The 115,343-nt window shown below is 55.3% G+C and carries 97 protein-coding genes and 1 riboswitch (1 of these 98 cut by a window edge); of the genes, 47 read left to right on the forward strand and 50 right to left on the reverse strand.

Annotation, left to right across the window (positions count from 1 at the left end):
• Positions 1 to 858, reverse strand: the 5' portion of a protein-coding gene (locus ACQYWX_RS22795; protein ID WP_431686441.1) for an FAD-binding oxidoreductase. The gene continues 546 nt to the left of window position 1, outside the view; only the first 858 of its 1,404 coding nucleotides appear in the window; the start codon lies at positions 856 to 858; the stop codon falls past the left edge of the window.
• Between the two features lie 368 nt (positions 859 to 1,226).
• Here ACQYWX_RS22795 and serA point away from each other — a divergent pair, with 368 nt between their 5' ends.
• Positions 1,227 to 2,456, forward strand: a complete 1,230-nt coding sequence (gene serA, locus ACQYWX_RS22800) for a phosphoglycerate dehydrogenase (RefSeq protein ID WP_127972858.1) — start codon at positions 1,227 to 1,229, stop codon at positions 2,454 to 2,456.
• 315 nt (positions 2,457 to 2,771) lie between these two features.
• Positions 2,772 to 3,443, forward strand: coding sequence for a response regulator (locus ACQYWX_RS22805; RefSeq protein WP_216739759.1), 672 nt, complete (start codon positions 2,772 to 2,774; stop codon positions 3,441 to 3,443).
• A 51-nt stretch (positions 3,444 to 3,494) separates the two neighbouring features.
• On the opposite strand, the gene ACQYWX_RS22810 is transcribed toward ACQYWX_RS22805, so the two are convergent.
• The gene (locus ACQYWX_RS22810) at positions 3,495 to 5,294 is read right to left on the reverse strand and encodes a hybrid sensor histidine kinase/response regulator (RefSeq protein WP_431686442.1); all 1,800 of its coding nucleotides are present in this window, start codon (positions 5,292 to 5,294) and stop codon (positions 3,495 to 3,497) included.
• A gap of 473 nt (positions 5,295 to 5,767) precedes the next feature.
• On the opposite strand from ACQYWX_RS22810, the gene ACQYWX_RS22815 reads away from it, so the two are divergent.
• Complete coding sequence (locus ACQYWX_RS22815; protein ID WP_431686443.1) at positions 5,768 to 11,662, forward strand: alpha/beta fold hydrolase; 5,895 nt, start codon at positions 5,768 to 5,770, stop codon at positions 11,660 to 11,662.
• 294 nt (positions 11,663 to 11,956) lie between these two features.
• Here ACQYWX_RS22815 and ACQYWX_RS22820 read toward each other — a convergent pair whose 3' ends face one another.
• From ACQYWX_RS22820 to ACQYWX_RS22830, 3 genes are read right to left on the reverse strand one after another with little or no spacing between them, the layout of a single operon-like run.
• Positions 11,957 to 13,492: a tripartite tricarboxylate transporter permease gene (locus ACQYWX_RS22820; RefSeq protein ID WP_279505268.1), complete on the reverse strand. Its 1,536-nt coding sequence runs from the start codon at positions 13,490 to 13,492 to the stop codon at positions 11,957 to 11,959.
• Complete coding sequence (locus ACQYWX_RS22825) at positions 13,492 to 13,929, reverse strand: tripartite tricarboxylate transporter TctB family protein (RefSeq protein WP_127972863.1); 438 nt, start codon at positions 13,927 to 13,929, stop codon at positions 13,492 to 13,494. Before ACQYWX_RS22825 ends, ACQYWX_RS22820 begins: the two co-directional genes overlap by 1 nt.
• 5 nt (positions 13,930 to 13,934) lie before the next feature.
• The gene (locus tag ACQYWX_RS22830; protein ID WP_216739576.1) at positions 13,935 to 14,921 is read right to left on the reverse strand and encodes a Bug family tripartite tricarboxylate transporter substrate binding protein; all 987 of its coding nucleotides are present in this window, start codon (positions 14,919 to 14,921) and stop codon (positions 13,935 to 13,937) included.
• A 337-nt stretch (positions 14,922 to 15,258) separates the two neighbouring features.
• On the opposite strand from ACQYWX_RS22830, the gene ACQYWX_RS22835 reads away from it, so the two are divergent.
• From ACQYWX_RS22835 to tdh, 6 genes are all read left to right on the forward strand, one after another.
• Complete coding sequence (locus tag ACQYWX_RS22835) at positions 15,259 to 15,930, forward strand: response regulator transcription factor (RefSeq protein WP_127972865.1); 672 nt, start codon at positions 15,259 to 15,261, stop codon at positions 15,928 to 15,930.
• Positions 15,920 to 17,353: a sensor histidine kinase N-terminal domain-containing protein gene (locus ACQYWX_RS22840; RefSeq protein WP_431686444.1), complete on the forward strand. Its 1,434-nt coding sequence runs from the start codon at positions 15,920 to 15,922 to the stop codon at positions 17,351 to 17,353. The genes ACQYWX_RS22835 and ACQYWX_RS22840 overlap by 11 nt, the downstream gene beginning before the upstream one ends.
• Positions 17,343 to 18,476, forward strand: coding sequence for an ABC transporter substrate-binding protein (locus ACQYWX_RS22845; RefSeq protein ID WP_431686445.1), 1,134 nt, complete (start codon positions 17,343 to 17,345; stop codon positions 18,474 to 18,476). The genes ACQYWX_RS22840 and ACQYWX_RS22845 overlap by 11 nt, the downstream gene beginning before the upstream one ends.
• Positions 18,473 to 19,051, forward strand: coding sequence for a helix-turn-helix domain-containing protein (locus ACQYWX_RS22850; protein WP_127972868.1), 579 nt, complete (start codon positions 18,473 to 18,475; stop codon positions 19,049 to 19,051). The genes ACQYWX_RS22845 and ACQYWX_RS22850 overlap by 4 nt, the downstream gene beginning before the upstream one ends.
• Before the next feature lie 172 nt (positions 19,052 to 19,223).
• Positions 19,224 to 20,426 (forward strand): glycine C-acetyltransferase, encoded by a 1,203-nt coding sequence (locus tag ACQYWX_RS22855; RefSeq protein ID WP_431686446.1) that lies wholly within the window; start codon positions 19,224 to 19,226, stop codon positions 20,424 to 20,426.
• Between the two features lie 2 nt (positions 20,427 to 20,428).
• Positions 20,429 to 21,472, forward strand: coding sequence for an L-threonine 3-dehydrogenase (gene tdh, locus ACQYWX_RS22860; protein WP_253938645.1), 1,044 nt, complete (start codon positions 20,429 to 20,431; stop codon positions 21,470 to 21,472).
• A gap of 112 nt (positions 21,473 to 21,584) precedes the next feature.
• Here the strand turns inward: tdh and ACQYWX_RS22865 are convergent, their stop codons facing one another.
• The 6 genes from ACQYWX_RS22865 to ACQYWX_RS22890 form a co-directional block, all read right to left on the reverse strand.
• A complete protein-coding gene (locus tag ACQYWX_RS22865) occupies positions 21,585 to 22,541 on the reverse strand; it encodes a hypothetical protein (protein WP_431686447.1) in 957 nt (318 codons plus the stop codon).
• Positions 22,542 to 22,627: 86 nt separating this feature from the next.
• A complete protein-coding gene (locus tag ACQYWX_RS22870) occupies positions 22,628 to 25,345 on the reverse strand; it encodes an ABC transporter substrate-binding protein (protein WP_431686448.1) in 2,718 nt (905 codons plus the stop codon).
• A gap of 146 nt (positions 25,346 to 25,491) precedes the next feature.
• Complete coding sequence (locus ACQYWX_RS22875; protein ID WP_431686449.1) at positions 25,492 to 25,887, reverse strand: hypothetical protein; 396 nt, start codon at positions 25,885 to 25,887, stop codon at positions 25,492 to 25,494.
• Positions 25,884 to 26,720, reverse strand: coding sequence for a hypothetical protein (locus tag ACQYWX_RS22880; RefSeq protein WP_431686450.1), 837 nt, complete (start codon positions 26,718 to 26,720; stop codon positions 25,884 to 25,886). The genes ACQYWX_RS22875 and ACQYWX_RS22880 overlap by 4 nt, the downstream gene beginning before the upstream one ends.
• A gap of 186 nt (positions 26,721 to 26,906) precedes the next feature.
• Positions 26,907 to 27,530: a response regulator transcription factor gene (locus ACQYWX_RS22885; protein WP_279505288.1), complete on the reverse strand. Its 624-nt coding sequence runs from the start codon at positions 27,528 to 27,530 to the stop codon at positions 26,907 to 26,909.
• Between the two features lie 130 nt (positions 27,531 to 27,660).
• On the reverse strand, positions 27,661 to 28,542 hold the full coding sequence (locus ACQYWX_RS22890) for a LysR family transcriptional regulator (protein ID WP_431686451.1): 882 nt from the start codon (positions 28,540 to 28,542) through the stop codon (positions 27,661 to 27,663).
• A gap of 138 nt (positions 28,543 to 28,680) precedes the next feature.
• On the opposite strand from ACQYWX_RS22890, the gene ACQYWX_RS22895 reads away from it, so the two are divergent.
• Positions 28,681 to 29,412 carry a sulfite exporter TauE/SafE family protein gene (locus ACQYWX_RS22895; protein WP_431686452.1) on the forward strand — a complete coding sequence of 244 codons (732 nt, stop codon included), beginning with the start codon at positions 28,681 to 28,683 and terminating at the stop codon, positions 29,410 to 29,412.
• 94 nt (positions 29,413 to 29,506) lie between these two features.
• On the opposite strand, the gene ACQYWX_RS22900 is transcribed toward ACQYWX_RS22895, so the two are convergent.
• Complete coding sequence (locus ACQYWX_RS22900; RefSeq protein ID WP_431686453.1) at positions 29,507 to 29,809, reverse strand: hypothetical protein; 303 nt, start codon at positions 29,807 to 29,809, stop codon at positions 29,507 to 29,509.
• Positions 29,810 to 30,012: 203 nt separating this feature from the next.
• Here ACQYWX_RS22900 and ACQYWX_RS22905 point away from each other — a divergent pair, with 203 nt between their 5' ends.
• Positions 30,013 to 30,561, forward strand: coding sequence for an SRPBCC family protein (locus ACQYWX_RS22905; protein ID WP_431686454.1), 549 nt, complete (start codon positions 30,013 to 30,015; stop codon positions 30,559 to 30,561).
• A 4-nt stretch (positions 30,562 to 30,565) separates the two neighbouring features.
• On the opposite strand, the gene ACQYWX_RS22910 is transcribed toward ACQYWX_RS22905, so the two are convergent.
• Entirely contained in the window at positions 30,566 to 31,291 is a 726-nt protein-coding gene (locus ACQYWX_RS22910) for a glutathione S-transferase family protein (protein ID WP_431686455.1), read from the reverse strand.
• 252 nt (positions 31,292 to 31,543) lie between these two features.
• Between ACQYWX_RS22910 and ACQYWX_RS22915 the strand changes: the two genes are divergently transcribed.
• Both ACQYWX_RS22915 and ACQYWX_RS22920 read left to right on the forward strand, forming a co-directional pair.
• Positions 31,544 to 33,775 carry a bifunctional diguanylate cyclase/phosphodiesterase gene (locus ACQYWX_RS22915; RefSeq protein WP_431686456.1) on the forward strand — a complete coding sequence of 744 codons (2,232 nt, stop codon included), beginning with the start codon at positions 31,544 to 31,546 and terminating at the stop codon, positions 33,773 to 33,775.
• The gene (locus tag ACQYWX_RS22920; protein WP_431686457.1) at positions 33,741 to 35,732 is read left to right on the forward strand and encodes a sensor histidine kinase; all 1,992 of its coding nucleotides are present in this window, start codon (positions 33,741 to 33,743) and stop codon (positions 35,730 to 35,732) included. Before ACQYWX_RS22915 ends, ACQYWX_RS22920 begins: the two co-directional genes overlap by 35 nt.
• Here ACQYWX_RS22920 and ACQYWX_RS22925 read toward each other — a convergent pair.
• The 3 genes from ACQYWX_RS22925 to ACQYWX_RS22935 form a co-directional block, all read right to left on the reverse strand.
• Complete coding sequence (locus ACQYWX_RS22925; protein WP_431686458.1) at positions 35,729 to 36,214, reverse strand: hypothetical protein; 486 nt, start codon at positions 36,212 to 36,214, stop codon at positions 35,729 to 35,731. The two genes, ACQYWX_RS22920 and ACQYWX_RS22925, sit on opposite strands and share 4 nt — an antisense overlap.
• Before the next feature lie 54 nt (positions 36,215 to 36,268).
• Positions 36,269 to 37,093, reverse strand: coding sequence for a phosphotransferase (locus tag ACQYWX_RS22930; RefSeq protein WP_431686459.1), 825 nt, complete (start codon positions 37,091 to 37,093; stop codon positions 36,269 to 36,271).
• Between the two features lie 64 nt (positions 37,094 to 37,157).
• Entirely contained in the window at positions 37,158 to 37,718 is a 561-nt protein-coding gene (locus ACQYWX_RS22935) for a GNAT family N-acetyltransferase (RefSeq protein WP_216739557.1), read from the reverse strand.
• Between the two features lie 117 nt (positions 37,719 to 37,835).
• Positions 37,836 to 37,974, forward strand: a riboswitch (TPP riboswitch).
• 52 nt (positions 37,975 to 38,026) lie between these two features.
• Here ACQYWX_RS22935 and thiB point away from each other — a divergent pair.
• The 3 genes from thiB to ACQYWX_RS22950 all read left to right on the forward strand — a co-directional run bounded on the left by thiB (position 38,027) and on the right by ACQYWX_RS22950 (position 41,286).
• Positions 38,027 to 39,043, forward strand: a complete 1,017-nt coding sequence (gene thiB, locus ACQYWX_RS22940) for a thiamine ABC transporter substrate binding subunit (protein WP_431686460.1) — start codon at positions 38,027 to 38,029, stop codon at positions 39,041 to 39,043.
• A gap of 61 nt (positions 39,044 to 39,104) precedes the next feature.
• Positions 39,105 to 40,676, forward strand: coding sequence for a thiamine/thiamine pyrophosphate ABC transporter permease ThiP (locus ACQYWX_RS22945; protein WP_431686461.1), 1,572 nt, complete (start codon positions 39,105 to 39,107; stop codon positions 40,674 to 40,676).
• The gene (locus ACQYWX_RS22950) at positions 40,669 to 41,286 is read left to right on the forward strand and encodes an ATP-binding cassette domain-containing protein (protein WP_431686462.1); all 618 of its coding nucleotides are present in this window, start codon (positions 40,669 to 40,671) and stop codon (positions 41,284 to 41,286) included. Before ACQYWX_RS22945 ends, ACQYWX_RS22950 begins: the two co-directional genes overlap by 8 nt.
• A gap of 18 nt (positions 41,287 to 41,304) precedes the next feature.
• Here the strand turns inward: ACQYWX_RS22950 and ACQYWX_RS22955 are convergent, their stop codons facing one another.
• Positions 41,305 to 42,366: a tRNA-queuosine alpha-mannosyltransferase domain-containing protein gene (locus ACQYWX_RS22955; RefSeq protein ID WP_431686463.1), complete on the reverse strand. Its 1,062-nt coding sequence runs from the start codon at positions 42,364 to 42,366 to the stop codon at positions 41,305 to 41,307.
• Positions 42,367 to 42,697: 331 nt separating this feature from the next.
• Here ACQYWX_RS22955 and ACQYWX_RS22960 point away from each other — a divergent pair, with 331 nt between their 5' ends.
• The 4 genes from ACQYWX_RS22960 to ACQYWX_RS22975 all read left to right on the forward strand — a co-directional run bounded on the left by ACQYWX_RS22960 (position 42,698) and on the right by ACQYWX_RS22975 (position 45,414).
• Positions 42,698 to 43,321: an ABC transporter ATP-binding protein gene (locus ACQYWX_RS22960; protein WP_431686464.1), complete on the forward strand. Its 624-nt coding sequence runs from the start codon at positions 42,698 to 42,700 to the stop codon at positions 43,319 to 43,321.
• Positions 43,322 to 43,342: 21 nt separating this feature from the next.
• Positions 43,343 to 44,140 (forward strand): ABC transporter permease, encoded by a 798-nt coding sequence (locus ACQYWX_RS22965; protein ID WP_216739551.1) that lies wholly within the window; start codon positions 43,343 to 43,345, stop codon positions 44,138 to 44,140.
• A 150-nt stretch (positions 44,141 to 44,290) separates the two neighbouring features.
• Positions 44,291 to 44,725, forward strand: a complete 435-nt coding sequence (locus tag ACQYWX_RS22970; RefSeq protein ID WP_216739550.1) for a GNAT family N-acetyltransferase — start codon at positions 44,291 to 44,293, stop codon at positions 44,723 to 44,725.
• Between the two features lie 8 nt (positions 44,726 to 44,733).
• The gene (locus ACQYWX_RS22975) at positions 44,734 to 45,414 is read left to right on the forward strand and encodes an alpha/beta hydrolase (RefSeq protein WP_279505315.1); all 681 of its coding nucleotides are present in this window, start codon (positions 44,734 to 44,736) and stop codon (positions 45,412 to 45,414) included.
• 68 nt (positions 45,415 to 45,482) lie between these two features.
• Here ACQYWX_RS22975 and tpx read toward each other — a convergent pair whose 3' ends face one another.
• Positions 45,483 to 45,980: a thiol peroxidase gene (gene tpx / locus ACQYWX_RS22980; protein ID WP_216739548.1), complete on the reverse strand. Its 498-nt coding sequence runs from the start codon at positions 45,978 to 45,980 to the stop codon at positions 45,483 to 45,485.
• Between the two features lie 213 nt (positions 45,981 to 46,193).
• On the opposite strand from tpx, the gene ACQYWX_RS22985 reads away from it, so the two are divergent.
• Complete coding sequence (locus tag ACQYWX_RS22985) at positions 46,194 to 47,045, forward strand: hypothetical protein (protein WP_431686465.1); 852 nt, start codon at positions 46,194 to 46,196, stop codon at positions 47,043 to 47,045.
• Between the two features lie 13 nt (positions 47,046 to 47,058).
• Here ACQYWX_RS22985 and ACQYWX_RS22990 read toward each other — a convergent pair whose 3' ends face one another.
• On the reverse strand, positions 47,059 to 47,334 hold the full coding sequence (locus ACQYWX_RS22990) for a hypothetical protein (RefSeq protein WP_279505319.1): 276 nt from the start codon (positions 47,332 to 47,334) through the stop codon (positions 47,059 to 47,061).
• Between the two features lie 259 nt (positions 47,335 to 47,593).
• On the opposite strand from ACQYWX_RS22990, the gene ACQYWX_RS22995 reads away from it, so the two are divergent.
• The 4 genes from ACQYWX_RS22995 (at position 47,594) to ACQYWX_RS23010 (ending at position 50,717) form a co-directional block, all read left to right on the forward strand.
• A complete protein-coding gene (locus tag ACQYWX_RS22995; protein ID WP_127972897.1) occupies positions 47,594 to 47,914 on the forward strand; it encodes a hypothetical protein in 321 nt (106 codons plus the stop codon).
• 22 nt (positions 47,915 to 47,936) lie between these two features.
• Positions 47,937 to 48,764: a DUF2145 domain-containing protein gene (locus ACQYWX_RS23000; protein WP_216739545.1), complete on the forward strand. Its 828-nt coding sequence runs from the start codon at positions 47,937 to 47,939 to the stop codon at positions 48,762 to 48,764.
• 181 nt (positions 48,765 to 48,945) lie between these two features.
• The gene (locus tag ACQYWX_RS23005; RefSeq protein WP_216739544.1) at positions 48,946 to 50,076 is read left to right on the forward strand and encodes a sterol desaturase family protein; all 1,131 of its coding nucleotides are present in this window, start codon (positions 48,946 to 48,948) and stop codon (positions 50,074 to 50,076) included.
• A 98-nt stretch (positions 50,077 to 50,174) separates the two neighbouring features.
• Positions 50,175 to 50,717, forward strand: a complete 543-nt coding sequence (locus ACQYWX_RS23010; RefSeq protein ID WP_253938644.1) for a BPSL1445 family SYLF domain-containing lipoprotein — start codon at positions 50,175 to 50,177, stop codon at positions 50,715 to 50,717.
• Positions 50,718 to 50,770: 53 nt separating this feature from the next.
• On the opposite strand, the gene ACQYWX_RS23015 is transcribed toward ACQYWX_RS23010, so the two are convergent.
• The 3 genes from ACQYWX_RS23015 to ACQYWX_RS23025 form a co-directional block, all read right to left on the reverse strand.
• Positions 50,771 to 53,071, reverse strand: a complete 2,301-nt coding sequence (locus ACQYWX_RS23015) for a hypothetical protein (protein ID WP_431686466.1) — start codon at positions 53,069 to 53,071, stop codon at positions 50,771 to 50,773.
• 2 nt (positions 53,072 to 53,073) lie between these two features.
• Entirely contained in the window at positions 53,074 to 54,876 is a 1,803-nt protein-coding gene (locus ACQYWX_RS23020; RefSeq protein ID WP_431686467.1) for an ATP-binding protein, read from the reverse strand.
• A gap of 158 nt (positions 54,877 to 55,034) precedes the next feature.
• Complete coding sequence (locus tag ACQYWX_RS23025; RefSeq protein ID WP_431689531.1) at positions 55,035 to 55,928, reverse strand: LysR family transcriptional regulator ArgP; 894 nt, start codon at positions 55,926 to 55,928, stop codon at positions 55,035 to 55,037.
• 188 nt (positions 55,929 to 56,116) lie between these two features.
• Here ACQYWX_RS23025 and ACQYWX_RS23030 point away from each other — a divergent pair, with 188 nt between their 5' ends.
• Positions 56,117 to 56,722 carry a LysE/ArgO family amino acid transporter gene (locus tag ACQYWX_RS23030; RefSeq protein ID WP_279505337.1) on the forward strand — a complete coding sequence of 202 codons (606 nt, stop codon included), beginning with the start codon at positions 56,117 to 56,119 and terminating at the stop codon, positions 56,720 to 56,722.
• A gap of 11 nt (positions 56,723 to 56,733) precedes the next feature.
• On the opposite strand, the gene ACQYWX_RS23035 is transcribed toward ACQYWX_RS23030, so the two are convergent.
• The 4 genes from ACQYWX_RS23035 to ACQYWX_RS23050 form a co-directional block, all read right to left on the reverse strand.
• Entirely contained in the window at positions 56,734 to 57,681 is a 948-nt protein-coding gene (locus tag ACQYWX_RS23035) for an XdhC family protein (protein WP_431686468.1), read from the reverse strand.
• Between the two features lies 1 nt (position 57,682).
• The gene (locus ACQYWX_RS23040; protein WP_431686469.1) at positions 57,683 to 59,869 is read right to left on the reverse strand and encodes a molybdopterin cofactor-binding domain-containing protein; all 2,187 of its coding nucleotides are present in this window, start codon (positions 59,867 to 59,869) and stop codon (positions 57,683 to 57,685) included.
• A gap of 9 nt (positions 59,870 to 59,878) precedes the next feature.
• Entirely contained in the window at positions 59,879 to 60,337 is a 459-nt protein-coding gene (locus tag ACQYWX_RS23045; protein WP_216739536.1) for a (2Fe-2S)-binding protein, read from the reverse strand.
• Between the two features lie 211 nt (positions 60,338 to 60,548).
• Entirely contained in the window at positions 60,549 to 62,834 is a 2,286-nt protein-coding gene (locus ACQYWX_RS23050; protein WP_431686470.1) for a hypothetical protein, read from the reverse strand.
• Between the two features lie 289 nt (positions 62,835 to 63,123).
• Here ACQYWX_RS23050 and ACQYWX_RS23055 point away from each other — a divergent pair, with 289 nt between their 5' ends.
• From ACQYWX_RS23055 to ACQYWX_RS23075, 5 genes are all read left to right on the forward strand, one after another.
• Positions 63,124 to 64,281 carry a M48 family metallopeptidase gene (locus tag ACQYWX_RS23055; RefSeq protein WP_431686471.1) on the forward strand — a complete coding sequence of 386 codons (1,158 nt, stop codon included), beginning with the start codon at positions 63,124 to 63,126 and terminating at the stop codon, positions 64,279 to 64,281.
• 54 nt (positions 64,282 to 64,335) lie between these two features.
• The gene (locus tag ACQYWX_RS23060) at positions 64,336 to 64,998 is read left to right on the forward strand and encodes a TIGR00266 family protein (RefSeq protein ID WP_431686472.1); all 663 of its coding nucleotides are present in this window, start codon (positions 64,336 to 64,338) and stop codon (positions 64,996 to 64,998) included.
• A 10-nt stretch (positions 64,999 to 65,008) separates the two neighbouring features.
• Positions 65,009 to 65,692 carry a TIGR00266 family protein gene (locus ACQYWX_RS23065; RefSeq protein WP_127972911.1) on the forward strand — a complete coding sequence of 228 codons (684 nt, stop codon included), beginning with the start codon at positions 65,009 to 65,011 and terminating at the stop codon, positions 65,690 to 65,692.
• Between the two features lie 11 nt (positions 65,693 to 65,703).
• Positions 65,704 to 66,756 (forward strand): TIGR00266 family protein, encoded by a 1,053-nt coding sequence (locus ACQYWX_RS23070; RefSeq protein WP_431686473.1) that lies wholly within the window; start codon positions 65,704 to 65,706, stop codon positions 66,754 to 66,756.
• Between the two features lie 153 nt (positions 66,757 to 66,909).
• Positions 66,910 to 67,368: a GNAT family N-acetyltransferase gene (locus ACQYWX_RS23075; RefSeq protein ID WP_431686474.1), complete on the forward strand. Its 459-nt coding sequence runs from the start codon at positions 66,910 to 66,912 to the stop codon at positions 67,366 to 67,368.
• Positions 67,369 to 67,620: 252 nt separating this feature from the next.
• On the opposite strand, the gene ACQYWX_RS23080 is transcribed toward ACQYWX_RS23075, so the two are convergent.
• Complete coding sequence (locus ACQYWX_RS23080) at positions 67,621 to 68,109, reverse strand: DUF5063 domain-containing protein (protein ID WP_431686475.1); 489 nt, start codon at positions 68,107 to 68,109, stop codon at positions 67,621 to 67,623.
• A gap of 280 nt (positions 68,110 to 68,389) precedes the next feature.
• Here ACQYWX_RS23080 and ACQYWX_RS23085 point away from each other — a divergent pair, with 280 nt between their 5' ends.
• Positions 68,390 to 69,277, forward strand: a complete 888-nt coding sequence (locus ACQYWX_RS23085; protein WP_431686476.1) for an alpha/beta fold hydrolase — start codon at positions 68,390 to 68,392, stop codon at positions 69,275 to 69,277.
• A 65-nt stretch (positions 69,278 to 69,342) separates the two neighbouring features.
• Here the strand turns inward: ACQYWX_RS23085 and ACQYWX_RS23090 are convergent, their stop codons facing one another.
• Together ACQYWX_RS23090 and ACQYWX_RS23095 are read right to left on the reverse strand one after the other, a co-directional pair.
• On the reverse strand, positions 69,343 to 69,816 hold the full coding sequence (locus tag ACQYWX_RS23090) for a hypothetical protein (RefSeq protein WP_216739528.1): 474 nt from the start codon (positions 69,814 to 69,816) through the stop codon (positions 69,343 to 69,345).
• A 444-nt stretch (positions 69,817 to 70,260) separates the two neighbouring features.
• Positions 70,261 to 71,013, reverse strand: coding sequence for a TIGR00266 family protein (locus ACQYWX_RS23095; protein ID WP_216739527.1), 753 nt, complete (start codon positions 71,011 to 71,013; stop codon positions 70,261 to 70,263).
• A gap of 283 nt (positions 71,014 to 71,296) precedes the next feature.
• Here ACQYWX_RS23095 and ACQYWX_RS23100 point away from each other — a divergent pair, with 283 nt between their 5' ends.
• Positions 71,297 to 72,484 carry a hypothetical protein gene (locus tag ACQYWX_RS23100; protein WP_431686477.1) on the forward strand — a complete coding sequence of 396 codons (1,188 nt, stop codon included), beginning with the start codon at positions 71,297 to 71,299 and terminating at the stop codon, positions 72,482 to 72,484.
• A gap of 49 nt (positions 72,485 to 72,533) precedes the next feature.
• Here ACQYWX_RS23100 and ACQYWX_RS23105 read toward each other — a convergent pair whose 3' ends face one another.
• Together ACQYWX_RS23105 and ACQYWX_RS23110 are read right to left on the reverse strand one after the other, a co-directional pair.
• On the reverse strand, positions 72,534 to 73,016 hold the full coding sequence (locus ACQYWX_RS23105) for a GreA/GreB family elongation factor (protein WP_431686478.1): 483 nt from the start codon (positions 73,014 to 73,016) through the stop codon (positions 72,534 to 72,536).
• A gap of 266 nt (positions 73,017 to 73,282) precedes the next feature.
• Entirely contained in the window at positions 73,283 to 74,923 is a 1,641-nt protein-coding gene (locus ACQYWX_RS23110; protein WP_216739524.1) for a M28 family metallopeptidase, read from the reverse strand.
• Between the two features lie 390 nt (positions 74,924 to 75,313).
• On the opposite strand from ACQYWX_RS23110, the gene ACQYWX_RS23115 reads away from it, so the two are divergent.
• Complete coding sequence (locus ACQYWX_RS23115; RefSeq protein ID WP_431686479.1) at positions 75,314 to 76,003, forward strand: crotonase/enoyl-CoA hydratase family protein; 690 nt, start codon at positions 75,314 to 75,316, stop codon at positions 76,001 to 76,003.
• A 31-nt stretch (positions 76,004 to 76,034) separates the two neighbouring features.
• Here ACQYWX_RS23115 and ACQYWX_RS23120 read toward each other — a convergent pair whose 3' ends face one another.
• The gene (locus ACQYWX_RS23120; RefSeq protein WP_431686480.1) at positions 76,035 to 76,673 is read right to left on the reverse strand and encodes a helix-turn-helix transcriptional regulator; all 639 of its coding nucleotides are present in this window, start codon (positions 76,671 to 76,673) and stop codon (positions 76,035 to 76,037) included.
• A gap of 177 nt (positions 76,674 to 76,850) precedes the next feature.
• Between ACQYWX_RS23120 and ACQYWX_RS23125 the strand changes: the two genes are divergently transcribed.
• Both ACQYWX_RS23125 and ACQYWX_RS23130 read left to right on the forward strand, forming a co-directional pair.
• Complete coding sequence (locus tag ACQYWX_RS23125; RefSeq protein ID WP_216739521.1) at positions 76,851 to 77,258, forward strand: VOC family protein; 408 nt, start codon at positions 76,851 to 76,853, stop codon at positions 77,256 to 77,258.
• Between the two features lie 225 nt (positions 77,259 to 77,483).
• Positions 77,484 to 77,726, forward strand: coding sequence for a hypothetical protein (locus tag ACQYWX_RS23130; RefSeq protein WP_216739520.1), 243 nt, complete (start codon positions 77,484 to 77,486; stop codon positions 77,724 to 77,726).
• Positions 77,727 to 79,622: 1,896 nt separating this feature from the next.
• Here the strand turns inward: ACQYWX_RS23130 and ACQYWX_RS23135 are convergent.
• Positions 79,623 to 81,185: a vWA domain-containing protein gene (locus ACQYWX_RS23135; RefSeq protein WP_431686481.1), complete on the reverse strand. Its 1,563-nt coding sequence runs from the start codon at positions 81,183 to 81,185 to the stop codon at positions 79,623 to 79,625.
• 662 nt (positions 81,186 to 81,847) lie between these two features.
• Between ACQYWX_RS23135 and ACQYWX_RS23140 the strand changes: the two genes are divergently transcribed.
• The gene (locus ACQYWX_RS23140; RefSeq protein WP_431686482.1) at positions 81,848 to 84,712 is read left to right on the forward strand and encodes a di-heme oxidoredictase family protein; all 2,865 of its coding nucleotides are present in this window, start codon (positions 81,848 to 81,850) and stop codon (positions 84,710 to 84,712) included.
• 99 nt (positions 84,713 to 84,811) lie between these two features.
• On the opposite strand, the gene ACQYWX_RS23145 is transcribed toward ACQYWX_RS23140, so the two are convergent.
• From ACQYWX_RS23145 to ACQYWX_RS23160, 4 genes are all read right to left on the reverse strand, one after another.
• Positions 84,812 to 85,876 carry a hypothetical protein gene (locus ACQYWX_RS23145; RefSeq protein ID WP_431686483.1) on the reverse strand — a complete coding sequence of 355 codons (1,065 nt, stop codon included), beginning with the start codon at positions 85,874 to 85,876 and terminating at the stop codon, positions 84,812 to 84,814.
• A gap of 23 nt (positions 85,877 to 85,899) precedes the next feature.
• On the reverse strand, positions 85,900 to 86,877 hold the full coding sequence (locus tag ACQYWX_RS23150) for an alpha/beta hydrolase fold domain-containing protein (protein WP_431686484.1): 978 nt from the start codon (positions 86,875 to 86,877) through the stop codon (positions 85,900 to 85,902).
• Positions 86,878 to 87,128: 251 nt separating this feature from the next.
• Positions 87,129 to 89,189 (reverse strand): hypothetical protein, encoded by a 2,061-nt coding sequence (locus ACQYWX_RS23155; protein WP_431686485.1) that lies wholly within the window; start codon positions 89,187 to 89,189, stop codon positions 87,129 to 87,131.
• Between the two features lie 432 nt (positions 89,190 to 89,621).
• Complete coding sequence (locus ACQYWX_RS23160) at positions 89,622 to 90,509, reverse strand: LysR family transcriptional regulator (protein ID WP_279505371.1); 888 nt, start codon at positions 90,507 to 90,509, stop codon at positions 89,622 to 89,624.
• Positions 90,510 to 90,666: 157 nt separating this feature from the next.
• Between ACQYWX_RS23160 and ACQYWX_RS23165 the strand changes: the two genes are divergently transcribed.
• From ACQYWX_RS23165 to ACQYWX_RS23175, 3 genes are all read left to right on the forward strand, one after another.
• On the forward strand, positions 90,667 to 91,983 hold the full coding sequence (locus tag ACQYWX_RS23165; protein WP_431686486.1) for an amidase: 1,317 nt from the start codon (positions 90,667 to 90,669) through the stop codon (positions 91,981 to 91,983).
• Between the two features lie 81 nt (positions 91,984 to 92,064).
• Positions 92,065 to 92,607 carry an XAC2610-related protein gene (locus ACQYWX_RS23170; RefSeq protein WP_431686487.1) on the forward strand — a complete coding sequence of 181 codons (543 nt, stop codon included), beginning with the start codon at positions 92,065 to 92,067 and terminating at the stop codon, positions 92,605 to 92,607.
• A gap of 171 nt (positions 92,608 to 92,778) precedes the next feature.
• Positions 92,779 to 93,315 carry an XAC2610-related protein gene (locus ACQYWX_RS23175; RefSeq protein WP_431686488.1) on the forward strand — a complete coding sequence of 179 codons (537 nt, stop codon included), beginning with the start codon at positions 92,779 to 92,781 and terminating at the stop codon, positions 93,313 to 93,315.
• Positions 93,316 to 93,324: 9 nt separating this feature from the next.
• On the opposite strand, the gene ACQYWX_RS23180 is transcribed toward ACQYWX_RS23175, so the two are convergent.
• Positions 93,325 to 95,844, reverse strand: coding sequence for a DNA polymerase II (locus ACQYWX_RS23180; protein ID WP_431686489.1), 2,520 nt, complete (start codon positions 95,842 to 95,844; stop codon positions 93,325 to 93,327).
• Positions 95,845 to 95,849: 5 nt separating this feature from the next.
• Positions 95,850 to 96,539 carry a class I SAM-dependent methyltransferase gene (locus ACQYWX_RS23185; protein ID WP_431686490.1) on the reverse strand — a complete coding sequence of 230 codons (690 nt, stop codon included), beginning with the start codon at positions 96,537 to 96,539 and terminating at the stop codon, positions 95,850 to 95,852.
• A 250-nt stretch (positions 96,540 to 96,789) separates the two neighbouring features.
• Between ACQYWX_RS23185 and ACQYWX_RS23190 the strand changes: the two genes are divergently transcribed.
• On the forward strand, positions 96,790 to 97,500 hold the full coding sequence (locus tag ACQYWX_RS23190; RefSeq protein WP_431686491.1) for a cyclase family protein: 711 nt from the start codon (positions 96,790 to 96,792) through the stop codon (positions 97,498 to 97,500).
• A gap of 12 nt (positions 97,501 to 97,512) precedes the next feature.
• Here ACQYWX_RS23190 and ACQYWX_RS23195 read toward each other — a convergent pair whose 3' ends face one another.
• Together ACQYWX_RS23195 and ACQYWX_RS23200 are read right to left on the reverse strand one after the other, a co-directional pair.
• A complete protein-coding gene (locus ACQYWX_RS23195; RefSeq protein WP_216735695.1) occupies positions 97,513 to 98,052 on the reverse strand; it encodes a DUF2058 domain-containing protein in 540 nt (179 codons plus the stop codon).
• A gap of 61 nt (positions 98,053 to 98,113) precedes the next feature.
• Entirely contained in the window at positions 98,114 to 99,103 is a 990-nt protein-coding gene (locus ACQYWX_RS23200; RefSeq protein ID WP_431686492.1) for a phosphatase domain-containing protein, read from the reverse strand.
• A gap of 176 nt (positions 99,104 to 99,279) precedes the next feature.
• On the opposite strand from ACQYWX_RS23200, the gene ACQYWX_RS23205 reads away from it, so the two are divergent.
• A complete protein-coding gene (locus ACQYWX_RS23205) occupies positions 99,280 to 101,343 on the forward strand; it encodes a VIT and vWA domain-containing protein (protein ID WP_431686493.1) in 2,064 nt (687 codons plus the stop codon).
• 155 nt (positions 101,344 to 101,498) lie between these two features.
• Positions 101,499 to 102,185, forward strand: a complete 687-nt coding sequence (locus ACQYWX_RS23210; RefSeq protein WP_431686494.1) for a metal-dependent hydrolase — start codon at positions 101,499 to 101,501, stop codon at positions 102,183 to 102,185.
• Positions 102,186 to 102,192: 7 nt separating this feature from the next.
• Here the strand turns inward: ACQYWX_RS23210 and ACQYWX_RS23215 are convergent, their stop codons facing one another.
• From ACQYWX_RS23215 to ACQYWX_RS23225, 3 genes are all read right to left on the reverse strand, one after another.
• Positions 102,193 to 103,041 carry a hypothetical protein gene (locus tag ACQYWX_RS23215; protein WP_431686495.1) on the reverse strand — a complete coding sequence of 283 codons (849 nt, stop codon included), beginning with the start codon at positions 103,039 to 103,041 and terminating at the stop codon, positions 102,193 to 102,195.
• A 118-nt stretch (positions 103,042 to 103,159) separates the two neighbouring features.
• Positions 103,160 to 104,002, reverse strand: coding sequence for a metallophosphoesterase (locus ACQYWX_RS23220; RefSeq protein WP_431686496.1), 843 nt, complete (start codon positions 104,000 to 104,002; stop codon positions 103,160 to 103,162).
• Between the two features lie 31 nt (positions 104,003 to 104,033).
• The gene (locus tag ACQYWX_RS23225) at positions 104,034 to 104,471 is read right to left on the reverse strand and encodes a DUF1801 domain-containing protein (protein ID WP_431686497.1); all 438 of its coding nucleotides are present in this window, start codon (positions 104,469 to 104,471) and stop codon (positions 104,034 to 104,036) included.
• 205 nt (positions 104,472 to 104,676) lie between these two features.
• On the opposite strand from ACQYWX_RS23225, the gene ACQYWX_RS23230 reads away from it, so the two are divergent.
• Positions 104,677 to 105,798: a DUF4124 domain-containing protein gene (locus tag ACQYWX_RS23230; RefSeq protein ID WP_431686498.1), complete on the forward strand. Its 1,122-nt coding sequence runs from the start codon at positions 104,677 to 104,679 to the stop codon at positions 105,796 to 105,798.
• Positions 105,799 to 105,812: 14 nt separating this feature from the next.
• Here ACQYWX_RS23230 and ACQYWX_RS23235 read toward each other — a convergent pair whose 3' ends face one another.
• Positions 105,813 to 106,856: a hypothetical protein gene (locus tag ACQYWX_RS23235; protein ID WP_431686499.1), complete on the reverse strand. Its 1,044-nt coding sequence runs from the start codon at positions 106,854 to 106,856 to the stop codon at positions 105,813 to 105,815.
• 189 nt (positions 106,857 to 107,045) lie between these two features.
• The gene (locus ACQYWX_RS23240; RefSeq protein WP_431686500.1) at positions 107,046 to 107,861 is read right to left on the reverse strand and encodes an SGNH/GDSL hydrolase family protein; all 816 of its coding nucleotides are present in this window, start codon (positions 107,859 to 107,861) and stop codon (positions 107,046 to 107,048) included.
• Between the two features lie 226 nt (positions 107,862 to 108,087).
• On the opposite strand from ACQYWX_RS23240, the gene ACQYWX_RS23245 reads away from it, so the two are divergent.
• The 3 genes from ACQYWX_RS23245 to ACQYWX_RS23255 all read left to right on the forward strand — a co-directional run bounded on the left by ACQYWX_RS23245 (position 108,088) and on the right by ACQYWX_RS23255 (position 111,395).
• Positions 108,088 to 108,570, forward strand: a complete 483-nt coding sequence (locus ACQYWX_RS23245; protein ID WP_216735685.1) for a helix-turn-helix domain-containing protein — start codon at positions 108,088 to 108,090, stop codon at positions 108,568 to 108,570.
• A 124-nt stretch (positions 108,571 to 108,694) separates the two neighbouring features.
• Positions 108,695 to 109,933 carry a right-handed parallel beta-helix repeat-containing protein gene (locus tag ACQYWX_RS23250; RefSeq protein ID WP_431686501.1) on the forward strand — a complete coding sequence of 413 codons (1,239 nt, stop codon included), beginning with the start codon at positions 108,695 to 108,697 and terminating at the stop codon, positions 109,931 to 109,933.
• 184 nt (positions 109,934 to 110,117) lie between these two features.
• Positions 110,118 to 111,395 carry a right-handed parallel beta-helix repeat-containing protein gene (locus tag ACQYWX_RS23255; RefSeq protein WP_431686502.1) on the forward strand — a complete coding sequence of 426 codons (1,278 nt, stop codon included), beginning with the start codon at positions 110,118 to 110,120 and terminating at the stop codon, positions 111,393 to 111,395.
• Between the two features lie 98 nt (positions 111,396 to 111,493).
• On the opposite strand, the gene ACQYWX_RS23260 is transcribed toward ACQYWX_RS23255, so the two are convergent.
• From ACQYWX_RS23260 to fba, 4 genes are all read right to left on the reverse strand, one after another.
• Positions 111,494 to 111,952, reverse strand: a complete 459-nt coding sequence (locus ACQYWX_RS23260) for a response regulator (RefSeq protein WP_216735682.1) — start codon at positions 111,950 to 111,952, stop codon at positions 111,494 to 111,496.
• Between the two features lie 258 nt (positions 111,953 to 112,210).
• Positions 112,211 to 112,870 (reverse strand): OmpA family protein, encoded by a 660-nt coding sequence (locus ACQYWX_RS23265; RefSeq protein ID WP_011395471.1) that lies wholly within the window; start codon positions 112,868 to 112,870, stop codon positions 112,211 to 112,213.
• Positions 112,867 to 113,907 (reverse strand): alpha/beta hydrolase, encoded by a 1,041-nt coding sequence (locus ACQYWX_RS23270; protein WP_431686503.1) that lies wholly within the window; start codon positions 113,905 to 113,907, stop codon positions 112,867 to 112,869. The genes ACQYWX_RS23265 and ACQYWX_RS23270 overlap by 4 nt, the downstream gene beginning before the upstream one ends.
• Before the next feature lie 254 nt (positions 113,908 to 114,161).
• Complete coding sequence (fba, locus tag ACQYWX_RS23275) at positions 114,162 to 115,226, reverse strand: class II fructose-bisphosphate aldolase (RefSeq protein ID WP_216735680.1); 1,065 nt, start codon at positions 115,224 to 115,226, stop codon at positions 114,162 to 114,164.
• Positions 115,227 to 115,343 lie beyond the last annotated feature (117 nt).

Genomic DNA, 115,343 nt, shown 5'->3' on the forward strand with positions numbered 1-115,343 from the left:
TTCAAACTCCAGCAATGCGTAAAACGGAGCTTCCCCTTCGAAAGGAGCCGTCACATCGCCGTTAGCCAGCACATGGCGCAGCGCTTTGTCGGAGAAAAATTCGAATGCGGTCAGGTCGATGCGGCGGGAGAACGCCTGCAATACATCCATCACGTGATTGAAGTGGCTCAGGCCGAGCACCAGCACCGTGAGGTTTTTAGGCTGACGGGTCAGCTTCATGGTGGCTTCGGTGATGAAGCCCAAAGTGCCTTCAGCGCCAATAAACAGGTGGCGCAAATCATAGCCGGTGTTGTTCTTGGCCAGACCTTTGTTGAGTTCGAGAATATCGCCCTTGCCGGTGACCACTTTCAGGCCGGCCACCCAATCGCGGCTCATGCCCCAGCGGATCACCTTGATGCCGCCGGCGTTGGTGGACAGGTTGCCGCCAATCTGGCTGGAGCCGGCGGAGGCGAAATCCACCGGGTAAAACAGTCCCTGCTCCTCGGCGAAGTTCTGCAGTTGCTCGGTAATGACTCCGGCCTGACAGACGACGGTGCGGTCGGCGGGATTGAAGTCGCTGACCTTGTTCATGGCGTCGAACGCCACCACCACCTCACCGGAGGCCGCCACCGCGCCTGCGCTCAGCCCCGTACGGCCGCCCGACGGCACCAGGGCGAAGCCCATTTCATTGGCCGCCAGCACTATCGCCTGCACTTCTTCCGTGGTTTTGGGCAACACGACAGCCACGGGATCGGGCTCGTATTTCTTGGTCCAGTCCTTGCCGTACGCCTGCAAGGAATCCGCATCCGTCAACACTTTGCCGGAGACGACAATGGCCTTAAGCCTCTCAACGATCTGTTCCGCCGCAACCTTACTCATAGGATTTCTCAACAACACCTTGTAATCAGCGTCCGGAAAACCGCGTCGCCACTGCGCGCGCAGCCTTTTCCCACATGCCGTGGAGAGACATCGGTCAACCGGCGATTTATATGAATATGCGAGTTCAAAAAGCGGCGATTATGGTATCATACGCGCCCTGCGCTGTAGATCCCTGATGCGATTTATGTCTGAATCCGGGGTTTGGTCACCAACAGCAGAGCCCAAAATGCTAAGCGCCAGTGGCGGAGTTTGTCGGCGCCGTTCCCAGCCTGAAAAATAGAATAACGATGGAGGCGGCCCGGGAAGCCTTTCTGTTTAAGAACTTAGCGGCGGAAATAAGTGCGATTACACAAAAGGTCCGAACCGATATGACACAGACGTCCTTAGACAAGAGCAAGATCAAGTTCCTTCTTCTCGAAGGTGTGCACCAGTCTGCGATAGACACCCTGCAAGCGGCTGGCTACACCAATATCGAGTATCACAAGGGCTCCCTGCCCGAACAGGAACTGAAAGAACGCATCGCTGACGCTCACTTCATCGGAATACGCTCCCGCACCCAGCTCACTGAAAGCGTGCTGGAAGAAGCGAAAAAGCTGATTGCGATCGGCTGTTTCTGTATCGGAACCAATCAGGTCGACCTTGACGCAGCGCTGGCGAAAGGCGTCGCCGTCTTCAACGCCCCCTACTCCAATACCCGCTCTGTCGCCGAACTGGTGCTGGCGGAAGCTATTCTGCTGCTGCGCGGCATTCCTGAGAAAAACGCGTCTGCGCATCGCGGCGGCTGGTTGAAGCATGCGAAGGACAGCTATGAAATTCGCGGCAAAAACCTGGGCATTGTCGGTTACGGCAGCATCGGCGCGCAGCTGAGCATCATGGCGGAAGCCATGGGGATGAAAGTCTACTTCTACGACGTTTCCACCAAACTGCCCCTGGGCAACGCCACACAGGTGGACAGCCTGAAAGAATTGCTGGCCATCAGCGACATCGTCACGCTGCACGTGCCGGAAACTCACAGCACCAAAGACATGATGGGCGCAGCGGAATTCGAGGCGATGAAGGACAAGAGCATCTTCATTAACGCTTCCCGCGGCACTGTGGTGGATATCGACGCCCTGGCGGACGCGTTGCGCGCCAAAAAGCTGCTCGGCGCCGCGATCGACGTATTCCCGGTGGAACCTCGCTCCAATGACGAAGAGTTCGTCTCTCCCCTGCGCGAGTTCGACAACGTCATTCTGACGCCTCATGTTGGCGGCAGCACCATGGAAGCCCAGGAAAACATCGGTCGCGAAGTCGGCGAGAAGCTGGCCAAATACAGCGACACCGGCGCCACCGTGACATCCGTCAACTTCCCGGAAGTGTCTCTGCCTTCGCATCCGCAGAACCATCGCTTGCTGCACATCCATGAAAACGTGCCGGGCGTGCTGTCCGAGATCAACAGCGTGTTCTCCGACAACGGCATCAACATCTGCGGTCAGTACCTGCAGACCAACGATAAAGTCGGTTATGTGGTCGTGGACGTGAACAAGGATTACAGCGATCTGGCGCTGCAAAAACTCAAGTCCGTCAAAGGCACCATTCGCTGCCGCGTGCTGTTCTAAGCAGCCCGTTCAGCGAGCTAGACGCCGCTCGCACAGGTCAAGTGATCATGTGATTGAAACGAGGGCGTCAAAAAAACGGGCGCGGTGGATAACCATCGCGCCCTAGCTTCTTCTCAGAGAGATGACCGTCAGTCCCCACCCGTCGTATCTCCTGTCTCAGCTTCAGTTATACGCCTCCCACTCCCCTCCGCCTATCCACAGTCCCGCCTAAACCAAAGTTTAGGGCCAAAGAAATGTCGATTTTATTGTTGCGCTGGGCCAGCATTACTACACTGGAAATCAAGGCGTATACGCGATTTTGCCAAGGGGAAAAACATGGAAAGCACTCATTGCGCTGACGTTCGCGCCCTTCTGGTCGATGACCACCCGATAGTGATTGACGCACTCTCCACTTCGCTGCTGGCGTTGAAGCTGTGTAACTGGATCGACAAGGCCAACACATTGGCGGAAGCCAAGGAAAAGCTGGCTAACAATGTGGAATTCAGCCTGGTGTTGCTTGATCTGCACTTGTCCGACGCCGAGGGCATACACGCTATGATGACTTTGCGGGAAACCTATCCCGACGTTCCCATCATCATTTTTTCCGGCGACGACTCCACCGACACCATCGCCAAGGCGTTTGAGTACGGCGTACGCGGCTACGTGCCAAAGAACTCCCCTGTGGAAGTGGTGGTGAGCGCGGTCAAAGTCGTACTCGCCGGCAGTTGCTACATCCCGCCCCACGCGATCCGCATGCTGGGTTTTGAACCGGCGGCGGGAACCGTGGCCATCGGCAATACCGCCGTCGAGTCCCGCCCCTATTTCTCTCCCCGCCAGGAACAGGTGTTTCATTATTTGCTGGAAGGCATGCCCAACAAGGTGATCGCCGCGCGTCTGGATATGGCGGAAGGCACGGTGAAAACCCATATGAACACCATCTTCAGAGCGCTGGGGGTGCGTAATCGGGCGCAGGCGATTCTGAAGGCGAGGCAGCTGGGCGTCATCTAAAACGCTCAGTCGCCCTTGATGGGGCGCCCAGTGGGGCGCCTAGTGGGATGCCTAATGGGGCGCGACGGACTCTATCCAGGTTTGCAGTTGATGTGACGAGATGGGTTTGGTGAGAAAGCTGAACCCACTTTCCTGTAGCTCTCTGACTCGCTCAGGTTGCACATTGCCGGACACCAGCAGCATCTTTTCCTTCGGCATCTGTCGGGACAGACTGTCGGCGATATCCAGCCCATCCTCGCCTTTGTCCAGCATATCGTCGAGTATCAGCGCGTCCGGCCAGCCCTGGCTGCGATGGCGCAGCGCCAACAGTTCGTCCTTGTTGGCGACGATTTCGTAGCGGCATCCCCAGGCGTCAAATTGAAAAGAGAGCGCCGACCTCACCAATGGATCGTCCTCCACCAGCCAGACATTGAGATCAATGAAGGCATTGTCCGGGGCCTCTAAGTCGCGAAGGCTGGGCGCGATACAGGCATATTCCGCCAGGGGCGCGTAAAAGGAAAAGCGCGAGCCTTTGCCCGGCGAAGACTGCACAGTCAGCCCCGCATCAAGAATTTCATTGATGCGGCGTACGATGGCCAACCCCATGCCGATGCCCTTGTCTCTATTGCGACTGGGATTATTGAGCTGCACAAAGTCTTCAAAGATGCGCACCTGGTCGTCACGCTCAATTCCCGGTCCCGTGTCGCTGATAGTGAACGTCACTCGACGTCCATCCACCGCCGCATCCACGCTGACTTCGCCTTTATGGGTGTAACGGATGGCGTTGGAAATCAGGTTATTGAGCAGTCGGCTCAGCAGCTCCAGATCGGAATAGAGACTGACCCGGGTATAACTGCAGCGCCAGGCCAGACCTTTGGCCTGACACAATGGCTGAAATTCCGCCTCCAGAGGCCGCATGACTTCCTCCAGCGACAGCGCCTTCATATTGGGTTGAAACTTGCCAGCTTCAAAGCGCGACAGGTCCAGCAGGTTGTTGAACAGCGTGCGCAGCACTTCAATCGCCTGTCGCTGTTTGCTGACGATTTCCTGCGCCGTCTCCCCCAAAGGCTGATACGACAACGTGTCCGTCAACAGTGACACCGCGTATAAGGGCTGGCGCAGATCGTGACTGGCCGCGGCCATGAAATAGGTTTTGGCTTTATTCGCTTCCTGCGCCGCCGCCAACGCCTCTTCGGCTTTTTTGCGCTCAGCCTCGACTTTGTTCAGCAACGCGCTCTTTTCAAAACGCATGGCGACGCTTTCCGCAAAAGTGCGGCTGCTGCGGCGCACCGAACTGATCATCAACAGCGTCAGGGTCGCCAAGGGCGCGGCGATGCGCAGTTCGTCCACCCCTTGCAGGGACCAGTACAGAATCGGCTGCCCCATCAACAGGGGAATGGACAACAGGAAGGAGCGGTAATCGGACGCCAGATTCACCATGGCCCCCACTCCGTACAGGCTAATGGCCAGGGTCATGAAAAACGCGACATTGTCCGTCTCCACCGCGCCAACGGTCCAAATGCCCGTACCGACCAATGCCTGATTGAAAAGGCTGCTGCGCAACAAGCGTATGTCGCTGTGCAGCATCTCCTGAAAGGTCATGCTGTCCAGCTGGCGCATAATCTGACGACTGATCTGCAGGCGCAGAACTTGCGCCGCCGCGACAGGCCCCACCCACAGCAATATGCGCGACAGGGGCGCCTGATCCCATAACATGAATAGAAAAATCGCCATGATGAGAAACACGCCCTGCACTGCAGGAAGCGTCTGCTGGCATCGGATTTTGACGGATTCGATCAGATGGGCGCGCTCAAACTCCTCCGGCGCTGTCCCTAAGCGACTGGAATCCTTAGCTTTATGCTCTTGTCTCACCTTGCTCTCCGGGCTGGGTTGAGAACGCTTCTCATCGGTGGATGAGCGTCACGCCACGCTCTCTTTTAATCTTAGATGAGTTTGATTACCGCGCGGCGATTCAATTTCAGTTTAACAGCAGAATTTTCGACGCTTGCAAGTAAACCTAGGTTTAGGCCCCTCGTTTATTCCTTTCTGTGTATTCAACCTGTATTTTGTTCAAAAAATAACCAAGCCGAATTTTCATTGCTATTCTGATTCAAGCAGTCCTCTAACAATAACGACCCGATCGACAGACAAGCCGAACGCCATCCCCTTGTCGGTCAACATGTTGTCGGTCAATACAATGCGTGCAACGCATTGGCGTAGCCCATCACCCTGGAACCAGAGCGGCGCAGTCCGACGCTCCCTTGCGCCCGGACATCGCAGTCAAAACGCCGCCGAACGGACATCAACCTCATAACAAGTCCTTTGCTAGGGAAGGAGTTCCGGCCATGCACTTTCATCTTTCCGAACCGTTCGAAAGCCTGATAAAAGATGCGCTCCCAGAAACGCGGGTCCACGATACCGATGTATTGATTATCGGCTCCGGCTATGGCGGCTCCATCGCCGCCATGCAACTGGCGGGGGGCAAGTCTTCCGGAGACAATGCCGGTGGCGCGACAGTGACAGTGTTGGAGCGGGGCAAGGAATACCGTCCTGGGGATTTCCCGGAAGCCCTGGGGGATATTCCCGGCCATATGCAATTACTCAAATCCGGCTCCACCCGCCCGATTGGCTATGCCGACGCGCTCTATGATTTCCGCATTGGTAAAGAGGTGGATGTGCTGGTGGGCTGCGGGCTCGGCGGCGGGTCGCTGATCAACGCCAACGTGGCACTGGAGCCAGAGGCGGATACATTGGCGCAGGCCGCCTGGCCGCGTGAGTTTCGGGAGCACCCTGGGCTGCTGCAAGCGCACTTTAAAAGAGTGCGTCACTTGCTGGGAATCCGTGACCAGGATCAAACCGCCCGCGACAGGCTATGCCGTCTCCCCAAGTTTCAGGCGCTGACCAGACTCGCCAACGCAATTGACGCGTCAGTGGAAACAGCGCCGTTGACCGTCAGCCTGCATCCTGGCGCCAACGCCGTCGGCGTTGAGCAGCCGGGCTGCAATCTCTGCGGCAACTGTGTTTCCGGATGTAACCAAGGCGCAAAGAATACCCTGGCCATGAACCTCATTCCATTGGCTAAAGCCCGTGGGGCCAGATTTTACACTGGCGCCACGGTGCTCACTCTGGAGCCTATTGTCTCTTCTGCTACGGATAATACGACCGGGCCAAACGGGCGTCGTTGGCGGGTGCGGGTACGCCGCACCGCTACGGAAAAGAACAGTCTGTCCGACGAGGTATTCTGGGTTGAAGCCGACACCGTCATTCTGGCGGCGGGGGCGCTGGGAAGCACGGAAATTCTGTTACGGTCGCAGAATTCCGGCCGTTTGCAGCTCTCCGACAGGCTGGGCAAGCGCTTTTCCACCAACGGCGACGGTTTCGCCATGAGCTATGGACAGGCGAACCCGGTCATGGCGATCGGCAAGTCTGACGAATCTCTGCAAGCCGGTGAGGAGTCCTGCGTCGGCCCAACCATTACCGCCGTATCTCGCCCGATCGCTCGTCACCCTAAAACCGGCGCCGAAGTGCGTTTGACCTTGGAGGACGGCTCTGCGCCCTATGGGGTGGCGCGCCTTTTTGGCGAAATCGCCACCACCGGCGCGCAACTGAACCGTCTCACCGACATGACCTTGCCCGCCTGGTTTCTTAATGCGAGTAAAAACGGCGTTTTCAAAGATCCTCTGGCGCACCACAGCGACGCCATGGAGCGATCGCAAATCCTACTGATCATGGGGGACGACGGCGCCGCCGGCGGCCTTTCCCTGCGCGCCAGCGATAACCCCGCACAACAGGCTGACACAGACTACTCCCGCATTCGCGTCGATTGGCCCAAGGCGGCGGAGAACCCCTGCCTGACCGCGGCTGACGCCCTGCTGCGCAGCCAGGACAGAAAAGAGGGCTTCGACGGCGGCCAGTACGTCCCTAATCCTCTCTGGAAAACCCTGCCGGATGACGCCTCTACTGTCATGAGCGGCAAGCTTCCCGGCGGTCGCGTCATCACTGTGCACCCGCTGGGCGGCTGCGCCATGGGCGACGGTCCCGACACCGGGGTCGTCAACCATTACGGCCAGGTCTTCAAGGCCGATCCAGGCGCCCGAAACATCAGCGCCCCCGCTTTGCATGATGGGCTATATGTGCTGGATGGCTCCATCCTGCCGACCGCTCTGGGGGTCAATCCGTTCCTGACCATATCCGCGTTGTCTCTTCGGGCCGCAGAGGCGATTCAGGAACAACATGACTGGTTTGCGCCAACGCAGGAACAGGTCAGTCCTGAGCTGGCGCAAGCCATCTCACCAGTTAAACAGACGGCGACCACCACAGCAGTCAAGCCCAGCCCCACAGTGACGCTGAGCATCAGCGAGCAGATGTTCGGCCGTTTGCAGGCGCAGGAAGTCAACGCTCGTCTGCCCGACTGGATAGAAAGCTGGATCAGGCAGTGGGCCGAAGCGCTCCCCACTGAGGCCCAACCCGCCAGTGGCGTCGCTGCGCGTCTTACCGGTGACCAGGGTCTGATCTTCAAGGTGGAAACGCAGATAGAAGATCTGCATGACTGGCTGCAGAAACCCGGAGAAGAGCTGAAAGCGACGGCGAAGCTGTACCTGAATCCGCTCAGCGCGGAGCAAACCGCCAAAATGCACACCTACGGTTTGCCTCCAGAACTATTGCAAGGCGCAATTCCCATCGCTGTAGGCGAAGGCGTAGTGCGCCTGCTGCACTGCGATGAACCCGGGCCGCTGACCACCGCCTGGCGCGGCGCCCAGGCCCTCAACGCTTATCGCACCCGCCGCCAATCTTTGTCCGGCTTCGCCTTGCGTCAGCTCAAACAGCGCCTGAGTCGCTGGGATTCAGACGCCTCGCTGAAGGAGCCGGCGCCAGGGCTGTTCAAACAAATCAAAGGCTTCTGGACCGTCGCCAAGCATCATGCGCAATACCGTCGCATGAGTTACAACTTCCAGTTCACCCCCAATACCAGCGGCTCGCGCACGCCTCGTTTCAAAAACATGCCTGGGGAGATCATTCACCTGCGCGGAGAAAAACTGCTGGCCTGGAAGAACGGCGTTCCCAGACTCTGGCGCGCCTTGACCAATCTTCCCATCGAACTGTCTCACCAGCGCCATGGCGAGGCTGTGTCGGGCTCCCTGTACGTGGACATGGAGTACATGTCGGAAAGGGGGCTGGCTCAGGTGGTCAAATCGCCCAATCTGCCGGAGTCCGCCATGGCGGCCGCAGGCCTGGGCATGCTGTTTCTGCGTTGCTTGCTGCAAACCCAGTTCTGGGATTTCGGCTCGCCCCATTATCCTGACAAACCCATCGCTTCCAATCCGCATCCCCGGGCGTTACGCGTATCGGATAACCGGGTGATCAGCCCGCAGCGCGCCGAACTCAGCGTACCCTTGAATGACGCCTCCTCGGAGCAGATCGGTATTGTTCTGACCCGCTATCCGCAAACCAACACGCAGCGGCCGGGACAACCGGTGCTGCTCATTCATGGGCTCGCCCAGGGCAGTCTGATTTATTGCTCTGAGGCCATCCCCGAGAACATGGCTGTTTATCTGTGGCGCGCCGGTTTCGATGTGTGGCTGCTGGATTATCGACTCAGCAACGCCCTTCCCACGCCGGCGCCCCTGCAGGGCTGGAGTATTGAAGAAATCGCCCGCTACGATATACCCGCCGCGGTGCGCCATATTCACCGGGTCAATCCGGGTAAGATCAACCTGTTCGCCCATTGCGTCGGCGCCACCGCCACCACCATGGCCATACTCAAAGGCTGGCTGGATGATCCCGCCGATCCCTTTATCGGACGGGTGGCCTTCAATGCGATCCATCCCTGGATTATCCCTTCCCCGGTCAACCGCAGCCGCGCCAAGCTTGGCAGCTTCCTGCGCGACTCGGTGAATGACGCTCAACTCAACCCCATCCCGCAACCTGACCCCAGCGCCTTCGACTCCATGTTCGATCGTCTGGCGTTCTCTTTCGCACGCCTGGGCGAGCTGCAGGAGGCGGAAGAAGGCAGAGCGCGCAACGGCGCCGAGCTGCATACACACAGCGACCATGCGCCCGATGGCGGCGTGGAAATCTCCCAGGGCATCTGCGACAAGATGAGTTTTCTGTACGGCCGCATGTGGCGACACGATCAGATTTCTCCCGCCACTCACAAAGCCTTTCAGGACATGCTGGGGCAAGCTCCCGGCGCCGTCTATCGGCATCTGTATTACTTCGCCCAGCAACAGCGGGTGACCTCCCGGGACGGCGAAAACACCTTTCTCACCCCCTCTGCGGTGCGCAAACACTGGAGTTATCCCACGCTGTTCATCCATGGCGAGCAAAGCAAGGTATTCAATCCGCAATCCTCCACCCGTTCCGCCATACGGCTCAGTGAAATGCTGAAAGGCAGCCCATCCGCGCCGCCGGTGCTGTTAAAGCGGGTGCCGCAATACGGCCACATGGATGTGATCCTGGCGCAAAACGCTTACAAGGACGCTTTTCCCAGCCTGCGCGCCTTTTTCAGCGAAGATGTAGGGTGTCTGCGCCACTCCGCCGGGGACCGCGTTGAATTTCACCATCAACTGTTCGACAGCTATCGCCCCGCGGATGACTTGCATGCGGTAAGCGCCAACCTGTTCAGCGCCGGACCGATCATCCGCGGCGCCTGGCTGGATAGCGCCGGGATTGGCCGCCCGCGTATTGTGCTGCGTTTGTGGGCGGAGCTTTCCGATCTGGCGGATCTGGCCGACGCCCAGGCGACGCCGACACGACGTCTGGCGCTGGAAGGCGCGGAATTGATTCAATGTCAGTTCTGCTCCGCCAATGATCCGCATCACTTGTTGCTGGATGTGGCGGTGAAAGTCGATCCGGGACAGGAACGGGAGGTGCGCATCCGCTTCAGCCTGACCCAGCGCCAGTTCGACCCGGAAGCCCAGCTAGCCCTGTCGCAGACATTGCATATCCCCGCCTCCGCTGGGTGGCTGCGGCGTTTGCGCGAGCTTTGCCTGCATCGCGGCGTCAGCCCCGCCATGCGCTTTCTGGTTGGCTCCTGCCGCTATCCGGGCGCGATGCTGGAACGGGATCTCGCCGATCAGGCGTTCGTCGGTATGGGACGTCAGGTCAGAGGCGACGCCCAACTGCCTGGCGCGGATTCGGTCTTTTTTATCGGGGATCAGATATACGCGGACGCCACCGCCGAGGCGTTCGATAACACCGCCCTGAAAGAGCGCTACATCACGCGCTACCGGGAGGCGTTCAACTCGCCCAATATGCGCAAACTGCTGCAACTGGCGCCCGTTCACTTCACGGTGGATGACCATGAGTTCAGCGACGATTGCTCTGGACGCCCTCCCCAATTGGACGCTCACCTGAAGGAGCGCGAACGTTTTGACTTCGCCCTGCGCGCCGCCCGCAGTTTTCAATGCAGCGGACGCCAGCCGGACGCCGCGCTCTGGTATCCCCAGGGCGTTAGCGCGGCTCGGGAATTCGACTGTCCGATCTTCGTCATGGACACCCGCACCGAACGGCGACTACGCAGCGCTGGCGCCGTCGGCGCGCAAGCGGAGATGATCGACGCGACCCAATTCGCCGCCCTGTCCAATTGGCTGTCCGAGGCGCAACGGCTGACGCCGGAACGGCCTAAATTTATCTTTTCCGGCAGCGTGATTGCGCCAGTGGAAAAACGCCTCACGCAGCACCCTGACCTGTGGCGCAATCACGACAGCTGGTGCGGCTATCCTCATACCCTGGCGGCGGTAATGGGGCTGATCTACGAGCGGCAGATCGCTAACGTCATTTTCGTCGGCGGCGACCAGCATTTATGCGCTCTGGCGCGCATGACTCTGGCCAACCCTGCGGATCAGGCGGTATCGAACCGCAAGCCCGTGACGGTATGGCAGATCGTGTCGTCCGGTCTGTACGCGCCACTGCCCTTCGCCAACGCCAATCCCCGGGACTTCGAGTGGGATAAACCCAGCGTCGTTCCCATGCACGGCTCGCAGTTACAACTGCAGGCGGAAGCGCGCTTGTTGCGGGCGGATAAATCCCAGTTCGTGCGCGTGGACGCCGTCCCCACGGGAGAGTGCTGGACGCTGGAAATCCGCGTATGCGACCCAGAAGGTTTCGTGGCGCCAGTGGCGCAACCAACGGCGCTGAAAGATGGCGAACTGGCGGACGACGACAGAACCTGGCGCATCCGGCTGACGGCTAATGTGGAGGCGGAACCGGGCAAACCCGTGCGCCCAGAACCCGCATAATCAGGACACTCAATCAGCGACAAGGAATGTAAATAAATGCAGACGTGAAGGGATAGAGAGGTGAAAAAATAAGGGCAAAGGGAAATAGAGAAAGAGAAAGAGAAAGAAAAGAGTAAAGAAAGGCTGCGACGGCAAAAATCGGGGGCCGCGCAGCCAAGGCAATGGAAACTATGACTTTAACAGGAGGAGAGCGGGCATAGTTTCCACACCGAGGAAAAAGGGTCTTTCGACCCGAAAATGGGACCAAGACTTACAATCAAATCTCAGTTGCGCGCCCGTCCCTGGACGCATGGGTCAATCGGCGGTCACCGCCTCGTCCACTTCGTGATCGACGCCTTTCATGCGCTTGCGCAGAATCGGCCCGATAACGTAGGGAGCGATTAGACCCACTCCAGCGACAATCCAAAGCGTGATGGACAGACCGCTGCTCCAAAGGATGCTCCAGTCACCGTCCGACAACGTCATGGCGTGACGCAGGTTTTTCTCCATCTCCGGCCCCAGCAAAGTTCCAAGAATGACAGGAACCAGTGGGATCTCGACCTTGCGCAGAACATAGCCGAGCACGCCGAAGAAAATCATAAAGTACAGATCAAACACACTGTGGCTGATTGAATAGACGCCAACAAAAGCGACCATGGTGACAATCGGCAACAGATATTTGGGCGGCACCGACAGCAGTTTCACAAACACGCCGACCAGCGGAATGTTGAGCAACAGCAGCATCAGGTTACCGATCAACAGCGCGGCGATAACGCCCCAGACAATGTCGCCATGCTGCTGGAACATCAGCGGGCCTGGGGTGATGTTCATGGAAATCAGCATCGCCAGCAGAACCGCGGTGGTGCCGCTGCCAGGTACGCCCAGGGTCAGCATGGGCACCAGCGCGCCATTGGCGGCGGCGTTGTTGCCCGCTTCCGGCGCAGCCACGCCGCGAGGATCGCCTTCGCCGAACTTGGCCTTCTTGCCCAGAATACGTTTTTCCAGGGTATAGCTGACGAAGCTGCCCAAAGAGGCGCCGGCGCCGGGCAGAACCCCCGCCAGGAAGCCGATGACGCTGCCGCGAAGCGATGTCGGGAAGACGCTGGTGAAGTCTTTCCACTTCATTTTCAGCTTGTTCATCGCAATCATCTTGCGGCCTTCGCCGGCATGCGCTTCGATGAAAAACAGCAATTCCGAGATAGCGAACAGACCCACGATCAGAATGATGAAGTCAACGCCTTCATACAGCTCCAGCGTGTTGAAGGTGAAGCGCTGTACGCCGGTGTTCATGTCGATGCCCACCGTCGCCATCATCAAGCCAATGGCCGCCGCCAGAATTGTCTTCACCGGGTTCTTGCCGGTGATGCCGCCCAGGGTGGCGAACGCCAGCACGAACAGCGCGAAGTATTCCGCCGGCCCAAACGTCAGGGCGAATTTCGCCAGCCAGGGCGCCAGCAGAATCAGGCCAATCGTCGCGATCACGCTGCCGATAAAGGAGGCTACTGCGGAAATCGCCAGCGCTTCCGCGGCTCTGCCGCTTTGCGCCATGGGATAGCCGTCCAGACAGGTCATCATCGCCGGCTCATCGCCGGGAATATTCAGCAGAATCGACGAAATGCGTCCGCCGTACATGGCCCCGGCGTACACCGAGGTCAGCATGATCAAGGCCGTTTCCGGTTTCAGCCCGAGAGTGAACGCCAGCGGGATCAGGATCGCCACGCCATTGGCGGGGCCCAATCCCGGCAGCGCGCCGATCAGGGTGCCCAGGAAGCAGCCGAGGAGCGCGAACATCAAGTTTTCCGGCGTCAGGGCGACAGCAAAGCCCTGCATCAGAAAGTTCAAAGTTTCCATCAGCTTACCTCCAGTACGCCCAGCGGCAACGGCAATTCAAGCACGTAGTTGAACAACACGAACACCACTACGCCGCCAATCAGGCCGGACATATAGGCCGGGAACTTGCGGGCGCCCATGCGCCAGCTCAGGGTGCCGACCGCCAAGGTCGTGGTAATGATGAAGCCCAGCGGCTCCAGCAACACGCCATACAGCGTCAGCACCACCACCGCCACCACCATTTCAGCGCCGGTGCGGTTCCAGGGCCAGTGATTGTCCGGGTCGGGACGCAGCATCAGATAAAGACTGCTCAGACCAAGCACCACCGACAGGAGAATCGGGAAGGTCTCGGGTCCGACCGATTCATTGCCGCCGAAGGGCTCGGGCAGTTGATACGCGCCCCAGCCATAGGCTATGGCCAGGACGAGCATCACTAAACCGAAAATACGGTCATTCATGGCGATTAACGGATCAAGCCAATTTCTTTAGAAAGCGCTTGGATGTCCGAGATTTGCGCTTTCACGAAATTGTTGAATTCAGCGCCGCTTTTGTGGAACGGCATCAGTCCATTTTTCTCCATCAAGGTTTTCCACTGCTCGCTGGCGTAGATTTTGTCGATGGCTGCAGTCCAGTACTCTTTTACATCCGCCGGCGCGCCGCCAGGGATGTAGAAGCCGCGCCAGTTAGGAGCGACGGACTCAATGCCCTGCTCGCGAGCGGTAGGGATAGTCGCGAATTTGCCTGGCAGACGATCTTCAGACAGCACCGCCAATACGCGCAGGTCGCCGGATTCGAAGAAGCCCTGCACCTCAGTGATGTCGCCGGTGAACGCGTCAACGTGTCCGCCCACGACCTGAGTCATGGCTTCGCCGCCGTTGTTGTAGGACAGGTAAGAGATTTTCGGCAGATTAGTGACGCCGGCCGCCTTCGCGCTGATCAGCACTTTCAGGTGATCCCAGCCGCCGTTGGCGCTGCCGCCTGCGAATTTAACGGAGCGCGGATCTTGTTTCAGCGCCGCCATCAGATCGCTCAGGCTTTTGTAGGGAGAGTTCTTGGATACCGCGATAACGCCATAATCCGCGCCGATTGCGCCAATCCAGTTAACCATTTCCGCGTTCATGCCGGGATACTGTCCCTGGGCCAGACGGGTTGTGGTGGCGGTGGAAGCGGCGACCACCAGATTCTGGTCGTTCTTGCGCTTGCTGACGGTATGCGCGAATGCGACGCCGCCGCCTGCGCCCGCCATGTTAATGGTCTGTACGCTGCCGGGAACTAACTTCAGTTCCTCCATCACGTTGCCGACGCTACGACAGGTGAAGTCCCAGCCGCCGCCAGGATCCGCAGGAGCGATACATTCAACTTTGCCTTTAGGTTCGTAGGCCATGGTCAGGGTAGCGCTGACGGTCAACGCTGCGGCCACAAGCATTTTAATCGGAGTTCTGATTGTCATTATTGTTACCTCACACAGGTTACAGGAATTAATTCGATCGCAAATATATTGGTTTTGCCCTTGTGGGGCTACCGGCGTCAGCCGTCCTGCTTATTAAGCCGGCGGCATTCCAGGTGCTGGGGGGTGGGATTGTCGAAAAAGATTCGTTGTGTTCATGTCACGCTCCTATTATTTTTGTTGCGCTTTATATTTAGTCGCTTGTTGTGGTTTTGGAAACTTTGTTTCGATTACCTCTTCAGCGACCTATGCTTGATATGGAACAGGTAATGACTGCATCCTAACTGCTGAACCTGTCATAAACCTGTCACGTCCTGATTCGAAAAAGTGAAGTCGGCGCATGCATATCCTTGTTGTAGAAGATTCTGAATTGCTGGGTGAATCCATCCAGGCGCGGCTACAGAAAATGGGCCATGGCGTAGACTGGGTGAACAACGGACGCCAGGCCAATGGTTTGTTGCAGCACCAGCAATTCGATCTGATCATTCTGGACCTCAACCTACCAGAACTGGGCGGCGAGCAGATTCTGTCGGAGCTGCGCAAACGCAAAGACACCACGCCGGTATTGATTCTGACCGCCCGCGAACAGGTGGATGATCGCATCAAACTGCTCGACGCCGGCGCCGACGACTACCTCACCAAGCCCTTCGATTTTGGCGAACTGGAAGCCCGCTGCCGGGTGCTCATGCGACGCAACCAGGGCTTTTCCAGCAACCTCAGCCGACACGGCAATCTGTCTTTTGACCGCTCCGCTAAAGCGGTATACGTCAATGAAGAAAAGCTGGACCTGAAGAACCGCGAGTTCCGCCTGCTGGAAGTGTTTCTCGGCCATCTGGGCCGGGTCATGAGCAAGGAGGAGCTGGCCGATCGTCTGTTCGCTTTCGATGAATCCCCCGGGCCCAACGCCATCGAACTGTACATTGCGCGCCTGCGCAAAAAGCTGGCGGAGTCCTCTGTTCAGATACGCACCTTGCGGGGATTGGGGTATCTCGCGGAATGCGATGATGACTGATTCGCCGTTGCGTCCGGATCAGCCGGTCTCACTGCGCAACAGGTTGATCCTGGGCGCCGTGGCGCTGATTCTGGTGCTCGGCACTCTGGCTATCATCGCTATCGACGGATACGGCAAGCGCGCGGCGGAACTCTCTTATGACCGGCTGCTGGCCAGCGCCGCATTTCAGATTGCGGACGCCATTCACGTTCGCGACGGCGTGGTGGATGTGGATCTGCCGGTAGCGGCCTTCGAAACCCTCGCCCTGGCCCGCGACGACCGCGTTTTCTATCGCATCAGCGGCCCTCGCGACGCGTACCTCACCGGCTACGCCGACCTGCCCCGCCCGGCGGCGGACCAGGGCTTCAGCAAAGACGGCGCACGCCTGATCCAGCAACGATTTTTCACCAGCCGCTATCTGGACGAACCGGTGCGCTTCATCGTGTTGCGGCGTTTGTTGACGGAGGCGGACATCACCGGTTACATCACCGTGCAACTGGGACAGACCATCAACGCCCGCGCCGATCTGGCCGAAGACATCACCGGCAAAGGTTTACAACTGATCGCCATCGCGTCCGTCATCGCTTTGGGACTATTAGGCTACGGCATCAAACGCGCCTTCTCGCCCCTGGATCAGATCGAAAGGGAGCTGGCCGCGCGCTCCCCTACCGATCTGACGCCCTTACACGTTACGCCGATCAAGGAAACCTGGCGCTTACAGCAAACCATCAATCACTTCATGCAGCGCCTGCAGGACACTCTGGACCGCATGCAGCGCTACACTGGCGAGGCGGCTCATCAGATTCGCACGCCTCTGGCGGGGCTGCGCGCGGCGTTGCAGAACCTGCGCGACCATCCCGATATCGACGATCCCAAGCCGGTGTATAACCGCATCATGCAGTCGGTGGATCAACTTAACACCACCGTGTCGCAACTGCTCAATCAGGCCACTATCACCCATCGCCTGCAAAGCGAAGCGCTCCGGCGCATCGAACTCAACAAAGTGGTGAAAGAAGCCTGTTTGGAGCTGGCGTCGCACGCCATCAACGAGAAAGTGGAACTGGCTTTTGAGGCGGACGCCGAGGACACGAACCTGCTTGGCGACGCCTTTGCATTGAAGCAGTTGTTCCGCAATCTGATCGAGAACGCGGTCCGCTACAGCCCGGTGGATGGCGTGGTGGAAGTGCGCGTCCACCAAAACGCCAACCGACTGTTCGTGGAAGTAAAAGACAACGGCCCAGGCATCCCTGTGGAATATCGGGACAAAGTCTTCTCCCGCTTTTATCGCGCGCCAGCCGCGGTCGGCGTCGGCAGCGGACTGGGTCTGGCCATCGTGCGGGAAATTGCAGAGCGCCATAACGCAGAGGTGGGACTGATGGATAATCAGCCTCAAGGCCTGACGGTGCGTGTCGGTTTCCGCAAGGAGAGCACCCATGGCAAATAGCCGCTTCGTTTTCTTCCGTACAGATTTGCTATGCAGAGCGCTTCTCGTGCTCGCCCTCTTCAGCGTCACTCCCGCACGGGCAGTGTCCGGTCCGCTGCCGGTCGTGCTTTATCCGGCGCAGCAGAAGCCGGTCAGCGTACTCAATATTCATGCAGTGCTGGATTACGTGGTGATGAACCCCATCATCAAGGCGTTTCAGCAGCGTTATCCCAATGTGGAAATCCGGCTGATTGAGTTTGAAACCGCCGACCTTTTCCAGCACACCGTGGAAGGCTCCACTCACACGACAGAGCCGCCGGACGCCATCGTCGGCGACCTGCTGATCAGCTCGGCGATGGACTTGCAGGTGAAACTGGTCAATGACGGCTATGCGCAGCGCTACGAGTCGCCCTACACCCGCCGCATTCCCGACTGGGCGAAGTGGCGCAACGAGGCTTTCGGCTTTACTTTTGAACCGGTGGTGACCGTGGTGAACACTAAACTGTTGCCGGGTCCGCCGCCGCAGGACCGCCAGCAATTATTGGAGCTGATCCGTAGCCAGGGCGAAAGTCTGGCGGGAAAAATCGCCACCTATGATATCGCCCGCAGCGGCGTCGGTTACCTGTTCGCCGCCCAGGACAGCCAGCAGGCGACCACCTATGGCCGACTATTGGAGGCCTTCGGCACCCACTCCGTACAACTGGCCTGCTGCACCGGCGACATTCTCGACGGTCTGGCTTCCGGGCAGTACGCGATCGGCTATAATCTGCTGGGATCGTACACCAAGGCCCGACTGGCGTCGGCGCCTAACCTGAAAATGATCCTGCCGGCGGACTACACCTTGATCATGACGCGCATCGCTCTGATTCATAAGCACGCCGTCAACACGCAGAACGCCCGGGACTTCCTGGATTTTCTGCTGTCTCCGGCAGGTCAGCAGACTCTGGCCAGCGAGTCGAAACTGTATCCTATCGACCCTGGCGTGCACGGCGAAGTCACCGCGGACTGGCTGAACAAACATGCGCCGGGACCGCTGAAACCCATTACGGTGGGACCGCAATTGCTGGTTCCGCTGGATAAATTAAAACGGCAACGCTTTTTAAGCGAATGGCGCCGCTCTCTGGAACGTGAAACGAAACAATGAAAGACACCGATTTAGTCGCCAGACTGGGCAAACGCATCCAACAACTCCGCAAGTCAGAAAAGCTGACGCTGGAGCAACTGGCGCAACAATCCAACGTATCCCGCTCCATGCTGTCGCAGATCGAACGCGGCCAGGCCAACCCGACTTTCGCCACCCTGTGGAACCTCACCCGCGCCCTGGGCATTGAGTGGTCGGAGCTGGTGGATGAGAGCGAGGGCGTTTCGCACTCTCCTATCGAACATATCATCGCCGCGCAAACGCCGAAGATCGACAACCCTCAGGGCGGCTATCACCTCAGCATTCTCAGCCCGCCCCATCTGGTGGGCTCCATTGAATGGTACGAGCTGCGTATGCGCCCCCAGGGCAAACTGGAAAGCCAGGCCCATACACAGGGCTGCATGGAGCACCTCACCGTGTTGAGCGGTCAGCTTGAAGTCGTCAGCGGTCAGCAATCCCAGCGTCTGGCGCAGGGCGACACCGCCCGTTATCACGCCGACGTCGCCCACACCATTCAGAATCACGGCGACAGCGACACCATCGCTCTTTTAGTCGTGATGAATCACAGTCATCGCTAGAGTCAGTCGACGTTTTGGCGCACCTTTCCGCTTAACAATCAGGTTAGGCGACGCAACGTGGCAGGGAGGCCGCCATGGCCCTGATTCAGGGGGCTGGGTATATTTTTCCCTATTGCTTTACGCCCATTTTTCCACTATACAGGAAACACGTCCGATATAAGGGAAAATTCCAATGAACCAGACTTTCCAACAACAATTACAGCAAACCCTTGATGAGATTGAAAAAGCCGGCCTGTTTAAAAAGGAACGAGTGATCGACACTCCACAAGCGGCCGCCGTCAAACTCGCCGGAGAAGCTGGCGATAAACAAATTCTCAATCTTTGCGCGAATAATTATCTGGGCTTGGCGGACAACCCGGAAGTCATCGCAGCGGCGCATGAAGCGCTCGACAAATACGGTTTTGGCATGGCTTCCGTACGTTTTATCTGCGGCACGCAAACGCTGCACAAAGAGCTGGAGCACAAAATCGCAGAGTTCCTGGGAATGGAGGACAGCATTCTGTTCGCCGCCTGCTTCGACGCCAATGGCGGCCTGTTCGAGCCGTTACTGAGCGCCGAAGACGCTATCGTCTCCGACTCCCTGAACCATGCCTCCATCATCGACGGCATCCGTCTGTGCAAAGCCAAACGCTACCGTTTCGGCAACCGCGACCTGAACGATCTGGAAGCCCAGCTGAAGCAGGCTCGCGCCGATGGCGCCCGCAATATTCTGGTGGCCACCGACGGCGTCTTCTCCATGGACGGCTATATCGCGCCGCTGAAGGATATTGTCGCCATTGCGCGTAAATACGACGCCCTGGTGATGGTGGACGACTGTCACGCCACCGGCGTCATCGGCCCCCAGGGCAAAGGCAGCGCCGCCTACAACGGCGTGGAAGTCGACATTATTACCGGCACGCTGGGTAAAGCCCTCGGCGGCGCAGCCGGCGGCTTTATTGCAGCGAGCCGCGATATTATCGAACTGCTCCGCCAACGCGCCCGCCCCTATCTGTTCTCCAACTCCCTTCCCCCGCCTGTCGTCGCAGGCAGCCTGAAAGCCCTGGAAATTTCCATCGCCGGCGACCATCTGCGCGACAACCTGCGCGAACACGCTGTGTTTTTCCGTAACAGCCTGAGCGAAGCTGGCTTTAAACTGCTGCCCGGCGAACACGCCATCATCCCGGTCATGCTGGGAGACGCCAAGCTGGCGCAGGACTTCGCGAAAGCGTTGTACGAGCAAGGGGTATACGTTACTGGATTCTTCTATCCGGTGGTGCCGCAAGGTCAGGCGCGCATCCGCACCCAGATGAACGCGGCGCTGACCCGCGAACAGCTGGAGCAGGCGGTCACCGCCTTTACCCGCGTCGGTCAACAACTTGGGGTTATTGGAGGCTGAACATGCAGTCGTCAACCATGAAGGCGTTGGTCAAAGCGCAATCTGCTCCCGGACTCTGGCTGCAAGAGCAGCCGGTTCCCGAATGCGGGCCCAACGATGTGATCATCAAGATCAAGCGCACCGCGATCTGCGGCACCGACATCCACATTTACAACTGGGACGACTGGGCGCGCAACAACGTCCCCGTCCCTCTGACCACCGGCCATGAATACAGCGGTGAGATTGTGGAACTCGGCAGTCACGTGGACGGCCTGCATATCGGACAGCGCGTGTCAGGAGAAGGTCACGTGGTGGGGATGCTCAGCCGCAACGCCCGCGCAGGACGTTTCCATCTGGCGCCGGACACCAAAGGCATCGGCGTTAACCTGCCCGGCGCTTTCGCCGAGTACCTTTGCCTCCCGGCGTTCAACGTCGTGCCCCTGCCGGACGCAGTGAGTCTGGAGCTTGGCGCGATACTGGACCCGTTGGGCAACGCCGTCCATGCGGCCCTGGCTTATGATCTGGTGGGCGAGGACGTGCTCATCACCGGCGCCGGACCTATCGGCATCATGGCCGCCGCCGTAGCGAGATTCGCCGGCGCCCACAAAGTGGTGATCACTGACATCAATGACTACCGCCTGGAGCTGGCGGCCAAAGTCGCGGATGTGGAGCCGGTGAACGCGCAACGGGAGTCTCTGCGCGACGTCATGGGACGACTAAAAATGAAGGAAGGCTTCGATGTGGGCCTGGAAATGAGCGGCATTCCTTCCGCCCTCAACGATATGCTGGATGTGATGATGATGGGCGGACGCATTTCCCTGCTGGGCCTGCCGTCCAAGCCGGCGGAGCTGGATCTCAGCAAGATCGTGCTCAAGGCGCTACAGGTCAAAGGCATCTACGGACGCGAAATGTTCGAGACCTGGTACAAGATGCTGGCGATGCTGGAGGCGGGATTGGACATTGAACCGATCATCACCCACCGTTTCGAGTACGCCGACTACGAACAGGGTTTTGACGCCATGCGCAGCGGTCAATCCGGTAAAGTCATTTTGAACTGGTCAGACTGAGTTTTTCTGCTTTGACCCCGGGAGCGACCTGGTCGCTCCCTCTTGTTCTCTTGTTCTCTATTCCCCTTTTCTCCTCCCCCCCCTACTCTTTCTTGCGATTACTGAGAACCTGTTACTGACAGCGATTATTGCCGTCCCGCAGCCACTGGGTTCCATCCAGATACAGCTTGTTATTGGCCAGCGCCAGCGTAAAGGTGACGCGTTCTCCACCTGGGCCGGATTCATTCCAGTCAAAGCCCGGCGTGCTGCCCTGCATGCTGTAGCCGGGGCCGTATTGCAGAATTAATCGGCCCTGAGCGTTCATTGAGCCCTGCGCCTCCCATCTGCCGGAGCCCTGACTGCCTGTGGCGCCGCTGGCGCCGCCGCCATAGCCCCCGCTGTTGCCGGAGCGATAGAACTCGCCATTGCTGCATAACCAGATGTGCTCTTCTTCGTGATAACCGGAGCCGGTGTAATAGCGCACGATATGGCGCCCTCGCATGTAGGTGCTCCAGCCGCCGTCGCCCCCTCCTTGCGCCAGAGGTTTCGGCGCGGAGAATTTAACCGAGGAGGCCACGGTCTCCGCCACTTTCCAGACCTGCGCGGCGGTGCTCTGATCCGCGACCGCAATCAACGCTACGGAGGTGGAGCCTTTGCCGGTGACGGCGCTGATGCGGCCTTCCATGTTGGGCATATTGCCGATGCTGTAATCCGCCGTCAGACGACCATTGCGTTTTTGCGGCGCGCTTTTGGGATACAGAACGACGGAAGCGTCCAACGGCACCGGTTGCGCCATCTGTTGCATCAGCGCCTGCTCGCCGGACTGGTCGATGTACACGAAGATATTGGCTTTCAGCGCCTGGGATTCCAGTACAAAAAGTTCCGATCCCGCCGGCCAGGCGCCCTGCCAACCATCAGGAACCTTGAACGACAGGCCCAGTGAGCCGGACTCAATCAGGGTTCCGCCTTCGTACAACTGGTTTTGCTGAACTTCCACCGCCGTCGCGGAGGTCGCGCACAGACTGCAATAGAGTCCCATGGCGACCAGTAGAGATTTCGCTGTCACGCCGCTCATTTCGCTTCGCCTCATGCTGAGTCCACAGCGCGCGGCCCGGTCTGGCGCATCCTTCATCCAGCCGCATCGGACGCCGCAGAGATGATGTCGGAATGGCCCGGCTACAGCGTTTCTTTCTTACTGAGCCTGACCGCCTCAAACGCTCCATCGCGATTCAACTGGGTTCCCCATACCCGATGACTGCCCTGGTGATCCGAGGCGCGGAAAGTAATCGTCTCCCCGATGCCCAAGTCCACGCCGTCAAACGACTCCAGCGTGTCCACCAGTGATTCGGTATCGAAGTGTCGACCCGCCCGTTCCAACGCATGGAAAAACAAGGTCGCCACAATGTAGCCTTCCAGAGAAATAAAGTCCGGCTGCTCATTGGGATAGAAACGGCTCAAGGCCTCCCGGTAGCGCAGCACGCCAGTGGCGTAGGAATCAAACGGCGGCACTACCTGAGACACCACCACGCCCTCGCCGTACTCCACGCCTAACTCTTTGAACTGCTCCGCCAGCGCTCGCGCCCCGACAAAGGAGACATTGGCGAAAGGCCCGGTGAATCCGGCCTGACGCAGACGTTTGGTCAAACGCGCGCTGGCGGTGTAGGTGCTGATGGCCACCACCGCCTGTATCTCACTCAGGCGACCCAACATGCCCTGGGCCGCGCCCTCAATCTGCGCCGTATTGCGCTGATAGCTGAATTTGGCGATTTCATGGGGACGCACGCCGTAATCCGACAGCGCATCCTCCACCCCTTTCAAACCGTCCTTGCCGTAACCGTCGTCCTGATAGAACACGGCGATCATTCTAGGGTCGACGTCCTGTTCCTCGATGAAGTAGCGAATAAGAGCGTTGGTTTCATCTTCGTAACTGGCGCGATAGTTGAACACATATCGCTCCGGCGGACTTTTCCGCAGCAAAGCCGCGCCGGAGAAGGTGCCGAACACGATGGTTCTATCCTTCAGGGCCACCGGCAATATCGTTTCCGCCGTTGGCGTCCCCACATTGCCCAGCATGGCGAATACGCCGTCCGGCTGCATAAATTTCTCGACGTTCTGGTGCGCCGCCGCAGGTTCGTAGCCGTCGTCCAGGGCGCGCAGTTCGATATAGCGTCCGTGGATGCCGCCCTGCTCGTTAATTTCGCGAATGCGCACGTCAACGCCCAACTGCATGGCGCGACCCAGCTCTCTGGCGCCGCCGCTAAAGGCCGCGCTCATTCCCAGCGCCACCCGGTTCTCACTGACGCCGCGCGGCGCCTGCCAGCCGGTTAACTCCGCATATCCGTCCGCCACGCTGTATCGCACCACGGGAACCGCGTAACCCACGCCAACCAGGATCAAGATCAGCGCACTCAGCCCCAGCCAAAGCGGCATGCTACGTCTGGCGTTCTGGCCAGCAGCCGTCGTCATGCCGGGTCCCATCGTAGGAAGCGTTCCCGGGGCCACCACGGTAGTGGTCTCATCATCCAGCGTCGGCGCAACGGGATGTGTATACCCCTGCACGCCGAACGGGGGCGGTTGCGAGCCCAGATGCATGGGCTCCGCCAACGTGGAGGCGGCCACCACAATGGGCTGGCTCATGGAGCGCTCATCCATGCTGTGCGCCGGATCAATGCGGGTGGCGGTATCCATTTCCTCGATCTGCCCTAAAGCGCCGGCGGCCTGAAACGCCTCGTCGTACTTTTTCGCCTTGCCCAGGCTGAGATTCTTCTTCACCACCACCCGCTTACCGCTGAACAAGCGGGCGCAGGCGGCGTCGCTCAATCCCAGCGCCGCTTTCAGTTTTTCCTGGGTGTCCTGCAACTCCACGTCGCCGCGAATTTCGCCATAGAAAATGAATTGATAGACGTCTGGGTTAGGCGGCGTCATCTCCATGGCCTTGGAGTATTCCGCAATGGCTGCGTGAGCGCGGTTCTGGATGTCCCGCACCATCGCCTGGGCGTCTGGATAGCGACCATCCGGGCTTAGCGCCATGGCCTTCAGAATCACCGGCTCCAAAGCTTTATTGCGAGCGTCGGTCAAGCGGTTTTCCCGCAGCGCCGGCGGCGGTCCGGCGCATTGCCGGTTCATGATGTCCTGGGGGTTTTCGCCGGTGTAAGGGCGTTCGCCAGTGATGCAGTAATAAAGAATCGCGCCCAGAGCGTAGATATCAGCGCGTTTGTCGATATTGCGCGCGCCTTCAATCTGCTCCGGCGCCAGATAACCCGGGGTGCCCATCACCATGCCCAAACGGGTGTATTTAAGATCCCCTTCTCCCAGCGGCTTGCTGATGCCGAAATCCAGCAGCTTGGCGACGGAATGGTCGCCGGACACCCGCGCGACAATGATGTTGCCGGGCTTCAAATCCCGGTGCACGATGTTCATCTGATGCGCAGCCTGCAACCCGGCGCCGATCTGCTCCAGCAGCCACACCACGTTTTCCAGCGGCAGCCCGCTGCGCTTTTCCACCAGATCGGACAGGTTCTCTCCGCGCAGATACTCCACCACCAGATACATCATGCCGTCGTCGGTGTTGCCGAAGTCGATCACATGCATGACGTTGGGGTGGTTCAATTGACTGGCGATGCGCGCTTCGCGGAAAAACAGCTGGATAAAGTCATGATCGTCCATGCCCGCCCGCAGCAGTTTAACCACCACCAGACGGTCCAAGGATAACTGGCGCGCTACATAGACCAGACTCATGCCGCCTTCCGCCAGGCGGGATTCGATGCGATACATGTCCTTCAGCATTTTGCCGATAAGCGGGTCGCGGCGCTGCTTATCCACCAATGTGGCCCCATCGGCGGGACAGTAATCGCCCTGGGGAAAATCCGTACTGCAAATGGGACAAACCTTCATAGACTCCCCGAGTCGCAAACTGCTGAACTACTGCTTCAGGTTCGTGTCCGGCGCCTGGAAAATAACTGGCTGGACAAAGAAATAGAAATGAATGCTAGGGAGTATAGACAGGGAATAGCCGCAGCGCGAACGCTGCGACGGAGGGATCAATCTCTACGGCTGGACTTCCATTTCTGGTTTACGCACAGGCGATCCGCTTCACGGGCCAACTCGTTTCCCGCCTGCTTGATCTGAGGGATCAAACAACGCATGACCTCCAGATCTTCGTTATGCAGCGCCAGCCGACACCAGCGCTGCAATTCCAGACCGCATTCCGCGATACTGGGCAACCCCTGGCTTTCCGCCGTGGCGACAATGCCGCTGGCGATATCCCGCATCATCGCAATCATACGGGAGGTCTCCATCAGACTGGCGCAATGCAGTCGGGAGCCGCTGGAACTGATTAGTGACATGCTATCGGCGAGATGCTCCAGAAACTTGTTTCTGACGACATCCGCAGCGAAGTCCCCTTCATCAAAAGCCATAATCTTCTCTGCGTTCATTTCAATTCTCCAGCTCCACTGTCGCTGAGCTGCGCCAGACTTTCCTTCACAGAAAGGATGTAGTTCTCGATAATTCGCGTGGAGGCCTGTTGGTGCTCAAACTGCTCCATCAGCTGGTCAACGATGTTGAAAATGCTTTGCTCCGACTCGATGTCCAGGTCCAGCCCCATGATGGAGCTTTGGATGGTCCACTTCAGATCGGAAAAACTTTGGATAGAGTGTGCGCCGCAATCCAGCACCATCTTCATGATGTTGTCCAGCAACGCCTCTGTACGTCTTACCGCCCGTTGCATGATGCCTTGGCGCACCATCTTCTCCTGAGACTCCCGCACCAGATTGGAGAGGACGAAATTCGCCACTTGCGCCAGCCGGGTAAGGTTATCCAGATGGGCCTCTTTCTCCTCCGCCGTCATGGTCAGACAAATAGAGAAATACGGGAAATTGATCAGGGAATACTGATCGAAATTAACAATGCGTTCACGTTGCAGCGTCAACGTGGTGATCACGTCAAACTGCAAATTGGTGACATAGTTTTTGCCGCCGAACACATAATGTTGCTCCGGCAGGTTGAGGATGAATACGTAAGGCACTTGATAGCCGCTCAGCGCATTCTCCATCGCCAGACCAATTTCAGAAGGCTCACGAACTTCCGAGCAGCGCTCGAAAAATTCAATCATACCGCCCAGGAAGCTGTTGGAGCGTAACAGCCCCATCGCCATTTGGTTCACACTGGCCAGACTTTGCTCCAACTCGGCGTTCTTTTGCCTGCTGCGTTCCAGCTCGTCTTGTGGCGCATTAGAGGCGACCAGGGAAACTACTCGATTTGCTGACATAAATCCTCCTGAACGTTATGTGCACAGATTAATCAGTTTGTCCGTGCAAGAGGATTCGTACGCTTACTGAAATATCAGAGCCGTTCTCAGTAGTACTACGGAGAAGTGATAAAAAATCTGCTGAAGGCGCGGCATTAAGGGGGAAGCATTAAATCAGCGGATCAACAGGTTCGTGAGTGAACTCGATCAGTTGACGCTGTTCTCCTCCGCCGCCAAGGGTAACACTTTGACCAGCAGATCCTTGATAGAGGAGACGTCGAATTTGGCCAGTACATTGCGGCAGTGCGTCTCGATGGTGCGGGGGCTGATGAACAGTTTAGCCTCCATCTCCTTGGTGCTGAGCCCCTGCAACAGCAGGTCGTAAATCTGCTTCTCACGGGCGGTCAGTTGCGAAATAGAGCGCTGGATGTCGAGACGTTTCATATAACGTTCGCGGTGCAGCTTTTCATGGGCCACCGCCTTTTCCAGCAAGGGGCCTACGTCGGTGATGCTGATAGGTTTGAGCAGAAAATCGAAGGCGCCGCCCTGCAGCGCTTCTTTCACCACCGGCACCGTGGAATACGCCGTCATTAATATCAACGGCGGCAGGTAGCCGGTTTCGGACATTCGGTTCAGCAAGTCCAGGCCTGTCATGTCCGGCATCATGATGTCGGAGAGAATCACGCAGTGGTGATCATTGCTGAACTCGGATAAAAACGCTTTGGGATTGCCGTAGGCTTTGGACTGGTAACCGTAGGATTCCAGAATAGCCGACAGCAGATCCGCCTGCATCTGGTCATCTTCGATGATATATACGCACGTATCTTTCATGGCGTTTTTGCTTATCCCAAGCAGAAAAACACGGATGGAACCTTATTGTTATCGTCGCAGCCCCCAAAGCGCCATCCAATACGAAGCGCCCTCAGTTAATTGATAACTATTGGACAGAGTGAGGGTAATGTCAAAGCGAAGCGCCCAACATTTCATCCCAGAATTCCTGCGCCAGCGGCGATAACAACTGATTGCGCAACCGTATGAGATAGATGGGGACCAGACTGCGCGAAGGAAAGTTCTCCACCTGCAGGAACCTCAGTTCTTCGCGCTCCAGTTCGGCGTCCACCATATGCAGCGGAATCCGCGCCCAGCCCATTCCGGAGAGAAGCAGCCCCTTCTTCATCAGAAAGTCGTTCACATACCAGCGATGGCCGCCGGGAATCACATTGACGTGATCAAAGGGCGCCAGCGAGCCGCTGTCGGCGATCAGAATATGGGGCAGATTACGTAACTGCGCATGGCGCACCACGCCGTCCGCGCCAGCGTCGACAAAACCCGGCGCCGCAACCGTGACCTGGGTGACTTTCGCCACCTCGGTAAATTCATAGCGATCATCCAGCCCAACCTGGGGACCGATGGCCACTTCCGCTTTCTCAACCAGCAGTTGCTCCAGCACCCCGGACAAATGCTCCGTATGTAAATGCAGACGCATCTCGGGTCGCTTTTTGGCGAATGCTTTCAAGGTGTCCAATCCCGGCAAATGCGCGCACATGGCGCTCAGGGAAATGGACAGCTCCGGCGCTTTGCCCTGCGCCAGACGATGCCCCAGCATCTCCAGATCATGGGCTTTGGAAAGTAGCGCCTTGGCTTCCCGGAACAACGCCTTGCCTTCAATGGTCAGCGTCGGTCGATAGGTCTCGCGACTGAACAACTGTAAATCGAACTCCTGCTCCAGCGCCGCCACCGCCGCACTGACCGTAGATTGGGTTTTAAACAGAGCCGCCGCAGCAGCCCGGAAACTGCCATGCTCCACCACGCCAACAAATGCGCGTAACTGCTCATTCGTCATGTTCGCCCTCCCCTGAAGCTTCCATCAAAATCAACGACCACAACAATCGACAATACCGATCAACTTGAGCGATATATATCGTTATTTTACGGTCATATAACGGAGTAAGCTTGCCCCGTCAAGATCTGAGGGGGTTGTATGGACTTTGATACCGCATTCTTCTGCATTCTCGCCGCCGGGTTTATCACCGGCTTCTCCAAGTTCTCCATTGGCGGCATGGGGCTGCTCATTCTGCCGATTATCGCTATCGCCTATCCCGGCCCGGAAGCGCTGGGGATTCTGATTCCCATGTACATCGCCACGGATATTCTGGCGGTGAAAAGCTATGGCCGCCACGCCTCCTGGCCTATCGTGCTGCGCCTGTTGCCATTGGCGTTAATCGGCATCGGTCTGGGCATCTGGTTGCTCTCCAGCATCAATCCAGAACAGTTCACGCTGTTGCTGGGCGTCATGATTGTGTTGATCCTGGCGCTGGGGCTTTGGCTGGATTATCGCCCCTCCGCCATCATGCGCCATCCGGCGGCCACCCAGGCCATGGGACTGCTGTCCGGGTTCGTCACCATGACGGCGAACGCCGCAGGTCCTCTGCTCAGCCTGTATCTGATGGAGCAGCGTCTATCCAAGGAAGCTTATGTGGGCACTCGCGCCTGGGCGTTCATGATCCTGAACAGCGCCAAAGTGCCGTTGCTGATCGCGGCGGGATTTCTCAACGAGGATATCGCCCTGCGCAGCCTCGCGGGATTGCCCGGGTTACTGGTCGGATCATGGGTAGGCTATTGGCTGCTGAGAAAGCTGAACATCAACCAGTTTAAGTGGTTGATACGGGGCATGGCGGCGATCGCCGCGGTCAAGATGCTGGCGTTCGGCTGAACGCCGCCGGGGTCGGATCAAGAGCAGTTCTGAGCGCCCGGAGTCAGCGTTGTAGCCGCTGCGGCTCCGGGCCTCGATTTGCTATCTGCAATGTTTATTTGATGGGAAAGACTACGACAATGCCGTCATCGTTGTAGCGGCGATGATTGTAGTAGCTGTAACGATTATCCCATCTACGGCCGTCATGATGTTTGTAATAACGATGATGACGGTGGTGGTGACGGTTATGATGCTTATGGTGTCCGCCACGATGACGACGGTTGTCGTGATGCCCGTGGTTATGGTGGTTATCGTAACGCTTACCGTCATGACGTCCGCCATCGTGGGCCATCGCGGAGGTGGATGCGCCGGCGATCGCCAGTCCCAGGGTCAATAACAACATCGGTAACTTTTTCATTTTTAATTCCTCGCAGGTTTATCGATCACGGTTGTTACGATAAGCCAGCTAACGTGAACCTTAACTGAATGAAAAACCGGATATTTATCCGCGGGACTTCATCTTCCTCCCGTCATCTTGGCAAAGCCTGCGCCTGAGGCTACATTCGCAGTCGGCGAATCCCATCGCCGTCACCTGATAATCAATAAATTGAGAAAGCCTCCATGAAGAAAGCGCTTAAATCCACTGGGCAAATCCTGCTTGGCGTCGTTGTATTGGTCATTGTCGCCGGATTTTTTCTACCGGACTCCACTCATGTCGAACGCAGTGTAGTGATTAACGCTCCGCAGCGGCAGGTGTTTGATTTCCTTAATAGCTACCGCAACTTTAATGACTGGTCGCCCTGGGCCAAGCTGGACCCCAACGCCCAGTACCAGTTTTCAGGTCCGCAATCCGGCGTAGGAGCCAAGATGAGTTGGCGCAGCGACGACCCGAAAGTGGGTCAGGGCTATCAGGAGATTATCGCCGTCAAAGAGGCGGAGGAGATTCAAGTCACGCTGGACTTTGGCGATAACGGCCAGGCTTCCGCGTTTTACCGCCTGCAGCCTGCCGACAGTGGTGTGAGAGTGACTTGGGGCTTCGACACCGAGCACGGCTTCAACCTGTTCAACCGCTACATCGGCCTGATGCTGGAAAGGCTGTTGGCGCCCATGTATGAGGAGGGACTGCAAAGCCTGAAGCAGCGCATAGAGAATCCAGGCGCCGCCAGTTGATGATTTAACGATAACGGGCGTAGATCCGCCGGGCCCATTCCAGCTGCGGCTCCAGCTCTTTGACGGTCTGCGCCAATGCCGGCGGCGGGTCTTGCGGCCACGGGATATCAAAGGATTCCGGCTGCAGAAACGGCGTCAGCAATGAGGCCGCCGTCAGATCCGCCCGGGTGAAATAATCCCCCACCAGATAACCGTCGGTCCCCACGCGCTCATTGATACGGGCCAGCGCCACCCGGATGCGATTTAATGCGTCCGCCGCAGTTTCATCATTAATTAGCATGTGCTTGCGCATAATTTTGCTTAACTTGCCAAAGCCTAGACGCAGCAGCCACTTACCATACCAGGGCCCGTGGTGAGCCAGCATGGGAACCACCTGATCCGGACGCGTCAATAAATAGTGGTAGCAATAGCAGCGGATGGAAACGCCAATCTCTCTATCCAGATACTTTTCCCACTCCAGAGCGGCGGACCTTGCTCCCGGCTCCACCGGCGTCAAAGGTCTGTCCGAGGACAGGCCATCAAGATAGTTAATGATTTCCGCTGAGCCCTGCACAATTTTTCCATCATGCTCAATGACCGGCACCGTGGACTTATCCGCCAGCTTTTTGATGGCTTTGATGTGCGCACCGGGCATCAGGTTTTTCACCTTATATTCCAGCCCTTTATAGTCGAGCGCCCATCGCGCTTTTTCACAAAAATGGGAAATAGGGAACTGATAAAGAATGATCATGCGTTAATCCACTAAGATAGAAAAACCGTATTTAGAATACGCGGCAAATAGTTTGAATATAAGGCGCGCGGATTAAATTATAAGACTCTGTCACATCCTTTATTGACAGTGACTCTCCGCGCTTCTATCTTCAAAATAACCGCTTTTTTCAAGGCTGTCCCTCGCGCGCATCCCTTGAATGATGCGCCTTCCAGCCAAAACGTTGACAAGGTCGGAACCAGTTGACAGGGGTTCTTAGAACGGAAGGATATTATGGAAACCACGCCGATGGATGACGATGTCATCAGCTTCGCGCAGGATGAGCCGGAGACGCCCGAGCACATCACGCGAGAAGCCTGGAAAGTGCTCACCGTCGATGACGATTTCAACTACCAGCGCTCCACGGAGTTCGCACTCGCCGGTCTGAAAGTCCTGGACCGCCCCCTTCAGATACTTCGCGCCTACAGTTACGCAGAAGCCTCCAAACTACTCTCAGAACACGCTGACATCGCCATTGCTCTGGTGGACGTGGTGATGGAGACCGACGACGCAGGCCTCCGCCTCGTGCGCGCCATCCGGGAAGTGCTTGGCAATGCGGAAATACGACTGGTGCTGCTGACCGGACAGCCCGGCATGGCGCCCATGCTGGACGTCATGAAGGAATACGACATCAATGATTATTGGACCAAGTCCGAGCTGACCGACACCCGTCTGCAAACGGTAATGACCGGCTGCGCACGTTCTTACATTCAGATTCGGGAAATCGCGCGGGCGAAGCGGGGATTACAGTTGATCGCCGAGTCCAGCGACTCCGTTTACTCCGCCAAAAACCTGCAGGAATTCTCCGCACGCATGCTGGCGGAGCTGGCCAAACTTCTGGGACTGCCTCCTGACGGGCTGGTGTGCGCAAAGGCGTATACGACGACCAAGCCTGAAAGTCGCGAAAGCTACATCATCGGCGCCGCGGGAATATACTCCAACTGCATCGGCAAAACCCTGATGGAGTTTGAAGCGCCCAAGGTGCGGGAGCATCTGAACCAATGCCTGCAGGCCCGCAAGTCCATCCATGAGAAAGACTTCACTTGCCTGTTCTTTCTCGACCCCATCGGCGCCGCCGATTACGCGGCCTACATTGAGACGGGCCATCCGCTCGACTCCACCGAACAGGAGCTGATCCGCGTATTCAGCCTGAACATCGCCAACGGCTTGCAAAACGTTTCCTTGTTCAACCGGTTGGAGCGCCTGGCCTACGAAGACGACACCCTGCGCATTCCTAACCGTAATGCCTTGCTGCGCAGGCTAAGCCAAATACTCTCGCGCACGGATCGAAACCAGTATCAGCTGATGCTGGTGGATATAGACGGCTTCGCCAGCATCAACACAGCATTGGGCGCCCGTTATGGCGACTCGGTTTTGAAACTGGTGTCCAGCCGGCTCAAAGACGCCTTCAACGGAACCGTTCAGGTTTCCCGGGTCAAAGACGACCTGTTCGCCGTTCTGGGAGGCGTCAACGAGGTGTCCGTCGACAAGCTGGACGGTTTGTTCAATGGCCTGTCCGCCTCTGAAAAGAGCTTAAAACTGCTCAATATCAGCTCGGTGATCTATCCACTCAACCATCCTGACAGTTCACCGCCGGAAGTCATCACCCGCGCGGGCATTGCGTTGAAGCAGGCGAAAAAACGCGGCATCCGCCAGCACACCACTTACGACCCGGAAACCGAAGCCGCCGCCGCCAGCCGCTTTCACTTGCTACAGGCGCTCCAGGACGCATTGACCCAACAGAGCATCTACGCCGTCCTGCAGCCTCAGATCGATCTTGAAACCAATCAGGTCACCGGGGTGGAAGTCCTGGCGCGCTGGCGCCTGGAAGACGGCACGCATATTCGGCCGGATCAATTTATTTCTCTGGCGGAAACCACCGGACTCATTCTGCCCCTGGGGCAACAGATACTCACCCAGGGCTGCGCCGCCTGTCACCGCTTGCAAGATGCCGGTTATCGCGACCTCCGCATTGGCGTGAACTATTCGGTTATCCAGTTCGAACAGGACGACATGGTGGACACACTCATCCGCAGCGCCGAGGCGGTGGGAATCAGACCCCAGCAAATCGAGGTCGAAATCACCGAGTCCACGGTCATGCATAACTTCTCACTGGTGCGGGATAAGCTGGAGCGTCTGCGGGAAATTGGCGTCGCCGTGGCCATTGACGACTTCGGCACAGGCTTCTCTTCTCTCGCCTACCTGAGTCGCCTTGCGGTGGACAGATTGAAGATCGATAAATCGTTCATCGATAAAGTCACCACCGATCAAGGCGCCGCCGCGATCGCAAAAACGATTATTCAATTGGGAGAAAGCTTCAATCTCGACATTATCGCCGAGGGAGTGGAAACCAAGGAGCAGGCGCAATGGCTGCTCGACAACGGCTGCAGGAGCGTGCAGGGCTATCTCTACGCCCGCCCAATGGAGGTGGATGACCTGCTGCAATGGCTGGCTCAACGACGCTGACGCCCCCATGACCATTCAGGAGCCTTCTCTATACCACATCCGCAAACGCCTGCTGAATTTGATTGCGCCCTGGAGCATGCTGCTACTGGCGCTTTCATTCTTTCTGTACGACTACCTGCTGGATAATAAGCTGTCTCCCCTGCAGGAAAGCGCCTCCAGTTCGCTCAGCTCCGCCTACGAGACCATGGCCAGAAACTTCGGCGATCTGGCGACGGATATTCGTTTTATTGCGCACAATAAAGCGATTCGCAACGCTACGCCGGAAAACAAACAACGCGCTGAACACTTGTTGCAGGACTTTTCCGAGGCATCCGGCATCTACGACCAAGTTCGCTGGCTGGGCCCAGACGGCAGTGAATTAGTGCGCGTGGAAATGTTCGGCGCTCAAGCAATACGCATTCCTGACGAACAGTTGCAGAAAAAAAGCCAGCGCTACTACTTCACCTCCGGCATGGCCTTGAAGTCGGATGAAATTTACTTTTCTCCGCTGGACCTTAATGTCGAACACGGCTCCATCCAGATTCCCCATAACCCCGTTCTACGCGCAGTGACGCCCATTCACAATGATCAAGGCGAGCATAACGGTCTGGTGGTGCTGAACTACAAAGCCAATCTGATGCTGCAGGCTCTGCGCAATTTACACTTGCCCGCCAGCCTGCGCCTGCACTTGCTGAACTCCGATGGCTACTGGCTGTTGAGCGATAATCCCAAAGAAGAATGGGGATTTATGTTCAAGCGCACCGAATCGCGCTTTGGCGTTCGCCATCCTGAAGGCTGGGAACGCATCGCCAAGGCAAACTACGGTACCTTCACAGATGACGATGGACTCTGGCTGTTCACCACATTCTCGCCCACCTCAAACCAGAATAAGGATGATCAATACTGGAAGCTGGTGGTGAATGTGGACCCAGCCGCCGTCTCTGCGCTGCAGCGGGAGGCGCTTGCGACCACGCTGGGGGTGATCATCGGGCTTTGGGTGATTCTGTTTTTGGTCGCCATCCGCATCGCCAGAGCCGACGCCTTAAGAGACTCGCTTAATACACAGCTTAGCGCACGCAGCGGCGAGCTGGAGCATTCCAACACACTGCTGAAAGAGTCACTGGATAATTTGATGCAAACTCAGGACGAGCTGGTGCGGGCGGAAAAGCTGTCATCCCTGGGAATGATGGTGGCCGGTGTGGCCCATGAACTGAATACCCCCATCGGAGCCTCGCTGGTAACGCTGTCCTCCATGCAACGACAGGCGGAAGAATTAAAAGAAGCCTTCGCACGCGGTCTGCGCCGCTCCGATATGAACGACTACTTCACCCGCTTCGAACAAGGCTCCGCCATCATCCTCAGCAACCTCAATCGCTCGGCGCAACTGGTGCATAGCTTTAAACAGCTCGCCACGGACCGCGCCGGAGCCGAACGCAGGGTATTCTCGCTGAAAGGACTGATTGAGGACATGCTGCTGACCACCTGGCTGCGCATTCACAAAAGAGAGCACCAACTGGTGACGGACATCGACGCCGGGCTGGAGCTGGACAGTTACCCCGGAGCCTTAAGCCAAGTGCTGGAAAATCTGGTCAACAACGCCATGAAACATGCCTTTCAAGATACGCCGCAGGGCAGAGTCTGGCTAACCGCTCAGCGCCGCGATGATCAGATTGCGGAAATAGAAGTCCGCGACAACGGCGCCGGCATCCCCCCGGAAATCCTGCCCAAAGTCTTCGACCCCTTCTTCACCACCAAACGCAACCAGGGCGGCACCGGCCTGGGACTGCACCTGACGCACCAACTGGTCACCAACGTATTGGGCGGAACCATCAACATATCCAGCGCCGTCGGACACGGCTGCGTCGTCAAAATAGAACTACCGCTACATGCGCCCGCCACAGAAGAGCGCGATGTAGAACAAAAAGAAGAAGAGAAAGAAGCCGACACTGGAACTCGTGATGCGTCTATAACTTATTAGAGTCGATATCCAGCGAAACGCTTCCAGTTATTCAGGGGGATTGCGGAGCTTCCAACCATTATTTCCCCGTGATGCAAACCAAACTTTCCGCCGCTCTCTATCAGACTAATCAACGGATCAAATATATCTGGGTAGGCTAAAGCCACGTCTCGACCTTCATCGCCTCCTTCGCTCCACTCCAAGTAGCACTCACATGAGCGTCGCACGTAAGCATTTTTAACAAGGTCAGCATCTTCCGCTATCGCCATGAACTCCACCATCGCATCAGCAGATTGATCGCCGCTTATCACTAAAATTTTCACCGGCTTAAAAAATGGCGAGGATAAATCCAGTCCAAGCTCATTCGACATCACCGCAACCCGTCGCAAGTACTCGGCTATCCATTGCGCATGACTTTCAGGATCACCTGACGCCAGCCAATTGATGCGCTTAAGTCTATTCAGGCTATCGAACAATACGTGTCCGTATTTGCTGTTGGGCATGTCTTAGTCTGTGGGTCGGTTTGCTTTGGCGAGACTCCAAAAGAATAGTATCAATCACCCGGTTTGTTCTTCTCTCACTGCAAACCAAAGTTGTTCCAGGAGTTGATTGATATGCGCGGCAAGATGCAGTCGTTTTTCGATTTCCTTTGCGCTCAAGTTGGCGCAAACGGGCAAAGCGTATAAATCATCTGCTTCAAGATCGTGGTGTTGCAGGAGCGAGGCCATGTCCAGCCAGGGCCAGCCCAGGCCGGCATATTCCCAGTCCAGCACGATCAGCTGTCCTTGATCCAGACACAGGTTGCCTGAGTGCAGATCATGGTGGGTCAGCGCCATTGCGTCGTTGGGAATAGCGGAAAACGCATCTTCAAGTTGCTGCAGATAAGCCTGATGCGCAGCCGCAGCGGCGCGCTCCTGTAGACGACCTCGATAGAGCGCCATCAGGGCCTGGTAATCGAATGCAGGACCTTCCGTGATGCGCTGCAGATCTGCGACGAACGCCAGTAACTGCTCGACGGTCTGTTGCGAGGCGACGTACTGATCACCGGCTTCGGTCAGGCTGGCGCCATGATGCGTCATCAACAGCCAACCTTCCCGCCACGCGTTACAGAGCACTCGCGGCGCCCAGCGAGCGCCCTGGATCAGTCGCAGCACATCCGCCTCAAGTCGCCGGTCAACGCCAAAGGCGCGTAACAAGCTGGCGTTGATACGCAGCACCAAATCGCCTTGCGGACCCTGCGCTCGAAACAACATATTGCTGTGTCCTGACGCCAGCATGAGTCGCCAGTCCATCCCCGCCCCCAGAAAGGCGTCAGCCGCCCGCAGCCGCTCCGCAACAAACGGGCGTTGTGTGGGCTCTTCTGACTGTGGGGTATCGCTCATGCCGTGCTCATTATTTAAGGGTGTGAAAGGTTTATGGGTGTAAAAGGTTTATGGAGGCGACAGGTTAATGGGTAGTCCAGTTTCCCGCCGCAATTCTCGCGTACACGCAGGTGTTACGAAACTGTCCCTGGTTATCCATGCGCTCGTTGCGCAACACGCCTTCAAGCTGAAATCCTGCGCGCTCCGCCAGTTTGCGACTGCTGAGATTGCGTTCGTCCGTGGTCAGATAAACCCGGCTGGCGGCCAGCTCAAGCAACGCGTACTCCGCCAACGCCTTTACGCCCTCCGTCATATAACCGGCGCCTTGCAGGCGCGCCGAGCCCCAATAGCCCACCTCATGATGACGCAAAGCGGCGTTGGCCTTACGCAAACCGCACACTCCCGCCAACGCGCCATCTTCCTTGCGCAGCAGCATCAGATTCACTTCTTCCTCCAGCAGATAGCGAGCGTATGCCTGCCGACACCAGCGGGCGGTCTCCTCTACGCTCGGCGGCGGCGTCATCCAGTCCAGCCAGGGTTGTAGCTGATCCAGAGATTCTATGATTGTCTGGTTTAGCGCCGGACCGTCTTCCGGACTCACCACCCGCAACGTTAAACGCTCGGTTTCCATCTTTGTAAACGCCATCCTGTCTTGACTCCTTGTTAAGGTTTACTCGCATTACGCCAGCGCAGACAGAGTTTCCTCACTGCAAAATATCCTGCGTCCGCGTAGATTGTCCCATCGCTTTTGGTTAGAATCCGGGCAGTCTCATCGGGGCGCCTGACTCCACTGCGTTTATTCGACGCGCCATTGCGCATGAATGCGCGCCAGTCAGGCTGAGAGTGTACCCGTAGAACCTGATCCAGTTAATGCTGGCGTAGGAAATGAGGCCGGCTAATCCGCTTTCTGGATAAGGCCGCCGCTTCCGCGCCTCGCTGTTTAGAGGAGCCTCCATGTACAACCTGTTTCACACTGCATCCGTATCTCGCGTCGCCCGTACGCTTATCGCCGCGTCTATCGCGACCTTCGCCACCAGCGCCAGCGCGGCGGAAGAGCTGACGGTCTACACCTACGACTCCTTCATCAGCGAATGGGGACCCGGTCCCGCGCTGGAAAAAAGCTTCGAAGCCGCCTGTCAGTGCGATCTTAAATTCGTCGCCCTGGAAGACGGGGTCAGCATTCTTAACCGGCTGCGCATCGAAGGCAAGAACGCCAAAGCGGATGTGGTGCTGGGTCTGGACACCGGATTGATAGAAGAAACCCGCAAAGAAGGTCTGGTGCAGCCGCACTCAGTCGCCTTCGACGCCCTGACGCCAGTGCTGAAATGGAGCGATAAAGACTTCGTACCTTTCGATTACGGCTATTTCTCATTTATCTACGACAGCCAGAAAATCAAGCAGCCGGCGCAATCTCTGCAAGAACTGGTGAACTCCTCCGCCTCGGTGATTTATCAGGACCCGCGCACCAGCACGCCGGGACAGGGCATGATGATGTGGATGAAGAGCGCATATGGCGATCAGGCGGAAAACGCCTGGAAACAGTTGGCGCAACATACCGTCACCGTCACCAAAGGCTGGTGGGAAGCCTACAGCATGTTCCTGGAAGGCGACGCGGATTACGTACTCAGCTACAGCACGTCTCCCGCCTATCACCAGGTGGCGGAGGACAAATCGCAATACAAGGCGGCGCTGTTCAGCGAAGGCCATGTGATGCAAGTGGAAGTCGCCGCCATCGCGGCGAATAGCGAGAAGAAGGCGCTGGCCAATCGCTTCCTTGAATTTCTGATTTCTCAGGAAGCGCAGGAAGTCATCCCGGTGACAAACTGGATGCTGCCGGTCCGCAAGGGGGTCAAACTGCCCAGCGCTTTCGATACGCTGATTCAGCCCAAGCCCATTGAGTTGACGCCGGAGTACATCGCGGCGAACCGTAAAACATGGATCAAGGAATGGCGCAGCGCCGTCGCTCAATAAGCGCCGCCATCTCTATTTGTTGTTTTAACTGGTCGGCTTTTTCCATGCAGGTTGTACTTTGATGAAGCTGAGCGCATTCACCTCAGGCAAATGGGCCGGCTGGCCCGCCCTGGGTTTGGTCGCCGCCGCAACGGCCCTGGCCTTCGGCGGCCTGATTGGGTTCAATCGCAGCGAGTTCGACTGGAGCTATTTCAGCGATCCCTACTTTCTCGCGATCCTGCGCTTCACTCTGTTGCAGGCGACGTTGAGCGCTGCGTTGTCGGTCGTCCTGGCCTGGCCGATGGCCTTGGCGCTCAGTTATCTCAAGGACAGCACGCACAAGCGCGCGTTTCTCAGTCTGTGCGTGCTCTGTTTCGTGATGCCGACGCTGATCGTGATCACCGGCATTATCAGTCTGCTGGGTCGCTCCGGCAGTCTCAGTCCATTATTGGGAGACGACTGGAACCTGTATGGCCTGAGCGGCATCCTGATCGCGCATATCTACCTTAATCTGCCCTTTGCGGTGCGCACCCTGTATTTGCGTCTGCAGTCCATTCCCGACGCCAGCTGGCGTCTGGCGCGCCAGCTCAAGTTCACCCGCGCGCAGCGTTTCCGGCGACTGGAGTGGGCCGCAGCGCACAGCGCCACCTGGCTATTGCTGGGTTTTATCTTCGTCATTTGCTTCAACAGCTTCGCCGTAGTGCTCGCGCTGGGCGGCGGCCCCAAGGCCACCACCCTGGAAGTGGCCATTTATCAGGCGTTGAAATACGACTTCAATATCTCTGAAGCCCTGGCGCTGGCCTGGGTGCAGCTACTAATCGCCGGCTCCGCGTTTCTGCTGGTGTCGTTCTGCGGCAAAGTGTCCTGGCTCAGTCCCGCCTCAGCGCCAGCGCAACTGCGTCCGCCGGCGACGCGTCTTGAACAGTTGGCGTATCGCCTGCTCTACGCCTGCGGCTGGCTGTTTTTACTGGCGCCGCTGCTGGCGCTGACGCCGCGGGTAATCCATAGCGGCGTGGATATGGAATTCTGGCGTTCTCTAAGCCGTCCTTTGCTGATCACACTTGGCCTGGGCGTCGTTTCGACGGTGTTGTCGATCAGCCTCGCCTACAGCGCCCTGCGCCCCTATCGCCGCGCTCGCATGCAACAATCCCCCGCCGCGCTGTGGCTGGACTGGCTCACCTCGCATTCGCTGGCGGTGCCCGCCATGGTGCTGTCCGTTGGACTGTTTGTGTTGCTATTGCCGCACCTGGACCTGGATCATTGGGGCATCTGGCTGGTGGCGGCGATTAATGGGTTGATCACCGTTCCTTTCGCGGCATCGCAACTGAAGCCCGCGCTATTGAACTTCGACAGCCAATACCACCGCTTGTCTCTTTCCTTGAAACTGACTTCCCGGGAGCGCCGACGCATTGAGTGGAGCTATATGGCGCCGGCCATTCGCACCGCCGCCGCCTTTGTCGGTATGCTGGCCATGGGAGACGTGGCGATTTACTCTATTTTCGGCAACCAGGACTTCGTTACCCTGCCCTGGCTGATTTATGGTTACGCCAGCACTTATCGCCTGGACGAAGCCTCACTGGCCTCCATGGTGTTCCTGGGCGTCTGCGGCCTGCTGATTTTTTATCTGGAGAAACAATCCCCCCGTCATGCTTGAAATTCGCGCACTTCAAATTAAACGGGGCGCCCGCACCCTGCATTACGATCTGCAAGTCGCCCAAGGGGAAATCATCGCCCTGCAAGGTGTCAGCGGCGTGGGGAAATCCACCTTGCTGGAGGCCATCGCAGGCTTTGTCGCGCTGGAGGCAGGACACCTGTCGTGGGAAGACAAGGATCTCACCCACACGCCGCCGGAGCAGCGACCAGTCGCCATGTTGTTTCAGGACTACAACCTGTTCGAACACCTCACTATCATGGCGAATTTGAAGCTGGGGGTGGACGTTGCAATGCACTCCGAAATCCCCGCCCAGGCCCAGGCTTTGGGAATCGCCGACCAGCTGGACAAACTTCCCGGCCGCCTCTCAGGGGGACAGCGTCAGCGAGCCGCTTTGCTGCGCACAATGCTGCGGCCAGAGCCGCTGATTCTACTGGACGAACCCTTTTCAGAGTTGGATGCGGACACCCGTCGCCTCGCGACAGAGTGGACCCGCACGATGGCGGAGCGATTCGGCAAAACTCTGCTGATGGTCACTCATCAAAGCGAGGACGTCAGCCGGCTTGCGCACCGCGCGATTCATCTCGACAACGCGGAGACAGGCGCCGTTTAGGCAATCTCTTGTGAGCCATCACCGTCGATCCGCGGTCTTGCTCAACACATCTGCATAAACGCCGCGCAACGCGCCCCACGCGTACTCGCTCATATCGCAAGGGCTCGCGGATGGGGCGTCCAGCAACAAATCAACGGCTTCATCAATATCCTGATAGCGGCGACTCTGCGGAAACAGTTCAGGATAACTCAGGCGATCCGGCGTCACTGGCGCGCAACCGAGCGCCGCCGCCTCCATCATCGCCAGTCCCTGAAACTCATGCTGCGCAGTGGATAGCGCCGCATGGGCGCGACTCAGCCAGCGCCAGTAGGCTTCGCGACTTTCCGCGAAATCATCGAATAGCAGATGCGCAGTGAATTCTTCCTGCAGATGGCTCCAGGCGGGAGGCGCTTGTCTGAAGCGACGTCCGAGCAAGACGAGCTGAAAGTCATGGGTCCGCGCCCGCAGCCGCCGCAAAATCATCAGCAAGTCATCCACGCCTTTGTCATATTCCACCCGATGATTCCAGGCGATGGTCAACGGCTGATCGCCGTTTTCCTCGCGCGGAAAGCGCAATAGTTCGTCTTCCAATGGAACGGGAATCACTTGGCTTTTATCGCGAATACGGCGACACAACTCTGCGTCCACTGCATCCGGCAAGCGGGCGATCAGACTCTCCAGGCCGGCGAGAAAAGATTCCAGATTGAACGTCGTGTTGAACAGCACACGGTCGGCGGCCAGTGCGGCGTAGATATTCACCATGGCCGGATCGATACTGTCGTGCTGTTCCCCGGAACAGGGGTAGGCCAGTTGATTCTCGTGAAAATAGACCAGCAATGGCGTCGCCGCCAGATTCGGATACAGCCCGCGCAGGGTGGCGACGTCCGCCATGGAAGTGGCTACGATCAGGTCATACGCCCCTCGCAGCGCTTCGTCTTCATACAGGCTCCAACTGATCGGCGCCCCGCGAATGCGCCAGCGAAAGAAGCGAGGCGGCAGGCTGAGCGAAACCCAATCGTGTTCAGGAAACGCATTGAGCAAACCTTGTCGCCAACGTTTATGGCTGTCTACATCGTAGGCGGATAGCAGCAGTATTTTCATGAGTGATCCGTATTCTGGATGTGAGCGGCCGCGCGACGTTTCAACACCAGGTTATAAACATGTCATGATCGTCACCATGTTAATAACAATCAGGGAGTTAGAAAACGTCTGTAAATGGCCTAAAAAAACCGTCCATCATTCCACAAAGTTTTACGGGCGTTCTACGAATTTTGCGATAGACTTTTATTGAGCGGCGCAATTAAAAGCGACCCTAGCGGAGCACTTCCACCCCGTCGCCAATGAGGCGCCGCAAGCTGTAAGCGAACAATTTCCCCTGGCCTGATTTTCAGCAGACCTTCGTGATACTCACGGACGTGAGCAGGTTGACGCAATGCCGCTGTTGTCGCTTAGAGACCTAGCCATAGGCTCTCTCAAACCTTTCTCCAATCACCTTTACGAGGGTGACTGCGTCGCTCTGAGCGGCCCTTCCGGCTGTGGTAAAAGCCTGCTGTTACGGGCTATCGCCGATCTGGACCCGCATTCTGGAACCTGTTTCCTGCGCGGAGAAGCCTGCGACCAGATTCCAGCGCCGGAGTGGCGGCGCAGGGTGATGCTCACCCCCAGCGAATGCCGCTGGTGGCTGCCTACCGTGGGAGAGCATATGCCCGCCGGCATGCCGTCTTCCTGGTACGAAAAAGCCGGTTTCAATCCTGATGTGGCGGGCTGGGAAGCGAGCCGTCTCTCCAGTGGCGAACGTCAACGCCTGGGCCTGATCCGCACCCTGTCGCGCGAGCCTGCCGTCGCGCTGCTGGATGAGCCGAGCGCCAATCTGGACAATCGTAATCGTGAGCGCGTCGAGCGGATGCTGACCGCCTATCTGGCGGAGCCTGGCCGGGCGATCTGTCTGGTCAGCCACGATCAGGAGCAATGTCTGCGTCTGGCCAATCGCTTCTGGAATATCATTGACGATAAAGTGAGAGAGCTGAGCGAACTCACTCCCACTTTCCAAGTTTAAGCGCCATTTTTAGGCTGCATGATGAGCATTATTCATTTAAGCATCTGGGACCTGGGCTTATGCGCACTGCTGGTGTGCAGTCTGGCCTGGATCAACTGGCGACAGGCGCCGGACCTCAGCTCAGGCATACTGATCGGCGTCGCGCGCCTGACGATACAACTGAGCTTGATCGGTATGGCGCTGAAGTTTCTGTTCGCCCAGACTTCGCTGCCCTGGGTGCTTATGGTCTGCCTGTTTATGGCCGCCATGGCGGGACGGGAAGTCGGCGCGCGACAAGAACACAGATTCACGGAAGGCTGGACTTTCCGCATCGGTCTGTTCGCCATGACGGCGAGTTCCTATTCCATGATATTGATTGTCCTGCTGGCGCTTATCCAACCGGAGCCCTGGTATAAACCGCAATACGCCATTCCTCTGCTGGGCATGATTCTCGGCAACACCCTGAACGGCGTGTCACTGTGCCTCGATCGTCTCACCGCCGGGGCCAGAAACCAGAAAGATCTCATTGAAGGCCGCCTTATGCTCGGCGAACCCGCCGAAGAAGCGATTCAAGACCAACGCCGACAGGCCTTGCATGCGGGTATGACGCCGGCCATCAATGGCATGGCCACCGCAGGCGTCGTCAGCCTTCCCGGAATGATGACGGGGCAGATCCTCGCGGGCAGTCCGCCGGAAACCGCCGTCGCCTATCAGATCATGATATTCCTGATGATTGTCGCAGCCACCGGCTTTGGAACCTGGATCGCCAACCGCCTGGCCATCTGGCGTCTGTTCGACGAGCGCCACCGTTTGCGCCTGGATCGGCTGGCGTTGAAATGAGCTGCGCCCGTTGTCATCAGAACGTCATCGCTCAAAGCCAAGATCGGCCACAGTTCTTTACGCCCCCGTTTCAGGCTATATTAGACGCACAACCAGCCGTCAGACGCCCGGCTCGGGCCAGACTCCAACCTAGCGAATCCGACTACGCCTATGCTGACAATCGATATCAGAGCGGCCTCTTGCGCCGACGCAACTCCCATCTCCCATTTAATGACGCAATTGGGTTACGCCGTCTCACCTCAGGAAACGTCAGATAGAATCGCCCTGATCGCCGAGCGAGGCGGCGAAACCTTCATCGCAGAAAAAGACGGCGTCGCCGTCGGCTGCATTCAAGCCAGTATGGACGTTCGACTGGCTGAAGGATGCTTCGGCGAGATTATCAGTCTGGTCGTAGACGAAAACGGACGCGGTTTAAGCGTGGGCAAACAATTAGTGATGGCGGCGGCTGAGTGGCTGCAGGCGCGTGGTTGCGAACGACTGCGCGTGCGTTGCAACGCCGTGCGGCTGGAAGCGCTGGAGTTTTATGGCAAACTTGGCTTCGAACATATGAAACAACAATCCATCCTGGAAAAAAGCATCGGTTAATCTATCACGTGACTATCCTAGCCCCCACTCAGGCACTACTGCCTCATATTGAAATTGAACCCAATAAACCCGCGGACGCCGCCTTCATCATGCTGCACGGCCTCGGCGCCGACGGTAACGACTTCGCCCCCATCGTGCCGGAGCTGCGTCTGCCCGAAGACATGGCGGTACGCTTCATCTTTCCCCATGCGCCGTCTATCCCGGTCACGATCAATGGCGGTTACGTCATGCCGGCCTGGTATGACATTCTGGAAATGAACATAGAACGCAAAGTGGACGAGGCGCACTTACAAGCATCCGCCAACGCGGTGCGCGCATTAGTGGACAGAGAGATCGAGCGCGGCATAGACAGTCGCCGCATTATCGTAGCGGGATTTTCCCAGGGCGGAGCAGTCGCCTATCAGACCGCATTGACCTACCCTAAACCACTGGCGGGCCTGATGGGGCTTTCCACGTATCTGGCCACCGTCGCCAGTCTGAAGCCTGACCCGGCGAACCGCGACATTCCCATCCGTATTTGTCATGGAACGGTGGATTCTGTCGTGCCGGAGAGTCTGGGACGGGCCGCCCTCGGCCATCTGCAGACAATGGGATATGCGCCGGAGTACAGCACTTACCCGATGGATCACAGTGTGTGTCTGGAAGAGATCCACGATATTTCGGCGTGGATTCAGAAAGTACTGGCTTAATCTTTGAACCGGCGCGCTAAACGCGCCGGTCTCGTTTACCTCAGGCGTTCACACGCCTTACCAGCAGCTTAGAGCGCAGCCAGCGCCGCTTCATAATCTGGCTCGTCGGCGATTTCCGCTACTTGCTCGTTATGCAGCACCTTACCGGATTCGTCGATAACCACAACCGCCCGTGACAGCAGCCCTTTCAGAGGACCGGTCATCACCGTTACACCATAACGATCACCGAACTCGGCATTGCGAAATACAGAGCCGTTATCCACATTTTGCAAACCTTCCGCGCCGCAGAAACGCGCCATGGCGAATGGCAGGTCGGCGGAAACGCACAGCACGGCTGTGTTGTCTTTCTTGCTTGCTTTCTCGTTGAACTTGCGAACGGACGTGGCGCAAGTCGGCGTGTCCACACTGGGAAAAATATTCAGCACCAGGCGCTTGCCGGCGTAATCCTTCAGCGTCGCCTCGGACAGATCAGGTTTGACCAGAGTAAAATCCGGCGCGCTGGAGCCCACGGCAGGCAGGTCGCCTTTGGTTTCAACCGGATTGCCTTTTAAGGTGATAGAAGCCATGTTTTATCCTTTTCGACAGGTAAGTAATTGAACGGGAATCCCTGAATCCAGCGGGAAGGCAGGGCCGCCTACAAAGCTAGCACAAATCCCATTGCGGAGAGATGAAATCTTGGCAAGCAGCGCCCAGGCATATGAGAAGCGATTGTAGCCTTATGGCAGGCTGAAAAATGGCCTATTCAGTTTAGTCCCGTCGATCCGCTATGCTAGCGCCCTATGAAAAATAAAATACTCTCTCTTACACAAACATCCGTATTGCTTGGCGCTGCTGCGTTCAGTTCGCACAGTCTGGCGGACTGTCAGGCTCAGGCCCGCACTGATATGGAGCGCCTCTACTGCGAAATTCAGGACAAAGGCGAAGGGGCCACGCTGCCAAAACTGGAAGATTTTCGCCGCAACGACCGCCAGATTCAGGCGCTGCTGCTTAAACGCCCCGCCGCCAAGCTGGGACTATCGCTGCCCGGCGCCGGCAAGTCGCAGAAGCCGCGGAAAACCGAAACCGCCGCCACGCCTCCCGCAACCGCTTCCAAAAATAGTACTCGCCCGGAGCCTAAGGCGGATGCGCAACCAGCCACCCGATCCAGCGCTCCCGCCGCCAACGACTGCCTGCTCTACAAGGACCAGATAACCTGCGGCTCTCACCAATATCATCTGGCGACCAACAAGCAGAACAAATTTTTGAAGCAAGGCGCTCTGACGGAAAACAACAAATTAAACCTGCCGTCCTTCCAGGGCGACCCCGCCAATGAAACAGCGGTGAAGGATTATCTGTCTCAAGCCTATCGCGTCTACATCCCAAAAATGTTGGAGATAGGCCTGGGCGACGCCACCATGAGCTTCACCAAGTTCTATTACTCCTTCAAAGATATCCAAAAGCAAAACCTGAGTTTTTCAGATCGTTTTGAAACCATGTACGGCTTCCTGAAGCGGGATAAATCCGCCATGGCGATCCAGCCGCGCTATTCGAAAGAATTGCCATCGGATATCAATCAGTGCAACGGTCTGTCGGACGCTATTATCGTTTGCGATAACGGCGCCACCAACTGGGTTTACGTACGCCAATCCTGAGCGCTCTCTGCGCTCAGCCTTCGCTTAATTCCACGCAGTCATAGATGCCGGTGACATTGGTGAAGTGCAACACCAGTGTGTGGGACAGACGCTTCTCTGCGTCATGCAAATGGTACTTAAAACGCGTTTGTTTACCGGTTTGCAAGAAAGCGTCGTAGTCTTTCAGCAACTCTCTCACATCACTGACCACCTCCGTGCTCCAGGTCGCCTTGAAAGGGCCCAGCACCGCTCCGCCCGTTAAGCAAACAGTGACTTCGTGATTGGTCAAACCTTTATTTTTGGTTGTCATAGATCGTCCTCTGAAAAGATATTTCGCCCTGTGTTCACTATAGAATAAAAACCTCTCCGCCATGTGAAAAGCTCAACGCTATCCCCTTTTGACCATAGTCAAAGTCGTGGATGACGATACTTTTGAGCCCACAACCTGCGACTTTACCTGACTTACTATCGCTTTTGTTCAGCCCAGGTTCATGCTGGTTCGGCCTTGAGGTTGGCGACGTTTGCGTCCTCGACCTTTTTCAGCAATACAAGAAAGTGAGGTATACGCTATGGCGATAAAAATGATCTCTACGTTAACAGCAAGCGCCTGTTTGCTGTTTGCATCCACCAGCTTCGCGGCGGATAGCATGCAACATTTCTCTCAAGCTGCGACGCATTCCGCGCAGGCGACGACCAACACCGTCTCCGGCGGCGTCAAACTGGCGTCAGGCGCTGCAGCGGTTCCGTTTAAAGCCATCGCAGTAGTCGGCGAAGCCAGCGCCAAGATCGCTGAGCCGCTGTGGAACAGCGCTACCGGCAAAAAACTGGAAGTATCTGACGAAAGCGTGACGGCAGGCCCGGCTCCCGCACTCGCCGTCGCAGCCCGCTAAGTCAACGCACAAGAGGCTTACTATGTCCGCATCAGGCTCCATATCGGGAGCACGCATCGCATTCGCTGCGTTAGTCCGGCTTGTGGCGCTGACCGTAAGCCTCTTTTTATTTCAGTCCAGCGCTTACGCGGGGAGTCGCCAACAAGAAGGCCCCTCTCCTTTCACAGCGGAAGAAATCGCGACCTTTGCGAAAAAAGTCGAGAAAACCGCCGCAGCGCGAGGCGCCTACGTGTTCTTGCTGGCCAGACAGGGCGTTCCCAGCAAGGACCTCCCGGAAGGCGTGGAATTCACCCATACCGGACTCGCCGTCTACTCCACCATCACCACAGAACAGGGAGAGACGCTGAAGGGATACGCCATCCACAATTTATATCAAGACGATGACAATCCCCGTCGCAGTCATTTGGCGATGGATTATCCCATCGACTTTTTCTCCGGCGCCAAAGTCTTGAAGGCTGGCGTCATCATACCTGCCCCGGCCTTGCAACAGCGGATACTGCAAAGCCTGGAGTCAGGCATTTTGGAGAGCGTTCACAACAATAACTATTCAATGGTGTCCAACCCGTTCAACACCAAATATCAGAACTGCACAGAATATGTGCTGGATATTCTTTTCGCCTCGATCTATCAAACCGACAGCATTAAACAGATCAAGGTCAATGAGCATGCATGGTTCCAACCGCAAGAGATCAAACTCGGGCCGCTGAAAGGACTGCTTGCGCCGTTGATCGCGAAGGAGTTTCGCACCTCCGACCATTCTGGCGACATCAGAACCACCACATTTGGCGCCATCGCCGATTTCCTGAAGAGCCAGTCTTTGGCCGAAGAGGTATTAGTGGTATATCCCTGATTCAAAATACTGATCCGTCTTAAAGTCTTCCCAGTATTTGGTATCGATATTCGATACCAAACTGCGAATATCCCAACACCCCAAAAGCGTTGATAGCCGGACGCCTGGAAATATTCCATGATGGCTTCCACGACAACATCTCGCTTATGCGATATTTAACGCTTACCCTCGGGAAGACATTATGAAACTGATCAACGATTATCTCAGCCGTCATGGTCATGCGCCTTTCAAGTTTGGCCAGGGCCGTATTTCCGGATACATTTCCGCCACACTTGGCATTCTCAGTTTCCTTGCAGTTTTGTGTTTCCATTTCCCTGAATATCTGACCACGCAGGAATTGCGTCAGGTTTATACTGAACAGTTCGCTCGCACTCTTCTGCTGGTGGCGCTTAGCGCCTCTTTTATACTTGGACTGCTCAGTTTCCTGCTGAACCAGCAGAAGCGCCTCAGCATGACCGGCGTGCTGTTTTCCACCGCTGCAGTGGTCGCAGGCGGCGCGGACATTCAGCTCAACAGCATTGGCGAAACCCCTTATTCGTTGGGTCTGGACTGGTTCATTCTGGCGCTGTTTTTCTCCGCCCTCGTCTTTATTCCCATGGAGCGCACATTCGCGCAGAAGCGGGAAACGCATACACTGCGTCCTGAGTGGCGCACCGATCTGGCTTACTTTTTTATGAGCCACATGCTAGTGCAGTTCATTCTGATTTTCACCACATCCTCATCCACGTATCTGGTTGGCTGGGTGGCATCTGACTCCCTGCGTGACGCTATTCAATCCATGCCTGTCTGGGCGCAGTTTCTGCTGGCTGTATTCATGGCGGACTTCTCCCAGTACTGGTTCCACCGCCTGTACCACACGGTTCCATTTCTGTGGAAGTTCCATGCAGTGCACCACTCCAGCAAACACATGGATTGGTTGGCCGGTTCCCGCGTACATTTGGTTGAAATACTGATTACTCGCAGCGTGGTTATGGTTCCTCTGTTCCTGCTGGGCTTCTCCGCCGAAGCATTGAACGCATACGTTATTCTGGTGGGAGTACAAGCGGTATTGGCGCATGCCAACCTGAACTTCAACTTTGGCTTCCTCAAGTACATTCTGGTAACGCCGCAGTATCACCACTGGCACCATGCGGATGACCCTGCTTACGCCTATAAGAACTATGCGATTCACTTACCGATTATTGATATGCTGTTCGGCACCTTCAAACTGCCAGGTAAAGAATGGCCAAAAAGTTACGGACTGCTGAACAACAAAACCGTACCCAAAGGCATCGTGCGCCAGCATATGTTCCCTTTCGGATACGACGAATAACTCAAACTATTGATACGCCCCGGAAAACCACAGTTTTACCGGGGCTTGTTAGGCTTATAATAGTGCGAACTCATTCAATGACTGGAAGTATGCATCTGATGATAAAAACCAAAAAACTCATTTATTCCCTGCTATTGATTCTTGGCGTCGCTTTCAACGCTTCCGCTGCGTCCAAAGTGGAAATTGACGCCAAAGTGAACGCCGCCCTGAAAGTCTTCTACAACAAAGTTCCTTCTGGGCAAGAGCTCGCTTCCAAAGCGCAGGGCGTATTGGTATTTCCTGAAATACTGAAAGCCGGCTTCATTGTCGGCGGCGAATACGGCGAAGGCGCACTGGTGAAAGGCGACGTCATTCAGAGCTATTACAATATAGCTTCCGCATCCATCGGCTTTCAGGCGGGGGTACAGGAGAAAACTGTCGTCATGCTGTTCATGACGTCCGACGCGCTTAACAAGTTCACCCGAAGCGAAGGCTGGGAAGTCGGCGTCGACGGCAGCGTCGCCATTGCCGAATTCGGCGCAGGCAAGTCAATCGACACCAACACCATACAAGAGCCAATCATCGCCTTTGTCGTCTCCAACAAAGGCCTGATGGCGGGCGTATCTCTGGAAGGCTCAAAAGTCACGCCTATCGTGAAATAGTCTCTTCCTTTGAAACGAATACAAGAAGGGCGACTCACCGCCCTTCTTGTCGACTACAAACCGTACTTTTCCTGAATTTCCATCTGCGCTTCCAAAGCCGCTTCATCTCCCAGTTTTTCCAGTAAGTCCGGCCAAATCAGAGGATGCTCCAGCTCAGCGGAAAAACCGCTCAGCAGCGTATTGACGGCATCCAAGTCTGAGCTGACGGGAACCGCGATGTAGATATAGACTCCAGGCAACTCTGCATCGTCCTCCAGATACAGGACATAGTCTTCATTGCTGCGACGATCAAAATGCACCTGCAGCTCCGCGAGGCCATCCTGCAAACGCGCCAGATTTTCATCGCCGGGATGCGCTCCATCAATGGCGAAGTAGTCATATTCAGGAGCTTTAAGGATATGCACGACGGAAAACAGCAAAGTGTAATACCCTTCGCTATCACGCATAACTCCTTCTTCGTCCTCCTGATCCAGTTTGTTCAACGGCGCAGCGTCAAACACCACTTCACACCCGAAACGTTGGGGTTCGCCGAGTCTGGCCAAACCGATGACGCGAGCCGTGACCGGACCATTGCGCACCGCCAGATAATCCCGCGTCTCCCCATCCGCATCCGTAAAGCGAACTCTCACATAAATGCTGTCTTCATCGATAGGTCCTTCGCCTTCAGGAACATCCATCCCCAAGACTTGCATGGATTCCCTGACGCAAACCCAGTCGCCAGCGATAGTCGCAGGAACCATACGGTCCCAATGCAGACTGATTTCCTCCGGGTCCAACGCAATCAGACGCGTCCACCAGTTAACGGACTCCTGATAGCTACCGAGTTTCATCGCCAGCCGCGCAGCGGCGGCAATAGCGAAACCTGCTTCTGGTGAGCGATCGATCAATTTACAGACATGCTCATAGGCCTGTTGCGGATAGCTATTGGAGTAGAAGCGCATTTTCAGCCAGCACAAACGACAAAACAGATCATCGTCCAGTGCAGGGTCAATTTCCGCACCGAATTCCCGCAAGAACTCATCCGTATGATCCTGTTCGATGAGAATACTGCCGTAGGTCATCAACAACCGTGGAGTCTGAAAACCGGATTTCTCCCGCAATACCGCAAGCGCCGCATCACTCCAGCCGCTGGCGTCCAAGAGTTGGGTGTATTCGAGCAATACTCGCTCGTCGTCCGGCCACTTCCGCAAGGCGTCTGTAGTCATCTCCAACGCCGCTTCACGGGTTTCCGCCTGTTGTTCAAGGAACTGTTCAATTTCGGAGAATTCCCATGGCGTTCTTTGCACTTCGGCCTTAGTGACTGCTTCATTTAGAGCAGCCAGTTCTTCTGTGGCGCCGCAATCCCGGTGCAGTTGCTGTACCGCTTCCGCCACGCGCTGGGCGCATAAGCGGGCGATAGAGACGGCGCCACGGGCCAACGCCAGCTGAGCCTGCACCAATCCAAGATTGACGGTATCTCGCCAGGCTTTGCTATTGAATAGCTCCGTCAACATAGCGTTAATCTGCAAATCCAGCTCTTCCGAGTTGGCGCTGGCTTGCTTGGAGGCCAACACTTCCTTCGTCTTGATCCAGGGCTCAAAAAACGCGGGAGACAGCATGGTCTCGTCGTAGCTTAGCAATGCTTCCTCCGCCTCTTCCGCACGCTCCAGCAACGCCAGACACCACGCCAGATAGTTCTTTCTGCGGCGCTCGAAATGTTCTCCGCCGCCGTCATTTCTGGCTTTACGCGCCAGCTTTTCCGCTTCTTCGTATCGATGCAGTCCAATCAGGGCGTCCAACTGGCAAAACAGCATATTGGTGTCATCAGGCGAACGATGACTGGCGGTCAACGCCTTTTTCTGATCGCGGATAGAAGCCAGCGCATCCTCGAATCGACCCGCGTCAATCAACGCGCTGTTGTATTCGCCGCCAATACAGGTGAAACAGGGCCAGGACGCATCGATCCTGCTCAAGGTTTCCTGCGCCACCGCCAGTCTTTCCTCCACATAGCCAGGGCCATCGGTAATCGCATAACAACAAGCCAGATCCTGTACGACACAGATGCTTTGCGGGCAGTCACGGGTTTCTTCGCGGTGAGCGAACTCCAATAAATCCACCGCCTCGCCCAACATGGCCTGGCCTTTACGCCGGGTCAGCACCTGACTTTGCAGATGCCAGTGACGAAAATAGATCTCCAGCCATTTATCGCCGTTCTTGCGCGCCAGACTCAACGCTTCCGGGTACAGCGCATCCACTTTGTGGTGCTCATCATTCACCGAATAACGGGAAATATCGTAGACAAAATCCGCCAGACGATGCTCGCCACTTTCTCTCAACGCCGAGACGCGTTCGTGAACCCAATTCCAGATATCCATCGTTACACCCCTCGCGTGATCGCCAGCAACGCCTCGCTGAAGCGCTTGAGTTCATCGGAAAAATTAGAGTCGCTATCGTCGACCTGATGGGTTAACGACTCCATATAGGCCCGAACCGCCACCGCCAAATGCCTTGCCGACTCCTGAGACGCGTCCATCATGGCCGCAACCAGAGGCGAATTCAGGTTGACGTACAGACGTCGCTCAATTTCCGCCGAAATGGCTTGCGTATGCAGCCGCGCCAGACTCAACGCCGCTGATCCGATGCGCTTATCCGCCTCATCCCGCTCAATTCGCTTCTTGAGCGCCACGTCCTGATCGTGGATGACCAGCAACGGCACATGAGCCGGCTCAAAACGCGCGCAGGACAGCGCCTCATTTTTGCGCAACAAGAGCGACGCCAGCTTGTCGTGAATCGCTTTATCCACCGTCTCTTCGGCGAACAGCTTGGTTTCTGTATCGCCGCTGCCCAGAATGTGGGCTTTCAGCTGATTCCAGTGCGCATACTTCTGACAAAAGCCGGAGGCGGCATAAAGATAGCCAGAGACCAATGGCTTCATTTGCGCCCGGAACAGCAGCTCTTCCTGGCTGTTCTTGTCTTCATTACGGATATAAATCACGCCGCTGCTCTGCTTGAGATACGCGGGAAGCGTCACATCGCCAATCGTGGTCGGTATTTTCAGGTCGTTCTGCATGACCTCAAACAAACGGTCATCGCTCAACGCCGCCCCTAACAGCGTCTGGTTATGGCGACTGAGAATACGTCGCCATACGCTGCTCTCGTTGGCGGCGATGGTTCGCAGGCCCTCAATCAGCGTTTCGGCCAGAAAGTCGCGAATTTCATAAAAGCGCTCGTCTTTCTGAATATCTTCACGGCTCGCCGTTGGCGACAGCGCCACCGACTCCACCACGCCGCCTGCAAATCCCGCCCACAGCGGTAATAGTTCGCGACATTCTCCGGTGATGAACATACTGCGCACGAACACCGAAATATTGCGGTAGTCCGAGGTGGCGTAACCGCCGCGATCCTGCACCCAAAGTAGGCCTTTCAGACTCCAGGGGTTATTTTCAGGAATGGGAATGGCGCACAAGGGCTCAAAGGCGCCTTCGAAAATAGCGGCGAATTCCAGGCGCCGTTTCTTGCGCTGTAATTCAGATGTAGCGGCGTCCAATCGCCAAGGCGCTACCAGACTGTTGATCTGCTCATCGTCGTTATTCAGAAAAATGGGAACGCGCAGCAGACAACAGTAGCGTTCAATCAGCCCCTGCAATAAATCGCTTTCCGCCAGGTGATAAAACTCCTCCCGCAGGTGAAGCTTAACGGTAGTTCCCACCTGCGCTGGCGCAGTCACGGAAATGGCGAATTTCTTGCCGCCGGCGGTGGAGAAATACCAGGTCTGCTCCGGCGTCTGGTAGGACGTCGTCCAGACTTCCACTTTCTCCGCTACGACATAGGCGGATAAAAAACCTAGCCCGAAATATCCCACCATGTCTTCATTCTGCGAGCTGTCCCGCAACACGCGGGTATAGCCTGAGCCGATAGTGGCGAGGTATTTCAGCACTTCCTCGTAGGTGAGGCCGGAGCCGTTATCGGTGATGACAATCTGGTTGCGGTGGCTGTCCGCCTGAATGCGGATGGCGAAATCGCCGTCGCGGCCTGTCTCCAGCCGGGAACGCACGCAGGCGTCATGCGCGTTTTGAATAAGCTCCCGGATTGCGACGGCGGGAGTGGAATATAAATTGCGCCCCAGCACCTCCAACAGTCCGTCGAGGTCAACCTGGGTTTGATGAAGTTCACTAGCCATGAAATAACTGCTTTTTATTAATTGAAAACGGTCAATCGAGCGACGATATGGCAGACACAGTGCGTCAGTCGCCGCGCACGACATTAAAGATTCAGTATCTGTGTTTGATTACGGGATCACATCCATTATGAGAGTAGGTCAACTTTGCAGGGAGAACGCTATTTAACCGTTATTTCTCCCTGATTTAAAGGGATCGCCGTGCATAAATGTCGCGTCAGACCTTCCAGCATCTCTCCCCCCTGTCGCCAATAATGCCAGTACAACGGGACTTTTTGCGCATAGCCTGGCTTTACTTCCACCAGCCGTCCCGCCGCCACCGATTCCTGCGCCTGAATCTCCGGCATCATGCCGTACCCTAGCCCAGCTTCCGACATGCGGATAAACCCTTCTGAAGAGGGACATAAATGAAATGGAAATGCGCCCTGATAACCCAGGCTCTGCAACAGGCGATGCTGCAATTGATCGTCAGGGCCGAAATTAATGACCGGCGCAACCGCCAGCGCATCAGCATTCAGCCCCAGCGGAAAATAACGGGACATAAACCCCGGGCTGGCGTAGGCGCGATACACCAGTGTTCCCAAATGCACACAACGGGAACCCTGCACTGCCTGCTCCGCACTGCATACGCATCCCGCCACATCGCCATCGCGCATGCGTTTGAGCCCGATATCCTGATCTTCGATCACCAGGTCCAGCAATACGCCTTCGCGCTGGCAGTAATCGCCCATCACGGGAAACCACCATGTGGCGAGACTGTCTGCATTTATTGCAATGCGCAGGCGCAGCGCCTCCGCGCCCAGCGTTGGCACGTCCAGTAACAGATCATGCTCCAGTAGACGCACCTGCTGCACATGATTGAGAAGGCGTTTTCCCAGATCGGTAGGCGCAAGTCCCGGAGAGCGGACCAGTACAGGTTGTCCTAACCTCGCCTCCAGCAGTTTGATGCGCTGTGAAATTGCGGACTGGGAAATACCCAGCAAGGCGGCGCCTTTCTCAAAGCCCTGGCCTTCCACTATCGCCGCCAGCGCCTGTAGTAACTTGTAATCCAGCATGATCAGTTTTTCTAATGATAGGTTAGGATTATTTGTTTTATTAATATTCAGAAACACCCTAATCTTCAACACAGACAAACGCAAGGCGCCTGCGACAACCTGAATCACAACAACGTACATGACTATAAGCGTCCATAACGACACAACGTCTATAGCGGCAATGTACATCACAAAAAGGTGTTAACTGCATGTGGCAGAGCTATTTCAACGGGTTTAGCCTCTCTCTGGGAATTATCGTCGCGATAGGCGCACAGAACGCATTCGTATTGGCGCAAAGCCTGAAGCGGGAGCATCACTTTCCCGTCGCCGCAATTTGCGCGCTGGCGGATCTGGTGCTGATCGCCGCAGGCGTATTCGGCATGGCGGCGTTACTGAGGGAGTTCCCGCAGATTGCAGAGTGGGCGCGCTGGGGAGGCGTGATTTTTCTCACTGCTTACGGCGCCTTTTCCGTCAAGCGGGCGTTCTATCCGGGTCCAGGGCTGGAAGCGGAAGGCGCCGTCAAACGTAACCTTGGCATTGTCGTAGCGACCACCCTGGCGGTGACGCTCCTCAATCCACATGTCTATCTGGACACGCTTTTCCTGATCGGTTCAGTGGGCGCTCAGCAGTCCGCCCCCGCCGCTTACGCAGCCGGCGCCGCCTCAGCCTCGATCATCTGGTTCTTCGGTTTGGCCATCGCCGCCGCCGCGCTGTCGCCCTGGCTGTCGCGGCCTTCATTCTGGCGACTGGTGGATGGGCTGATCGCAGTGCTGATGTGGCGCATCGCCTGGGGGTTGTTTCAGAACGGCGCGTAATGCGCCGTTTTTTATGCGCGGCGGGAAATAATTTCAGCGAGAATCGAAATCGCAATCTCCGGCGGCGATTTACCACCGATATTCAGTCCAATGGGCCCTTTGACGCGCTCAACCTCCGTCGCACTGACGCCTTCCGCCGCCAACTGCTCACGCCGAAGGGCCTGCGTCCTAAGACTCCCCAAAGCGCCGATATAGAAGCAGTCCGTGCGTAACAGGTTGCGCAAAATGGGAAGTTCCCATTCATGGTCGTGGAATAACAACGCCGCCGCCGTCCAGGCGTCGCTCCAGCCCTCCTCAAAATAGTCCGGCGCATGCAGTCTGGTCACGCCGGGCGGGGCATATCCAGATGCGTCCCCCGGAGAGACCGCCAACACTTCGTATCCCATCGCAGGCGTCAGCACCAACAGCTGTCGAAATATCTCACCCCGCCCAAACGCCAACAGGCGGGTGGTGGGGTTATAAACTCTGACAAAGCGATCGCCGTTCGCATAGGAGTCGGAAGCCTGCATTCCTGAGCAGGCTTCCAGTTGCAGATACGCGCCATCATCGCTGGCTGCGCGCTCCAGGTCCATGCACAACAACGCTGGCTGACGCTGCAGTTGCCGATCTCGCACTGCGAACAACACATCAGCGCCGACATTAACGTCAATCAGCACATCGATCCCAGAGCCGCAAGGCAGCCGAATATCAAAGAAAGGAGAGTCCTTACCGTAACGCAGCTTGCGATTGCGTCCGTCCGCCAGAGCGGCGACCGCTTCATGGGTTAACGCCGCCTCAACGCAACCTCCCGAAATCAAACCTACCGCCACGCCGTCCTCACGCACCGCCATTTGACTCCCCAGCGGGCGCGGCGAGGAACCGTCGACGCCCACCAGAGTAATCAACGCCACCCTGGCGCCCTGAGCCAGCCAGGCGCAGGCCGCAGGTATCACGTTTTCCACAAACATCGGCGCGCTCATATCAGGCGAACAGGTTCTTGAATGGAAGGCTGCGAGGGATTTCTCCTGTCGCGGCGAACAACGCATTGGCCACCGCAGGCGCTGCAACCGGCGTACCCGGCTCGCCAACCCCGGTGGGCGGCTCCGCCGAAGGCACGATATGCACTTCCACATCCGGCATTTGATTCATACGCAGTACCTGATAGTCATGGAAGTTGGATTGCTTGACTGCGCCATCCTCCAGGGTGATCTCACTGACCAGCGCTGGCGATAAGCCATAGCCAATCCCCCCCTGCATTTGCGCTTTGATAATGTCGGGGTTGATGGCGAGCCCACAGTCCACCGCACAGGTGATTTTCACAATACGAAAGCGGTTGTCATCCACCGCCTCAATTTCCGCCACCTGGGCCACATAGGAATTAAAGGACTCGTGCACCGCCACGCCGCGAAAACGCCCTTTCGGCAACGGCTTATCCCAGCCGGCTTTTTCCGCCGCCAGCTTCAATACGCCCTGATGACGCGGATGGCCTTCCAGCAGTTTCATACGGTAGGCGACCGGGTCCTTACCGGCGGATTTGGCCAGTTCGTCGATAAAAGTCTCGGTGGAATAAGCTGTGTGGGTCGATCCCACGGAGCGCCACCATAGAATGGGCACGCCCTCCTTGATCGTGTGCAAATCCACCTGCATGTTGGCGACGTGGTAAGGCAGGTTGGAGGCGCCCTCTACAGAGGTCGGGTCAATACCCTCTTTCATCATGCCTTCAAAGCCAGTGCCGGAAATAATCGACTGGCCCACAATGCGATGACGCCAGGCGGAGGGGTAACCGTCCGCGCCCAAGGTCGCAGATATCTGGTGTACATAGATGGGACGGTAGTACCAGCCACGCATATCATCTTCACGGGTCCACACCAACTTGATCGGGACGGACTCCGAATAGGCTTTGGCGATTTGCGTGGCTTCAACGATGTAATCAGAATGCGAGTTGGCTCGTCGGCCAAAACTTCCTCCCGCCAACAGCATATTGATCTTCACGTTTTCCATCGGTACGCCCAGGATCTGTGAGACCTGCATCTGGTCCCCCGTCTGAAACTGGCAGCCATACCAAAGTTCAGCGCCATTCTCTTTCTTCTGAATCACGCAGTTCATCGGCTCCATCGCCGCGTGGGCCAGAAAGGGGAACTCATAGATGGCGTCAAACTGCTTTTCCGCCGCAGCGTATGCCGCATCGAAGTCGCCATTGCGCACGACGGGCGTCCCCGGCTTATTCAGCTCTTCGCGGTATTCCTTGAGGATAGTCGCTGAGCTTTTACGAAACGCCGTGCTGTCGTCCCATTCCACTTTGAGGGCGTCCCGGCCTTTTTTCGCGGACCAGAAGTCCTGCGCCAATACCGCCACGCCTGCGGGTATCTGCATGACCGACACGACACCAGGCACTTTCCGCGCCGCGGAGTCGTCCACTGTTTTGACTTTGCCGCCCACTTTGGGAGCATGGGCGATCAACGCCGTCAGCATGCCTGGGAGTTGCACATCCTGGGTAAAAATCGCCGTTCCGTTAGTTTTACCCGGATCTTTACGCACCAGCTTCTTACCAATCAGGCGAAAGTCTTTGGGATCTTTCAATTTCGCCGTTTCCGGCACTGGCTGCATAGCCGCCAGTTCCGCCAGATCTCCGAAGCTGGCCTGCCTGGAGCTTCCGCTGTGACTTACTTTGCCGGATTCGACCTTGATTTCCGCAGCAGGAACCTTCCACAAGGTCGCCGCAGCAGCGACCAGCATTGCTTTGGCTTTGGCGCCCGCTTCCCGCATCTGCTGGTAGGAGTTCGCCATGGCGGTGCTACCGCCGGTGCCCTGGAATGGTCCCCAGAACAGGTTGTTATAACGCTTGGCGTCCGCTTCCGCCCCTTCCACGACGACCTGGGACCAGTCCGCATCCAATTCTTCCGCCAGCAAGGTTGCAAGACCCGTGTAGGTTCCCTGCCCCATCTCGATGTGCTTGCTGATAACGTACACTTTGTTGTCTGGGCTGATGCGCACGAATGCGTTGGGAGCGAAGTCCTGGTTAGCCGCCTCGCCCGAGGTTTTCCCCGGACCGGACTCCGCTGCGCCAGCCAGAGAAGGCAGTGATAGCGCCAACGTCAGTCCCGCTCCGCCCAAGGTGGATTTGCTGATAAAGGAACGACGGCTCAGGCTGGGATTCATGGTTTTCATAGAGCCTCCTTACGCTATTTTTTCCGCTGCAGACTTGATCGCAGCGCGAATACGGACATAGGTGGAGCAACGACAGATATTGCCTGACATAAAGCTGTCGATGTCACTGTCGCTGGGCTTGGGGTTGCTTTGCAAAAGCGCCACCGCGGACATGATCTGCCCAGACTGACAGTATCCACACTGTACGACCGCTTCTTCTTCCCAACTTTCCTGCACCGCCTTGGCGACCTTCGACTCCAGCCCCTCTATCGTGGTGATAGACTGCCCCTGAACTGAGCCAACCGGCGTCACGCAGGAACGAATCGCAGAGCCATTCATATGCACCGTACACGCGCCGCATTGCGCCATGCCGCATCCAAACTTGGTTCCCGTCAGATGCAGATGATCCCGAATCGCCCACAACAAAGGCGTATCCTCAGGCACATCCAGCGAGCGCTTTTCTCCATTAATAGTCAGTTCGATTCCCATAATCGCCCCCACAGAGTATTCGTTGATTCTTTATATCCCTGACCCGGGATGTGGTTGATAGGCATACACAGCTCAGTAAAGTGTAGTCCTTGTCAGACAAGAGCAACTACATCATTCCTGCGGGAGACTTGCCTAATACTGCGGAATTGGGGGAAGAGAAAGAAGTAGAAAGGGGCGGAAAAGAACTTCCCGCCCGAAGAAAAATTTAACGTTAATCAGTCACAACAGGAACGTAGACATTTATTTCAATGCGTTCGTCTGACTTTGTCACAACCATATAATCGCCTTCGCCACCAAACACCGCGACTGGAGCGCCTTCATATTCCTGTTCTGCAACCTTCTCGAAAGCGGGATTCAATTCCGTCAAGAGTGTCCCGCCATCTTCTATTTCCGAAACAGCCAGAAGGCCGCTGCTTTTCGTCCAGGTAGCGCCTTTTAACGAACTCAGAGGCAAGCTAACGGCATTGGTCAGCTGACTCCCCTCCTCCTCAAAGCTGTATACAGCCCTATCGATAAGCAACAGATCTTTGAATGGGTTGTACGCTAAAAAGCCGGCTGATACCGGAGCATCGACTTGTGCGATGTAATCCAAATACCTAGGGCTGGAAAATGAAATCATGAGTTCAGGGAAGTCATGCGAGAAAAAGTATAAGGCGTCGTCTTTGCCCGAAGCATACCAACCATTCAATGCCGGCGGTACACTGGCCTCAGACAGAATGCGGCCAGTGTTGTCGTACAACCAGGCGCCTTCTGACATTGGAGACGCCATGACGATAACCGCATTTCCTCCGGCTATTATAGAGGTGGGATTACCGACCATGTATGCAAAAAAGCGATTCTCATTTTCCTCATCGAAGTATCTGACTTCACCATTCTTGTACAGAACATAAAGCCGCTTAACGCTATCGGAATAACTCATATCGACGACAGGCTGACTTAAACGCCATGGATTTTTATATCCATGGTCGACAGCGGACCAACGATAGATGGCGTTGCGATCGCCATTCAGAGCAAACACATCCCCTTGCCGATTACCCTGAATGATCGTCGCAACAACCTCAGAATGCATTCTCGCGATATCACACAGACTGACGTCCATGGGCGAGCCATGCTCAATCAGAGCGCATGACGAATCATTGGGATAGTCGTCCAGGGACAATCCTGTCGTCGTATCAGCATCGGTGAAGCCGGGGTTCCATTCATCGGGATAACCGTCGTTATCAGAGTCTTTAGAGGCGGAGATGTCCGCTGGAAAAGCATCGTCACGATTTGGTACGCCGTCGCCATCATCGTCCAGACGGATATCGTAGCTATAAATAAATGTTTCACCGCCATCTTCAACCACAAGCGCCACTTGATTTCCGGCGTCAACCAACGCCTTTGCAACTCCCGGGTATATCCGGTAATCCACTACCTGGCGAGTATCGTCCCACCTAATGAGATAGGTTTTTCCCTCATGAATGTAGGTCGCCAGAATATGTCCTTCAAGCCAGAGAGTCTGCTTGTATTTGTACTCCCCAAACCCGAAGGCATCAGGATCAGTAAAAGGACTTCTAAGCTTAGTTAGGGCGGAGTCTCCGTCTAAGTCATGAATTTGGGCCCGCAGATCAACCAGCGCTCCCCCGTCAGGACTCAACGAAAAATCTCCGTCTTCCAGGCACCTCGCCAACTCGGAGGAGTGCTCAATTGTCGCGGCATCCTTGTTGTAGCGTCTCCAATAGAGACCGCCTTTAGTCACATAATCACCTGATCCGCAGAAATAGTATTCCGTGCCCGGAAATGTCTGGTAACCAAAGAAATAAAGACGGCCAGTCTCAGAATTCCATTGCAGAGTGTATAGCTGATCATTAATAGAAGTACTGCTCTTAACTTGCCCGACTGCGTCCAATAAATAGAGAACATCGGGGCTGTAGTAAGGATCACGGTCACCAGGGACCACAACCCACAAATCGTCGCCGGCCGCGACAAGTTTAATGATATTAAGGCCAGGCTTAGCGAAAGGGCGTTCTGTTTTATCTTTAGTAATATCAATCGCCGTAATTTCGCCGTTCTGATGCCCTAAAAGCAGGCGTTCATGCGATGCGGAATATTCAAAATCGGATATTGGATTTAACAGCGTAATAGGATTGATATAGCGCTGGGTAGTCAGGTCCCATCTATATATCTTGCTTGCATCCTCACTACTCAGGACATACAAAAGACCGGAAGGCCCCGCCTTAAACCTATCGGGAGAGCTTGCCGGCTCCCAATCTTTAGTTCGGCAATCTTCAGATAGATCAGCTTGTGTTCCGACAGAGGCGTCACAGGGATTAGAAGGATTGGAGGGATTAGATGGATTGCTCGTGTCGCCAGAATTATCTCCTTGCCCCCCGCCTGTTTCCACGCTTCCGCTATTGCTGTTATCGGTAGCAGAATTTCCGCCTCCACCACCGCAACCAGGCAAACAAATAAACGCTCCCAAGAGCAACAAAACAGACAAATAACGGGGCAGCATCATAACTTTACTCTAACTTCCACAGACTACATTTGAATAAAAAGCGCGCGATTCTAGCATGCAGTGTATTCAGTAGACAGTGAAAACAAGATAGTTCATCACAGTAAAGTGATCGCCTTAACATAGGGGTCACGGCGTTTGCGCCAGCTAAAGTTTGCAACTATTTTAAATCAAAGCCTTTTTCCCCGTTTCTGCTTTACGGCGATTAAGAAAGAGGATTTAATTCCGTCCCTGACAACTTGTCCTTTTTATTACTCTTCAGCACTTCAGAATTTCATACAGGAAGGGATGAATGGAACCAACGCAAACCTATCAGGCCCATGCGTTTCACGAGCAATTCAATAACGGCAGAGCTTCTGGCTCCCTGACGGTGTCCGGCGGGTTCGTCGAGTTCTCCAATGGCGAGAGTAGCGTTCGCTTTCCTGTCACCGGCGCCCAGGTCAAAATGGGCGGGGCCAGCGATAGGCTGGTTTTTATCACTCATCCCGACTTTCCCGAGTGGAGCCTCTACACCAGCGACCGCAGCATCCTCAATCACCCTGCTCTGCATCAGGATAATCATCTGCAGGGCCAGCTACGCAAGGCGCGTAATGTACGTCGTATTAACTGGTCAGTGCTGGTCATTGTCGTGGCGTTGATCATCGGGACGCCGCTTTCTATTGTCGTTTTTATGGATAGCATCACCGCCGTCGCCGCAAAGCAGGTACCCGCTGAGTGGGAAGAGAAACTGGGCAAGACGGTATTCGGCCAGTATCAGGTAGAGAACGAGCTACTTGAATCCGAAGATGGCAAACAAGCGGTCGCCGCGCTTACTGATCCACTGATTAATGCCATGAAAGATGAGCGTTATACCTACAAGGTTTACGTATCCAACTCATCCGACATCAACGCTTTCGCATTGCCTGGGGGATACATCGTTATTAACTCCGGACTGATCCTGGCCGCGGATAACGCCAGTGAGGTTCTTGGCGTCATGGCGCATGAAATATCACATGTCACGGAGCAGCATGGCGTGCGCAATATTATGGGAGCCGCCGGCACTTACGCGTTGGCTCAGGCGCTGTTCGGCGACGTCAGCGGTCTGCTGGCGACCGTGGCCAACGCAGCGCCGCTATTGCTGAACCAGAGCTATTCCAGAGGGTTTGAGTCGGACGCCGACGCCAAGGGACTGGAATTGCTAAAACGCGCCAATATCGACCCTAAAGGCTTGATTTCCTTCTTCGACAAAATCATCGAAGAAGAGAAAAAGCGCCTTGAGAAAATTGAAGACGAAGACGCCAGGGATCTGATGAAAGACACCATGGGATTCCTGAGCTCGCATCCAGCCACCGAGGATCGCATAGCCGATCTTCAAGAGCGGATCAGTGATCAGGAAGGCGACTACCGCAATCTGGAGCCGGAATTCCAGAGACTGAAGCAACTGGTCAAAGAGTTTGTGGCGGAAAAATAGAGTCCGCTCCATCGAAATTCGAAGAAATAAAGTTATCGACAACGGAGATAGCGCATGAAGGCAGAGATAAAAGGAGGCGCCGCGTTCGGTTACGTGGACGTCGAACTGGAGCCCGGCGAGCAGATCACGGCGGAGTCCGACGCCATGTCCAGCATGTCGGCGGACCTGGATATGGAAACGCGCACCAATGGATCGTTTTTTATCGCCATTCTAAGAAAATTTCTGGGAGGCGAAACCTTCTTCATTAACCGCTTCAGCAATAACACCAGCGGCGTGCGAAAGCTGACCCTGGTGCAGCCCACTCCAGGGGAGGTGCGCTGCGCTGACTTAAATAATGAAACCTTGTGTTTCCAGCCAGGCGCCTTTCTGGCCGCGACGGAAGGCGTCACGCTGGGTGTGCGCTGGGCGGGATTCAAATCCTTCATCGCCAAGGAAGGTCTGTTCAAGCTGGTTGTCTCCGGCACAGGCAAAGTCTGGTACGGAGCCTACGGCGCCCTGCTCGAAAAAGAGATTGATGGCGAGTATATCGTCGACACCAGTCATCTGGTGGCCTATGACCCAGGCCTGAGCCTGCATATCCAGCTAGCCGGCGGCCTTTTCTCCAGCTTCTTCGGCGGCGAAGGTCTGGTAACCCGGGTCGAAGGCAAAGGCAAAGTCATCATTCAAACCCGCAGCATTTCCGGTCTGACCGACTGGATCAACCCGAAACTTTTCTAAGGGGCGCACTATGGACATCGAACTTATCCATCGCCCTGGCAACACCGCGGCGAAAGTCAAACTGGCCCAGGGCGAGATCTGTACGGCGGAGTCTGGCGCCATGATCGCCATGAGCGGCAATATGGACGTCACGACGACAACGCATAAGAAGCAAGGCGGCGGCCTGATGAAAGCGATCAAACGTATGGTCGCAGGCGAATCTTTGTTTCTTAACCACTTCGAACCCAAATCCGGCGACGGTGAAGTCTGGTTCGGCGCGACGCTCGCTGGCGACATGATGGCCTATGAACTGGACAATGAGAGCCTGATCGTACAGGGAGGCTCCTTCATGGCCTGCGAACACAGCGTGGAAATCGATTTAGGCTGGCAAGGGTTCAAGTCTATCCTCTCGGGAGAGAGCATGTTCTGGCTGCATATGAAAGGAAAAGGCAAAGTGCTGCTCAACTCTTTTGGCGCCATTTATCCGGTGGAGGTGGACGGGGAATATATCGTCGATACCGGCCATATCGTCGCCTTCAACGAGACGCTGGATTTCACCATCACCAAAGCCGGCAAAAGCTGGATGCATTCGTTCCTCGGCGGCGAAGGGCTGGTTTGTAAATTCCATGGCAAGGGCACAGTCTGGTGTCAGTCGCATAATCCATCCAGCTTCGGATGGGCGATGTCCTCAGGCTTGAAGCCGCGCAAAGCTTAAGGAGAGTGATGATGAGCACAGCAGCATACCAAGTCACTGTGACAGGTGAGTTGAATCCTGGCGTTACCCGGGAAAGCGCGGTGGAGGCTTTCGCCAAATTGTTCAAGGTCGCGCCTGAGACCGCCGAGCAGATATTTTCCCGCGCCCCGATGGTCGTGAAAAAGGGCATTGATGAAACCACGGCGGATAAAATTCAAATGGCGTTGACTAAAATCGGCGTGCAAAGCCAGGTAGGAATGAGCGAAGCGCCCGCTCCTGCCGTCGTTGCAGCGGAAGAGCCGCAGCCAAACAATGAGATTACCAGGCCAGTTCCGCCTCCTCCTGAACCTGTACCGCAGCCTGCCCCCCCCGCCATGGCTGAGCCTGAAGCGAGCATCGATCAGGAGCAGGATCAACCGGGCTTTAAATTCAAAATTGAAGGGAGACCAGACTTCGCATTCCTGACGGTGCAAGTGCCCGGCGGAAAGACACTCAGGGTGGAAGCCTCCGCAATGGCGACCATGGACACCAACATGGTCATGAAGACCAAGGCGAAAGGCGGCCTGGGCCGCTTCTTAACCTCCGAGTCCATTTTCATCAATGAATTCACCGCTCAAAACGGTCCCGGCGAAATTGGCATCGCGCCAGCGTCTCCGGGAGATCTGGCGCACGTATTTCTACAGGGAGAAACAGTCTTTCTGCAGAACTCCGCATTTGTCGCCTCCGACATGGGCGTGACGGTGGAAACCAAATGGCAAGGGCTGACCAAAGGTTTCTTCTCAGGCGAAAGCCTCTTCCTGATTCGCTGTAGCGGCGATGGCGACCTCTGGTTCAACACTTACGGCGGCATGATCATGCTGGACGTGGATGGCGACTATGTCGTGGACACCGGGAATATCGTCGCGTTTACGGAAGGGCTGGATTACAGCATTACCAAAGTCGGCGGATACAAATCCCTCTTCTTCTCCGGCGAAGGCTTTGTCTGCCGTTTCAGCGGCAAAGGCAAAGTATGGATACAAACCCGCAGCGTACAAGCCTTCACCAGCTGGGTTTACCCATTCAGACCAGTGCAGAACAAGGGATAGATCTTATCTAAACAAGCCTTCGATGAATATCGGAGGCTTCTCTCTACCAATCAATCACCTGCGACTATCAGCGCAAAGGCCAATATGGGGAAAACCTATGGCCGTGCTAGGCTAGCCAAGCAATATCATTACAACGCATCAGGAGTATTAGCTGTGATCAACTGGACCCGTAGAGCCTTTAATGAGTTAACGCTTGATGAACTGTACGCATTATTGCGCCTACGGTCAGAGGTTTTTGTTGTAGAACAGAACTGCCCTTACTTGGATGCGGACGGTGCGGATAAAGACTGCCTGCATTTACTGGGCTGGTCGGACATAGAAGGCGTACAAACGCTGACAGCCTACCTGCGTCTTGCGCCGCCAGGAATAAAGTACACAGAGACCTCCCTGGGCAGAATTGTCACCGCACCATCTGCGCGAGGCGGCGGTTCAGGTAAGAAGCTAATGGCTGAGGGCTTGAGTTGGGCGCGGGAGCTGTATCCGCAACATGACATCAAGATTCAAGCGCAGGCTTACTTGGAAAAGTTTTATCAAAGCTTCGGCTTCGTCACTATTTCCGAGCAGTATGACGAGGACGGCATTCCTCATATTGATATGTTGCTGGCAAAGTAAATTTCTTATGCATGGAAAACCATTCAAGGTTTTCTGTCAGATAGAAGGGCGACGGGCGGCTTCCATGCCTGGGTTTAACAGCGCTTCTGCGTCAATTCCGTTTATAAGTCCGTTTCGACCCAGCCGGGTCTGCGGGCTAATCCTTTTGTGAGTCCATTTGTGAGTCCTTGATGAGAGCGTCCCTCTCCATCCCGTCGCAGGAGTAATATTACTTTTTGCAGCGACAAATACTGTCGCGGACTCGGAATTTTTTTAGCGATTATGACGACGCCAGTGCAGGGCTTTTAATGCATCGATGGCGTGCTGCCCCCAATGAATGCGGAAGCTTTCTTCCCAGTAGCACACGGCTTCTTTGACGTGATGATGATCCCATAAGGACAGGCCGTCTTTCATGTCGCGATAAATATCCGCCAGATCATCGGCGATGTCGCCCGCATTGACGGAAGCGGATTGCATATCAAACGGGTCGTCGATATCGCGATACTGTGCGAATGGCATCGAGCTGAATCGCTGGTAGACTTTCTGCCAAGCGTCGTGGGTCATGGTTTCAAATTCCAGATCCGTCCCCGCCGGCTCAAAAGGCAAATCCAGTATCGTCGCGTAAAGCTTGGCCAGCAGCCTGGTAGCTGTCGCCATTTCTTCATCTTGGGAGCCCGGCGTCGCTTCGCTCCATTGACAATATTCCCGGGCCAATTCTACAAAACGTTGAGTTTGCTCACTGCTGGGTTCTATTGTTTTCAAGTTCAGTTACCTCTGAATATTAGGCTCGTTGTAATTCTATTGCGCAGGCCATTGCACAATTACAGCCGCGATTTTCGCCGCCGACTCATTCTTTATTATCTACGCAAAGACAGAACGCCTTTCGAGTTAATTTGTCACCAACGTTATCAAATACCCCATTGATTCAACAGCTAGTATTAATGCTAGCTCTGTATTCATAAATTCGAATGGAGAATAATGGGCTTCTCTTGCAAATTGCTGACAACACGCCGTTAATCAGCTCAATACAGGATGTTATGACATGAGCGAAAACCTGCACTGCTGGGCCCATAATCCAAAGCAAAACAACGCGATCATTCTATTCGTACACGGGGGTCCCGGAAGCCACTCGCATTATTTCAAAGAGTGGCTGCAACGTTATCCTATTTACAGCGAACATTTTGGCTGGATCTCTTATGACCAGCGCGGTTGCGGACTATCAGCGCAGACGCCCGCGCTCAGTCATCAAGATAACGTCGATGATCTTATCGCCGTCATTCATCGCCTAAGCATCCGCCATCCTGGCTTCTGCGCCGTGGTCGGACACAGTTACGGCGCCAGATTGCTTTATGACGCACTTAAACAAGATGACGCCATTGAGACTAAAGCCGTTTTTCTGGGGAGGTCTCTACGACCGGATATTCCCGCTAAGAGAAACTTCCTGATAGATCAAATCCTGATGAAAGTTTTCCAACGGGATGACTACGCCACGCTGATGCAGGAAGTTGAGTATGATATTCAGAATCCCGCCAGCTTATGGAGCGCCAAACAAGCATTCCGGGATAAGCTGAAACACGAGGATCTGCGAACCTTGTTTTATTGGTCGAACTTTCAGGTCATGGATGAATACGCCGCCATCAAAGCGCAGACGGAGTTACAGGAAAGCGATGAGGTGTTTAAGCAGATTACCGGCTCAATTCACAGTCAGTCAGGGCCGGACGAGGTATATGACTTCGCCAGCTTGAAACAAGACTCTTTGCACATTATGGGCGCGGGCGATTTCGTCATGGCGGGAGACACTTACACAGCGCCGGGGGACAACGCCTATACCGCCAGGATATTTTCCAAGTCAGGACATTATCCGCATCTGGAAGAGCCGGAACCGTTTATCGCGACGCTGGAGCGCTTCCTTCTCCACCGTCGCGCATAACTACCCGCCGCGACTCAATAGGCGTGCGGCGCGTTCTCGCTCTTCCAAATGTAAAACGAGGCTTCTCAGTAACTTCTCAGCCGGACTTTGTTTAAAAACTGAGTCCGCTCATGTTCGTCAGGAATACACTCCGCCATCGCCTGATAAAGCTTGATTTCCGTCGGCGACTCTTCACGGCATTTGCGCACGATACAGCCCGCCAACGGCCCGACATACCGGCTGAGAAGCTGCGTCAAACGCTGCAACTTTTCTTCGCTCAAGGCGGTTCCAACGCTGCTTTTATATTTGGGCTTTGGCCTGTTCGTGTTCGCCGCAGGCGCGGCTGCTTTCTGGCGCGCAGTGGAATCCAGGCTGCGTCCGGGGTGTGTCATAACGTCATTTCTGTGGGCGCGATCAAGAAAAGTATCTCGCTCGGCGCCGTTGGGAATATGCAATGACAGCGTATCGATCATTTCCGGCAGTGAGCGGGAATGCGAGGCGGCATTGCGAATAAGGTGAGTTGAAACCGGCCCCAAGTGTCGCGCCAGCGCGACGGTCAAAATGCCATAGATTTCCGCTGACAGTTGAAGTGGCGATGTTGTTTCAGATTGACCATTGCGCGCACCGCTTCGGCTAGCGCTCTCTTCGGCCGTGTGACTTCCATTCTTCCCATAAACTCTGGTTGCCAAAATATCCATACCATAGCCGCCTGTAATGTTGCTTTCGTTTTTAGTATCAGGAGATGTGAGAGAGTTTCACATTAAGAGAGGCAAGGCCTTGCAAGGCAATACAGAGTCGACCGCATGACATCCCTCTCATACGCCGCGAACACTGCTGGGTTCTGGGCGTGTGGCGGCTCAAACAAAGCATTCCAGGCTTCATGGGCCGCCAAATGAGCAAGCGTCGCATCAAGCGGACAACCGTCATTAATTTGATAAACGATCGCCCGCGCGATGACGTTAAACGCCTACGACGTCACACTCTATCATGATAAAACGTCAGTTTCAGTCCTCTCCTACTTCTACTCCGCCATTTTGTTTGGGGGCATGAGCCAAAATACGATCCGCCAGCCGAGAGAACGGCAAACTCTGAATCCAGACAGTCCCGGTTCCCCGCAGGGTCGCCAGGAACATGCCTTCTCCGCCGAAAAACATACTGCGTATGCCTTTCACCATCTCGATTTCGTAACTGATGGACGGCGTAAACGCCACCAGACAGCCTGTATCCAAACGCAGCGTTTCGTTATCAAGGCGCTTTTCCACCACAGTTCCGCAAGCGTGGATAAAGGCCATGCCGTCCCCTTCCAGCTTTTGCAGCACAAAACCTTCGCCGCCGAAGAAGCCGCTGCCCAGTCGACGATTGAACTCCACGCTAATGCGAGTCCCCATGGCCGCCGCCAGAAAGGAGTCTTTCTGACAGATAATAGTTCCGCCCTGATTGGCCAGATCCACGGGTACGATGCTGCCTGGATACGGCGCCGCAAATGAAACCTGCTGCTTGCCATGGCCGCTGTTGGTGAAGTGAGTCATGAACAGAGACTCCCCGGTCATCATGCGTTTGCCAGCGCTGAACAACTTGGAAAAGAAGCCCTGCTCAGGGTCCGAGCCATCGCCCATCTTGGTTTCGAATTCTATGCCGCCGGTCATGTAGTTCATGGCCCCGGCTTCCGCGATGACGGTTTCGCCTGGGTCCAGCTCCACTTCCACCATTTGCATATCATGGCCGATGATCTTGTAGTCCACCTCGTGGCTGCGCATATCAGTTTTTCTCCTTGCAGTTTTGTTGATGACCTCATAACGCCATAGTTATCAAACAGATGCAAGCCTCCCTCCTCCCGAAAAAGACAGTACAGGTCGTTGTGTTCTGCATTATTGGCCAGGATCGACACAGCCATTGATAAAAGCAGTTCCATCATTGTTTTGCACTCAGCGCACAGCCAATTTCATCACTGCAATTGTCCCGCCGCTGAGGTATAAAGGGAGCGCAAAAATGTTCGGAAACAAAGACTACAACAGGAAGCTTTTAGGCAGGATCAGAACCATGGAACGTACTGAAAGGGAGCAGACTTCGGACAGCAACAAGGCCTTGCGCACATTACGCACCGCGATGCTGGCTGGAGCGGCGGCAATCGCCCTCTACGCACTGCAATTTTCGGCGCTCTCGCAAAAAACGGCAGTGGCCAGCGTTGGACTGATGGTAGCGGGCGCCTTCCTGCTTATGGGCGGCGTACTCGGCTTTATATTCGGCATTCCCCGCACCTTGCAACAAGAGTCAGGCGGAGCAATCAAAGTCGGCGCCAGCGACAGCCTAGGTGCAGGCTACCTCGCCAACACCAATCTTGAACAAATATCCGACTGGCTGACCAAGATGCTGGTTGGCGTCGGCCTGACTCAATTGACCGCCATGCCATCCCACCTGCGCGCGGTAACCAGCTATATTGCGGAAGGCATCGGCGGCGGGCGGGACGCCTCTATCTTCGCCTTATCGGTGCTGCTGTACTTTTCCATCATTGGATTTTTATTCGGTTATCTCTGGACCCGCCTATTTCTCGCCGGCGCTTTTCGTCAGGCGGATCAAACCGCGCTGGGCACATTGTCCGAGCGCATGGAGCGGGCGAACCGCGACATTGAGGAAATCAAGAAACAAACCAAACTGGATGCCGAAGCGCAAAACCTGGTGGACCGCCAGCTTAACCCGAGTTTTGAACTCCCTCCCGCCCCACAACCGGAGCTGGATGAAGCCATCGCCGCCGCCTCGCCGGAAGCCAAAGCGAAAATCTTTTATCAGACCTGGAAAGTGCGTGGAGAAAACTGGCGTAACAATAAACAGCTCATGGAGAAAACCATTCCCATATTCCGCGCACTGGTCAAGTCAGACCCAGACGGACGCTACCATATGAACCATGGGCAACTGGGCTTCGCGTTGAAGGATAAGGTGACGCCGGAATGGGAGAATGCGCTAACAGAACTGTCCTGCGCCATTGATATTCGCGGCGGCAATAAGGAAGAAGGCTGGAGATACTATGAGTTCAATCGCGCTATCTGCCGCATTAACCTGGATGAGGACTTTCGCAGCAACCAAGCCTCTGCTCCGCCTGTGCGCAAAGCTATAGTGGCGGATCTAAAGGAAGCAATCGCGCACGACTTTACCGATTTGGTCAGCGCCAACGAAAACATTCAGGCATGGATGCAGCTGAATCAGGTCAGCATGGAAGATATCGTCGCCTGAGCAGTGAGAGCGTAATGGGAAGTCTTATCAGGCTTCCCATCGACTTGGATCACTCTAACTCGACGATCTCAAATTCTTTCTCCTGCCCCGCTGCGACAAGCACAACCACGTCGCCCACCATTTTCCCCATCAGTTTCATACCAATGGGAGAATGCCGCGTAATAACCAACACCTCTTGCTCATCCAGCAGAAACTTATACCCTGCCGCTTCAGGCCCCACGAACAAACGACGCTCGGAGCCGTCTTCCGCTTCCAATGTGACTAACGCAAAAACGCCGACCTCGTCTTGATCAGTAAAACGCTTGGGCGGGGTATTTTGATAAGAGGCGAGCGCCAGTTCCAGTTCCCTCACGCGCCGTGATTGCCCTTCCGCCAGGTAAGACGCCTCCAGACCGAAAGTGTCGTATTTGTTTTCCGCAACGCTTTCTGTATGGGTGGCGGTTTCATGAGCGGTATTGGCCGCCTGCTGGGCGACAGCCAGGTCGTCCTGCAGTTTGGCGATAATCTGTTGGTGAATTTTCTCTTTTCGCATGGTCCTAAAGCACAACGGCGCAGAAAACGAAGAACATGATTAAAACGGCGATACGCCGCGGCAGACAAGCGCTGATACGCAACAGCCTATCCATTCAGAAAAATAGAAGGAGACAGCGGGTCCGCCGGATGAATAAATAAACCAGAATCGTATTCCTGTCCATATCCGCCGTTCAAAGAGCCGGATTACAGCCGCAAAAAAGCCCGGAACCGCACAAGGCGGCGCCGGGCTAAGCGCTATGGGTTTACCAACCAAGGATCAGTGGATTATTTGATCCAGTGTTTACCCCAGTGAGTAATGTCGTAGGAAGAAGCGCTGGAGCTGGAGCTCGCGCTGAATGCGCGCATAGCTGCAACACCTTCGTCTTTCTTCGCCGCAGCTTCGATTTCATCATCGATAACTTTGGTGGACAGAGACAACCAGCTGGTTACGAACGCCACTGCGTCGATGTTGATTTCCAGTGCGTCCTGCGCGATGTTATTGATATCGTCGCAAGCTTGGTGGTAGCAATGGTCCAGAGCAACGCCAGCGTCGCCGCCGTATTTCTCCGCCTGCTCTTCAGTCTTCGCGACTTCCGCGCCAGTGAACAGACCGCCGAAGGCTACGCCGTCAGTGAAGAACTGCGCATAGTCGGAACGGAAGCTGATCTCGGTGCCTTCATAAGGCAGCGCACGCAGCTTGTAGTAGTCTTCGAACAGTTTTTCAGTGGCTTTGGACCCAGGAGGACCTTCCAGACCGAAGTCAGAACCGTCGCCGTCATAAATCATATAAGCGAAGTTCGGAGAAGCGATCATATCGAAGTTCAGGTAGACCTTGATTTTCTTAAGCTCGTCTTCCGGCAGGTTCTGCACGTAGTGTGTAGAGCCAACCAGACCTGATTCCTCAGCGCCCCACCATGCGAAGCGGATTTTGTTGCGTGGATGCGCGCGACGCATTTGCAGCGCCATTTCCAGCAACGCTGCGCTACCGGAACCGTTATCGTTGATGCCAGCGCCTTCATAGACGGAGTCAAGGTGCGAACCGACCATGACGACGTTGTCCGGATTGCCTCTTCTGGACTCGGCGATCACGTTAACTGTCTCGGTTTGCTTTCTCACGACGTCAGTCACGACGTGCATCTGCAAGCCTTCAGTTCCGGACCATGCAACACCGTTGTCGTAGGTCGCGAACACAACAGGAATGCCGCCAGTGTAATCATCGCCCAAGGTAGCATTCATCAGACCTTTGCGGTCTTCAGTATTGCCCTGGTTGAAGATGATGACGCCGATTGCGCCAGCCGCCGCTGCATTTTCCGCTTTGATCTGGAAAGTACAGGAACCGCGCTGAACCAATGCGATGGAGCCTGCCGGGAAGCCGGCGAAGTCTTCCGCTTCACATCCACTGGTAGAGCCGTTATCCGGACCCAACGCCAGATCAACCGCCGCCACAGGACCTGTTACATCGCCTGCGTCGGTTTGCGACAGATAAGAGAAGTCAACTTCCCACTCATAGGAAGTGGTGTCTGGAGCAGTGGATTCCAGAGTTCCCGGACCCTGCGGATAGAACGCGTTGAACGGGAATGGAGCCAGCGTCACGTTGTAACCCGCGCTTTCCAGCGTGGATTTGATGTAGTCGACGGAAGCCTCGTAACCCGGCAAGCCAGCGGCGCGAGTGCCGTCGTTAGCGCCGGCGATATCGTTCAGCATTTGCAGGTGCGCCATGACGTTTTTAGCCTGCATACAACGAGGCAGTCCCCATGGGGAGTTATTTAAAACGCCAAAGCGGCATTCCAGTGGATGCAGGCGGTCTGGGCTCCAGAATTCGTTCAAGAGATCACTGCGTGAAGGGGGAGCCGAATGAGCGGCGGTGGCGAGAGCAAGAGTAAGGGAGCTCAAAGCCATGGATAGGCTTGTCTTCTTCGTTAGCATTTATTCCTCCAGTCCATATAGGAGATTTATTTTTATCTGATAGGCCTGCTTTTGGCCGGCTATCATTTTCGCCCTATACAACTCCTCTTAGGCGCGATCAGTCTATAGTAGTCAGATTGAGTCTATGCGGAAGGGGTTAGTCCGGGCTTTAGGTAGGTAATTACCGAAGGCCGTTATCCCTCACGTTTAATTAATGTGAAGAGGCTCACACTTTATAATGTCAACCCTTAGTGGACTATCCCAATAGTCTCGACTGGACAATGGGTTAGCGCGCATAAATCGCATTCTCGGCCTTCTCAATCGGCTTCCTGCAAGGCTTTATGTGCCATAATACGCCGCCTGATAAGTCATATAACAACACAGCAAACACACACAGTTAAGGAGTCCACGATGAGCGAGTTATTGAGTTATGAACTCAAGGACAGTATTGCCGTCATCACGCTAAATAACGGCAAGGTCAACGCTATTTCCCCGCAATTGATCGAAGAGTTCAACGCAGCATTAGACGCGGCGGAACAGAGTAAGGCCGTGGTGGTCATCACAGGAACACCGGGCATGCTCTCCGGCGGCTATGACTTGAAAGTCATGACGCAAAGCATGGAGTCAGCGATGGCGCTGGTTAAACAAGGGTCCACCCTGTCTCACCGCCTGCTTTCTTTTCCCATGCCCATTATCGTCGCCTGCCCAGGTCACGCCGTCGCCAAAGGCGCCTTCCTGTTGCTGTCCGCAGACCTGCGCATTGGCGTCGAAGGCCCCTATAAAATAGGCCTGAATGAAGTGGCGATCGGCATGACCATGCATCACGCCGGCATCTCTATCGCCCGCGCGCGTCTGGCGCCGGTATACCTCAACCGTTGCGTCATCAACGCGGAAATGTTTGCGCCTCAACAGGCCAGAGAAGCCGGCTTCCTGGATATCGTCGTAGAAGAGTCAGAACTGATGGCGAGGGCGATGGATGAAGCCAAGAAAATGACGGCGTTGAATTTGAAAGCGCACAAGAACACCAAACTGAAAGTACGCAGCGCGTTCTTGAGCGAATTGGCGGAAGCCATTGAGAAAGACGCAACCGGATCACTGTAATCCCAAACGCCACAGGCGCGCCCGCTCATGGTTAAGCTTTCAAAGTAAACCGATAACAGCAGCGACGCGCGCCTTTCAACACATGTTCCGTACGCTCCACCGTTGCAAGCTCTTCGAAACAGCGCTGGAAATTTTGCAGCTCCGCTCGACATAATCCCTGACAATGCTGCGCCGCCACGCAAACAGGACAATGGTTTTCCACCAGATACCAGACGCCTTCGTCCTGCTCAAAAAACGCGGCCGCCATATATCCTTCCGCACTGCGCAGCTCCGCCAGTTTGGCGATTCGGTCTGACACATCAGGATACACAGATAGCGCCGTTAAATAGCTCTGCAATTGTTTGGCGTTGCGCGCCTCAATGAGCTTATCCAACCCCTCTTCCCCAAACACCTCACGGGTGGATGCGATCAAGTCGACGGTCAGATTGGCGTGACTATCCGGAAATCGACCCTGCGCCTTTTCCGTCAGACGCCAGACCGCGACAGGGCGTCCACGCGCCTTCCTTTCCTCTACGCTATACAAAAGGCCCTCTTGCTCCAGCTTTGCAATGTGCTGCCTGGCGCCCATGGTGGTCATGCCCAACATCCCGCCTAATTCGGGAGCGCTGGCCGGCCCTCGGGATTTAATCAAGTACAGAATGCGCTCGCCGCTGTCTTCCTGGGTCGTCAAAGAAGTCTCGCTCCTACAATGAATGGATAGCGCGTCAGTATACGTTGATAGGAAAAATTTAGTAAAGCGATAGCTTTACTAAAGAAAAGAACAGGAATAATCTATTTGGAAAGCAAACGCTTTACTAAATAAACCTAACAACAAATACGCCCCCAGGGCGACAATGGAGAACGAATCATGTATCTGGAACACGCTAACATCACCGTTGAATCCATCGAAAAGTCCATGGAGTTTTTGCAAGCCGCTTTCCCCGACTTTGCATTACGGGGCGAAGGCGATCTGATGAGTCAAAACGGCAGATGGGCCCATGTGGGCAATGACCGCTTCTACTTCGCGCTACAGCAGTGCGATAACCACCTGAGCGATGTCAGCACCCGCTATATCAACGACGGCATTAACCATATTGGCATGGTGGTGGAGGATCTTGATGGCGTGACAGGACGGTTGCAGCAGCGCGGTTACGATGGTTATGAAACAGAGGCGCATCCGTTTCGCCGCAGGGCCTATTATTTCGACCCTAATGGCATCGAGTGGGAATTTGTACAATATCTGAGCGAAAACCCTGCGGAGAAGAACCGTTATTAGAGCGCCCAGGCAACGCCACATCTATTAAGCGTTAAACGCCCCGTTCATGGGGCGTTTCATGGCGATACCAGAAAAGTTGTCGATATAGCGATCAACGTGCAGAAAAAGTCCATTTATCGGGCATTTATTTAACAAAGTTTCACAAATAACCGCGAAATAATTATCGGAGAAACCCGCCGCCATCGGATACCATGGCTCTACATTATTACAAGAACTGAGAGTGCTATGACCAAGTTAGTTTTCCGGGTCGCAGTCAAGCAAAGTGAGAAAGCGGACTACTTCTCGTCGATACCCGGACTTCTGGTTTGCGGCGTGGGAGGCACGCTGGAGGAAACGCTGGCCAACACCCAGCTCATCATCGCTGACTACCTAAAAGACAGCATCAATGCCCCTGTTGCGGCGCTAGCGGACACTAAGGTCACTTATACCGACGTCACCTGGCATATCGTCGAAATTAACCGTCCATAATTTCAGATTACTCTGGGCATAGCATCACACGAACGCAGCTTGCGCACGTTTAGGCGCCGAGCTTCAATCCACGCTACTGACAGCCAAGCGACATTTCTTCATACCCGACGACAAGGTCAGCGGAGACGACGACTCTTCGCAAAGTATCGCTGCTTTTCTCATAAAACCAGAGAGATTGATCTCCGCCTTGGGAGACACTGACCCGTGTATCGCTGTTCCTTAATACTTTGTCACAAGAGGGGACCGGAAAGCGCATTAGTAAAGCAATTTCTCGACTGACGGCATCTTCAACCCGCCCAGCGAACTCGCTCCACTGAATTAAATATCCAACTCCAAACCCTAGCGAGAGGCAAAGCACCGCCACAATAACTGTCTTCATCTGCACACTCTGATATCCAACAAGCTTCAGACAGATAATTTACAGCATTAGAGAAAATAAAACGCTTTCCCATATTCGCCCAATGCTGAGACTCAGGATATTCCTCAGCTCTGGCGTTATGGAGAAACGCTCTTGTGAGCGCTTCCCTTCAGCGACAAAAATGCATAAGACGCGGCATGGTTTCAGTATGTAGTCTTATACGCATTCGCTAAAAAGAGCAAAAACGGCCAACAAGCGTTGCGCAAGGCCCGGAATATGTAGCCCTGCAAAGTATTTGGCCTAAAAAGTCGGCGACAAAAGTTTGTATGACGCATATACCGCGCGCCTTTACCAATGGGCCACAACTGTGAACAGTCGCCGGGATTCGAACCCGGAAATTCGCAGCCCCGATGTAGTCATACGGGCATTCGCCGACTTACCAAAGAACCCTTGCATCAGATGCAAAAGCGCTTTCCCATAATTTACTCATTATGGGGAAACGCTCTTGCAAGCCTTTCCCTTCGGCGACGAGAGTGTGTGTGACAATCCTGCTCTCCCGACTGAGCTACCACGCCATTTTAAGCGTGGGCGGGACTCGAACCCGCGACCTGGCCATTAAAAGTGGTGTAGTCACACAGGCATTCGCCAAAACTAAATTAAGGCGGCCAACAAAAAACAGTCAGGAAGTTATTTGGGAAAAATGTAATCCTGACCAGCATTTGGCCTAAAAAGACCAGCGACAAAAAAGTCGTATGACATCTACGCTCGCGCTACCACTGCGCTACGGTTGTCAGCCAACCGCCGGGACTCGAACCCGGGACCTCGCGCTCCTATGTAGTCATACAGGCATTCGCCGGTTTAACTTTAAAAACGTCTGTTTATCTCTCCTTAAAACGCTTTCCCATAACCTTCATGTTATGGGGAAACGCTCTCACGAGCCTTTCCCTTCGGCGACAAATATGTGTGAGATACTTTCCTGCTCTATCCAATTGAGCTACCGCGCAAGACTTCCGCGCGAACGGGACTTGAACCCGCAACCTGGTCGTTAACAGCGATGTAATCCCACTGGCATTCGCCAAAATCAACATTGGGCGGCCAACAAGTTGTGGTCTGGATGTTTTTGGATGTAATCCTGACCGGCATTTGGCCTTAAAAAAACGCGGCGACAATAAGGGCGCATGACATGTCATCTGCTCTACCAGCTGAGCTACGGTCAGAGACCGCCGGGACTCGAACCCGGGACCAAATGGTTAATGTAGTCATACTGGCATTCGCCGTTTAAATCTGAAAACTCTTACTTATTTTCCATAAAGCGCTCTTCCATTACGCTCGCGCGATGGGGAGACGCACTCAGAATCCTTTCCCTTCGACGACAACAGTTTGGTATGACGCTCGCTCTGCCAACTGAGCTATAGCCGCGCCCGGCCACCGGGACTCGAACCCGGGTATGGAGTCATACAAGCATTCGCCGATATCAAAAATTAAGCCTTCGAATCAGGCCGCCCGCAGGCGGCCTTTTTCTCCACCAAGATCCCTGGCTACAGTTCGATTTCCTTGATGGTGCGCACCCAGGTCTGTGGGTTATCGCTCAAAAAGGACTTCATCACTGTGAACACCTGATCGGAGAATCCTCCCACGTTCAGGATGTCATCACGCTCCATCGCCTGGGTGTACGCATTGGGCACAACATCGATACACACCATTTTTGCTTTGGGGTTACGCTGCTTCAGCTTCAGCCACTCCTGCATCACCGCCGTCCCTGAGTTGTACCCCGCATAACGGCTGTTCGTATCAATCCATGACTCGTTATCGCTAACGAAGACCACCGTATCCACCTCCGCTTTGCGCCGGTTCAGCTCTACCAGAGGCGCGGAGCAGTTCGTTCCGCCGCCGCCCAGTTGCGCCAGTTTGGTCGCGTTGGTCATCACCGAATCCCGGGGATTCAAACGCACCTGATGCACTGAGGTCGCGAACGGGAGAATCTCCGCATCCTTGTTTTTCGCCAGGATAGCCGCAGCCACCAGAGCGGCGACATCAATACATCGCACCTTACTGGAAGCGCCGGGACGATAACCTGATACCGACTGAGTCATAGACCCGCTGGTATCCGGCAACACGACAACCCGCCCTTCCAGCGCCGGCACATTCTGCAGCGCGATCTCCATCGCGTCCTGCAAGGCCTCCGTCACCATTTTAGGCACACCTTCGCCCGCCATGGTGTAGGCAGCCATCAATTGATACGGAAACGCCTTGGCCTTGCGAATGGCGTTCTCATCACGCAGACGGTCAGCGATCACACGGTCCATTCCTTTTTCCTTGAACACGCCCTGCCGCGCAAAGGTATTCAAGTTCATCCGCGTCATCTGCCATCCCGCATTGCGGGCGATGCCAGCCCAATGCGCTTGCGTCAGGTTCAGCGCCGTCAGCAACCGAAACTCCACTTTCGGCAGCGGCTGGGACTGATCCGCCTTAAAGGCCTCATAATCCCGCACAACCTGCGGCAGCTTCTCCGCATCGTATTCTCTATCGATCAGATAACCGTACAGAGCTTGCCGCATCAGGTTTTCCGGCTTTGGCCGCACCATCTTGATGACATCCTTCATCGAAGGCGACGCACCGACAGAATCCATGAACAAAGAAGACTCGCCACGAGCGTTGATCCACTCTTTCACCAGCCGCTTGGGCATGGTTCCCAGGGATTTACGCCCAACAACGCCGGAACGCATGATCTGTACGAAGTTTCTCACCATACGGCCGTTATCAATGACCCGCTTGAACACGGCGGGAACCAGTTCCGGAGCCCGCACAGTCAGTATCGCAGTCAACAACGCCGGCATATCTTTCATGAAGCCGCGCTCCCGAGCGAACACCGCCAATTTGGCGATAAACTCAGGCTCCACTTGAGCGGCGAACTCCATGACTTTTTCCAACTGATCTTCAGCGGAAGCATAGAATGTGCTGGTGAAACATCCGGTCACCGCGTACTGCGCCAGCGCATGCTCTGCGGAGTATTTATAAGCCAGGCCGCCGGCCTGATTAAGGGTGTCCGCTGCAGGCGCCATATTTCCGCGCTGGTTGTTGAATAGTGTTTTACTCGCCATTTCTTTACTCCCGCCGACAATACATTCGGCTTTACTGAATTTCACTGCTATCTAATCTGGTAATCAGACTCTGTCGCAGTGTTCCAAGACATTGTTTGTTTACTTGCCAGATGTATTGCAGCCCACATGCCAACTTTCCAAAATAACCCGAAAAAAATTTTTAACTTATTGATATTAAATAACTTAATTTTTATTTCTTGATTTTTTACGCAGAAATGAGGGGGGTTATAAAACGGGCTATATATCTATAAAAATAAAAAATTATCAAAATAAATAACCTCGATTATCCTAGTCCACTTTTAATTGGCCTCGTGTCTCGTGTCTCGTGTCTCGTAATAACGGCTATACTTAACGTCACAATGAAAACGCTTTCACAAAATTCATAAAAATCAGATCGCTTGAACAGAGAGTTAATAACGGATTAACAAGGAGGCAAGATGGAGATAACTATTTGAAAACAAATATTAAAAAAGAACAAACATCGCCAGTTCCGTCAACGCTTCCGTCTGGCATGAAGGAAAATGCTAGTCCGGATTACCGATTCATATCACCGCCTGAGCGTTGTATAAGCCTGAACTGGCCAATACCAAACAGGGATAGCTTTAGATGTATGCGCTTTCCTTAAGATAAAAAATGGTAACGCTTTCATAAAGAGACCGCCTATGAAAACCAAAGACTCCATCATGGACAAGCTGCTGACGACTCTACTGCTGCTTTCAGGAACCGCCTACGCCGCTGATCCCGGCGACCCTCGCGAGTTCACGCAAACACTACAGATGAATGGCGGCTCGGCCATGCTGCGCTTTCATTCTCCCCAAGCCCTCAACCTGCGCTCCCCCACTGAACGGGTATATATCAACTACCGCATCAATGGCTCGCAAATACAGGTTGAAGAGCTGACGGAAACCGCTTCACAAACCGATTTTGAAGCCCAGATTTCCGGGTTAAACGACGGCGACCGCATTGAGTATTACTACACCCAGGTGCTGGACGCCCAGTTCGCAGAACTGCCGGTGGATAGCGGCTGGTTCAAATACAGAGTCGGCGAAGGTTTCTCAAAGCCCGCCTACCCTCTTACCTTTACCTTCGGCGGCCGTTTTCGCGATCGACACGAGGGCGAAGGCCGCTTTGATCACTATGTCGCCGGCTACACCAGCGGCACCAGTTATATCGCCACCTTCAAAGACTGGGGCGACCGCCTGGAAATGACAGTCGTGACCGACGATCCTACCGATAACGGCGATATTCGTTGGAGCGACCACATCGGCGTGCCTGACCCGCTGAACAAGCAGGATGTCTGCTACCGCGCGGAATTCGATAAAGGCGGCGATATGGAGCAGGTCAACGCCAATACCTGGCGCTATGTCATTAATGACGTCAAAGAGGGCCAACTGATCGATCTGGAGTGGACCTTCAAGCGCGCCAGCACGGATCAGCAGTACTACAACGATATTTTCCGCATCCGCATTGGCGAGGGACGTCTCTCTCAGGAGCGTCAGCATCCTTATTTCTCACCCGGCGGCTCCACCACGCCGAACATCATTCAGGACAAACAGTTTCTGTTCGCCCAGCACCTGGTCAATATCGGCGGCCAGGAAATGAAAAACTTCCTGGCGGGGAAAACGCTGTTCGACACCGACTTCGGCGAGAGCAATCCAGATATCGCCTTGCATGCGCCTCAGACCAAATACGACTGCATCGGCGACCAGCCCTCTCCCAAGCAATATATCGACTTCCCTCAACGAGCGCGTACGCCGGTTACGCTGGCGAATCAGCTCGGGCCCCAATTCAACAACAGCTCCTGTTTCGCCTGCCACACCAATGACGGCCGTGGAACCCCGCCAGAGCCCGGCCAGCCGATGCAGTCCATGTTGTTGGCGCTCAGCATTGAAGGAACCGACGCTCACGGCGGCCCCGTTCCGCATCCTACTTACGGTGGGCAGCTACAGGATAAAAGCGTAAATGGCGGCGCCGGCGAAGGCCAGGCGACCGTGACGTACCAAAACATTGTCCGCAACCATATTGGCGGCGGCGCTTATACCCTGCACAAACCTGTTTACGATTGGACGCTGAACTCCCCCATCAATAGCGGCGACATTCTGTTCTCACCGCGCATTGCGCCGCAGCTGACCGGCATGGGTTTGATCGACGCCATCTCCGACGCCACCCTACTCGCTTTCGCCGATCCCGATGACGCCAATGGCGACGGTATTTCCGGCAAAGCCAACTACGTGTGGGACAGGCAGTCGCAAACCATGCGCCTGGGCAAATATGGCTGGAAGGCCGGACAACCCAGCGTCTTACAACAGACCGCCAAGGCGGCCCATGAGGACATGGGAATCACCAACCCCCTCTTCGGAAACGGCGCCGAGTTTTCCATGGAGGATTTACATAAGATCGAATCCTACGTACGTCATCTCGCCGTGCCGCCCAACCTGGAGTTTTTCGCCGACGAGGCGTCACAAGCCAGCAAGCTAAGGGGCAAAGAGCTGTTCAAGGAAGCTAACTGCAGCGGCTGCCATATTCCCACCATGACCACTTCACCGGACTTTGAAGTCGTCTCGCTCCGCAATCAGGTTATCCAACCCTTCTCCGATTTCCTGTTGCACGACATGGGACCAGAACTCGCCGACAAGCGCCCGGAATACGCCGCTACCGGTTACGAGTGGAGAACGCCGCCGCTATGGGCCATCGGGCACTTCGCGGAAGTTAACGGCGCCGCCCGTTATCTGCATGATGGTCGCGCCACCTCCATAGAAGAAGCGATCATGTGGCATGGTGGTGAAGCCGCCGCCTCTCGCGACGCCTTCTCAGCCATGTCGCCCGCGGAGCGCGAAGACCTCCTCGCCTACACCCGCTTCCCGTTTGTTGACCCTGTCGCAGACGGCGGACCTGCCGTGAAAACGCCATCCGCGTCAATTGTCTCCCCGGCCCAGGGTAGCCAGGTAGAGAGTAATTTCGATCTGGCGTTCACGTTACGCAACTGGGAAATGAACGTTGATGGTCGTCATCTGCATTGGTTCGTGGATGGCGTCGACCAGGGTGAACGCTATGACGCCTCCCCTATCGCGATCTCGGGGCTCTCCGACGGAGAACACACTATCGCCGTGAAGCTGGCGAACGCCGACCATCAGTTTGTAGGCGGAGCGCAGGTCAATGTGAAAGTGGGCGGCGACGCGCCCGGACCAGATCCACAGCCGCAAGGGATTACAAAGAATGCGGATGGCAGCGTCACCTACTCCATCACGCTTACGAACAGGATGGAGCGCGTGCAGTTATTTGTGGAGAAAAACGGCGGCCCCGGCTATTTCTGGGCGCCCTTGTTGAAGGCGGATGGCGGCTTACAGAACGGCGCACAGGAGACCGCTAACAGCGATGGCTCGTACCGTTACAGCATCACTCACCCGGCATCGCATTATGCGCAAGTACAAACGTTGCGCCATCGTTTCTACGCCTACAGTCCTGCGGCGGGACAGCTGTTTCAGCCAGGCCCCGGCGACGCGCTGGGCGAGGTGTTCAACTACTGAAGCCAAGAATGAAACGCGCAGTATAAAACTGTCGCAGACATTGCAGACTTTAAAGGGGCGCTAGCGCCCCTTTTTACGTTCTACGTTTTTTTATAGCCCTCAGGCCAATAAGGCGAGAATCTCCGTGACAGCCTCGTCAATTCCCGTCAAAGCTGGAGGCTTCATAGGCGGCGCGGCGCAGATCTGATTCAGCTCATCGACAATCGCGCCACTGAACAGTTGCTTCTGATCGATTTCCTGGCAGGGGACATGTTGTTGCAGCCATTCAATCTGATAAGGCTCTTCCGGCCAATCCCGCCGCGGCAGGTACAACACCGGCGTCTGATTCACCGCCGCTTCCGCCAGCGTGCCGTAGCCGGGTTTGGTGACGACGGCGTCGCAGCTGGCGAGAAGATCGATATGCGGAATTGGGAAATCTTTGTAGCAGATAAAGTCACCCCGGCCGTTTACCGGCTCCCCTGTCAACCAGACCAACCCCGGAGTGGTTGGCCAGTCGCGAAAAGGAATGGCGTAAGGCATGCCGCCCATAGACACCAACACGAACCTGTCTGCGTCCGGGCGCTGAAACGCCTCTCGCAAATCGCATCGACGACCGGAACGCGATATCGCCCCGATTGACTTCACATGGGCCATACCTGTCATCGGCATCCCAGGAGTCACCCGCAAAAACGCCTGTGCCTGATTATAGGAAGCGCATAACCACGCGTATATTTCCTGACTCCTGGGCCTGTCGCCACAGTAGGAAAGAAATATATCGGCCCAGTTCAGCGAGCAGAAGTGCATGGAAGGAATACCCAACTCTCCCGCTGCGGCGGATAATCTATAGCTGATATTGGTCAGCACCAAATCTGGCTTCTGCTCACGCAAGTGCGCGGTTTCCGTCGCCAGCGTCTCCGCCCACGTCTCATATTCATTCAGGTACGCATCGTAAGTGGCCTGAACATTGACCTTGAGAGCGTCGAACATGGGCATGCCCAAATCCGTTTGCCTGATGACATGACGAAACGGACACTGCAGCCAGGTTTGCAGGATCGACAGCGGCGCTTCGCTTTGGATGATCAGTTCGATATCCGACCGCTCACGCATCAGGCGATTCAGCACCGGCGCGACTTGCGCCAGATGCCCGAAACCATGAAAGGAAATCGCGCAATAGACGGTTTTCATCACGCCCCCGCTTCGCCCAAAAATCAATTCAGCGCCCAATAGCCGACCGGCTTCAGGTGCTTGGTGAAAAACGCCTTGGTCAGCTCGACCACTTTTGCGTCATTGAAACGACCATGCTGTCCGCCTTTTACCGTGTAAAAGGACACCGGCACTTCCGCCGCTTTCAACGCCGCCTCCAGCAGTTGGCTTTGATGATGAGGAACGATGGGATCAGCGTCGCCATGCACAATCAGGAAAGGCGCGTCGCCTTCGTTGACATAAGTGATCGGGTTGGCCCGCTCAACTTTGTCTTTGTTGTCCTGTATTGCGCCGCCAATCAAACGGGATTCGGGAGAGCCCGCTTTGTCGTGAGACTCGCTGGCGGGCAGACGGTTCTCATCTATTTGAAGAAAATCCGTGGGGCCAAAGTAATCCACCACCGCCTGCACCCGGCTGGAAACATTCAGATTTTCACCCACGTCAAAATCTTCCACATCCCCCGTCGTTCCCAGCAACGCGGCGAGATGGCCACCGGCGGAAGCGCCCCACACGCCAATGCGCTCAGGGTCAATGTCATATTGCCCGGCGTTGGCGCGCAACCAGCGCACCGCCGCCTTGACGTCTTCTAACTGTGCGGGAAACTTGGCCACATTACTGAGCCGATAGTTGACGCTGGCGACGGCATAGCCTTCATCCACGTAGTCGATGGGAACGCCCTGGGTTTTATCGCCATTCATCCAGCCTCCGCCGTGAATCCAGATAATCAGCGGGATATTTTTACCGGCGGAAGGAAGGTGCAGGTCCAACTTCTGTTGCACATGGCCGTTACTCACGTACGCCATGTCTCGGTGCGAAATAACGCCCTGTTCCGCAGGAGGGATAAATCCGGAGTCAGGGGTCGGCGCCGACTTTTCCTGCGCGGGCTTTTGCGCAGGCGCGGGCGTCGCCTCAGGGGCACTCTCGGTCGCCGCCACTGAAACACTTACCATAAAAAAGGAAGCAATGAATGCTTGAAGCCGCATCTGACTATCTCCTTTCGATGCAGTGACCACGCGCCGGTTTTAAGCACATCCTTTTTCCATGCGCGCTAAAAGCATAGGCCCGCGCAGAAAAAGCGCCAGAAAATCCGACGACGCCAAATGGCGCTGAACATAACATGCGGGAGAATGCAGTGACAACTGAGCCGGTTCGTCGCCGAACAGGAGAAAGAAAGAGAAGAAGCAAAGGGCCGGGTATGCGCCCGGCCCTGTTCAGCAGAATAAAGAAAGTAGCGTTATTGCAGCGTTACTGTTGCGCTATCTGAAGGCGACACTGGCGCGGAACCATCGTCATCCACAACGGTTGCGGTGACGGTATTGGTATGAGTCGCACTGTTCACCCAAGCCTCGAAGCTACAGGTGTAACTGTCTCCAGGTTGCGCGGCGGGCTGCAGTTCCTGCGGCGTCACACAGGTCGTGTTGTAGAGATCGCCCTGAACCACCGTTACGTCGCCGAACATATCATCCACCAGAGCGGTGACCGTCAGCGCTTCAGCATCGGAGGTATTGGTCACTGTCACTTCAAACGTCACCAGCGCCCGCGTCGCGGTTTTGGTAAGCGTCGCCGCCGGCGGCGCATTGATGATGTCGACGGTGGCGTCGCTCATGGCGCTGAGTACCTGTCCGTCATCATCCACGCCAAGCGCCAGCACCACGTTGGTGACCGAGGTATTGCCATTGCCGCTGACAAAGGTGGTCACTGAACAGGTGAAAGATTGTGAGGAGTACAGGATTTGCGGCAGCGCGCAGTCGCCCATGCCGTTCAAATCGCCCAGCTTGTCGTCGTCCAGGTTTTCAATGGTCACTGCATCGACGGTGGACAGGTTGGTCACGGTATAGGTATAGGTGACATTGCCTCCCGGCTCATCGACCTGCTCTGGATCAGCGGTTTTGGTCACCGAGATTTCCGAAGGCACGTTAACGATCACCACGGTTGCGGAGTCGCTGGCGCTCACCATATTGCCCTCGTCATCCGCGCCGGAAGCGGTGACCGTATCCGTTTCCGATTTGCCCGCGTTGCCCATGACATTGGCGGTAAAGGAGCACAGATACTCCTGCCCCGGCGCAATGACAAGCCCGGACTGGCAGTCGCCTTGACCATTCAGGTCGCCATGGATGTTATCCACTAATGAACTCAGCGTAATGGAATCGCTGGACGCCGGACTGGTGTTTTTCACGGAGACGGTGAAAGTGACAGGACCGCCGGGCTCCAACAACTGTGTGGGCGAAGCGGTTTTGACCACTTCCAGCACAGGAGGCGAATCCAGAATGGTGACGCTCGCGCTATCCTGCCCCGACAGTGAGTAACCATTGTTATCCACGCCGCTGGCGGTGACCGTATCGGTCTCCACAGTGTTGGCGTTCGCATTGATCTGCGCGGTGAACTGACAGCTATAGGTGTCCACGCCGCCAGGATTGCGATCATCCGCCGGGATAGTCTGCGGCGTCGCGCAAGTGGTGCTGATTATGCCGTCATGTCCCGCCATGGTGATGTCACCGTAGATATCGTCGGTCAACGCATTCATCGTCACCGAGTTAGACGGATCGACTCCCACGTTCGTGACAGAAATGGAGAACGTCACCGTCCCGCCCGGCTCCGTCAGCGTAGTCGGTGAGGCGGATTTAGACACCAGCAGTTCCGCTGGCGGCACATCGATTGGCACGTTGAAACCTTCGTCACACTTACACTTCGACGGCGATCCTGGGAAAGCATCCGTGGGAGTCACGCAAAGCTCATTAGCCCCTGCCTGCCGCCAGCTGGTGCAATAAGGCAGGTTCAACTTACCATCGGCATCCGGGTCAATACACACTGCAGTGATAGTGATGGTCGGATACAGCGGATTATGCCCGGGCTTGTCGATATCGCCACAGGTATCCTGCACCCCTGACGGCCCTGATGTGCCAGGAAAAGGATCGTTAGTTCCATCCAAGTCCAGCCAGGGAGGGTCTGGTTGAAACGGCAATGTGGAAATTGCGCATGAACCACTGACGGCACCGTCCCCTTCCGGGTCTCCGTCAGTGACGAAGTAGATGCCGATATCGTGTCGCTCTTTCGCCGACGACACCAACTCAAACGTAGCGGTGAACTCAACCGTATCTCCCTGATAAGCGCAACCGTCATCCAGTATTTCAAGTTGCGGCGTTCCATCCGGGTTCGTGGCGACGCCGGCTATCTGAATATCGTTAGCCGAACATTGCACATTGAAACCCGCGGTTTCCTCCATACAGCCCGCTTCCACCAAGTTCTGCGCAAACACTGGCGAGCTTATAAGCATGGCCGCGGCCAGCGCCGCCATGCCACTCACCTTTCGGCGCTCCTTTCTCGTACCTGATAATTTCGCGTTAACTGACTGCATATCCTTTTTTTCCTTTGTGATTAATTTTCACTCTGGCCCCGCGCAAACCGACAAACCACAGGGCCTCCAGCAGGATAAAGACTAGTCCATTACGCATAGTTCATATTTTTAATTTAACGTCCGCATGTAACCCAACGTTTGAGGGGCGGGGAAGTTCACCGGTTATAGAGAGAGTGTGTATGCCCTCGGTGACATACTTTGGGAGATCAGGGGCGGAAATCGAACACAAAAGACAAGAACACTGCCATTTGTCACTAGAACCAGACACATGAAAGAGTGATATATCGCATCGTTTTTCTTGTCTTATGTTCTGCTAAAAGAGGTAAAACATTGTTAGGAACGCAAGTAGCAATCATTGTCATAAAAGGCGTTCTATTTTTTGCTGTCGATGGTTTCATACAATTCGCGAGCGGCCTCGCCAAGAGCGCGAGAGAACAGGCTGAATACAGCGGAACGAGGCTCTGAGCGTTCAATCACGCCAATACGCCGATAAAAAACATCACCCTTTAATTCAAAAACACGCACTTGGCTGACATCCAATCCCGGCGAGATCGGCAACAAGGCCACGCCCAATCCTTCCTCCACCATTTTGACGATCCCTGTGAGCTCATCCATCTCGGCGCAGTCATTCACATGCAGACGATGCCGGCGTAGAAAGCGTTCCACCAGTCGACCGCCAAATGCGCCGCGGTCATAGCGGATAAAACGATGCGCAGTCAGTAGCGTGCGCCAGTCACTTTCCTGCGCGTCATGGGGTGCAACCAACGCATAACGCTCATTCGCCAGGGGCGACCAGTTCAACTCACGAGGCAAGGCAAAAGGCGGCTCTACTAATATCGCCGCATCGATTTCGCCGCTATCGACCAGCGCCAGCAGCTGCAACGATGAGCCGGGGATAATCCGCAGCGATATCTCGCTTCCCGCGCGACGCAGATGAGACATCGTTACCGGCAGCAGACCAGCCTGCGCAGTGGAAACCGCCCCAAGCCGAACCTCGCCGCGCACAGGTCCTGGCTCCGCCCCCTCGCACATGCCGCCGAACAGGTCGAGAATCTGTTCCGCTCTACCAATCGCCGCCCGGCCCTCCGGCGTCAGTTGCGCCGACCTCCCTGCGCGTTCAAACAATGAGTAGCCCAATGCCTCTTCCAGGCGCTGCATCTGTGCGCTGACCGCAGACTGGGTCAAACCGATGCGATCGCCGGCGGCGGCGAATGTGCCGCACTTAGTGACTTCCAGAAAGGTTTTAAGCTCTCTCAACATCGTCGATTGGCCCTCTGTAGCTACGTAGATAGACAGCGTCGGATAAACGAATTGATCAATAAAATTTGATAATAGGCTAAAAATTTATTGTTTTAAATTCCAAAAATTAATCAATAAAGTGAGTCCGCTGATGTCCAGAAACATACGGAGAAATACGATGTCCCTACCTTTAACCAACGATGGCGCGCAATGGGTGAAATCCATTCAGGGCGGCGAATGCACAGCGGAAGAAGTATGTGAAACATTGATCGCTCAGGTTACTCGCTATGAGCCGGACATCCGCGCCTTTGCGGCATTCGATCCACACAGAGTTTTACAACAGGCTCAGGTGATAGACTTCCGCCCCAACAAAGGAAAACTGAGCGGACTCCCCATCGGCGTAAAAGACATCTTCGACACGGTCGATTTCGCTACGGAATATTTCTCTCCTATCTATCGGGATCACCGCCCCTCGCGAGACTGCTCCGTGGTGGCGCGACTACGGCGAGAAGGCGCTATCGTCATGGGTAAAACGGAGACTACAGAGTTCGCCTTTATGCATACCGGACCGACCCGCAACCCACATGCACTGGATCACACGCCAGGCAGCTCCAGCGCTGGTTCCGCCGCAGGGTTGGCGGCGGGCTTCTTCCCGGTGGCGTTGGGTTCGCAAACGGCGGGCTCCTTGCTCAAGCCCGCGTCCTATTGCGGTCTGTTCGCTTTCAAACCGACTCGCGGAATTGTCTCTCTGGAAGGCGTCAAACCCCTGGCGCCCAGCTTCGACACCGTCGGCTGGTATGGACGCAGCATGGATGATTTGCAGTTACTCGCGGAGGTCCTGCTGGAGCCTTACTTATCGCTGCAGACGCCTCCTATCAACAGACCTCTCCGACTGGCCTGCGTCATTGACGAGTTTTGGTCTACAGTGGAAACGCCGGTCAAGGAGGCATTGCTCACCAGCCTTTTAACGCTGCGCTCCCAAGGACATCACATTCAAAATACCTCCACGCCGTTCAGCCTGAAGCAGTTGGCCGACAGTCATAAAATCGTGAACGACAGGGAGGGCAGCCGCGCGCTGGCTTACGAATACGCCAGCCACCGCAACCAGCTCAGCGCCTCAACGCTGGAAATGATTGAGAACGGCTTACGCCTGACCTTCGCCGAAGAACTCGCGGCCAAAAACACAATCGCCGCCGCCGCAAACGCCTACCCTCAATTCATGGCCGGATACGACGCTGTTATCACTCTCAGCACACCCCACTCCGCCCTAGAAGGCCTTCTCAACACAGGCACATCGGATCTGATCAAAGTCTGGAACGCCCTGGGCGTCCCCCAACTCAACCTCCCCCTCACCCTCCCCGGACGCCTGCCGGTAGGACTACAAATCGTCGGGATACAAGGCGGTGATGGATGGTTGTTGGAGGTAGGCAGAGTGATCGCTGGCGCGTTAGGGGTACAATCTTCGGTGGTGACCAGTAAGCCCGGTGAAAATTAGAGATTAGATATTTCATCGGACTGATATCTATTTTCAGATTAGAATTTTCGCCACACCACTCGCCGATGCCGAGAAACAACTATGTTGCGAAAAATTCTTATTCCTCTGACATTGCTCCTGGCCGCCTGCTCGCAGGCTCAAAATCAGCCGGTGCAGAAGGCCTCGCCAGTGATTTGCGTATTTGAGTCTGAGCAGATAGATACCTGTCACTTTGAAGACGGCGGCGATGAAATATCCGCAACACTGACCACCCATCTCAGTGATGACGACGAGCTTCATATCTCTGCGATCAACATCTCTAGGGGCAAGCGCCGGCAAACTCTGACCCTGTCGCCGGACGCATTACTATTGCCGGGAGACAGAGGGTATATCTCGTTCGAAGATATTAACTTTGATAACCATGCAGATATCGCCGTCACTACCAGCTTAGGGGCCGCCAATCTTTATCTGGATTACTGGGTCTACTCGGAGGAGCAGAAGCGTTATGTGAAGGTTGGAAACTACCCTGTATTCAAACTCCAACCCGATACGCAAACGCTCACCACAGAAGTCCGCCTCAACGCCGCGCAATACGATAGAAAAGCTTACCAATGGCGAGGATTAGAACTTGTGGTGGTTGAATAGTTGATTAAACGCCAAACGCCTTAGCCCTTACAGACGAATTGCCGTTGCGGCGTCTCGCGCTTAGCATAAATGCGCCCGGGAAACGGGGAGTCATTAATGTGAGTACGGCTCCTCTATGTGACATCAGACGCTTAGGGCGTCTGACTCTTGCTTCGACGAGAAGGACTTTTTATGCGACGCGTTGCGCTTCTTCTATTTCCCATCATTACGTCATGCGGCGTTTCGCCGCTTCAATCCATATCGAAAGACGGAGAAACCTGTCTGTTTGGCGTCGGCCGCATCCCAACCTGTGAGCATGCCTCTGCGGCGCTTCAGATCAAGGCTTCGCCGATGCTGGCGCCGCTCGCGGATGATCAGGTATTGCTGCAGGCCGTGGCGGCTTCCATCAATGGTCAGGAGCAACGTCTGGAGATCGCCCCCGACACGGTGTTCTTCGCTGGCGACATTGGCCATATCGCCTTCGACGATATCAACTTCGACGGTTTTCCCGATTTGGCTATCACCACCTCGGCAGGCGCCAAGCATGTTTTTCTGGATTATTGGGTGTACTCCCAGAACGCCAAGCGCTTCGTGAGGCTAGGCAATCTGCCGGAACTGACCGCCGACCCCGCAACTCAAACTCTCAGTTTGCAGGTTCAAGTCAGCGAAACGCAGTATGAGAGAAAGCGGCTGAAGTGGAATGGCTCAAACTTGATTCCTATCGACTAGGAAATCAGATCAAAACAAGCCGATCTGTCCGCCGGCGATATCCTGAAAGGACGCATTCATAAAACGAAGGATGCCGTCGGCGATAGGCTCGATCTGTCGCTCCACGTAGAGGTCATAATCCAGCGCGGAGCGTCGGTACTCCAGGGGCTCCGGCCCATTTACCGTCACCACGTATTCAATCCATCCTCCGCGCTGATAACGGGGCGCCAGCCCCTGCTCTTCGCGAATGCGATCCGCCGTACGCGCCGCCTGCACATGCGGCGGCACATTGCGCTGATACTCATCGAGCCGGCGACGCAGACGCTTACGGTAGTAGAGCTGATCGTCTTTTTTGCCTGCGCGAATATCACTGACCAGGTCGCGCACGTAATCCTCATAGGGCTCGTTATGAAAAATGCGACGATAAAGTTCTTTCTGGAAAGTACGCGCCAGAGGCGTCCAATCGGTGCGCACCGTTTCCAACCCTTTGAACACCATTTCCGGCTCGCCTTCTCCTCTGGCGGCCAAGCCGGCGTAGCGCTTCTTGCTGCCCTTTTCGGAACCGCGAATGGTTGGCATCACAAAGCGTAAGAAATGAGTCTCAAACTGTATTTCAAGAAAGCTCTCGATGCCGTATTCCTGCGTCAGATAATCCCGCCACCACTGATTCAGCGTTGCAGCCAGTTGCTTTCCAACGCTATCAATCTCCGCCGCCGGACTTTGCTTGTACTCTTTCAACCAGACAAACACCGAGTCGGTATCGCCATAGATCACCTGATGGCCCTGTTGTTCAATCAGCTCCTTGGTGCGGTACAGAATCCGGTGTCCGCGTAACGTGATGGAGCTGGGCAAGCGATGGTCGAAGAAGCGGCATCCCGGTGTGCCCAGCACGCCATAGAATGAGTTCATCAGAATTTTTATCGCCTGCGACATCGCCGCATTTTTGTGGCGTTTCGCCTCATCCCGCGCCGCCCACAGCTCACCGATAATATCCGGCAGAATATTATGCTCTTTGGAAAAAACCGCGCCGTTAAAGCCAGGAACCAGTTGCTTGCAGTCCGCTTTTACCGTTTCCTGCTGATCCCACAGATCCTCACGCAGCACGTCCTGCCCGCGTTCAATTTCAATGCCCTTGATACGCGCCAGCGGATCAATTTTGAAGGTGCGGATGATACTGGGATACAGGCTTTTAAAATCCAGCACCAGCACGTTGCGGTAAAAGCCCGGGATTGAATCCATCACATAACCGCCGGGACTGCCCACGCCTACAGGATTCTGCGACAGCATCGGAGCCACGTACCCTGCCCGATGTAAACGCGGCAAATAGCGGTTATCAAAAGAGGCGACCGAGCCGCCGAAACGGTCCAGCGCCAGCCCGGTCAATTGCGCCCGCTCTACGGCGAACTCAATCAACAGGGCGTGTTGAAACACCTCCCACACCAATTGGCAGTCTTCCAGATTGTATGCGGCCAGCCTGGGCTTATCGTGTAGAAACAAATGCGTGATCTCATCGCCCCGGTTATCCGGGTCATGAATCAGCTTGCCTCGTCCCAACAAATGCTGGGCGACATACTCCAGAGAAAAGCTTTCAAAGTTGTAGGTGGCGGATTTGAGCGTATCAATGCCATCCAGCACCACTCGGCCAGGAATGCATAAAGTGAAATGCTGGTCGTCGCTGCGCGACTGGCGCCAGTCCATGGGCGTCCCGCCTCGTCCCGGGTGAAAGGACAGGTTCAGATCATCGGCTTTCTTTTGCAGAAAACGCAGATCGAAATTGATGACATTCCAGCCAATCAGAATGTCTGGATCAAAGTCGTCAAACCACGCGATAAAGCGCCGAAAAACTTCCATTTCGTCAGCGCAGTAAACCAAGTATTCCGGGCTGTCTTCCGCATTATCACCCACCATGAACACGCGCCGCTGCACGGCGCCTGCGCCGACATCCGCGCCATAAGAAGTCGCCACCAAACCGATGGAGTATAACTGCGCCCCATCCATGGACGTCTCAATATCCAGCGACAGTACCTTGAAATAAGGCGCATAGGGCGCGGGCTTGATGCGTGGATTGTGGAATTCCAGCACCCCATCCTTTTCCACCGCCTCGCCATGAACCGCCAACGAGCCGGTCACAAAGCGCTCCATCAGGAAACGGTCTGTAGGATGAATATCCGCCTCCATTGGCGAGAGGCCCGCCTGCGTCAGCAAGTCACGCATGCGATAAAGGTTGCGTTGCTCACGCAGATACACCCCATGCACCGGCTGCCCGCCAAAATCCTTCAGCTCAAGCTCTTTTTCATACCAGGGGGGGCGCTCGCCACTGCTGTCGCCGAGCAAATTGGTCAGAATGCGGCGCGCCACAGGCATCGCCGAACTCTCAAGAAAGCACACCGCGTATTGGTCGCTGACTGTCAGTCGCGCCGGGCCGCGATCCGTTAATATCCAGTACTGCAGCGCCAATGATTTGGTGAGTCCGCCCCGCGCCTTGTCCTGCTCAGGGACAAGATCATCCCATTGTCGGGTCAGCAGAAACCCTCTCAGCGGCGCGGACATCGATATTATTCAGCCTCAATTTTGCGGTCGCGACAGGCGAACAACGCCACACAACCGACTATTTCCATTTCGACGCGATTAAAATACCGTCGTAAAACGTCATGAAGCGCCGTTGCGCAATCCTCTTCGTTACAGAAAACGCCGGCTTTGTTCAGGCTGCTCATACAAAGTCGGGTGAACATATCTTTCTCTACCCCGACGCTCAGCACCGTGGAGCCGAACAGCACGCCGTCATCATTCAACAATTGACTCAAATGCCCGAACGCCTCGCCTTTGCGTTCGAAGTGCCCGGGCACGCAATGCATGACATAGTTCACTGCAATGGAATCAAAGCCCGGGGCGTCAATCTCGACAGGTTGCAATATATTGCGACGATAGCATTGTGGGTGATAACGGGTGAGCCTGCGTGAGGTTTTCTGGAGACAGCTTTCACTCAGATCCATCAACGCCAGCCTCGGCTCCTTGGCGGGGAAAGTTGAGTGATCCAGCAAATAGCCCGAGCCAACGCCGACTTCCAGGTGATTAGCGCTGAGATGATCGCGATAATGGCGCAATACCCGCTCAGTTGGACAACCCCAGGCGTACTTATCGATGAAACCAAACAGCGCCAAGTCATAGACCGCCAATGTCAGCGGGTTAAAGTAGCGTTGCGACAGCTTTACTCTGCTGTCTACAGGTCGGGAAACTGTTTCCATCTATAACATCTCCTGGAGGCCGACCGTCGTTTCATCCCTTTCCCTGCGCGGGCATCCACAAAACCCGGGCGCGCCCGGCAAGACAAAACAACATGTCTGAATTGAGTTTTAGGGCATCCTAACACCGAAACTCTGTTTTCGCCGCTACTATTTATTTTATAAAAGACTAATTGATTTATAACTAACAGCTTGATTTATGACTGACAGATTGACTTATAACTAGCGAATCAAATATTTGACGAGAATCTCTATGTCCCTTCGAACGCTTCAGTTTTCCAATATCATTGACTTAAGCCACCCCATTGACGCCAATATCCCCCTGTGGCCGGGAGATCCGACGGTTCATTTCACCGACGAGGCCAGCATCGCAGAAGACGGTTACTTCCTGCGCAGTTTCCAGATCGGCGAGCACAGCGGCACTCATATGAACGCCCCCGCCAGTTTTTTTGAAAATGGGATGACTATCGACGAATACTCCCCTCAGCAACTAACGCCGGAGGCGGTGGTGATTGATGTCAGCGCCCAGGCGCAAGAGCAACCGGACTACGCCGTCACCATGCAGGATTTACATCACTGGGAGCAAAACCATGGCGTCATACCCGCCGGATGCGTAGTTCTGTTCTATACCGGCTACCAACATTACTGGAAAACGCCAGAGCGCTTTTTCAATATGGACGCGCAGGGCGTCATGCGCTTTCCCGGTCTGGCGGCGGAGACAGCCAGATTTTTGCTGGAAGAAAGACAGGTCGGAGGATTTGGGATAGACACCCACGGCGTCGATCCCGGGGCCAGCGTGGAACACCTGGTCAATCGCCTGACGCTGGCGCAATCCGGCATTGTGCTGGAGTGCCTGACCAACCTGAACCGCCTGCCGCCCAAAGGCGTCACATTGGTGATCGGCCTGCTGCGACTACGGGGCGGCTCAGGATCGCCAGTCTCTGTTCTGGCGCTCATACCCTGAGCGCCGGAAGCGTTACCACATCAGGTCGTCGGGAATCTGATAAGCGGCGTAAGGATCATCTTCGTCGGGCTCAGCGTTTTTGTTATCGTTGAGCACCACAACAAACTCAGGCGCGCGCTCGCGGATTTTCTCCGCCACTTTCCTGCTGATCACTTCGTAAGCGTCCCCCATTCTGGCGATGGCGAAACGACCAGAGGCCAAACCATCCTGCAGCTCCTGGGTGACGTAGATTTTCTTGACCTTGCCTTCATCCGCAAACTGATAGCCAACCTCGCCTTTATTGCGGTTGATGCGATTCATCTCGATCAACTGCTTAACCTGCGCCTTCAGCGCTTTACGGTCGGCCTCTTCCTGGCGCTGACGGTTCATCTCACGATCCCGCTGCGCTTTTTCCTCACGCGCCTGCTGCGCGCGCACCTTGGCCTCGTCCTCGACCTGATGACCTTTCGGCGTCTGTTTCGCCTGCTTGCGCTTTTCCTGCTTTATCTGTTTCGCTTTTTTCTGATCAACCAGCCCTGCCTTGAGGAGCTGCTCTTGAAGAGACTTAGCCATTATTCGCGTTCCAAACCATTAGTTAACTGAAATGGATTTTAACAAATCCCGCGCCAAGGTTTCAGCGCTCTTTTGCGCCCGTCTGCGCGTTCTCAATCCTGGCGATCGCCGCCGCCAGGTCCTGTTGCCCCTCGTAAACCGGCCGCTCAGGATCAGGAGATACTTTGCGTATATACACTGCCGCAATCCTATCAGCAAAACGCGCCTGAATATCCCGGTAAATCTCCGGGTCGCGCTCGCCGTCATCACCGAGCAAAACAAAATTCACCCTTGGAAAACGCCGCAGCAAATCTTCAATGTGGGCGGTTTTGTAGGCGGCCTGATCCAGCCAGGGCTCGCTGTCGGACTCATTCGACACTTTCTTGGCGACCACCACGCCGCGAGGAAAACCATTGTGCTCCAAGAACAGCGTAATATTACCGTACAACTGCCGTGGCGACGCGGACAAATAGAAGACCGGCGACGCATCCCATTGCGCATTATCGGCGATAACACTGGCGATAAATGCGGAAGCGCCCGGAACCGCCTCACGCTGAAGCGGATTCTTCAAAAATGTATTTTTCAACAATGAGGTCTTCGCCGTCACCTCACTGATCATGAGTGTATCGTCCAGGTCGGAAATCACCCCCAAGCGATTTTCAGAAGGCGCCATATAAACCCCGCCTTCGACAGCTTTCGCGCTTTCCGCATGCGCTGTCACCGTCAGCCAGCCCGACTGTTTTGCGTCCGCCAGTTCACCGTCGAGCCGAAAGTAGCCTTCCTCGTCCGTCTTCACTCGCCAATGCTGCGTGTCAAGCTGGACGCGCACCTCAACATTTTCCTGCTCGGCGTTGAACAGTTGCGCCAGATTGCGACGTAGATTGGTCGCGCCGCCGTCTTCCGGCGCTACGCCCGCCGTATCTTCGTCCAGCTCAATGACGCGCCCCTCCAGAGTGAATTTACCTGCGGAGCCGTAGCCAGCGTAGAGGATCACCGCCAGCGAATCCTCTTCCTCCGCGCTGGCGAAGCCACAAAAACATAGCCATCCCAAAAAAATGACAGTCCAACGCATAAAAAGCTCCAAAGCCTCACATATCACACCGGAGGTATTGTCAAACAATACTCCCCGCAAAAAAGTTCAATACGTTTAACGCCTGAGTGAGCATGCCTCCAGGCAGCCGCCGAAATCTAACAAATCATCATTTTTCTCTTCGGCGGCGTTCTTCCCAATAGCAAAGGTGATTGCATATGTTAAATGGAAAGGCCGGACTAGCATCTCTCTCCGCCTGCGTCTTAATGTTATCCCTATCCAATCCTGACGCGGCGCAAGCGGCGGGATTACTCAAACCCCAAGGTGGCAGTTTACCAGACCTGGATTTACGCTCCCAAGACGTCAACGTCACCATCGAAGGCGAATACGCCATCACCACCGTCGACCAGGTTTTCTATAATCCCAACGCCCAGCCTCTGGAAGCTATCTACTCATTTCCAGTACCGGAAAAAGCCGCGGTCTCCCAGTTCACTTATTGGATCAACGGCGCGCCGGTTCATGGCGAAGTCGTCGCGAAAAAACAGGCCCGGGAAATCTATGAGCAGGAAAAGTCGGAAGGCCGCAACGCGGGTCTGACCGAGCAGGACGCCTATAAAACGTTCGACATCTCCATCAGCCAGGTCTTACCGCAACAGGAAACCAAAATACGCCTGGTGTATTTGCAGCCAGTGCATGTGGACACCGGAATCGGCCGTTACGTTTACCCACTGGAAGAAGGCGGTGTGGATGAGGAAAAACTGGCTTTCTGGACCGCCAACGAGACAGTGAAAGAACGCTTCAGCTTCAATCTTGATTTACGCAGCGGCTATCCGGTGGAAGCCTTGCGTTTACCCGAGCATCCACAGGCGCAGATCGCGCGAATGGACGAGCAGCGCTGGACAGTTTCCCTGCAGTCAGACGCTCAAAGCCAGACAGCCGCTCAGGAAGGCGCCGCCAATGCGCCCGCTTCCGCTCCCGGCGCTTACAGGCTGGATAAGGACATCGTGGTCTACTGGCGGCAACAACAGAATCTGCCAGGCTCCGTCGACTTGATCACCTATAAAGAACCCGGCAAAGACAAAGGGACCTTCATGCTCACCGTGACGCCTGGGGACGACCTGCCGGCCATTACCGAAGGGCGCGACTGGACGCTGGTGCTGGACCGCTCCGGCTCCATGTCAGGCAAGTTCTACACCTTGCTGGAAGGGCTGCGTAAAGGGTTCGCCAAGTTCAACAGCAATGATCGCGTTCGCGTCATCATGTTCAATGACAACGCGACTGACATCACCAACGGATGGGTGCAGGCGACGCAGGAGAATCTGCAGCAGGTAGTCAGCGCCGTCGAGAATGCGGGTCCCAACGGCGGCACCAATCTCATGTCAGCCATTCAAGGCGCGCTCACCGGACTTGATGCAGACCGCACCAACGCTATCTGGCTGGTCACCGACGGCGAAGCCAATGTCGGCGAAACCAAACAAAAGGCGTTTATTGAACTATTGGAGAAAAAGGATATTCGCCTGTTCACGTTCATTATGGGCAATTCCGCCAACCGTCCTCTGCTGGAAGCGATCACCAAGCATAGTAACGGCTTCGCCATCAGCGTCAGCAATAGCGACGACATTATCGGTCAGCTCATGCTGGCCGCCAGTAAAGTCGACCACGCCGCCCTGCATGGCGCCAACTTGAAGATTTCCGGCATCAAAACCGCAGACGTCTTCCCCAAACAAATCGGCAGCGTTTATCGCGGCCAGCAATTGGTGATGTTCGGTCATTACTACGGCTCGGGTCAGGCGAAAGTGGAGCTGACAGGCAAAGTCTCTGGGTCGCCTATCCGCTATCAGACCCAGTTCGAAGTCAAAGACGGAACCCTGCACCCTGAACTGGAGCGTCTCTGGGCCTTCGCGCAGATCGAAGATCTGATGGATCAGCAGCAGGATTATGGCGAGGATGCCGACCGTAAACAGGCGGTCACGGATTTAGCCGTCGAGTACGGACTGGTCACTGACTACACCTCGATGCTGGTTCTGGATGAGGGACGCTTTGAACATTACGGGGTGGAACGCCGCATCGGAGATCGCATCCAACGCGAAGAGTCCGCCCGCGAAGTACGAGCGCAGCAGCCTGCGCAATCTCACCGGGTGGACTCGCAACAGCCGATGTACACCAAGAGCCGTCCATCATTTGGCGGAGGCGGCGGTGGCGGGACCATCGACGGATTCATGCTGGCGCTGCTGGGCGCATTGGCCATAGCCGGACGTTGTTTCCGACCCCGTAAGCGCTAACTTCGGGAAACAGCAAAGAGACGGAGCCTTCCGTCTCTTTTTCTTTTTAAGACAATGACATAAATGTCTACTGCCCAGCTTGATCGGCTCAACGGCGCTGGTATAGCATGGCCGGCCAATCGCGCCATATCCCATATAAGGAAAACCGACGCTAAATGGCTAATTTTAATACACATCTGCTCGGCGGAGCCGCCGCATCCGGCGTACTGACCTCTACCCTGCTGTTGACCGGATTATTCACCCCCGGGCAAGGCATGGCGCTGTGGGTAGCGGGGACTCTGGCGGGCCTGGCGCCAGACCTGGATGCAGACACCACCGCCATATTAAAAGGACTGTTCAGCGCTCTGGGCGTGATGGCTTCCTTTGTCGTACTGTTTACGTTCCCCGACCTGCCTCTGCTACCGCTATGGGGCGCCATGCTGGTGGCGTTTCTTACCGTTCGTATCGGCGTGTTGCAGGTGTTCGCTCACCTCACTGAGCATCGAGGCTCTTTCCACTCACTGTTGGCCGCCGCCAGCTTTGGGTTGGGCTCCGCGTTTTTATGCTGGCGCTTCATCGATCAAGGCGTCGACTTCGCCTGGGCGCTGGGCGCCATGGTGTTCGCCGGCTATATCGTCCACCTTATTCTTGACGAGTGTTACGCGGTGAATCTGTCAGATATGGAGTTCAAGCGCTCATTTGGAACCGCGTTGAAGCCGGTGAGCATCGATAACTGGTGGGCCAGCGGACTCTTTCTCGCCATCGCCATCTATTGCGCCATACAACTGCCCCCGCCGCACAAGCTGCACCTTGAAGTGGTCAGGCTGGCCACTCTGGATCATATCTGGCTGTCGCGCTCCTAGAGGCCGTTTAAAATTTATGCCAGTACGAGTCCGCAATAGCTTTGACCTTATCGCTTAGATAGGGATTATCGATATAGAAGGTCTGCCGCTGTTCGGGATGGATAGCGGCGACCATCTCTTTGATGGCCGGATGGGAGTTAAAATTCTTCATAAAAGCACCGTTCTCATAGGCTCGCCGCAACCCCAGAGTAAGGATGCGATAACGCTCGACATCGTCTTTCCCCAGATAAAGGAAATAGTCGAACTTGTACGCAACCATCAAGCGCGGCTCGATCATCAATCCTTCCCCCGCATGCTCACCGAGTTCAATAACCGCCTCGTGAACGCCGCGATTAAAGCCGTCAAAACGCCCCCGTTTTAACATCAACCAGAGGCTGGCGTAAGTGGACTCAGTCACCGTAAAGCCTGCGGAGCGCAATATGTCCGTATCCGGCCAATTCACGCCCGAGCCTATCGTCAGCGTCTGTAGATCCGCCAGCGAGCTGACTTGGGAGAACTTTTCCGCATGATCTTCACGGATCATGAACACCCGATGCCCCAACAGTCCTCTCGTCAGGGGCACATCGACCTGTAAGAAGCGCTCTTCCCGAGTGCGGCTATATCCAGTGAAGAACACATTGAGAATATCTGAACGCCGGTGCAGTAGATTTAAGATTCGTTCCTGAGTGGCGTCCCCCATAGACACCACTTCCAGGGTATGCTCACCCGGCGCATAGTTAAGCGCCAACTGCACGACACTGATTTCGTAGCTGAAAATTTCAGCGTCGCCATGCAGCAGGCCCAGCTTGAAGTCCGCCGCCTCTGATCGGCTGCATAGGGTGACAAATATAAAAAGCAAAAAGATACGAATCGCCATAACGCGGGTTGTCCCAGCATGGGGGCGGATATCTGCAACCTAATCACAAACGGCATTATAAATAGTAGACCAGTTCGGACTTGATATAGCTTCAGTTCAAACTGCTCTATGCGGAGCCCTATTGCGACACGGATTTTAACGTGACCAGGGAAATTTCTGGAGGAACCCGAAAACGCACAGGAAGAATACTGGTCCCAACTCCCGGGGTTACAAACATCTGGCGACCGTCCTCATCAATATGCCCAATGGCGAATCGCTCGCCATATTGAGAAGGCACAATGGGTCGACCAATCAATGGCAGGTTAACCTGACCGCCATGGGTATGACCGGCGAAAGTCAGGGATACGTGGCGAGGAATGTCGTAGAACACATCAGGGTTGTGAGTGAACGCCAGTACAGGCGCCCCCGCGGGAATGTCGCCAAGGGCTTTACCGATATCATGCGCACCTTCCCAATAATCGCTGATTCCGGCCAACCAGAACTGGCAATCCCCCTGAGTCAGCTCTTTGGACGCGTCTTCCAAAAACTCGATATGGGTTCCCGTAAAGGCGTCGAGGATCAATTGCGGGCCGTGCCACCAGTCATGATTACCCATGACGGCGTACACGCCCAGGCTGGCTTGCAGCCGGTCCAGCTCAGTGGCGATGTCGCGCGGCTCCGCAAACTCGCCGCCAATCACGCCCTGAATTACAAAATCTCCCGCCAGCAACACCAGGTCCGGCTTCAACACATTGGTTGCGTCAACCAGCTCCCTCAACCGGGATAGACTATTGTGCGGCGACCCTACATGCAGATCGGCCATCACCGCCACCTGTAACCCATCGCAGGACTGCGGCCAGGGATGAATGGCGATACTGACTTCATTTTCAACCAACGACGCAGGCTCGATCCAAAAAGCCCAGACGCCGAGCGCGATGCTCAACACAGCCAGCCCCATCATAATACGACGAAAAATTATCACTGATTTGGGCTCCCGACCGCCTCTCGTTTATTCAACTTTCCACACTGGATTTTTTGCGCAAGTGGTAAGTCAACGTCATGGCGATACAATGACGCAACGCCTCCACGGGAATATCGTCCGCCACATCAAACAGAATGCTGCGATTTCCCTCAAACCGAAACTCATCGCCATAGATGCGCCGAAACGTCTCCACCAGATTTGTCTGACAGTGGAAATAAACCGCATATCCAGAGGACGGGGACTTTAAGCGACCGATTCTGAGAGTACTGCCGCTTTTCGTCTTTGCAGTCAGATAGCTGGGCTGCCCCCATTTGAGCGTTTCTTCCAGCTCGCCCACGCCTTCAGTGCTTCTCGCCACATCAAAAATCAAATCACGCAGGAACAACAACTTTGCTCTCACTTCATCCGGGTATGCGGCGAATGTCGCCTGTACGCGCGCATCAGCGAATTCAACATTGGCGTCGCTCATTTGGCTTCCTTCAATCAGAACCGGCGAGAGAAGAAAACTCGCCGTGTTTAAGTTGGGGTCAGCGTCTCAACATAGGGCGCTTGCAACGCCCTGACAACGCACCGTTAACAATTTATTGCAACACAGCCTTTAAAGCGCAATGTACGGGCGGTTTATAATCGGTCTTTTGGCTCTCCAGCGCACTTTACGAGGACGTAATTTTTAGATGAAAAGATGGTTGCTGCAATTATTGGTGGTTGTCGCGCTGGTTCCCGCAGTCTGGTTTATCTCTACGCCGGATCAACGCAGAACCTATTTGAACGCGCTGAGCCTGCCGCAAGATCCCTCATGGCTGCACGAAGCTAATTTACTTGCCCTGCTGGGTAAAACACCGCAGCAACCGCCCGAGGCAGAATCGTTGACGGACAGGACACCCATGCCTGACGCGCCAGCATCATCGCCTACTTCATCAAAAGACGCAGCGCCCAATGTCATGAGCGCTTTGCGGCAAATGGCTCACAGCGCTCTGCCTCAAACCATGTGCGGAAAGACCGCAACTCGCGACATCCGGGACGTGGAAACCCCACAGATTTACAAATGGACTGACGCCAATGGACGCGTCCATTTCTCTGATAGCGCCCGGAACAAAAGCGCGCAGTTCGTGGGCGAAAGCTACGCCTCACAGAAGAAGTATTTCGATTTCAAGTTGACCAGCAAAGGCATGCCCCGCAACGGCCTGGTGGAAGACAAGATCCGAGCCGCCGCCCAACAGGTTTATACGCAACTGGAAGCGTATCTCGCGCCTGAACGCCGCAGGCAGATCATTCTTAATCTGGAGCTTTACGGCGATCGCGCTGAGTACGAAACCCTACGCAAAAAAGTGTTCCCCGGTTTCAACGCCGCCGCGTTCTTCTCCCATGGGGCCAACACCATTTATATGGTTAACGAGGACCAGCTGGAGACCACGGTCGCTATCGCCAAGCACGAAGTGGTTCACGCTGTTCTGGCGGGCCTGGTCGGCCCCATGCCTACATGGCTCAACGAAGGCATGGCGGAGTACCTGGAACACGGCGGACTGCCCTACAAGGCGCTCCCCATTGATTTGAGCGAAAACGCCATTAACCAGCTGCTCGCTACGGAGCATCAGGACTTTTATAACGCCAGCGCGGAAAGCAACTATATGGCGTCACATAAATTGGTGGCGTACCTGAACAGCTCCGGCGAAGGTCGTCGTGTGATTGCAGACATTTTTAATGGCCTTGCCGCAGCGCCATGCAGCCAGGTCGATAGTCTCGGAGCCGTCACCAGCGCGATGGGGGATGTGGGGCATCTGGCCAAATTGCTCTGATCTCAGGCTCGTCGCTATTGTGCGCCGCTCCCACCAAGGGACCATTGCCAGAACCGCTCCCTGGCGTTGCCGGGACGGCTATTAGTCATAAATAAGCCGACAGTCCGGTATCGCGGCTCCACCTCAATGTCCCCATGCAGACAGGCGGCGGAGCGTGGCGGATTGACCAGCGCAGAGGCCGCCTGCATCCAAACAGGATTCTTTGCTTCACCAGCCTTCTGACTGAAGCGAAGCATGTTATAGGGCGTCGGGAATGGCAGCGTCAGCCTGCCCAGCTCTTCGTCCAGCTTGTAGTCGCTGGACAGGGAAGCGTCCGTGTCGACGCGAATGGCGCTTTCATTGCTGCTGTATGGGTCAGAACTCCAGATATAACCGATGGCGATCTCCGACTCCGCTGGAGTGACAATATGCAGCTCGTCATCCAGCCAGCATGCATAGGTCACCGCCAAGTGCTCAATATCCTCATAGCGCTTGCCATCCAACTCCAGGTTCAAGCGCAGCACCTCCGTTCCAGCAGGCTTTTGTAAAACGGCATGCCTGATCATCTCGCCATCAGGCATACGCCATACTTCATTTCCCACCCATTCAATAACGCCGTCAGCCGCCTTTGGCGAAGCGGTCAAACTCCTTCTCGCATCCCACTCTCCCTGAATAAAAATACCGGACGTCCCCTCCACTAACCAGACTGGCGTCGCCCCCAATATCAGCATACGAAACAGCAACAAAGCGATATGCGCCATGGAAACGCGATAAGCGGCGGAGAGACCCCATACAAACAGGGTCAATATGGCGGGCGCCAGCACCAACACGCACAGATAGAAGACGCCCAATCCCTCCATACCAGAAACAGTGGAAGGAAGCAGAATTGTCGCGCCGACGGCGCCCGCGACGCCAATAGCCAGGATCAGGTGCACGCCAACGGCGCTGAACCAGTCCAGAGGATAGTCTGGCCTACGACGAAGCCCGTTGCGGCAGGCGAACAAAAGAAGGACGGCTAAAGCCAATACAAAAAGGATTTTCAGGCTGGGCAGGATATATAAGTAAAAAATCGCCGTCACGGTACGTCTCCAGAAAGGAAAAGGTATCTGAAAGCCTAGCTTTCACAGTAACCCATAACCACATCAGCGACAAAAGTATCGCATAGCGAGACGACAAGACGTAACGACGCCCATACACGCTCAGACAAACACCCCGACTCAGTTAACGCTGCAATAAGTTCTCGCAGCGTTAACTGTAGTCCACCGTCGTCACTGCCGAGAGGCTTCGTACTCCTGGATCGCCCACAGAATTCTACGCGCTCCTTTCATCACTGTTTCTTCATTGGGATGAATGCCATCGCCGCGATGCTCGAATGTACGCCAGGGATTAACCAGCAGCGCGCCGTCAAGCTCATCATGAATCCGATGTGCATATAAGCGGCCGAAGAATTTAAAATCATCATTGCTCATCGCCCAGGTCAGTCCGGATAAATTGGCGAAAAGAGACAGGTCGAGATCATCCGGATTCGGATAAAGGGGATATACGGGGGTGAGGCCCAGGTCCAGTACTTGTTGGCCAATAGCAATCAGGCGATCCACCGCCGCATTCATTTCCGCATTGCTGCACAGGACAGTTTTAGATTGTTCGATACCGAATGAGTCGGAATGCAGACAGTCGTTGCCAATACTAATAATCACATAATCCGCGTTGTATCCAGCAAAACCAGATGGGTCATATTGCGCCACTCGCATTAACGCTTTTTTCAGTTGCGTCTCGTAACTGTCCCAACGCGCAGAGCCGCACTCCGGATTACAACTGATACGGCTGAATGTGGTGGCCCCCGCCTGCGCCTCGCTTTTGACTTTCACCCCATATCGCATCAATGCGTTACCCAGGTCGACATAATCTCCTGAACCAACCGATATCCCCGACAATGGTCCCTGCAGGTCGGAGTTTAGAGGCGTATCGCCACTGGCGTAGGAAGCGCCTATCAGCAACACGGGCTTATCGATCGCTGCGACGGAAGTGGTCAGGAAAATTCCTGTGGCGAGCAGTAGTCTCACAATCAGTTGTAATGCGTTCACTATTCTTGATCTCCATGTGGTTTAACCAGTACCTCACCCTCTAGCCATCCGGGACACCTGCCGCCGGGACAAACTTGGCGACAGTTCGCTATCAGGATGTAACGCATTTATAACAACTCCGAGCACATTGAAAAACGCACGATTGTTACATGGCGGAACGTAACAAAGCATATATGCTGAATAATGTTTGTTTTCAGAACATTTCAAAAAGCAGAGCGGTAAAATCATGAATGCGGAATTTTTCCACCAGCCCCGCCAATTTCGAAAAAGCGACTTTGCCCTGCGGCTGAAAGAGCTGCGCAGTCATTTCGGCTACACCCAGCAAAAGGTGGTGGATGGCGTCAATGAGCTTCTGCCCTTAATACAGCACCGCCCCCACCCGCTTTGTCGCAGCCGATACGCCAAGTGGGAATTGAACAACCGCACAGAAATGCCGGACTATCCGGAGCTGCTCGCCTTGTGCCACTACTTTGAGCAGGAACCTTACTACCTGCTCACCGGCGTCAACGGACCTCGCAAATCCCGTAACAGTCAGCATGCGCTGGACACCCTTTATAGTCGCTGGGAAGAAGACATTCACTTCAAGTACGTCGTAAAAATGTTGCTGGAGCGCACTCCCGAAGCCACTCGAAGATTAGCGGAATTAATCGACGTGCTGACGTTAGGCGACCGCAGCCTGCTCAATAATCACAAAAACAGGGCGAACTGATATACCGCAGAGCGAAGCAACTTTTTCCTAACTTCCAACCTTAGGGTAAACCCCATATTGCCCCTCTGCTGCATAGCCTGCACACTGCTTATTACCCTAAGCATCAGAAACAAAAGGATATTTTATGAAGTCCGCACTAGGAGCCCTGTTTGGGTGCGCGCTTTCCAGCGCCTGTTTCGCCACCAATTTGAACATCGTCGACTACGGCGCCACGCCGGATAACTATAACGATGACGACGCCATCGCTATCAACGCCGCCATCAACGCCGCCCGCGATGGCGACATAGTCATTGTTCCTGAAGGGACGTTCCATATTCGCGAAACGATCAACCTGAAAAGTAACGTCAGCCTGAAAGGAGAGGGCTACGCCAAGTCAGGCATTGCAGCGTTATTTGAGGGGGATGATCCAGAAGATATCGTCCTTAAAGGCAAGAACGTCACTAAAGTCACCATTTCCGGCTTGCGGCTTAAAACCAACTTGAGCGGCGGCGTTAAAGCGCTGGTTTATATCAAGAACTCTTCCGACGTCACTATCGACGACGCCAGCTTCCACCGATTCAAACGCCACGGCGTTTACTTCAGTAACACCGTGAACGGAAAGGTTCTGAACTCCAAGTTTCAGGAAGCCACCGAAATTAATACTGGCGGTTATGGCTATGGCGTGGTTTACACCGATGGATGTGAAGGCGGCCGAGTAGAAAACAGCGACTTTAATGGCCCGGATATCCGTCACGGCGTCGTCGTGCAAGGCGGAGACGCCAACGGTCCCAGCCACGGCGTCGTGATCAGGGACAACCGCTTTGTGCATACCGCTCAAGACGCCATCGACCTGCATGGTTACGGCGAGTACGGCAACTATGTCATGTACAACACCATCCAGGGCGACCCGGACAGTAACACTATTGGACGCGGAATTGGCGTCGGCGAAGACGTTCACGGCCCCTCAGGAAGCGGTAACGTCATCAAATACAACGTTATCCGCGATACCCGTTACGGCATTCATGTACTGACCGGCTCCCCCAGCGTCACCATCCGATACAACGAAATTTACGACTGCAAGCGCTACGGTATTTACATCCAGAATGGTCCCGATGCGGATATTCGCGACAATAAAGTCGAGGGCTGTGAAAAATGGGGCATTTACGTAGAAAAAGGCGACAACACCGTCATCCGTAAAGCGGAGACAGGCAACCAGGTTCGTAACAACGGATTGGGCGGCTCAAGCTTTGGGGGCGTGCGCGTTGATGCAGACAATTCAGGTCTGGATATTCAGGACAACGATTTCTGCAATAACGAAAGCAAAGGCGGCGTAAACCTTTCATTCGCAGGCCAGGGCACGGTTAAAAACAACCTTTGCCAATAACTTCGCTGGGTCCTTGAAATTGCGGGACTACAGCCTGCCGCCCCACCAAGGTCAGGCAGGCTGAACTCGCGTCAACTTGGACCGACATATGCCTGGCGTCAAACCCCAGGCTTCCAAATTGCGCTTCCGCTCTGCGGAGTCAGACGCACTAACCACCCTAAACATCAGAAACAAAGGATATTTTATGAAATCAGCACTAGGAGCCCTGTTTGGGTGCGCGCTCTCCAGCGCCTGTTTCGCCACCAATTTGAACATCGTCGACTACGGCGCCACACCAGACGATCACAGCGACGATGACTCCATCGCCATCAACGCCGCCATTAACGCCGCTCGTGATGGTGATACGGTCATCATCCCTGAAGGAACCTTTCACACCCGCGAGGAAATCATACTGAAGAGTCGTGTTAACTTGAAAGGCGCGGGGTACGCCAAATCAACGATTACTGCGGTATACACCAGTGAGGATAATGACTACGAACATGAAACTTTAATTAAAGGCAAGAACCTGTCATCGGTCACCATATCCGGGCTAAGACTGAAAACTATCCATCCCAAGGGAGTCAACCAGCTAATTTCTATCAAACACTCTGAAAACGTCAGCGTTAATGAAAGCAGCTTTTATCGGTTCAAAGAGCATGCCATTTATTTTAATAACACCATCAATGGAAGAGTCGCTGGCTCTCGATTTCAGGATGCAACTATTACAGATAAGGGTGGACATGGCTATGGCGTCGTTTATACAAACGGGTGTGATAAGGGCAGGGTGGAGAATAGTTACTTCTATGGCCCCAATATACGCCACGGAGTGGTAATTCAGGGCGATAAAGATACCAACCGACCCAGTCATGGAATCACTGTTACAAGCAACTACTTCAGGCACACACAACAGGACGCTATTGATCTACATGGGTCCGGGGAGTATGACAACCACATCATAGAAAACACAATTGTGGGTGACCCCAGCGACGACGCGGTAGGCCGTGGTATTGGCGTTGGAGAAATAGAACACGGGCCTTCTGGAAGCGGAAATGTCATCAAAGACAACACTATCTACAACACTCGCTATGGTATTCATGTGATGAAGGGATCGCCTGACGTCAGGATTACGGGGAATAAAATCTACGACTGCAAGCGCATGGGTATCTACATTGAGGGAGGACAAAACGTAGATGTACGAGCCAACACAATAGAAGGCTGCAGATGGTGGGGCATTTATGTGGAGAATGGCGACAATACCACTATCGCTTCAGGAAGCAAGACTACAAACGAAGTGCACGGCAACGGCTGGGGCTCCAGTGACGGCTGGCGCGAAAAAGACTACGGCAACGGCGGCGTACGCGTAGAGAGTCAAAATACTGGGATGAATGTGCGAAATAATAACTTTTGCGACAACGAGAGCAATGGCGGCCCCAACTTCCAGTTTGAAGGGCAAGGTACAGTCCTGAATAATCAATGTCAGTGAGGAGAACTAACTCCTCTCACATGTGATTAATGCGTCGCCAGGGCAGCCGCAAACCGCCCTGGCAGCGTCCCTCTTCTTCAGTCCTAGCCCAAACATCGCTAATACTCCGTCTTGGGAAACTCATTTTTCGATAACCAGTAATAGAAGATAGAGTAAATGGTGTCGTAAAAGTCCTGTATTCCATATTCCATTCTTTTGCTGATCAAGCTGGATGCGCCCGATTTATAACACTCAATCGCTGTGCGTTCATGGGTGGATTCCGTTAGAACGACAATGGGCGTAAAACGATTATGATCCGATTTACGGATCGCCTGCATGACTTCATAGCCGCTGGCGATTGGCAGCCCCAAATCCACCAGAATGAGGTCGAAGTGGGCGTTGTGAACCTTGAACATCGCCTTGGCGCCGTTATCCACAAACTCGCACTGGCATCGAACCTCCCGACGCTCCAGAACCCTGCGCATGAGGTCCACCGTGTCCTGATCGTCCTCAATTACCAGAACCCTGCGATTATGCGATGTGCTGCTTTCCATTAAACGGTAATCTGCATAAGACACGTTTTTCCGCTCCTTATGAAACCTGCTATTCAACGGTTCGCTCAGAGATTGACGGCGGGAAGGTCGCGTTTCTGCGAGACGCGGACAATGGGTAAACATAAACGGACATCGGGCTGATCATAACCCGCCAGATGGACCGCTCCCTGGCGATTAGTCGATTTAAGCATAGTTTAAATCGAGAGCTAAGATCGAGCTTGCCCCTGAAACGAAAAAAGCCAGCCTTCACAGGCTGGCTTTTTCAGCAAATGCAGCTGGCGATTAGCCTTGCATTGGCACCAGTTTCAGCTCAACGCGACGGTTGGCTGCGCGGCCTTCAGTCGTGCTGTTAGTGGCCACAGGATAACGCGGACCGTAACCGATAGTTTGCACACGTGAACTCAACACGCCCTGGGAGATCAGGTAACGACCAACGCTGCCGGCGCGCTGCTCGCTCAGACGCTGGTTCAGGTCCAGGCTGCCGGTAGAGTCGGTATGGCCGCTAACCTGAATGATAGTCTTATCGAACTCTTTCAATACCAGACCAACTGAGTCCAGCGTGTCGTAGAAGTTCGCCTTCACTTCCGCACGACCGGTATCGAAGGTGATGTTGCCAGGCATAACCAGGGTAATCTCGTCGCCGTTACGCACTACGCGCACGCCAGTGCCTTCCAGACGGTGACGCAGCTCAGACTCTTGCTTGTCCATGTAGTAGCCGATGCCGCCGCCTACAGCGCCACCCGCAGCTGCGCCGATCAGAGCGCCCTTGCCGCGATCTTTCTTGCTGGAAGTGGCCGCGCCGATTGCTGCTCCAGCAACCGCGCCGATCACAGCGCCGGTAGTTGCGTTAGCGGTTTTCTTTTCCCCAGTGTAGGGATCGTAGGTTTGGCATCCAGCGGCCAGGGAACCCGCTACTACAAGAGCACAAAGCTTAAATTTCATTCTCTATCTCCAGATTTATCAGAGTTGGCGGTAATTGTAGTTTCATTTTTCTTAACAGAAGCTGAACGCTGACCAGCGATAGCTCTGTCAAAAGCTTCACTGATCCAGCCAAAGACCCTTGCCCGGATCTCTGGCGATTCGTTTACCAGTTGATGACGTCCCGTCTCCAGATATTGCACTTCCGCATTCGGCAACAGGCGCTGTAATTGCGGAATATTATGGCGCCAGTCCACGGTAGTGTCTTCCTTACCTTGCACAATGGTGACAGGTTGCTCCAGCGGGTCCGTGCTTTCAATACGTTTTACCCACCGTCGCAACGCGCCCACCCAGTCAATGGACACCGCCCTCGACTGCAAAGGATCTTTGTCTTTGAGAAACTTAATAAATTCGGGGTCGTTGGAATTGACCATAAATACCCGACGCCAGGTACGGATAAAAGGTCCAAACAAGGTATGCAGCATCACCACGGAGCGCCACCCCTGCGGACGCACCAACGGCGCCAAAAACGCCCAATGCAGGAATGGGCTACTTTCTGGCGTGAACCGGTTACTGAACAGATACTCTATTAAAACCGCCCCGCCTGTGCTTTGCCCCACGGACATCCAGGGTTTCGGCAAATGGCCGTCGCACAGCATCAGACAGGCTTCCAAAATAGACTGATATTGAGCGAAGTTCTTGATCGAAACGGTCTCTCCGCTGGACAGTCCGTGACCGGGTAAGTCATATGCGACCACCGCGTAGCCATCGCGCAACAAATGTTCAACCAAATGCCCAAACAGTCCCACATGGTCAAAGTAGCCGTGAAACACAAATACAGTACCGCGCGGCCGGGGAGGCGTATACATATGGCAGGCCAGTCGATAACCAATGGCCTCAAAGTATCCCAGTCGATGCGCTACGCCAGTAATGCGGGTTTCTTTATCGATGCGATAGTAACTGCAGTAGTGTTTTTCTATCTCAGTCAGATGGGGGGCGTCTTTAAATGAAATTGGACGCAGTTGCTTGCGCAGGAGTTCTCTGTCCCAGAATGGCGTCATGAAAAAATCAAACCTTAATTTCAGGTCGGGCCGGCCCGCCCCAGATTCCTTTTGGCGAAGCACTCATTGCCGCCGCTATCTTCGCGCCGGATATCACACCGACGTCTGTTCAGCATAGACCAATCACGGGCTCGCGGTCGGGGCTAATTTAGCATGATCCGACTTGAGCCAAGATTAACAATAAAAAAGGGAACACCCGTCGCATTATCTGCGACGGGTCATTCCCTTCCTTAAGGTCTTAAGCGGTCAGCGGATCAATTGATCTTCTGATCAAGTTCGCCACGAGAGTAGCGCTGGAACATGGCTTCCAGCGACATCGTCTTGATCTTGCTGGCCTGACCGGCGGCATTGAACGCTTCATAACGCGCCACGCAGATTTCCTTCATCGCCTTGGTGGCTACAGCCAGGTATTTGCGAGGATCGAATTCAGACTTGTTCTGCCCCATGAAACGACGGATCGCGCCGGTGCTGGCCAGACGCAAATCGGTGTCGATGTTCACTTTACGCACGCCGTACTTGATGCCTTCCTGAATTTCTTCAACCGGCACGCCATAGGTTTCCGCAATCTCACCGCCGAACTCGTTGATGATTGCCAGCCAGTCCTGAGGAACGGAGGATGAGCCGTGCATAACCAAGTGCGTGGTGGGAATACGTTCGTGAATCGCTTTGATGCGATCAATCGCCAGAATGTCGCCTGTAGGCGGACGGCTGAATTTGTAGGCACCGTGGCTGGTGCCGATAGCAATCGCCAGCGCGTCCACCTGGGTCTTCTTGACGAAGTCAGCCGCTTCATCAGGATCAGTCAGCATCTGATCGTGGCTGAGAACGCCCTCAGCGCCAATGCCGTCTTCTTCGCCCGCCGTGCCGGTCTCCAAAGAGCCCAGACAGCCCAACTCGCCTTCCACGGAAACGCCGCAAGCATGGGCCATTTCCACAGTGCGACGAGTGACGTCGACGTTGTATTCATAGGTAGTCGGGGTCTTGCCGTCTTCCCCGAGGGAGCCGTCCATCATGACGGAGGAAAAGCCCAGCTGAATGGAACGCTGGCATACTGCCGGCGAAGTGCCGTGATCCTGGTGCATCACTACCGGAATATGAGGAAACTCCTCAATCGCCGCCAGAATCAAGTGACGCAGGAACGGAGCCCCGGCGTATTTGCGGGCGCCCGCAGACGCCTGCACGATCACAGGGCTGTCGGTTTGGTCCGCAGCTTCCATAATGGCCCGCATCTGCTCCAGGTTATTGACGTTAAATGCAGGAACGCCGTAACCGTGTTCAGCCGCATGGTCCAGAAGCTGGCGCATGGTAATCAGTGCCATTTCTCTTCCCCTTAGTGTTCAATTTTTAGTTAATTAATCTCTCGCATCGACCATCGCGACGGATACTTGGCCCGTCGCGTTTTCTGAGCCGACAATCTGACTACAGTCTGTCCCCAA

The sequence above is a fragment of the Hahella sp. NBU794 genome, from assembly GCF_050749805.1.
Lineage (GTDB): Bacteria > Pseudomonadota > Gammaproteobacteria > Pseudomonadales > Oleiphilaceae > Hahella.

What these genes read in the sequence shown, in the direction of transcription:
- tdh (WP_253938645.1), top strand. Translation starts at nt 20,429, where the DNA reads ATGCAGTCGTCAACCATGAAGGCGTTGGTCAAAGCGCAATCTGCTCCC.
- ACQYWX_RS23175 (WP_431686488.1), top strand. Translation starts at nt 92,779, where the DNA reads ATGCGACGCGTTGCGCTTCTTCTATTTCCCATCATTACGTCATGCGGC.
- thiB (WP_431686460.1), top strand. Translation starts at nt 38,027, where the DNA reads ATGTACAACCTGTTTCACACTGCATCCGTATCTCGCGTCGCCCGTACG.
- ACQYWX_RS22970 (WP_216739550.1), top strand. Translation starts at nt 44,291, where the DNA reads ATGCTGACAATCGATATCAGAGCGGCCTCTTGCGCCGACGCAACTCCC.
- ACQYWX_RS22990 (WP_279505319.1), bottom strand. Translation starts at nt 47,334, where the DNA reads ATGACAACCAAAAATAAAGGTTTGACCAATCACGAAGTCACTGTTTGC.
- ACQYWX_RS23070 (WP_431686473.1), top strand. Translation starts at nt 65,704, where the DNA reads ATGAGCACAGCAGCATACCAAGTCACTGTGACAGGTGAGTTGAATCCT.
- ACQYWX_RS22950 (WP_431686462.1), top strand. Translation starts at nt 40,669, where the DNA reads ATGCTTGAAATTCGCGCACTTCAAATTAAACGGGGCGCCCGCACCCTG.
- ACQYWX_RS23150 (WP_431686484.1), bottom strand. Translation starts at nt 86,877, where the DNA reads ATGCGGCTTCAAGCATTCATTGCTTCCTTTTTTATGGTAAGTGTTTCA.
- ACQYWX_RS23000 (WP_216739545.1), top strand. Translation starts at nt 47,937, where the DNA reads ATGTCCGCATCAGGCTCCATATCGGGAGCACGCATCGCATTCGCTGCG.
- ACQYWX_RS22900 (WP_431686453.1), bottom strand. Translation starts at nt 29,809, where the DNA reads ATGAAAAAGTTACCGATGTTGTTATTGACCCTGGGACTGGCGATCGCC.
- ACQYWX_RS23225 (WP_431686497.1), bottom strand. Translation starts at nt 104,471, where the DNA reads ATGAGCGACGCCAATGTTGAATTCGCTGATGCGCGCGTACAGGCGACA.
- ACQYWX_RS22845 (WP_431686445.1), top strand. Translation starts at nt 17,343, where the DNA reads ATGGCAAATAGCCGCTTCGTTTTCTTCCGTACAGATTTGCTATGCAGA.
- ACQYWX_RS23165 (WP_431686486.1), top strand. Translation starts at nt 90,667, where the DNA reads ATGTCCCTACCTTTAACCAACGATGGCGCGCAATGGGTGAAATCCATT.
- ACQYWX_RS23245 (WP_216735685.1), top strand. Translation starts at nt 108,088, where the DNA reads ATGAATGCGGAATTTTTCCACCAGCCCCGCCAATTTCGAAAAAGCGAC.
- ACQYWX_RS22915 (WP_431686456.1), top strand. Translation starts at nt 31,544, where the DNA reads ATGGAAACCACGCCGATGGATGACGATGTCATCAGCTTCGCGCAGGAT.
- ACQYWX_RS22890 (WP_431686451.1), bottom strand. Translation starts at nt 28,542, where the DNA reads ATGACGAATGAGCAGTTACGCGCATTTGTTGGCGTGGTGGAGCATGGC.
- ACQYWX_RS22840 (WP_431686444.1), top strand. Translation starts at nt 15,920, where the DNA reads ATGATGACTGATTCGCCGTTGCGTCCGGATCAGCCGGTCTCACTGCGC.
- ACQYWX_RS23130 (WP_216739520.1), top strand. Translation starts at nt 77,484, where the DNA reads ATGACCAAGTTAGTTTTCCGGGTCGCAGTCAAGCAAAGTGAGAAAGCG.
- ACQYWX_RS23270 (WP_431686503.1), bottom strand. Translation starts at nt 113,907, where the DNA reads ATGACGCCATTCTGGGACAGAGAACTCCTGCGCAAGCAACTGCGTCCA.
- ACQYWX_RS23255 (WP_431686502.1), top strand. Translation starts at nt 110,118, where the DNA reads ATGAAATCAGCACTAGGAGCCCTGTTTGGGTGCGCGCTCTCCAGCGCC.
- ACQYWX_RS23205 (WP_431686493.1), top strand. Translation starts at nt 99,280, where the DNA reads ATGTTAAATGGAAAGGCCGGACTAGCATCTCTCTCCGCCTGCGTCTTA.
- serA (WP_127972858.1), top strand. Translation starts at nt 1,227, where the DNA reads ATGACACAGACGTCCTTAGACAAGAGCAAGATCAAGTTCCTTCTTCTC.
- ACQYWX_RS22855 (WP_431686446.1), top strand. Translation starts at nt 19,224, where the DNA reads ATGAACCAGACTTTCCAACAACAATTACAGCAAACCCTTGATGAGATT.
- ACQYWX_RS23250 (WP_431686501.1), top strand. Translation starts at nt 108,695, where the DNA reads ATGAAGTCCGCACTAGGAGCCCTGTTTGGGTGCGCGCTTTCCAGCGCC.
- ACQYWX_RS23230 (WP_431686498.1), top strand. Translation starts at nt 104,677, where the DNA reads ATGAAAAGATGGTTGCTGCAATTATTGGTGGTTGTCGCGCTGGTTCCC.
- ACQYWX_RS22960 (WP_431686464.1), top strand. Translation starts at nt 42,698, where the DNA reads ATGCCGCTGTTGTCGCTTAGAGACCTAGCCATAGGCTCTCTCAAACCT.
- ACQYWX_RS23190 (WP_431686491.1), top strand. Translation starts at nt 96,790, where the DNA reads ATGTCCCTTCGAACGCTTCAGTTTTCCAATATCATTGACTTAAGCCAC.
- ACQYWX_RS22820 (WP_279505268.1), bottom strand. Translation starts at nt 13,492, where the DNA reads ATGGAAACTTTGAACTTTCTGATGCAGGGCTTTGCTGTCGCCCTGACG.
- ACQYWX_RS23155 (WP_431686485.1), bottom strand. Translation starts at nt 89,189, where the DNA reads ATGGCGGCGCTGGCCGCGGCCATGCTTATAAGCTCGCCAGTGTTTGCG.
- ACQYWX_RS23110 (WP_216739524.1), bottom strand. Translation starts at nt 74,923, where the DNA reads ATGCTAACGAAGAAGACAAGCCTATCCATGGCTTTGAGCTCCCTTACT.
- ACQYWX_RS23210 (WP_431686494.1), top strand. Translation starts at nt 101,499, where the DNA reads ATGGCTAATTTTAATACACATCTGCTCGGCGGAGCCGCCGCATCCGGC.
- ACQYWX_RS22825 (WP_127972863.1), bottom strand. Translation starts at nt 13,929, where the DNA reads ATGAATGACCGTATTTTCGGTTTAGTGATGCTCGTCCTGGCCATAGCC.
- ACQYWX_RS22895 (WP_431686452.1), top strand. Translation starts at nt 28,681, where the DNA reads ATGGACTTTGATACCGCATTCTTCTGCATTCTCGCCGCCGGGTTTATC.
- ACQYWX_RS22880 (WP_431686450.1), bottom strand. Translation starts at nt 26,720, where the DNA reads ATGTCAGCAAATCGAGTAGTTTCCCTGGTCGCCTCTAATGCGCCACAA.
- fba (WP_216735680.1), bottom strand. Translation starts at nt 115,226, where the DNA reads ATGGCACTGATTACCATGCGCCAGCTTCTGGACCATGCGGCTGAACAC.
- ACQYWX_RS23180 (WP_431686489.1), bottom strand. Translation starts at nt 95,844, where the DNA reads ATGTCCGCGCCGCTGAGAGGGTTTCTGCTGACCCGACAATGGGATGAT.
- ACQYWX_RS22945 (WP_431686461.1), top strand. Translation starts at nt 39,105, where the DNA reads ATGAAGCTGAGCGCATTCACCTCAGGCAAATGGGCCGGCTGGCCCGCC.
- ACQYWX_RS23095 (WP_216739527.1), bottom strand. Translation starts at nt 71,013, where the DNA reads ATGCGCAGCCACGAGGTGGACTACAAGATCATCGGCCATGATATGCAA.
- ACQYWX_RS23010 (WP_253938644.1), top strand. Translation starts at nt 50,175, where the DNA reads ATGATAAAAACCAAAAAACTCATTTATTCCCTGCTATTGATTCTTGGC.
- ACQYWX_RS23215 (WP_431686495.1), bottom strand. Translation starts at nt 103,041, where the DNA reads ATGGCGATTCGTATCTTTTTGCTTTTTATATTTGTCACCCTATGCAGC.
- ACQYWX_RS22965 (WP_216739551.1), top strand. Translation starts at nt 43,343, where the DNA reads ATGAGCATTATTCATTTAAGCATCTGGGACCTGGGCTTATGCGCACTG.
- ACQYWX_RS22985 (WP_431686465.1), top strand. Translation starts at nt 46,194, where the DNA reads ATGAAAAATAAAATACTCTCTCTTACACAAACATCCGTATTGCTTGGC.
- ACQYWX_RS23140 (WP_431686482.1), top strand. Translation starts at nt 81,848, where the DNA reads ATGAAAACCAAAGACTCCATCATGGACAAGCTGCTGACGACTCTACTG.
- ACQYWX_RS23060 (WP_431686472.1), top strand. Translation starts at nt 64,336, where the DNA reads ATGAAGGCAGAGATAAAAGGAGGCGCCGCGTTCGGTTACGTGGACGTC.
- ACQYWX_RS22930 (WP_431686459.1), bottom strand. Translation starts at nt 37,093, where the DNA reads ATGAGCGATACCCCACAGTCAGAAGAGCCCACACAACGCCCGTTTGTT.
- ACQYWX_RS23135 (WP_431686481.1), bottom strand. Translation starts at nt 81,185, where the DNA reads ATGGCGAGTAAAACACTATTCAACAACCAGCGCGGAAATATGGCGCCT.
- ACQYWX_RS23105 (WP_431686478.1), bottom strand. Translation starts at nt 73,016, where the DNA reads ATGCGAAAAGAGAAAATTCACCAACAGATTATCGCCAAACTGCAGGAC.
- ACQYWX_RS22920 (WP_431686457.1), top strand. Translation starts at nt 33,741, where the DNA reads ATGACCTGCTGCAATGGCTGGCTCAACGACGCTGACGCCCCCATGACC.
- ACQYWX_RS22865 (WP_431686447.1), bottom strand. Translation starts at nt 22,541, where the DNA reads ATGAGGCGAAGCGAAATGAGCGGCGTGACAGCGAAATCTCTACTGGTC.
- ACQYWX_RS23125 (WP_216739521.1), top strand. Translation starts at nt 76,851, where the DNA reads ATGTATCTGGAACACGCTAACATCACCGTTGAATCCATCGAAAAGTCC.
- ACQYWX_RS22835 (WP_127972865.1), top strand. Translation starts at nt 15,259, where the DNA reads ATGCATATCCTTGTTGTAGAAGATTCTGAATTGCTGGGTGAATCCATC.
- ACQYWX_RS22875 (WP_431686449.1), bottom strand. Translation starts at nt 25,887, where the DNA reads ATGAACGCAGAGAAGATTATGGCTTTTGATGAAGGGGACTTCGCTGCG.
- ACQYWX_RS23145 (WP_431686483.1), bottom strand. Translation starts at nt 85,876, where the DNA reads ATGAAAACCGTCTATTGCGCGATTTCCTTTCATGGTTTCGGGCATCTG.
- ACQYWX_RS23045 (WP_216739536.1), bottom strand. Translation starts at nt 60,337, where the DNA reads ATGGGAATCGAACTGACTATTAATGGAGAAAAGCGCTCGCTGGATGTG.
- ACQYWX_RS22805 (WP_216739759.1), top strand. Translation starts at nt 2,772, where the DNA reads ATGGAAAGCACTCATTGCGCTGACGTTCGCGCCCTTCTGGTCGATGAC.
- ACQYWX_RS23265 (WP_011395471.1), bottom strand. Translation starts at nt 112,870, where the DNA reads ATGAAATTTAAGCTTTGTGCTCTTGTAGTAGCGGGTTCCCTGGCCGCT.
- ACQYWX_RS23040 (WP_431686469.1), bottom strand. Translation starts at nt 59,869, where the DNA reads ATGAAAACCATGAATCCCAGCCTGAGCCGTCGTTCCTTTATCAGCAAA.
- ACQYWX_RS22935 (WP_216739557.1), bottom strand. Translation starts at nt 37,718, where the DNA reads ATGGCGTTTACAAAGATGGAAACCGAGCGTTTAACGTTGCGGGTGGTG.
- ACQYWX_RS22830 (WP_216739576.1), bottom strand. Translation starts at nt 14,921, where the DNA reads ATGACAATCAGAACTCCGATTAAAATGCTTGTGGCCGCAGCGTTGACC.
- ACQYWX_RS23025 (WP_431689531.1), bottom strand. Translation starts at nt 55,928, where the DNA reads ATGCTGGATTACAAGTTACTACAGGCGCTGGCGGCGATAGTGGAAGGC.
- ACQYWX_RS23055 (WP_431686471.1), top strand. Translation starts at nt 63,124, where the DNA reads ATGGAACCAACGCAAACCTATCAGGCCCATGCGTTTCACGAGCAATTC.
- ACQYWX_RS22885 (WP_279505288.1), bottom strand. Translation starts at nt 27,530, where the DNA reads ATGAAAGATACGTGCGTATATATCATCGAAGATGACCAGATGCAGGCG.
- ACQYWX_RS23170 (WP_431686487.1), top strand. Translation starts at nt 92,065, where the DNA reads ATGTTGCGAAAAATTCTTATTCCTCTGACATTGCTCCTGGCCGCCTGC.
- ACQYWX_RS23030 (WP_279505337.1), top strand. Translation starts at nt 56,117, where the DNA reads ATGTGGCAGAGCTATTTCAACGGGTTTAGCCTCTCTCTGGGAATTATC.
- ACQYWX_RS22995 (WP_127972897.1), top strand. Translation starts at nt 47,594, where the DNA reads ATGGCGATAAAAATGATCTCTACGTTAACAGCAAGCGCCTGTTTGCTG.
- ACQYWX_RS23195 (WP_216735695.1), bottom strand. Translation starts at nt 98,052, where the DNA reads ATGGCTAAGTCTCTTCAAGAGCAGCTCCTCAAGGCAGGGCTGGTTGAT.
- ACQYWX_RS23200 (WP_431686492.1), bottom strand. Translation starts at nt 99,103, where the DNA reads ATGCGTTGGACTGTCATTTTTTTGGGATGGCTATGTTTTTGTGGCTTC.
- ACQYWX_RS22910 (WP_431686455.1), bottom strand. Translation starts at nt 31,291, where the DNA reads ATGATCATTCTTTATCAGTTCCCTATTTCCCATTTTTGTGAAAAAGCG.
- ACQYWX_RS23015 (WP_431686466.1), bottom strand. Translation starts at nt 53,071, where the DNA reads ATGGATATCTGGAATTGGGTTCACGAACGCGTCTCGGCGTTGAGAGAA.
- ACQYWX_RS23065 (WP_127972911.1), top strand. Translation starts at nt 65,009, where the DNA reads ATGGACATCGAACTTATCCATCGCCCTGGCAACACCGCGGCGAAAGTC.
- ACQYWX_RS23160 (WP_279505371.1), bottom strand. Translation starts at nt 90,509, where the DNA reads ATGTTGAGAGAGCTTAAAACCTTTCTGGAAGTCACTAAGTGCGGCACA.
- ACQYWX_RS23185 (WP_431686490.1), bottom strand. Translation starts at nt 96,539, where the DNA reads ATGGAAACAGTTTCCCGACCTGTAGACAGCAGAGTAAAGCTGTCGCAA.
- ACQYWX_RS22850 (WP_127972868.1), top strand. Translation starts at nt 18,473, where the DNA reads ATGAAAGACACCGATTTAGTCGCCAGACTGGGCAAACGCATCCAACAA.
- tpx (WP_216739548.1), bottom strand. Translation starts at nt 45,980, where the DNA reads ATGGCTTCTATCACCTTAAAAGGCAATCCGGTTGAAACCAAAGGCGAC.
- ACQYWX_RS23115 (WP_431686479.1), top strand. Translation starts at nt 75,314, where the DNA reads ATGAGCGAGTTATTGAGTTATGAACTCAAGGACAGTATTGCCGTCATC.
- ACQYWX_RS23085 (WP_431686476.1), top strand. Translation starts at nt 68,390, where the DNA reads ATGAGCGAAAACCTGCACTGCTGGGCCCATAATCCAAAGCAAAACAAC.
- ACQYWX_RS23050 (WP_431686470.1), bottom strand. Translation starts at nt 62,834, where the DNA reads ATGATGCTGCCCCGTTATTTGTCTGTTTTGTTGCTCTTGGGAGCGTTT.
- ACQYWX_RS22925 (WP_431686458.1), bottom strand. Translation starts at nt 36,214, where the DNA reads ATGCCCAACAGCAAATACGGACACGTATTGTTCGATAGCCTGAATAGA.
- ACQYWX_RS22870 (WP_431686448.1), bottom strand. Translation starts at nt 25,345, where the DNA reads ATGAAGGTTTGTCCCATTTGCAGTACGGATTTTCCCCAGGGCGATTAC.
- ACQYWX_RS23020 (WP_431686467.1), bottom strand. Translation starts at nt 54,876, where the DNA reads ATGGCTAGTGAACTTCATCAAACCCAGGTTGACCTCGACGGACTGTTG.
- ACQYWX_RS22815 (WP_431686443.1), top strand. Translation starts at nt 5,768, where the DNA reads ATGCACTTTCATCTTTCCGAACCGTTCGAAAGCCTGATAAAAGATGCG.
- ACQYWX_RS22955 (WP_431686463.1), bottom strand. Translation starts at nt 42,366, where the DNA reads ATGAAAATACTGCTGCTATCCGCCTACGATGTAGACAGCCATAAACGT.
- ACQYWX_RS23035 (WP_431686468.1), bottom strand. Translation starts at nt 57,681, where the DNA reads ATGAGCGCGCCGATGTTTGTGGAAAACGTGATACCTGCGGCCTGCGCC.
- ACQYWX_RS23005 (WP_216739544.1), top strand. Translation starts at nt 48,946, where the DNA reads ATGAAACTGATCAACGATTATCTCAGCCGTCATGGTCATGCGCCTTTC.
- ACQYWX_RS23100 (WP_431686477.1), top strand. Translation starts at nt 71,297, where the DNA reads ATGGAACGTACTGAAAGGGAGCAGACTTCGGACAGCAACAAGGCCTTG.
- ACQYWX_RS22905 (WP_431686454.1), top strand. Translation starts at nt 30,013, where the DNA reads ATGAAGAAAGCGCTTAAATCCACTGGGCAAATCCTGCTTGGCGTCGTT.